The sequence below is a fragment of the Pseudomonas sp. MWU13-2105 genome (genome assembly GCF_023242315.1).
GTDB lineage: Bacteria > Pseudomonadota > Gammaproteobacteria > Pseudomonadales > Pseudomonadaceae > Aquipseudomonas.
On the sequence record NZ_JALLIY010000023.1, the window covers coordinates 1 to 115,343 of the forward strand.

80 protein-coding genes and 2 pseudogenes (1 of these 82 running past the window's edge) are annotated in these 115,343 nt (G+C 60.3%); 60 read left to right on the forward strand and 22 right to left on the reverse strand.

Translation table 11 applies throughout. The features are described 5' to 3' along the window. Positions 1-25 precede the first annotated feature (25 nt). A pseudogene (locus tag M5B96_RS27915) lies at positions 26-229 on the forward strand (IS630 family transposase); the annotation flags it as partial. A gap of 31 nt (positions 230-260) precedes the next feature. Here the strand turns inward: M5B96_RS27915 and M5B96_RS27920 are convergent. The 5 genes from M5B96_RS27920 to M5B96_RS27940 form a co-directional block, all read right to left on the reverse strand. Then, positions 261-2,816 carry a CHAT domain-containing protein gene (locus M5B96_RS27920; RefSeq protein WP_248800153.1) on the reverse strand — a complete coding sequence of 852 codons (2,556 nt, stop codon included), beginning with the start codon at positions 2,814-2,816 and terminating at the stop codon, positions 261-263. Positions 2,817-3,030: 214 nt separating this feature from the next. Next, positions 3,031-6,381: a DEAD/DEAH box helicase gene (locus tag M5B96_RS27925; protein WP_248800154.1), complete on the reverse strand. Its 3,351-nt coding sequence runs from the start codon at positions 6,379-6,381 to the stop codon at positions 3,031-3,033. A 145-nt stretch (positions 6,382-6,526) separates the two neighbouring features. Continuing rightward, positions 6,527-7,303, reverse strand: coding sequence for a Hachiman antiphage defense system protein HamA (locus tag M5B96_RS27930; protein WP_248800155.1), 777 nt, complete (start codon positions 7,301-7,303; stop codon positions 6,527-6,529). A 14-nt stretch (positions 7,304-7,317) separates the two neighbouring features. Then, complete coding sequence (locus tag M5B96_RS27935; protein WP_248800156.1) at positions 7,318-8,124, reverse strand: restriction endonuclease; 807 nt, start codon at positions 8,122-8,124, stop codon at positions 7,318-7,320. A 283-nt stretch (positions 8,125-8,407) separates the two neighbouring features. Next, complete coding sequence (locus M5B96_RS27940; protein ID WP_248800157.1) at positions 8,408-9,658, reverse strand: SIR2 family protein; 1,251 nt, start codon at positions 9,656-9,658, stop codon at positions 8,408-8,410. Positions 9,659-10,378: 720 nt separating this feature from the next. On the opposite strand from M5B96_RS27940, the gene M5B96_RS27945 reads away from it, so the two are divergent. After that, positions 10,379-14,734, forward strand: coding sequence for an NACHT domain-containing protein (locus M5B96_RS27945; RefSeq protein WP_248800158.1), 4,356 nt, complete (start codon positions 10,379-10,381; stop codon positions 14,732-14,734). A 439-nt stretch (positions 14,735-15,173) separates the two neighbouring features. Here M5B96_RS27945 and M5B96_RS27950 read toward each other — a convergent pair whose 3' ends face one another. Then, a complete protein-coding gene (locus tag M5B96_RS27950; RefSeq protein WP_224794830.1) occupies positions 15,174-16,064 on the reverse strand; it encodes a helix-turn-helix transcriptional regulator in 891 nt (296 codons plus the stop codon). 130 nt (positions 16,065-16,194) lie between these two features. On the opposite strand from M5B96_RS27950, the gene M5B96_RS27955 reads away from it, so the two are divergent. The 4 genes from M5B96_RS27955 (at position 16,195) to M5B96_RS27970 (ending at position 23,697) form a co-directional block, all read left to right on the forward strand. Continuing rightward, entirely contained in the window at positions 16,195-17,673 is a 1,479-nt protein-coding gene (locus M5B96_RS27955; RefSeq protein WP_150652725.1) for a hypothetical protein, read from the forward strand. Further along, a complete protein-coding gene (locus M5B96_RS27960) occupies positions 17,660-18,385 on the forward strand; it encodes a hypothetical protein (protein WP_150652724.1) in 726 nt (241 codons plus the stop codon). The genes M5B96_RS27955 and M5B96_RS27960 overlap by 14 nt, the downstream gene beginning before the upstream one ends. A gap of 63 nt (positions 18,386-18,448) precedes the next feature. Next, on the forward strand, positions 18,449-22,711 hold the full coding sequence (locus tag M5B96_RS27965; RefSeq protein ID WP_248800159.1) for a hypothetical protein: 4,263 nt from the start codon (positions 18,449-18,451) through the stop codon (positions 22,709-22,711). A gap of 2 nt (positions 22,712-22,713) precedes the next feature. After that, a complete protein-coding gene (locus M5B96_RS27970) occupies positions 22,714-23,697 on the forward strand; it encodes a Wadjet anti-phage system protein JetD domain-containing protein (RefSeq protein WP_248800160.1) in 984 nt (327 codons plus the stop codon). A 783-nt stretch (positions 23,698-24,480) separates the two neighbouring features. Here the strand turns inward: M5B96_RS27970 and M5B96_RS27975 are convergent. The 4 genes from M5B96_RS27975 to M5B96_RS27990 are packed head-to-tail and all read right to left on the reverse strand — an operon-like array spanning position 24,481 to position 32,258. Continuing rightward, positions 24,481-28,089: a response regulator gene (locus M5B96_RS27975; protein WP_248800161.1), complete on the reverse strand. Its 3,609-nt coding sequence runs from the start codon at positions 28,087-28,089 to the stop codon at positions 24,481-24,483. Between the two features lie 7 nt (positions 28,090-28,096). Further along, a complete protein-coding gene (locus M5B96_RS27980; protein WP_248800162.1) occupies positions 28,097-29,077 on the reverse strand; it encodes an AAA family ATPase in 981 nt (326 codons plus the stop codon). An 11-nt stretch (positions 29,078-29,088) separates the two neighbouring features. Beyond that, positions 29,089-31,005 (reverse strand): caspase family protein, encoded by a 1,917-nt coding sequence (locus M5B96_RS27985; protein WP_248800163.1) that lies wholly within the window; start codon positions 31,003-31,005, stop codon positions 29,089-29,091. Beyond that, complete coding sequence (locus tag M5B96_RS27990; protein WP_248800164.1) at positions 31,002-32,258, reverse strand: hypothetical protein; 1,257 nt, start codon at positions 32,256-32,258, stop codon at positions 31,002-31,004. Before M5B96_RS27990 ends, M5B96_RS27985 begins: the two co-directional genes overlap by 4 nt. Positions 32,259-32,614: 356 nt before the next feature. Here M5B96_RS27990 and M5B96_RS27995 point away from each other — a divergent pair, with 356 nt between their 5' ends. The 3 genes and pseudogenes from M5B96_RS27995 to M5B96_RS28005 form a co-directional block, all read left to right on the forward strand. Then, complete coding sequence (locus M5B96_RS27995; RefSeq protein ID WP_248800165.1) at positions 32,615-33,133, forward strand: Mov34/MPN/PAD-1 family protein; 519 nt, start codon at positions 32,615-32,617, stop codon at positions 33,131-33,133. Beyond that, a complete protein-coding gene (locus M5B96_RS32895) occupies positions 33,133-33,450 on the forward strand; it encodes a hypothetical protein (protein WP_248800166.1) in 318 nt (105 codons plus the stop codon). Before M5B96_RS27995 ends, M5B96_RS32895 begins: the two co-directional genes overlap by 1 nt. A 27-nt stretch (positions 33,451-33,477) precedes the next feature. Next, positions 33,478-34,200 (forward strand): annotated as a pseudogene (locus tag M5B96_RS28005) (SAVED domain-containing protein); the annotation flags it as partial. A 197-nt stretch (positions 34,201-34,397) separates the two neighbouring features. Here M5B96_RS28005 and M5B96_RS28010 read toward each other — a convergent pair. Next, on the reverse strand, positions 34,398-35,312 hold the full coding sequence (locus M5B96_RS28010) for a LysR family transcriptional regulator (RefSeq protein ID WP_248800168.1): 915 nt from the start codon (positions 35,310-35,312) through the stop codon (positions 34,398-34,400). A 201-nt stretch (positions 35,313-35,513) separates the two neighbouring features. On the opposite strand from M5B96_RS28010, the gene M5B96_RS28015 reads away from it, so the two are divergent. From M5B96_RS28015 to M5B96_RS28035, 5 genes are all read left to right on the forward strand, one after another. After that, positions 35,514-36,536 carry a zinc-dependent alcohol dehydrogenase family protein gene (locus M5B96_RS28015; protein WP_248800169.1) on the forward strand — a complete coding sequence of 341 codons (1,023 nt, stop codon included), beginning with the start codon at positions 35,514-35,516 and terminating at the stop codon, positions 36,534-36,536. Positions 36,537-37,162: 626 nt separating this feature from the next. Further along, positions 37,163-38,662, forward strand: a complete 1,500-nt coding sequence (locus M5B96_RS28020; protein ID WP_248800170.1) for a hypothetical protein — start codon at positions 37,163-37,165, stop codon at positions 38,660-38,662. 66 nt (positions 38,663-38,728) lie between these two features. Further along, positions 38,729-40,147 (forward strand): PLP-dependent aminotransferase family protein, encoded by a 1,419-nt coding sequence (locus tag M5B96_RS28025; protein ID WP_248800171.1) that lies wholly within the window; start codon positions 38,729-38,731, stop codon positions 40,145-40,147. Positions 40,148-40,239: 92 nt separating this feature from the next. Beyond that, positions 40,240-41,889: a VRR-NUC domain-containing protein gene (locus M5B96_RS28030; RefSeq protein ID WP_248800172.1), complete on the forward strand. Its 1,650-nt coding sequence runs from the start codon at positions 40,240-40,242 to the stop codon at positions 41,887-41,889. After that, positions 41,886-44,135 carry an ATP-dependent DNA helicase gene (locus tag M5B96_RS28035; protein WP_248800173.1) on the forward strand — a complete coding sequence of 750 codons (2,250 nt, stop codon included), beginning with the start codon at positions 41,886-41,888 and terminating at the stop codon, positions 44,133-44,135. The genes M5B96_RS28030 and M5B96_RS28035 overlap by 4 nt, the downstream gene beginning before the upstream one ends. Before the next feature lie 79 nt (positions 44,136-44,214). On the opposite strand, the gene idi is transcribed toward M5B96_RS28035, so the two are convergent. Continuing rightward, positions 44,215-44,781 carry an isopentenyl-diphosphate Delta-isomerase gene (idi, locus tag M5B96_RS28040; RefSeq protein WP_248800174.1) on the reverse strand — a complete coding sequence of 189 codons (567 nt, stop codon included), beginning with the start codon at positions 44,779-44,781 and terminating at the stop codon, positions 44,215-44,217. A 394-nt stretch (positions 44,782-45,175) separates the two neighbouring features. On the opposite strand from idi, the gene M5B96_RS28045 reads away from it, so the two are divergent. From M5B96_RS28045 to M5B96_RS28115, 15 genes are all read left to right on the forward strand, one after another. Next, a complete protein-coding gene (locus tag M5B96_RS28045; RefSeq protein WP_248800175.1) occupies positions 45,176-46,156 on the forward strand; it encodes a hypothetical protein in 981 nt (326 codons plus the stop codon). A 320-nt stretch (positions 46,157-46,476) separates the two neighbouring features. Continuing rightward, on the forward strand, positions 46,477-47,559 hold the full coding sequence (locus tag M5B96_RS28050; RefSeq protein WP_248800240.1) for an efflux RND transporter periplasmic adaptor subunit: 1,083 nt from the start codon (positions 46,477-46,479) through the stop codon (positions 47,557-47,559). A gap of 52 nt (positions 47,560-47,611) precedes the next feature. Then, positions 47,612-50,677, forward strand: a complete 3,066-nt coding sequence (locus M5B96_RS28055; protein ID WP_248800176.1) for an efflux RND transporter permease subunit — start codon at positions 47,612-47,614, stop codon at positions 50,675-50,677. Between the two features lie 4 nt (positions 50,678-50,681). Next, positions 50,682-53,801 (forward strand): efflux RND transporter permease subunit, encoded by a 3,120-nt coding sequence (locus M5B96_RS28060; RefSeq protein ID WP_248800177.1) that lies wholly within the window; start codon positions 50,682-50,684, stop codon positions 53,799-53,801. Positions 53,802-53,803: 2 nt separating this feature from the next. Next, positions 53,804-55,237, forward strand: a complete 1,434-nt coding sequence (locus M5B96_RS28065) for an efflux transporter outer membrane subunit (RefSeq protein ID WP_248800178.1) — start codon at positions 53,804-53,806, stop codon at positions 55,235-55,237. Between the two features lie 121 nt (positions 55,238-55,358). Then, positions 55,359-56,561, forward strand: a complete 1,203-nt coding sequence (locus M5B96_RS28070) for a DUF3142 domain-containing protein (protein WP_248800179.1) — start codon at positions 55,359-55,361, stop codon at positions 56,559-56,561. Next, a complete protein-coding gene (locus M5B96_RS28075; protein ID WP_248800180.1) occupies positions 56,548-58,722 on the forward strand; it encodes a hypothetical protein in 2,175 nt (724 codons plus the stop codon). Before M5B96_RS28070 ends, M5B96_RS28075 begins: the two co-directional genes overlap by 14 nt. A gap of 111 nt (positions 58,723-58,833) precedes the next feature. After that, on the forward strand, positions 58,834-59,064 hold the full coding sequence (locus M5B96_RS28080) for a hypothetical protein (protein ID WP_248800181.1): 231 nt from the start codon (positions 58,834-58,836) through the stop codon (positions 59,062-59,064). Positions 59,065-59,158: 94 nt separating this feature from the next. Beyond that, positions 59,159-60,196, forward strand: a complete 1,038-nt coding sequence (locus M5B96_RS28085; RefSeq protein WP_248800182.1) for a purine-nucleoside phosphorylase — start codon at positions 59,159-59,161, stop codon at positions 60,194-60,196. A gap of 63 nt (positions 60,197-60,259) precedes the next feature. Next, positions 60,260-60,982 (forward strand): alpha/beta hydrolase, encoded by a 723-nt coding sequence (locus M5B96_RS28090; RefSeq protein ID WP_248800183.1) that lies wholly within the window; start codon positions 60,260-60,262, stop codon positions 60,980-60,982. Between the two features lie 273 nt (positions 60,983-61,255). Then, positions 61,256-61,924 carry a GntR family transcriptional regulator gene (locus tag M5B96_RS28095; RefSeq protein WP_248800184.1) on the forward strand — a complete coding sequence of 223 codons (669 nt, stop codon included), beginning with the start codon at positions 61,256-61,258 and terminating at the stop codon, positions 61,922-61,924. Positions 61,925-61,996: 72 nt separating this feature from the next. Beyond that, the gene (locus tag M5B96_RS28100) at positions 61,997-62,803 is read left to right on the forward strand and encodes an ABC transporter substrate-binding protein (protein WP_248800185.1); all 807 of its coding nucleotides are present in this window, start codon (positions 61,997-61,999) and stop codon (positions 62,801-62,803) included. 12 nt (positions 62,804-62,815) lie between these two features. Beyond that, positions 62,816-63,589: an amino acid ABC transporter permease gene (locus M5B96_RS28105; protein ID WP_248800186.1), complete on the forward strand. Its 774-nt coding sequence runs from the start codon at positions 62,816-62,818 to the stop codon at positions 63,587-63,589. 2 nt (positions 63,590-63,591) lie between these two features. Then, positions 63,592-64,371 (forward strand): amino acid ABC transporter ATP-binding protein, encoded by a 780-nt coding sequence (locus M5B96_RS28110; protein WP_248800187.1) that lies wholly within the window; start codon positions 63,592-63,594, stop codon positions 64,369-64,371. A gap of 30 nt (positions 64,372-64,401) precedes the next feature. Beyond that, complete coding sequence (locus tag M5B96_RS28115; RefSeq protein WP_248800188.1) at positions 64,402-66,012, forward strand: gamma-glutamyltransferase family protein; 1,611 nt, start codon at positions 64,402-64,404, stop codon at positions 66,010-66,012. 136 nt (positions 66,013-66,148) lie between these two features. Here the strand turns inward: M5B96_RS28115 and M5B96_RS28120 are convergent, their stop codons facing one another. Next, complete coding sequence (locus M5B96_RS28120) at positions 66,149-66,580, reverse strand: hypothetical protein (RefSeq protein WP_248800189.1); 432 nt, start codon at positions 66,578-66,580, stop codon at positions 66,149-66,151. 81 nt (positions 66,581-66,661) lie between these two features. Next, the gene (locus M5B96_RS28125) at positions 66,662-67,534 is read right to left on the reverse strand and encodes a LysR family transcriptional regulator (RefSeq protein ID WP_248800190.1); all 873 of its coding nucleotides are present in this window, start codon (positions 67,532-67,534) and stop codon (positions 66,662-66,664) included. A 102-nt stretch (positions 67,535-67,636) separates the two neighbouring features. On the opposite strand from M5B96_RS28125, the gene M5B96_RS28130 reads away from it, so the two are divergent. The 18 genes from M5B96_RS28130 (at position 67,637) to M5B96_RS28215 (ending at position 86,152) form a co-directional block, all read left to right on the forward strand. Continuing rightward, positions 67,637-68,758, forward strand: a complete 1,122-nt coding sequence (locus M5B96_RS28130) for a muconate cycloisomerase family protein (RefSeq protein ID WP_248800191.1) — start codon at positions 67,637-67,639, stop codon at positions 68,756-68,758. A 28-nt stretch (positions 68,759-68,786) separates the two neighbouring features. After that, positions 68,787-69,077: a muconolactone Delta-isomerase gene (gene catC / locus M5B96_RS28135; protein WP_248800192.1), complete on the forward strand. Its 291-nt coding sequence runs from the start codon at positions 68,787-68,789 to the stop codon at positions 69,075-69,077. A 53-nt stretch (positions 69,078-69,130) separates the two neighbouring features. Further along, entirely contained in the window at positions 69,131-70,036 is a 906-nt protein-coding gene (catA, locus tag M5B96_RS28140; protein WP_248800193.1) for a catechol 1,2-dioxygenase, read from the forward strand. A 99-nt stretch (positions 70,037-70,135) separates the two neighbouring features. Next, a complete protein-coding gene (locus M5B96_RS28145; RefSeq protein ID WP_248800194.1) occupies positions 70,136-71,104 on the forward strand; it encodes an AraC family transcriptional regulator in 969 nt (322 codons plus the stop codon). An 85-nt stretch (positions 71,105-71,189) separates the two neighbouring features. After that, positions 71,190-72,566: a Rieske 2Fe-2S domain-containing protein gene (locus M5B96_RS28150; protein WP_248800195.1), complete on the forward strand. Its 1,377-nt coding sequence runs from the start codon at positions 71,190-71,192 to the stop codon at positions 72,564-72,566. Continuing rightward, positions 72,563-73,051, forward strand: a complete 489-nt coding sequence (gene benB, locus M5B96_RS28155; protein WP_248800196.1) for a benzoate 1,2-dioxygenase small subunit — start codon at positions 72,563-72,565, stop codon at positions 73,049-73,051. Before M5B96_RS28150 ends, benB begins: the two co-directional genes overlap by 4 nt. A 10-nt stretch (positions 73,052-73,061) precedes the next feature. Continuing rightward, a complete protein-coding gene (gene benC / locus M5B96_RS28160) occupies positions 73,062-74,084 on the forward strand; it encodes a benzoate 1,2-dioxygenase electron transfer component BenC (protein ID WP_248800197.1) in 1,023 nt (340 codons plus the stop codon). 10 nt (positions 74,085-74,094) lie between these two features. Beyond that, a complete protein-coding gene (locus M5B96_RS28165; RefSeq protein WP_248800198.1) occupies positions 74,095-74,856 on the forward strand; it encodes a 1,6-dihydroxycyclohexa-2,4-diene-1-carboxylate dehydrogenase in 762 nt (253 codons plus the stop codon). 177 nt (positions 74,857-75,033) lie between these two features. Then, a complete protein-coding gene (locus M5B96_RS28170) occupies positions 75,034-75,387 on the forward strand; it encodes a DUF2946 domain-containing protein (protein ID WP_248800199.1) in 354 nt (117 codons plus the stop codon). Between the two features lie 85 nt (positions 75,388-75,472). Continuing rightward, positions 75,473-76,498, forward strand: a complete 1,026-nt coding sequence (locus tag M5B96_RS28175) for a TonB-dependent receptor (RefSeq protein ID WP_248800200.1) — start codon at positions 75,473-75,475, stop codon at positions 76,496-76,498. Positions 76,499-76,514: 16 nt separating this feature from the next. Beyond that, a complete protein-coding gene (locus M5B96_RS28180) occupies positions 76,515-77,024 on the forward strand; it encodes a TlpA disulfide reductase family protein (protein WP_248800201.1) in 510 nt (169 codons plus the stop codon). Between the two features lie 238 nt (positions 77,025-77,262). Continuing rightward, on the forward strand, positions 77,263-78,747 hold the full coding sequence (locus tag M5B96_RS28185) for a carbohydrate porin (RefSeq protein ID WP_248800202.1): 1,485 nt from the start codon (positions 77,263-77,265) through the stop codon (positions 78,745-78,747). A gap of 110 nt (positions 78,748-78,857) precedes the next feature. After that, entirely contained in the window at positions 78,858-79,997 is a 1,140-nt protein-coding gene (locus M5B96_RS28190) for a hypothetical protein (RefSeq protein WP_248800203.1), read from the forward strand. Continuing rightward, positions 79,994-81,286, forward strand: coding sequence for an iron uptake transporter deferrochelatase/peroxidase subunit (gene efeB, locus M5B96_RS28195; protein ID WP_248800204.1), 1,293 nt, complete (start codon positions 79,994-79,996; stop codon positions 81,284-81,286). The genes M5B96_RS28190 and efeB overlap by 4 nt, the downstream gene beginning before the upstream one ends. 78 nt (positions 81,287-81,364) lie before the next feature. Further along, positions 81,365-82,390 (forward strand): iron ABC transporter substrate-binding protein, encoded by a 1,026-nt coding sequence (locus M5B96_RS28200; protein WP_248800205.1) that lies wholly within the window; start codon positions 81,365-81,367, stop codon positions 82,388-82,390. Further along, positions 82,391-83,971, forward strand: coding sequence for an ABC transporter permease (locus M5B96_RS28205; protein WP_248800206.1), 1,581 nt, complete (start codon positions 82,391-82,393; stop codon positions 83,969-83,971). Between the two features lie 8 nt (positions 83,972-83,979). Beyond that, on the forward strand, positions 83,980-85,050 hold the full coding sequence (locus M5B96_RS28210; protein ID WP_248800207.1) for an ABC transporter ATP-binding protein: 1,071 nt from the start codon (positions 83,980-83,982) through the stop codon (positions 85,048-85,050). Between the two features lie 70 nt (positions 85,051-85,120). Beyond that, positions 85,121-86,152 (forward strand): lysylphosphatidylglycerol synthase transmembrane domain-containing protein, encoded by a 1,032-nt coding sequence (locus M5B96_RS28215; RefSeq protein WP_248800208.1) that lies wholly within the window; start codon positions 85,121-85,123, stop codon positions 86,150-86,152. Between the two features lie 47 nt (positions 86,153-86,199). On the opposite strand, the gene M5B96_RS28220 is transcribed toward M5B96_RS28215, so the two are convergent. After that, entirely contained in the window at positions 86,200-86,697 is a 498-nt protein-coding gene (locus M5B96_RS28220; protein WP_248800209.1) for a BCAM0308 family protein, read from the reverse strand. A 333-nt stretch (positions 86,698-87,030) separates the two neighbouring features. On the opposite strand from M5B96_RS28220, the gene groL reads away from it, so the two are divergent. The 3 genes from groL to M5B96_RS28235 are packed head-to-tail and all read left to right on the forward strand — an operon-like array spanning position 87,031 to position 90,031. Next, on the forward strand, positions 87,031-88,653 hold the full coding sequence (gene groL, locus M5B96_RS28225) for a chaperonin GroEL (RefSeq protein ID WP_248800210.1): 1,623 nt from the start codon (positions 87,031-87,033) through the stop codon (positions 88,651-88,653). 12 nt (positions 88,654-88,665) lie between these two features. Further along, positions 88,666-89,373, forward strand: coding sequence for a phosphoribosyltransferase (locus M5B96_RS28230; RefSeq protein ID WP_248800211.1), 708 nt, complete (start codon positions 88,666-88,668; stop codon positions 89,371-89,373). Continuing rightward, positions 89,366-90,031: a dienelactone hydrolase family protein gene (locus tag M5B96_RS28235; RefSeq protein ID WP_248800212.1), complete on the forward strand. Its 666-nt coding sequence runs from the start codon at positions 89,366-89,368 to the stop codon at positions 90,029-90,031. Before M5B96_RS28230 ends, M5B96_RS28235 begins: the two co-directional genes overlap by 8 nt. A 6-nt stretch (positions 90,032-90,037) precedes the next feature. Here the strand turns inward: M5B96_RS28235 and M5B96_RS28240 are convergent, their stop codons facing one another. Next, the gene (locus M5B96_RS28240; RefSeq protein WP_248800213.1) at positions 90,038-91,405 is read right to left on the reverse strand and encodes an erythromycin esterase family protein; all 1,368 of its coding nucleotides are present in this window, start codon (positions 91,403-91,405) and stop codon (positions 90,038-90,040) included. A 227-nt stretch (positions 91,406-91,632) separates the two neighbouring features. On the opposite strand from M5B96_RS28240, the gene M5B96_RS28245 reads away from it, so the two are divergent. Next, positions 91,633-93,915 carry a heavy metal translocating P-type ATPase gene (locus M5B96_RS28245; RefSeq protein ID WP_248800214.1) on the forward strand — a complete coding sequence of 761 codons (2,283 nt, stop codon included), beginning with the start codon at positions 91,633-91,635 and terminating at the stop codon, positions 93,913-93,915. Positions 93,916-93,975: 60 nt separating this feature from the next. On the opposite strand, the gene M5B96_RS28250 is transcribed toward M5B96_RS28245, so the two are convergent. After that, on the reverse strand, positions 93,976-95,049 hold the full coding sequence (locus tag M5B96_RS28250) for an alpha/beta fold hydrolase (protein ID WP_248800215.1): 1,074 nt from the start codon (positions 95,047-95,049) through the stop codon (positions 93,976-93,978). A 306-nt stretch (positions 95,050-95,355) separates the two neighbouring features. Here M5B96_RS28250 and M5B96_RS28255 point away from each other — a divergent pair, with 306 nt between their 5' ends. The 4 genes from M5B96_RS28255 (at position 95,356) to M5B96_RS28270 (ending at position 101,263) form a co-directional block, all read left to right on the forward strand. Further along, complete coding sequence (locus tag M5B96_RS28255) at positions 95,356-96,339, forward strand: universal stress protein (RefSeq protein ID WP_248800216.1); 984 nt, start codon at positions 95,356-95,358, stop codon at positions 96,337-96,339. A gap of 96 nt (positions 96,340-96,435) precedes the next feature. After that, positions 96,436-98,811 carry a phosphoketolase gene (locus M5B96_RS28260; RefSeq protein ID WP_248800217.1) on the forward strand — a complete coding sequence of 792 codons (2,376 nt, stop codon included), beginning with the start codon at positions 96,436-96,438 and terminating at the stop codon, positions 98,809-98,811. Between the two features lie 48 nt (positions 98,812-98,859). Next, positions 98,860-100,071, forward strand: coding sequence for an acetate/propionate family kinase (locus M5B96_RS28265; RefSeq protein ID WP_248800218.1), 1,212 nt, complete (start codon positions 98,860-98,862; stop codon positions 100,069-100,071). 226 nt (positions 100,072-100,297) lie between these two features. Next, positions 100,298-101,263, forward strand: coding sequence for an isopenicillin N synthase family dioxygenase (locus tag M5B96_RS28270; protein WP_248800219.1), 966 nt, complete (start codon positions 100,298-100,300; stop codon positions 101,261-101,263). 12 nt (positions 101,264-101,275) lie between these two features. Here M5B96_RS28270 and M5B96_RS28275 read toward each other — a convergent pair whose 3' ends face one another. Beyond that, positions 101,276-102,040 (reverse strand): substrate-binding periplasmic protein, encoded by a 765-nt coding sequence (locus M5B96_RS28275; protein ID WP_412548663.1) that lies wholly within the window; start codon positions 102,038-102,040, stop codon positions 101,276-101,278. A 450-nt stretch (positions 102,041-102,490) separates the two neighbouring features. Here M5B96_RS28275 and M5B96_RS28280 point away from each other — a divergent pair, with 450 nt between their 5' ends. Genes M5B96_RS28280 through M5B96_RS28300 form a run of 5 tightly spaced genes read left to right on the forward strand, consistent with a single transcriptional unit; the run spans position 102,491 to position 109,331 of the window. Further along, positions 102,491-105,073, forward strand: a complete 2,583-nt coding sequence (locus M5B96_RS28280; RefSeq protein ID WP_248800221.1) for a glycosyltransferase — start codon at positions 102,491-102,493, stop codon at positions 105,071-105,073. Next, entirely contained in the window at positions 105,073-106,512 is a 1,440-nt protein-coding gene (locus M5B96_RS28285; RefSeq protein WP_248800222.1) for a radical SAM protein, read from the forward strand. Before M5B96_RS28280 ends, M5B96_RS28285 begins: the two co-directional genes overlap by 1 nt. Positions 106,513-106,524: 12 nt before the next feature. Beyond that, positions 106,525-107,328 (forward strand): hypothetical protein, encoded by an 804-nt coding sequence (locus tag M5B96_RS28290; protein ID WP_248800223.1) that lies wholly within the window; start codon positions 106,525-106,527, stop codon positions 107,326-107,328. After that, positions 107,253-108,488, forward strand: coding sequence for an MFS transporter (locus M5B96_RS28295; RefSeq protein ID WP_248800224.1), 1,236 nt, complete (start codon positions 107,253-107,255; stop codon positions 108,486-108,488). The genes M5B96_RS28290 and M5B96_RS28295 overlap by 76 nt, the downstream gene beginning before the upstream one ends. A 45-nt stretch (positions 108,489-108,533) precedes the next feature. Next, positions 108,534-109,331 (forward strand): hypothetical protein, encoded by a 798-nt coding sequence (locus M5B96_RS28300; RefSeq protein WP_248800225.1) that lies wholly within the window; start codon positions 108,534-108,536, stop codon positions 109,329-109,331. A gap of 104 nt (positions 109,332-109,435) precedes the next feature. Here the strand turns inward: M5B96_RS28300 and M5B96_RS28305 are convergent, their stop codons facing one another. The 4 genes from M5B96_RS28305 to M5B96_RS28320 form a co-directional block, all read right to left on the reverse strand. Continuing rightward, positions 109,436-110,491, reverse strand: coding sequence for a hypothetical protein (locus M5B96_RS28305; RefSeq protein ID WP_248800226.1), 1,056 nt, complete (start codon positions 110,489-110,491; stop codon positions 109,436-109,438). A gap of 158 nt (positions 110,492-110,649) precedes the next feature. Continuing rightward, positions 110,650-113,040 carry a hypothetical protein gene (locus M5B96_RS28310; RefSeq protein WP_248800227.1) on the reverse strand — a complete coding sequence of 797 codons (2,391 nt, stop codon included), beginning with the start codon at positions 113,038-113,040 and terminating at the stop codon, positions 110,650-110,652. Between the two features lie 10 nt (positions 113,041-113,050). Beyond that, positions 113,051-114,190: a hypothetical protein gene (locus tag M5B96_RS28315; protein WP_248800228.1), complete on the reverse strand. Its 1,140-nt coding sequence runs from the start codon at positions 114,188-114,190 to the stop codon at positions 113,051-113,053. Continuing rightward, a protein-coding gene (locus M5B96_RS28320) for an alkaline phosphatase family protein (RefSeq protein WP_248800229.1) crosses the window boundary here: on the reverse strand, positions 114,169-115,343 show its 3' portion. Its footprint extends 271 nt past the window's final position; only the last 1,175 of its 1,446 coding nucleotides appear in the window; the start codon falls outside the window, past its right edge; the stop codon is at positions 114,169-114,171. The genes M5B96_RS28315 and M5B96_RS28320 overlap by 22 nt, the downstream gene beginning before the upstream one ends.

The window sequence follows — 115,343 nt, forward strand, 5'->3', positions numbered from 1 at the left end:
CATAACCACATAAGCGAGGTTAACTGACACCAGCCATTGGAGCATTCGCACCATCATTCAGGCGACCGGTATTTCTCCTGTCAATGTAATGCGCATATGGCATGCTTTCGAACTCAAGGCTCACCTTGAAAACACCTTCAAGCTTTCGACCGATCCAGCATTCGTCGACAAGCTTCAGGATATCGTCGGGCTCTATCTCAACCCGCCTGAGAAGGTTCTGGTGCTATGCACCTCAAGAGCGATTTACGGGCATATTCGGTTCAGAGGAGCCCGTGTATCGCCATGCCTGAGGTATGGTAGGGATGAGCAAAAATGCCTTTATCAGGTTGGTTTTGCATCGGCTGCAGTATTTTTGTGAGCATGTCGGTTGGCAGATGCTTTTCCAGCAAGGATTCCAAGTCGCTTTTACGCATACGATGTAATCGTGCGATAGCACTGGCTAGTGCAGATGATGGGGCCAGGCCGGAGTGCAGCGCTTCACCCACCGAAATCGAGAGGGCGAAGCTTACGATGTCAAAGACCTTCCAGGAACCTGCTAGCGCAACTGCATGTCCGTTGAGCAGGAACAGGTTTGGGATAGCAACTGAATCGTTTGTGATAATTTCCCCTATTCCATTTTTCGTGGATCGCGAGCCTGAGTAGCAGGTATTGAGGAGCGCGATTTTCAAGCGAAGATCGGGTGCAGCTGCCTGCATAGAGGACACCTTGATGAGGTGTGGCTCGCCAGGGTTTCCAAGGTGCGCGAAGTAGGCGTCCTGAAAAAATTTCAATGAATGCCCATGGGTCGACACAACCAAAGCGTCGTATGGTCGCAAGACATCCAGCAGACTTCCTTCTCCGTTGGTGTGTAGAGTGGCGGGGGATCGCAAGCCCGCGGCCCTGGAGAAGGCAGCTGCTTCATAAGGTGCGAGGTGCAAGTCGCCTTCAGGGTCGATGATCGCTACCGGAGCCACAACTGGCTCGACGGGGCCGGCGCCTTGTAGAACCGGTGTCGGCACCATACGAAATTCAAACGTCCCCTTTTCCATCTTGGTCGCTAGTTCGGCATTACGTAGCACTAACGCCATCAGAGGCAGTTCGCAGTGTCGATCCTCCAGGAATCGCACTGTTTTGCACCCACTTGCGCTGACTTGCTGGAACACCGGATCAAGCAAAGGAGCCAAGCAGTTGATGGCCTCCAGGAGCGAGCGTTGGAAGCCCGCGCGGTCAAGGAATTGCTGGGCGTGATCCACTTGCGCCTTGCTCCAATTGGTCACCACGTCCAGAGGAATTTGAACCCGCCGGTATTGCCCCTCGAGGAAGTACCATAGGAGGACTTCTTCCTTGGAGGAAGTCATCAGCATCACACAATGGTGTTCCTGAAGGCGCTGAAGGCAATGAACAACCTGATGCTCGGAGGTGGCCAGGTCGAGCGGTCGCTTGCCTTTGGCATAGATAAGTGCGGCTACATTCGATAGTTCATCCCAGGCTTGCGCAGCATTCTCCTCATTCCAGGCGTCGTCTTTCTGCTCATGCCCTCCGAAAAGGTGAGGCGCTCCAATTTCCCGGATACGCATGAGGGTGTCGTCGATCTTTTTGAGTACAGCAGGATCGACTGAGGCGTCGGCACGTGTGCGATCAGCCCACATGAGGATCGTAAGCCAATCACCCATGGCGTTTCCTTTGAGCGAAATCAACGGGGCTAAAACGTCATGGGTAAAGCCTGACGCGGGCAGGGAGGCGAGCAACTCTTCAATTCGCCAGAAATATCGGGCTCTCAGGCCCCGGCGGTGGTGAAGGCGGAGAACATCCTTGAGGACACTGTCGAGGCACGTCACAACTTCTTTGAGTCGGCTAATTAACAGAGGTGTATCACCGAGGAGTTGGACAATCTTTGCATCGCTCAGCGCCATTTCAAGCAGGCCTTCAGGATCCTTAAAATCCTGGTTTGCATGCTCGATAGCAATCTCCATCATTGACGCTGCTTGAGCAATGAGGCCGCAGCGACGTAGACAAATTGCGTAATTGGTGCGTACCTGGGGAAGAACATCTGTCGGCAAGCTCGAATCGCCCAACGCTAGCTCGTAACATCTGATGGCGTTTTCGGGATCATTCAAGTTCATGTAAGCCACTCCAAGGTTCGCCATGACCACGGCTGGAACTGGCTCCCTGGATTGGGTCAGGATGTCGATAGCTAGGTTGGCAGCATCGACCCCTTGCTGATATTCCTCGGCCTCGCAGTGAACAGCCAGCATGGTGAGATGACATTTGGCAACCAAACTACTGCATTGCATCTGCTCTGAAATGGATTTTGCACTGGTTACACACCTAGTAGCTGCCTGCGGAGCTCCGTGCCTGGAATACAGATTAGCCGCTTGGAGATACAGATCGACAATACGCTCTGATTGCTCGTACCGGCTGAAAAACGCCGCTACAGAGCTCATGATCCGGGGACGCTGGTCGATGCTGACGCCGAAGGTATCAATGTCCCCCAAGATATCGTCTGCCAGTTCTAGGATGGTGTCTTCGCTACGCTCATGATCCATTTGCGCGATCGACTCAAGGACAGTAAGGGCCGTACCAACATCTTTACGAATCAACTCTGTTCGAGCGTAAAGCTCCATATAAAGGATGGCTTCATCGGGCCTCTCCTGTGCGAGGTAGACATCTATAGCAGCCTTCGCTAGGGACACTACCTCTGACGGATAGTCAACGCAGCTGCGCATGAGGGCGTTGTAAACCTCGATGATGTAGATGCCATTGCAATCGAAGTAATCCTCATCTACAAGCCTCGCGAACTCCGTTGGTGGTAGTGAGAAGAGTTGACTCAGGTCCATGTCGCTAGTCTCTCCAGGAGCTGAAGCTGAGCGGGCGTGGAGGTTACTCCGGCTTGCAGGGCAATATTACGAGGGGTTAGAGCACGCATATTCCACATAGGGCAGCGCTAGTCTACGCAGTCCACATTTTTCCAACGCTCGGCAGGACATAAAATTTTTACGATCGCCGCCCCACCGTTCACCCCAACCTTTTTGAGTTATGCAGTGGTCTGAATCACATATTTTGTATGTCATCTGGCCCCAAATAGACTATGTCGACCATGTTGCCGTTTCGTGCCATCTTCGCACGCACCAGTCCGGCTCGTGCGGGATTTAACGCAGCCTGAACCGTACCAAGCGGTGCGCCATCTGCTGCAAGAACGCGTGGTTGGCCGGCCCACTCGTAAATCTGAACAGGAGTTTCTGGAGGCGGGGGCGCGCCGAGCCATTCAACAGGTGCCTGATATTGTCGGTTAGCCCAAGTTTGCTGATCTCGGGGAGAGAAGCATTTCAAAAACTCTGCCCACATTGATTTTGTCTCTGCAGTGGGCCAATCGGGTGAGGCGCTCCAGATGGCGATAGCTTCTGAGTTGAGCCATTGCCGAAGTGCCAGGCCAGTCTGGAACGTTGCGCCCGTATCGTTGACTACTTTGATAGCTGCTAGTCGCGAATTGAAGCCCGCCTGGATGAGAATTGAAACCGAACGGTTCAGCGTCCCGGTTTCAACCGCGGCTGCGGCCAATCCGAGCTCATACTCATCGAGTAATAACCCGTCGACGGTGTCGCCATTCGCCGCCGCACGGACACGAATGGCCTCCATTGCCCAAGGAAGGCGAAAGACGAGCCCGCTCTCAAGGAACTGCAGTGTCTCCGATTCCTGCCCTACGGCAATTGGGGCAATAGGCTGTCCCAACAGCCATGCGCGTAAAATATCTCGCCAATTGAGTGGTATGGGGTCGGGTGTAAATGGGTAGAACGTGAAAGCGCGCTCGGCAATGCCGGTTATTGCTGCAATCGCAACTTCTGCGTTAGTTGTAAGGATGCCTCCGTTCGCTTGTATAAGAAGCGGGTTGACGTCCATGGCGATGGCATCAAGTGAATGTCCGGTTTGCAATCCCACTCCCGCCAGGAAATAGCCTCGACGTTGCTCCGCCGTCGACTGGTTCCAAATGAGCCGGGTACGTGAAACGAGGCCGGCCTTGAGTGCCTGCTGTGCATTTTCGTGTTGCCGCAGCAGGCGACGTTGCCAGAGAGAGGACTGAAGAATGGAATCCAGTGCAGTTTCAATATTTGCGTCTGGGATGTCATTCTCGCCAATCAAACTGAGGATAGCAGTGTCGAGTGTTGCGACGTGACGTTCCCAGTCGGCTATGGCACGCTCGCGATCCTCCAGCTTCTCATTCGCGACTTCGGGGAAGGACCAAGCTGCAGCGTTGTTAACGACATATTCGGTAAGTTGATTAAGGTCCCCTCCGATGCGGGCATGCATACGGCTAAGCAGCGTGACGACGAGCCGCACTAGGCCGCTCTCCATATTACGCGCTCCAAGATCGTTGATTAGAGCCTCCCAATTACGCCGCTTTTTCATGACGTCTTCGAACATAGGGAAGAGCACTATGCCTTCGATGTCGACATACGCTCGACCCGCTCGTCCAATTACATTCTTGAACTCTGAAATCTCGATCCTTTCACCGGCGCGATGGAGAGAATTCATGATGACGGCTGTAGCTGACAGGTTGAGTCCTTGGGCTAATGTTGGCGACGAAATCGTTACTTTCACTACGTTGTCGCGTAGTAGCCGTTCTACCTCTTTGCGATAAGGGGTCGGCAAGGCGCCATGGTGCAAAGCAACGCCGAGACGAAGGCATGCGAGGATAGGACTGTTCGGTCCAAGCCATTCCTCCCCTAGTGCGATAGCGGTGCTGAGGACTAAGGGGTCAGCCTCAAGCAATGTTCGGATCGCCCCACGTTCATGGAGATCGACGATGGCATCTGCGTAAGGCTCAACGCTGCGACGCTCAGGGCAAAAGATAAGAACAGTCTGTCCATCGTCGACCAACCGCCAAGCTGTGGCGATACAAAGCTCTCGCTGATCGCAAGGAAACAACTTGGTACGTCTACGCTTGGGTGGCGCCCAATTTGGTGGTGCTGCTCCCGTCAGGAACCTCTGTATCCAGGGGCGTTCATCGCCGACTCGTAAATTCAGGCGCGCGGTAGGTGATGACCATACTACCTCGCCGAACCGCAGTCTTGTCGGGCGCCAGTCGTGCCTAACGAGGCCGCCCGGCTGGTCTCGTCGTAGCCATCCGGCGAAATCATCTAATTGCTCGCCATCTGGCAGAATTGCAGATAAGCAAACAATTCGCCGCTGGTGCGCATCCGGGCGACGAAGCAACCGCTGGATCTGTACCTCATAACGGACTTCACGCTCGTTGAGGCCAATCATATGGCCTTCATCAAAAACGATCAGGCCTACATTATCGAGAAGTGACGGATCGTTGCGAAGTGCGAAATCGAGTTTCTCGGGGGTCGCAACGACAATGTCACGCTCTCGAATCGCATCCTCATCAAACCCACTGACCCCGATGCTGCCGTATAGCGCAGAAATTGTCATACCGAGCGGAACAAACGTCTTCTGCAGAGTCGCTTCTGTCTGGGCTGATAGCGCGCGCAGTGGCGTAATGAAAGCCACGCGCTTGCCGCTGGCCAGGCAGCGCAAAATGCACAGTTCGGCGATACGAGTCTTACCGGCGCTGGTGGGAAGTGATACGACAAGGTCATCAGTTTGGTCTGCCGCACGAGCAGCGGCCTCGATTTGAGATGGCCACAAATCGATTTCTGCCTTCGGACGCTGATGTAAGAGCGCGATAAACAACTCTCGAAGCCGTGGCCATTCTGCCGCTTCACCACCAGCGGAAAGAAGGGGTACCCTCTCGTGGAAGGTACTCGACCAGAGGTCGTTCAAGAGGTGGATTGTTACACGGTGGACCCACCACTGAGGCAGTAGGTTGAATTCGCTACAAATGCCTAGGTTAATACGAAGTCGTTCTAGTGCTTGGTCGAGCAACGCTCGCTCGCCGCGCTCTGAGGCGAGGAGAAATAAGGACATGGCTGCCATGAATGAATCGGTCAGCGCTGTGTCGAGCCCGTCGAGCAGGAAGTCGTGACCATCCTCTACAAAGGCTTCTGCAACCTCTGCTTGATTCAAGTCAGCCTGAATCTGAGCAGTGATATTGGCATCACTGCCTTGTCCAGATGCTCGATAACCGAGCACGCTAGAGCTAAGGGTATCGAGGTCTCGCCGCATCAACAGGGCGAGCATCCGTTCTGTGGGCGCGAAATTGTGGTCGGCTTGGACGATTGCGAGAAGTGAATAAGCGCGTGCTGAAAGATGCGCCAGATGATAGCTCGCAGCTGCCATGATGAAGTGGAAATCGCGGTCAACCTCTTGCTGGCTTCCCTTGGCAATAACAGCTTCAAGAGCGGTGGCAGCCTGCTCAAAGGCAACACGCGCCTGGGCAGGTTCGCCGCCAAGCTCGCGCAGACGAAGGCCAAGCCCGAGAAGCGTATAACCGTAGGAGTTCAAGTCATAGCTAAGTTGCGATGCGAAGGCCGGAGCGTCCGGCGGGAGTATGCCATCCCGCCATATGACTGCGCGCGCTTGGCCTCGTGCGATAAGACGTCCCCGGAAGCCGGCGGTCGCTGCTTCCGCGATATCGGCTGCAATTGCCTCAGGCGTTGTTGGCATTAGCGATCACTCCGTCGTAAACCGCACCGATGAAGGCAGCATGACCTTCTACGTGCAACCCAACCCCCCACTGATTGATCGGCCCTGGATACCCGTGGAGAGCGGCAACAAGCATGTTGCCTGGCGCATTACCAGAGAACGTAAAAAGCAGATGCCGGACGTTCTGTATCGGTATGCCATGCTTGAGCAGTGCTTCATCGATTGCGTCGGCGAGAGGTAAGTCGTTCAGCTCAAAGAGACGTTCCGAGATAAAGGACAGCGCATGGGGAGACGGCTTCCCGCCATCCTTATCTAACCCGGCTCTGGCTTCTGTGAGGGTTCTAGCGGTGAGAGTTGCGCGGCTCTTTGCTTCGACTTTTAAGAAACATAACTGCTGGGTTTGGGGGTTTAGAAAGATACCGATAACGTCATCGCCACGCATTGCCATATTGCGATGGTCTTTCCAGCGGAGACGTTTGATGGGAGCGCGATATACGCTGAACTCAGCGATCCACTCTGTTGCATAGATCTCGCCTAGGTCACCGGATCGGATCGATTTAGTCGTTGGGAGCTTTCCTTGTATCAACGCTGCAGCAGCAGGCTTGCCGAGACGGGCGAGTGCACGTGCCACATGTTCTTCTGATGCATAGTGCTCGGGCACGATGGCCGTCGTCGCATTGATTCCTACCGGAAGGTTGGCCGGAAATGCAGTTAATACACTACGGAAGTGATCACCCACATGCTCATCAACCGACTGGCACCAATCGTTGAATTGCGCCACGTTCTTCCTCCCTGTTAGCGTGGAAATAGATCGCGGACGCGAACGAATGGTGAGCCGGACTCCGCAGCACGGCGAACCTTGCGCGCGAGGATCTGAGTAAGTGAGATCTCACGATCCAACATATCGTAAAGATCTAGGCCGTCCATGCAGATCACCCGCTTCCCCCGTCCGAAGGCGGTAAGACCGTCCTCTGTAAAACCGCTATTGCTGACGAAAAGACCACGTGTCCACGCTGCTTTTTGCTCGATCTTGCCATGGAAAGTATGTAGCTCCGCGACCCCGATGGGCTGGCCGTGCCATTTGGCTTCGAGCAAGTAGATGTCACTTTCAAGTTGGAAGCTACCATCGATCTGCTCGCCTCGTAGCCGAAAAGGTTCGTGGGCGGCAAGGCCGAACGCGTCGAATAATTTCTTGAGAAAGGCCTCGAAAGCATAACCGCGCGCCTGTGCACTGAGCGATGTGACTTGCAGGAGCTCTGCCTTGATCTTTGCGAACGTTAGCCTATTAACCACGCTGGCATTTGAGTTTTCCGCTGTCGGCGGTGGAGGGGAAAAGCTCGAAAGCCGAAGGATGAGCGCTTGATAGCGGGACTCTGAATTGATGACAGGATCTTGATCGCCAGTGCGAGCTAGGTACTCAGCACGGTATTCCCAAAGTGCTGTAAGGGCGCGAACCGCGGTGACGTCATTGCACATTTGCAAGAAGTAACGCAGGCGCTTTCCCTTCGATCTGCCATTCACCGTGAATTTGGGATCGTCGATGTCGATCTCCAATTCAACGGCGAAAAAGCTCGAGAAGCTGGAATCGGAGAAATCCAGCACGTAGCCTGGACCGCGGACGAAGTCGACGAGGTCATCTATAAGGCGTAAGTCGATGGGGCGTATTGAGCTAATGATAGGTTCCTTCCGATGGATCGCATTCAGCTGTCAACTGATCTTCTCCTAACATTCCAGAACAATGCAACTGGGGGCGCCTAAGCTCTTGCTCAGCTATGTTGACGATTTGCCGGTGCCGCTCAATCCGTAAATGATGTTGATCTTCCCATCCTCAAAGGAATTCACTGGCTTTCTAGAGGCGCGAACTCGCGTCATAGGGGGCCTCTCGTTAAGTTGCACCGGTCGCTTCGACGATGGACCAAAGCGCGTCAGACTTGGCCAGGCATGACTGGAGGCCGTCGGACCATACGGCACTCTTCCCGCGTGGATCCATCGTCCAACCGTCCTTCGCTCTGACGTCTTGCTCTCGAACCTGAGTCAGGTCCACATGAAGTTGATGGAAGAGTTCAATGTCGCGATCCTCGAGATCAAAGCCCTTGATCGCGCCAACGAAGTCGTCAGGCATTTCGTCTGCATTTTCGCCTGGGGTAGCCATTTGGCGATGCCAATATCCGATGTAGAGCAATGGCAGCTCCGGGCGCTGTGAGCGTGCGGCGTTGATCCAGGTGTTCAGGTGGCCGTCCGCCAATCCACTGCCGATCACTATGATCAAGTCCGCCTCCACAACCTCGCGGCTCAGGCCCGCGTAGTAGAAGGCAAATGGCAACTGTTGCAGACGGCTAAGTTTATCCAGGCCGGTCAGAATTGCTCCGCGTTGGAATGTTGTGCCATCCATTCGGCTGACGCCGGAGTTTGAAGCACTAATGCACTTCATGGCTTCACTCCGCTCGGGATACCAGACGATGTCCCCAATTGGGCCAGATGGGAAGTCCAAGCATTCGGCCATATGGATCGATCCATGCAGGTGAAAAATGCCTGGAACATCCCAGTTGGCCCAGTAGTCAGGCGCACTGAAGCGCAGGAAGCTGCCACGGTCGTCAGTAAAACCGTTGAAGTAGCTATCGCCGGTTGCCTGCTGCACGAAGTCGTCGTAGTTGGTCGTGTAGATCCGAGGAACGAAACGATCTTCTAATTGATGGAAGAAGTTCTTCATAGAGTCCAGTGGCTTCTTCGGTGCGTCGCAGAACTTCGAAGTTTCCCGGTAGATGGACTCGAGCATGCATCGGCTGGCGGCACGAAGCGCATTCCGAGATTGTTTCATGACAGGTGTCAGGAACGGCAACATGACAGGGCTGAATTTGGGTACAGCTCCAGGCGTACGGTGGAAGGCATCGAGCTCGTGCAGGACATGGTAGACCCGCTCGAAGTGGGCCTCAGCGGCATCACCGTGATAGTACTCAATCAGCGCCTTCTTAACGTCCTCATAGGCTTGAGAGCCGCCGGTACGCTGGCACCACTCGTCGCCGGCAACATCCGCGTCGATGACTTTTCCAAACCCCACTGTAGTCGGAATGCCAAGCTCAACGGATGCTCCTGCTCCCATGATGACCACGGCGCGCTTCTTCGCTTTCCCTGACATTCCCAATTCTTCCTACTACATAGGGGGGGCGACATTGTCCCCGGTCGCCGCGAGCCGCCCTGCATGCTAAGGCACTCCTCGGGCAAGAGTCTGCAACTCTATCCCACAGAGCAGCGGCATACCAAAAAAGATGAAGACCAGTGCTGCTGCCAAGAGATACCGCGTGCTTGGCGTGAAAGGAATGTTTGGTGGGGGGGGCGGTTCGATGCGGCGCTCGGTACGGAGCTCCGCTTGCTCGCTCATAAAGGCAAAAATGACCAGATCAACAGCCTGCCAAACTATGCCTAAAGACTCTCAGGCAAGCCAAAAAACATTTTGACTTGGCTCTAGCATGATGGTTTCAGGCTAAAAATATTTGGTCTTGCCCCCAGTGTTGCCCCCAATCGCCGCCGGTAGGTTCCTGGTGTAGATGTCTCTTGTAGGTAGCTCTTGTTGGTGCCCAGATCGGTAGCTAGGGTGCGGTTCTGCGGTTCATGATGCATTCCTGAAGCAGGGACTTTTAGCTCACTGGATCATCGGTTCGTGTGACCAGACCACCAGGATTGCAGAGTCGATTTACGCGTTTATTGGGAGGATAGTGATCAAATATCCGAACAATTCACGTCCCGCCATGATCCGCAACCTGGGCGACATCTTAGAAGGGCTCGCTATTTCAGGTAGCATGGTGGAAGCCTCTGCGGGCCCGGCCGGGCCTGCCCATGAACTGTTTAGGACTTACATATGAACAGGCATTCGGACGCCTTCATTCAGCTCGATCGTACATTCTCCAAAATCCTGCTCGCTTCTGATGCTACCGATGACACCGACCTAGGCGGCCTCCATGGTGGACAAGGGGAACTCTCCTGGCTTGACCTCCTGGGTCACAATCGAGTGGTTCTGTTGTCCGAGGCGGGTTCAGGAAAAACTGCTGAAATCCGTAATGTCGCTTTAGAGCTTCGCAGCCAGGGCAAATCCGCATTCTTTCTTCGCATCGAGAACGTAACCGCGGACGTTGAAGACGCCTTTGAGGTGGGCACGCATGAAGAGTTCGAGGCCTGGATCGATTCAGGCTCTGAGGGCTGGCTGCTCATGGATTCTGTCGACGAGGCTCGGCTGAATGATCCAAAAGATTTTGAACGGGCAGTTAAAAAGCTTGCCCGCCTGACCCGCAACATTGCATCCCATATGCACGTACTCATCACCGGACGAAGTACAGCATGGCGCGCAAGGACAGATCTTGCGCTTTGCGAGACGGCCTTTGCATTTGAACCTGCAGCTCGGCAAACATTTGTCACAACGGATGACGGCTCTGGAAATGTTGTTCAGACGGTACCAAGCCAATCACAACCGGATACGGCGTTCCTCCTGGTGACGTTGGATGACATCCATGGTGAGCAGGTTGATCGCTTCCTAACGGCCACTGGCGTTCAAGACATCAAAGCATTTCGTGCAGCAGTGGATCGCAAAGAAGCATGGTCGCTCACCACACGCCCTCTGGACTTCCTGGAACTCGTCGACTTCTGGCTTGAGCACAACCGAATAGGCTCCCGCTTGGAACTGATGCAGAGCAGCATTAACCGCCGCTTCGAAGAACGAGACCAAGATAGGGCGGAACAAAAGCCCATCGCCCCGGATAGACTCAGGGAGGGTGTTCGCCTGATCGCAGCGGCCACCACACTGGGGCAAACTTCTGCAATTCGCGTCCCGGATGGAGACGGCAATAAATCTGGAATTCCGATTCGCGACGTCCTTAAGGATTGGAACGACACAGAATCAGCAGCATTGCTGAGCCGGCCAATTTTTGAGCCTGGTATCTACGGGACAGTGCGTTTTCACCATCGAACTGTCCGCGAATATCTAACAGCCGAATGGCTCCACACGCTCATTCTTGGTGCGGCGTCACGAGTTAAGATCGAGAACCTATTCTTCCGGACGCAATACGGGCTGGAGGTGATCAATCCATCCATGCGCCCAGTGCTGCCGTGGTTGGCGCTGTTAGATGAGCGCATATGTGCTCGGCTAGAGGAAGTTGCTCCAGAGGTGTTTTTTGAGGGAGGCGATCCAGGACAACTCCCTCTGAGCACTCGTCGTAGAGTGCTGCGCAAAGCGTGCGAGCACTTGGCGCAGCCGGCTCACAGCTGGACGATGACTGACTATTCGGCCGTACAGCGATTCGCGCACCACGATCTCACTGAAGACATCAAAGAACTTCTGGCGCAATACGGTACCTACGATGACATCGCCTGGTTCCTTCTAAGAATGGTCTGGCAGGGCGAGGTGATTGGCGCGCTCGAAGAGACGAAGCGATTTGCCCTCAATTCCCCGCACAAACACACCCGCATAGCTGCAATCCGAGCAGTGATCGATCTTGGGACGCCGCAAGATCTCGCAGACATCCGCATAGGCCTGTTGACGGGTGACTCGAAGGTGAACCGGGACTGGTTAGCTGAGCTTGTGGATGGACTGCCGCTCGACAACCAGTGGCTTCCCTGGCTGGTGGAGGCGCTAGAGCGATCCGCGGACAAGGAACGTTTTAGCGGTAGGGACGACTTGGCGACCAAGCTTTCATCATTGGCAGCAGAATCGCCGCTGGAAAGTCTTCCCAACTTCATTCGCGGAATCAGTGCGCTGCTGAACAAACCACCCACTGAGACCCAGGGTTTCAGCACTATTTCTCAGCGATACAGCTGGCTTGTCGAGATTGCCGGCGTAGGCGTGCTTCGTTTGCTCCAGGCACGCGATCCGTCAGCGCTCGACGAGTCAGTTCTCGCGATCCTGAGTATCCTTGCCCAGATGCATAGCCACGAAGAGCGGGCCGCTCGTGAGCTTGGCGAAGCACTCAGGGAAATCGTGACTACGTGGCCTCAACTCGACTACCAGCTTTTCTGGTACGACGTTGCCTTGGCTCGGAAAGGACAAGTACATCGCGAGCCTGTAGTTAATGTTTGGCAATTACTCGGTTTCCAGCCATTTTGGTCGCTGAATAGGGAAAACTTCGACGTCGCCTGTGATCAGATCGTTAGCCTGACTGAAAATGACGACCGCCTGATGGCGCTCAGCATGGCATTCAATATCTACTCGCAACATGGAACCCCACCCTCGTGGAAGGTCAAACTCCAACAGGTGACCGAGACCCACGTCGACCTCCGCGAGAAGCTTGAGCTGCTGCTGCATCCACCTGAACGGCCCGTGGAGGAGTGGGAAACCCAACAGGCTCGGTGGAAGCAAGAAGCGGCCAAACGCAAAGCTGAAGAAGAGGGAAATCGACAGGCGTGGAGAGAAGGGCTCGCGGCCAATGTGGGGTTGATTAACAGCTCTAATCCAGGCGTCATGAACCGTAATCAGGCCTATCTGATGGAACGGATGCGTGAAGACTCCTCGTCATTGAACACTCGAAGTACCGGGCATTGGCAATCACTCATCGCGGAATTCGGCACGTCGGTGGCACAGGCATTCCGAGACGGTGCCGTCAGATTTTGGCGGGAATATCGTCCGAAGTTGCCCTCCGAAGGGGCTGCGCCGAATTCAACGCCATATCAGGTGATATTTGGACTGATTGGTCTGGCTATCGAGGCTGAAGAACAGCTATCTACGTTCTCACAGATGTCCACTGAGGACGCAAAACTCGCTATCCGTTACGCCCTGCGCGAGCTGAATGGCTTTCCAGATTGGCTTGGGGAGCTGGCTAGGATTCACCCACTGCAGATCCAAGAAATTGTGTTGCGCGAGATCGAATATGAGTTAGACGCAGAGTATTCGGACTCTTACAACAACGAGGCGATTCGCAAAGTGCGCTCATCTGGTGACTGGATGTGGGAGGTCTTAGCTGTCCCACTCCTAGCCCGGCTAGGACACCCCATCAAAACCCTCGAGGCGCTGCAGCGAGTGTTGGGCATCGTACAGAACTCGTCAGTTGATGATGAAACCTTGGCGGATCTTGCTTCCAAGCGAGCAGTGGAAGAAGTCGACCTGGAAATGGCGCCGAGCTGGTACGCCGTGTGGATCGGCACGAATCCTGGGATTGCTATCCTAGCGCTGGCTGCCCGAATCGACTCGCTGCCATCAGACGCAGAAAAGGCGAAGTTCGCAATGCTTTGCTTGACGGCCATCGTGGGGAGCCACACTAACAGCCGCTGCCGCCAGAACTACAAAACGGTAGAGCATGCCAAGACTCTGTACCTGCTGACCCATACTCATGTACGGATCGAGGATGACATTGACCGGACGGGGGGAGGTGTCTACTCGCCAGGCCTGAGAGACGACGCCCAAGACGCTCGTGATGGACTTCTGGCATTCATTCGCGAGACGCCGGGGAAGGAAGCATTTCTTGCCTTGGAGGAAATCGCCCACGCACATCCCGCGGAACGGCTGCGGCCATGGAGCGCTTATTACGCGCAGCAGAAAGCTACGGCTGATTCGCAGACGCCACCCTGGGAACCCGCAAAGGTCATCGAATTCCATAACTCATTGGAAAGCACGCCGTCCACCCATCGAGAACTCTGGAACTTGGCCATCGATCGGCTGCTGGATTTGAAGCATGATCTCGAAGATGGCGACTCGAGCTACGCGGAGCTTTTGTTACTGACCAATCAGGAAACCTCCGTCCGGAAGTTCATTGGTAACTGGTTGAGAGATCGCGCGGCCGGGCGGTACGTCATTCCGCAGGAAGAGCAGCTGGCTGACGACAAGCGCCCTGATTACCGATTCGAGAACAGCCAGGTGTACGCGCCAGTACCCGTGGAGCTGAAGCTGTCGCAAAACTGGAGTGGGCCTGCACACTTCGAACGGCTCGAGAATCAGCTCTGCAGAGACTATCTGCGCGATGTCAGCTCAAGCTGCGGCATCTTTTTGATTGTCGATCATGGCGGCCAGGCTACCTGGGAGACCCCGAACGAGGGGCCGGTAAGGTTTGAAGGCCTCGTCACGGCACTGCAGGAGCACTGGCTGACCATTGCCTGGAGGTTTCCCAGCGTTGAGGACATCCAGGTCATCGGAATTGATCTTACTAAGCGAGGGGGGCGGGCAGCGTTGAAAGCCATAGAGGCCAACCGAGCTCAAGTGGAGGCGACCCGAGGGGGCAGTGGGATGAAGCCTTGAGTTAAGCGGGGCTCTGGTCACTGAGAAATAAGTGCCACGACCAAGACGCAATGTTTTATAGGTCTGATTGAGTGACGATGGCAAGACTCCAATCGTCACCAGCTCACTGAGCATGATAAGATCGCTCGGGCGCAACCCTTTTTGAGCCCACCTTGTTTCAGGGTAACCGTCCGGCCATCCCGCGTTACTGAATCGAGCCGTAGTTATCGCAGCAGGACTGATGGCCCGGGAGCGTAAGCTTTGACCACCAAGGTGGTCGTGAACAAGTGAATGAGTGGCAGGGCGCCAAGCCAGCGCCCGATGCTTTTGTCCAGTTTGAGTTGAGGCGCCTACCACTTGGTACCGCGCCGCAACTCATGACCGACGCACATGAGTCGAAGGACGACGGAGCATCCACCGTCTTTTCAGAGCAGGTCTACATGTCAACCTGCGGGCGATACTAGACCGCAGTTGACTCTGAAAATCCAGGGGCAAGCAGTGCGTTATCCACGCCTACAAGCACCTCATGATTCCTGAGCCACAGTCGGTACTCTGGGCCTCTGAGGCTGTGATCAGGTGAGCAGTCAACACTCCACTGGCGCAGGGTGTAGCCGGCAGTCAGCGCTTGAACAGTCATCCTCAGCACGCCCTCCTGCATCTCGTAGTCCAAGTGAGTTACTTCAGGCCGAGGTTGGTCAGGATGATGCACCATTTCCAGCGTCACCTGATGGTTCCATTGGTTATCGGATTCCCGCGTTTCATAGTCCAGTGGCACGTCGTTATCGAGAATCCGCGGCTCGATGATCCGGGTGACAACAAAGTCTCGGAACTCTTGCGTTTTTCGATCAAAGCCACGTACATGCCATCGCAGCCCGTTGTCTACCAGCACATGCGGCACAATTACGCGCTCGCTTGCACCGCTTAAAGACTCGTAGCGGATGAGTAGGGGCTGCCGTTGAAAGATGGCCCGCGTCACTACGCCCAGCGTTTCAAGGCTTGGATTACCCAGGCGTGCGGGCTGCAGAGCAGGCACCCCTGCGGCCCACACACCAGGAAAACCGTCCGCAAACCCCTGAGACAGCCAAGTCATTACCCGTTGCGAGCTGAAGCTGTACATGGGCTTGAAGCTCGGGGTTATGAAAAAGGTCTTGGCTCTGACGTCGTAGCTCAAGTTGCCTGGATTCAAGCTGGTATACAGGGCCAGATCCCGGGTCGCTGACGCAGCCTTTATCTGGAAACGCCTCACCAGCATCTGCCGTCGCACTTCCCCTAGAAACCACAGGTTCAGCTCGATGTAGGCAAGGCGCTCCTGCTGCGCCTGCGAGTGATCTGCAATGTCTTTGGTCATCAAATCGTCTACGTTCTATTTTCTGGTTGCGATGCTTAGAGGCATAAAGCTAGTATCCGTCACACCACCTCATAATGATTCGGTTCTGGCTTGGCCGGTGCCAACGGCTCGACAAGGAATTCGTGGGCTGAATATGAACGACCTTTCTAACATGGCAGAGCCTCCTAACACGAGGAATGGTGACCTGGTCGATCTGACAGCCCACCAACGCAACTTGCTGCTCTTGCGCCCGATTTTGCGCCTTGACATCAATAAGTCGATGCACCGCGGTGACGATGATTCCAAGGTGTTGGAGGGGCTGGATACCAATTACCTCTGCCTTGCCTCGCTTTTCTACATGATGGAAGGTGCTGCAATTAATCAGGGGTACACCCTCACCGAGGTACGTGATCACTTGATGGTCACCGCCGGCAGTATGCGCGCCGAACTCAGCGAGCCCGCCAGATTGCGTGTGGCGGAAGTCGTGCTGGATACGTTGAGTAACGCCACCAATAAATACGCAGCACACCGTGAATCGTATTTTCACGCGCCCTCCGGTGAGACCAAAGAGTTCACCTTCAAGCTGGTTCGCTTGGAGCAGGATCATGAAGGTACCGTGCGCTTCACCCCGACCGAGCAGGGCTATGTAGTGCTCATGGGGATGCTAGATCTTGAAATTGAGGATTATCAGGTTCTCATCGAAAAGATGCTGGTTCACCTCATCGAAAACGGACGTTTTGAGCAAGCACTGGAGCTCGCGAATCGCGCACGTTTGCTGTCAATTGAGCACCGACAAATGATCCGAGAGATGATTCGCCAGGCCAATCGTTCACCGGGCACTGTAAATTGGCGCAAAGACATCAGCCCGCGGTTGAGTGAAGCACGCCATCACGTCTCAGAGCGCCAATCGGTCGATCATCACATGATGGAGTCGCTTGCCACCAAAATTCGCGGCATGGACAACCCGAACGCCATCGCCCCACTGGCCAAGCTCAACCTTCAACTGCAACGCGCCAACCTGCAGCGTTTGAACCTGCTGAATGACATTGGAGGGGCGGGTGATCGTTTTCTTCAGGGGCAGGCGTTGGGCTTTCGGGCTCGGCGCCGCTCTGGCTTGCCCGACATAGACCTTCAGCTGCTGCCAGCGCTCATGGAAAAGCCTCTGAGTGCAATCTCCAGCGTCACAGAAGACCTTTTACTCAGCTTCTACCCTGCAGTCCCCCCCAAGATTTTTGATTTGTCGACCTTATTGGATGCGCTTTTGGAGCGACGGGACGCTTACGTGTACGAGGGCGACGAAGAGGAAGTCGATGGGGAAATTGCAGAGTTTGTGCAGATCCCCAATCCCTTCTCGACTGAGGTTATTGCAACGGCCCTTGCATGGCTCGACGTGAAGATGCATTCCGGGCAGACCTGGCACCTTGGGCAACTGATCGAACTCGCTGAGCGTGAAGGCCTGTCGTTCGTGGAGCGTAAAGCTGTTGCCTACGAGCTCTATCGAGCCTACGCCGACAGCGAGTCACGCTACCCCCATCTTCATGCCCACGTGAGCGGTGAGTTCGAAACTTCCGTGGTATCAGGCGACGACCTGAAATATGTCATCAAGCAGGAGAGCAGTAATGAGCAGCAGTGATAGCCAGGATGCAGCCACGCTGCTCTACAAGGCAATGGCGGTCGCGGCCAATCCTGCAAACGACGCAGACTACCGGCATTTGGTGGCAAGGTTTCGCGGTGAACGCCTGTTCGCGGAGGTGGTCAACGGAGTCGCTGCCGGCATGGAGTTGGTCATTCTCGACGTGAGTGAGCGAGGGTTGGTGATTGCTCCTACGGGCAGAAACAGCCGCTTTTCACTGCGCCCGTCTGACTTGCGGCGATCCATGTCAGAGCAGGACAAGGTAGCCATGGTACTGATCCATCTCGCGATTGCTGCAGTGTTCTATCCCACTACAGACCACATAGAAGACGAGGGGCGAGCCCCATTTCCGAGCACCTTGGCCGAGATAAGAGACAAGGTTCTTGCCATCGCGAATTCCCTGCGTTCATCCGCTGAAGGCGATAGTTACGCCGCGGAACAGCTTCGCCCGGGCTGGAGCTTCCTTCTGGATCTTCCAGTGTTCATACCTGGTGCTGAGCGGGCGTCAATGAAGTCTGTGGATGGGATCGTGAGGGTTTGCCTGCTTCGGCTGCATGACTATGGGTTGGTCAGAAAGGAGGGCAATGAGGAAATGCGCGACAAGACCATCTTTACGCCCACACACCAGCTACGCGTGCAGTTGCGCGAATTGACCCTACCGAACCTCTTTAAAGCTGTCGCCGCAGCTGCCGCTCCCTCCAATCAAGGATGACCTATGCGCATTTCAAGGATCTACGTAGACCGGTTCGGATCCCCCACCAGCTGGTATGAGGAGATGACGTTCGACCTGTGTGACCCTGCAACAGGCGAGCCGATCGACAGTTGCATGAACCTTGAGAATGCTGGGGGCAAAACCTCACTGCTCTCTTACATTTTCAGCTGCTTTGAGCCCAAGCAGGAGCGCTGGTTGCAGCATCTGCAGTCCAAATCCCACAGTTTCAGGGATTACTTCTCCCGCGATGTCAGGCCATCCTTCATCGCCATTGAATGGGTGATGCCTCCACGTAGCGCTAACGGGCAGTCTTACCGAGTGGTCATCGGTCAGGCAGTTCAAGTGAAGGAGGCCGCAGACCGGGCGTCAGAGGTTGATCGCCGTTTTTTTGCTTTTGAAGCCAGCTCTGGCCTGGCATGGGAAGACTTGCCGGTTCCGGGCCTTTCCCTCGCGCCGGTTCAGTCGATGCAGGCCTTCTTGAATTGGGCACATCAAAACGCTCGGCTGGAGAGCCAGGGCGACTTCTACCTCACCCACAACCAGGGAGAGTGGGTTTCGCACCTGGAGCAGCGCCGACTGATCGACGTTGAACTGCTGAGCATGCAGCTGTCCTTTAACAGCCGTGAAGGGGGAAGCGAAGAGGGTTTTCTGTCTTTCAGCTCCGAAAGCGACCTCGTTACGAAACTGTTGAATTTGTCGATGAATCAAGAGCACACCAGCGCGCTCAGAGACATGGTCGTCCAGACGATGGATAGGCTTAAGTCAAAGCCAAAGTATGAAGCCCGCTTGTACGAACTGCAGCGCCTTCAGCAGGCCATGACACCCTTCGGAGAAAGCGCAGCTGCCTTCCTTGGAGCCAAGGCCGCTCTGTTGGCCGTGGAGCAGGATGCGGCTGACATCGTATTCACGATGCGTGATCAGATAAGTGCCCTGGATGTGCGGTTGACGAAGGCGAACAATGCAGTCGACCAGCTTGAGCAACTCGCAAGCAAAGCAGATGACGAGGCGGCTTTTGCCAAGCGTAATCACTTCTCGCTGCAGAGGCTCAAGCTGTCTCGTGAAGATCAGGCCGCCAAGCAGCGTACCGATGAATTGCAGCAGACATTCAAAGCTGGATTGGTGCGGCTTGACTGCCTCAACGGTGCGCTGGTCAAGCGAGACATCTTCAACGTGGAGAAGGTGATTGCCGAGCTGGAAAGTCAAACAGCTGCGCTCAAGGAAGAACTGAGGCCTTTTGAGAACGAGGCCTCTCAGAACGGCGCCATGCTTCGTTTCCTGATTCAACAGCACACTGACAGGTACCAGCGAACACGCTCTTCAATGTTTGCGCAGGAGACAGAACTGAAAGCGGGCCTCTTGCGCATCGCTCAACAGCGAAACCAGTGCAGCAGCAGGGTGGCTGAGCTCAGTGGCACGAAGGGGAAGATTGAAGAGCGTATTCGGGCAGCGAACCAGATACTGGACGGGTTGATCGAAAATGGCTGGCTGCTGCCAACCGATATCGACGTGAGCTCAGCGATTACGCGTCTGAGGACAGTCATCACCGAGCTTGAATCCACGCTCGATGAGTTGCGTGAGCAGCGGCTGGTGAAAAAAGCATGTTTAGATGATGCGCAAGCGCAAACCTCTTCGGCCCAGCAAGACATCACTCATGCGCAACATGCATTGACTACGTTGAAGCAGCGCCTGAACGAATATGATCGTAACGTTGAGAACTTGCACAATGACCCTGTTTTGACCTTGTTGGTCGACGGTCAATGTGATCCTCACTCGTCCGCACTGGTCACTCATGTTCAGCAGTTTATCGAGTCGACCCGAAGCGAACTCTCTAACTGCGCCATCCGCCTCAAACAGCTGCACGAACAGCAGGAGTCGATCGAACAGACCGGCTTGGCCGGGCGCAGTGATGACGTTGATAGGGTAGTGCGTGCGCTCAACTCGGCTGGCATACGCTCTGCCAGGGCAACCAACACCTATGTCGCTGATCTGCGAACCGACGCTGAGGAGGCGAGGGCGCTCGTCTTGTCAGATCCGGCGCGGTTTCTCGGTGTCAATGTCGCGAAGGAAGAGTGGAACAAAGCGATTCAAGTCGGACAGTCCCTGCAGCTGCCCCTCTCCCTGCCTGTGACGCTGGCAGTGGCGAGCCTGGATGCCGAACCTGCTTCTGAAGATCGTTGCGTCTTCGGGCCAGAAAAGGACTCGCTTTTCAATAAGGCCGCTGCCGCCCAGTTGTTGGTAGATTGCCAGGCCCTGATCGAGCAGACCCACGTCGAGCATGACGCTTTCTCTGCCCGGGAGAGGCAAGCTCAGTCGGCGCTTGCCTCCCTTCAACGCTTTCAGCGCGATCATACGCGCGAGGCTATTCAACAGATCGAATTGGAAGTTGAGCAACGCCAAGAAGAAATCGAGTCTGCGACGGCGAAGCGGACTGCGCTGATTGAGCTCACTGACCGCTTGACTCATGAGCTTGAAGCGCTGAGTGCGCGTATCGAAGCGCTCCCGGCTCAGATTCAGGCCCACGAGAACGGCCTCAAGCGTCTGTCTGATTACGCGGCCAGCTGGGAACCCCAGGTTGAAGCGGGGCGTCGAGAACTGCTAGAAATCAACCGAGAGATGAATCAAATCACCGCGTTGCTGGATGAGCTTCGGGAGGATGAAGGCGTTCACTCACTGAGATTGGAAGAGGTTCGCCTGGATCTGGTTGACGTTGCCGCTACTGTCTCCGAGCTACAGCGTGAGTTTGGGCAAGTTACGCGGCATGACGCCGATTTCGACGCCGAGGGCGGTCTACAAGAAACGGGATATGACCTCAGCGTCATTCGGACGCTGTATTCAAACGCCATGAGGATGCTGACCGCGGAGGAAAACCATAAGCTCGGCGTCGTCAGTTACCAACTGAGAGACCAGTGCGACCGATCTACTCAATTGGCAGCGCTATTCCTCAAGGAGTATGGCCGTCTTGACGACGCGTTCATCACGGAGCTCGCCCTGAGTGAGATCGACATCGGAGCAGAAATCGACTCGCAGAAAAAGCTGAACACACGGCTTGATGGCGAGAAGGAGAGAGCGGTTCATGACGCAGCTGTTACGGGCTCAGTGTTGAACAGTTTCATCCGCGAGCACGCCCCTGAAGAGCCTTCAGAAGACATGCGCAGACTCGGTGATGAGGAAGTCTCCAATGCCTTGGAGCGTGAGTTGGCTGCTGCGGTGGCGCGAGGCGCTGAGGCCGAAACTCTTCGCCGGCAAATCACTCAACAACGTATCGACAGCGCCGCCGATGAGAAGCGCAAGGATGCCCTGGTCGTCCAGGTCAATTTTGTAGCGTCGGCATTCCCTGCTACCAATGCCGAACCCAAACTGATCCCGCTGGACGGAGATATCCAACGGCGCGTAACCGCTCTGGTAGAAATGCGAACCGCGCGAGATGCAGCAGTGAAAAACTGCAGTATCGAGACAAGCAGGGCGCATCGAGACTTGGTCAGGGTCGCCACGCACAGTGATTTCATTGCCGTAGAGCCTGAGGTCTCGATGCACATCAGTCAGGACGATTTTGACAAAGCATGTACCGACCATGATCGCTTGGCTGAAATGATCCATGACCGGATTGCTTCGGTCATGGATCAGCTGAACGAAATGATTCCTGACTTCGAGAGCTGCGTGAATGAGGTCTACAACCAGGCGACGTCGGCGAGCTCTTTGGTCAAATATGCCTCAGGAATCACCATGCCCGCCGGAACGCCTTATGTGGGTGGCAAAGAAATCCTGAAGATGTCGGCCAACCTTTCTGCGAAGAGCTCGGAGCAGCGCAAGCTCGAAATCCGCCACTATCTGAACAGTCAGATTGAGGATGGCGTCGTCCCAAGCAGTGGGGCGGACATCATCACGCAGTGCCTGTTGCGCTTTACGAACGAGAAGTCGTTTGGGCTGCACATGCTGAAAATGGAGCAGAACATCGATTTTCAGTATCAGCCTGTGAATGCCATGAAGAAGTCAGGTGGCCAAGGGACTGTCATCGCGACGTTCCTCTACATGCTGGTCAGTCATATGCGTGTGAGCACACAGACACAAGCAAAACGCGGCGGTGGCGGGCCCTTGCTTCTGGACAACCCCTTCGCAAACGTCCAGACCAGAGCCCTCATCGATGCGCAGAGAAAGCTGGCAACCAGCCTCGGTATCCAGCTGATCTGCTTTACCGCCAATGCGGATGCCAACATCCTCGAAGGGTTCAGGCGGATCATCCGGCTTCGTAAGGCCGGCGTTAATAGCAAGACAAAACGCACGCATATCGAGATGGCCAGGGCGACCTTTGCTGAGGCGGCGGTATAACCATGAGCGCTGCATTTTTGAAAACGCTTGGGCTGGAAGCAGGGAAGCGCGTGACGCTACCGACGCTCAGAACCCTCTGGCTTGCAGCTTATCCGGAGCAGGTCGAGACGCCGAACCGGGATGCTCAGTTGCTCGAAGCGTTGCGGCTAGGAGAGTCTGAGGGTTTGCTGAAATTACCCGGCGCGGGGGGCTTCGAAAAGCTTGGCCACCCTCCAATGCCCAAGGCCATTACCTTGTTGCGAGAAGAAAAGCAGAAGTCGACATTCGACTACAACAGCGTTTCATGGCTGCCGGAGATTGGGTTCTGGCCTAGCCTGTCACTGAGCGAGCAAGCAACAGCTTTTATGGTCAACGAGTGGCTGATCAAGCGCCGCGGTCGATTCCTGCAGGTGCCGTTGCGTGAGCGGTCGCTGGAAATTTTCGGGGATGAGAAATTTCTCGACGCCCGGGTGCGCAATGGAGCGCTCTTTGGTGGTCGCATGCCCTTAAGTGTCATCGGAGCGATGCGGGTTGAGCACCCGCTTGCTTACCGACCTTCAGACGCCGTTGGAGCACCTGTGCTTGTGGTCGAAAACCACCACACGTTCTGGAGCCTGGGAGAGTGGAACGAGCAGGCCAAGCGCTACAGCGCCATCGTCTATGGTGGTGGAAATACGATTTGCGCGTCCGGTCTGGCTTTGCTGGAGGTCATGAGAGAGCGAGATGCCCAAAGTGCAGAATACTTCGGTGACATCGATCCTGAAGGTCTGAATATTCCCTTGAAATTCAATCGTTTGCATCGACTTCAATTGACGCCGAGCATTGGCTTTTACCGCCTATTGCTAGAAGTGGGGCGGCGCCGGGATTCTGTGTCACTGAACGCTGAACACCGACATTTAGTGAAATCTTGGTTGCCGGATTTCTCTGGGCAGATCACTGAGCTCTGGGAGGAGGGGTACTGGTTACCTCAAGAAGGTGTAGGGCTGGAACAACTGATGGAAAGCTGATACTCAACGCCAACGCGTAACGCTGGAAATAACGTAATGAAGGTTCTAGGACGGGGAATCCGAGACTCGACCTCAGCCATTGTTTCGCTATCATCCGGATCGCAAATGATAGGGAACCTCGCTGTGAACATTGCTGATCTCATTGACAACGGGTGAGTTTTCGATGAAGGAGACTGTTGGACCTTAGGCTGGGGGCATCCTTTTCAAACCATCCAAAGCATGCCCTCAGATGTGCCCCCAATGTAGCAATCTACCGGAAGTGAATGGAGCTCCTTGGTTTGTGGAAAGGCAGAAATGATCAGCCGAACAGCCTGCCAGACGACGTCTAAAGACTCTCAGGGTCGCCGAAAAACATTTTGACTAGGCTCTAGGACGGTAGTTATCACCCGAAAAAATCGAATCGTGCCCCCAGTTTTGCCCCCTTTATCCACCAGCTGATTCTCGCCAACTATCCACCCGGTGCTTATTTCAACTTACTTCTGGGGCGCATGCTGTCGATTTTCCCCTACGGCACCCTGACCTGCCGATGGCCGCAGCTGAACAGGCGAGTATCGTACTTCCGGAGCGTGATTCCGTTCTTCTGCGAGTTACGACCGAACGTTTATGTCGCGCTGGCCTGCAACGGCCTCGGCACTTGCTGGGCGCGCCGAAGCCGGCGTGAAATCCGCCTGGGCCGATACTGTTGAACGGAATGAACTTCACCCTTCATAGCGAGCAGTTAAAGGCGGGGCTGGAGGGCTGATCGAGAGCGAGTAGCTGACAGTGCTGTGGGCATCAGGGCGCTTACGCTTTGACGCTGGGGCCATCGATGCACTCCATGACCCACCGCAGCAGTTTGTCCGACTTGCTCGTGGACCCTTGAGCGCCATTCTGCAGCGCCAGATCGTGGTGTTCAGGCAGATCTGAGCTGGCGTAGATGAAATAAGGGGTCAGGTTGCCTGCTTCGCGCAGGGCCTTGAGCAAGACATAGCCTTCAGCCGATCCCTCCCTACGGCCCATATCGGAAATGATCACTGCAAAACGGCGCTTCTCAAGCGTCTCCAAGGCCTCGTCGGTGGACAGCGCCAAGGTGCAGCGCACTTGTTGGGAGGCCAGAGCGTGGCGCTCCCACTCGTTGTTACCCGGCCGATCGTCGACCCACAGGACCTGACGCATCCAACGACTGTCGCTAATGGCCGACAGTGGCTCCTCGAACACCCTCACCGTCCTGCCATCGCTGAACGCGATGCGTTGCCCGGTCGCCGAAAGTCCCAGCCTCACATGCCTGACCTCGGCGAGCGCGGTGATGACCTGCCAGCTGTTCAGTCGGGTCATGCTCAGGGTGTCCCATAGGTCCAGACGTCCATACGCAGTCAACGTGGCGAAGCGATGGCCATCGGCGCTTGCCGCCGCCTCTCGCAATATGCCGTTAAGGTACCGGGGTTGCCGGTCGAGCAACGGCTGCGACGTGCGGTTGGAAACCCGCATATCATGGATCGAACCCTGGTGCAGGAAGCCTGCCGCGGTAATGGCGAAGACGGAGTCATCCAGCGTCCAGCCGGCAAATATCTGGTCATGCAACAAGGTATGCACGTTGTCCTCCTTGCGCAGGTCGCAGATGGACAGCAGGGGGACTTCGGGGGGGTGGAGTTTTCTGGCAGTGCTGGGGGACAGCAAGCGGGGTTCCTCTCCTGCGATCCACCAGCGCCGGTCCAAGGGTGAAAAGACCGGTCGGCGTGGGATGCCTTCACCTGAAATCACCTCTTTCAGGGGGGCGTTTTGATCCTCTCGGTCGCGCTTGACGTAGGTCGAGCCTTGCGCATCCATGCAGACCAATTGCTCCGCACCGGGCTGCTCGTTTCGAGACCCGCGAGGTGTTTCGAGTGCGGGACGGACGAACAGGTGAGTCAACGGAATTGACGAACGATGGAAGGCCAGCAGCCCGCTGTCGATGTCGCCACTCAGGCTTTTGCGACCCACATTCAATGCGGCCACTGTCGTTGCCGCACCATCATGGCTTGCGATGCCGATCTGGTTCTCCGAGAGCCACGTCATGGCCGTTATCGGCTCGTTCTCCGTAGGTAACAACCGCTGTATTCGTTTGCAAAGCGTATTGGTCAGCCAACTCAGCTTCGCCCAGAACACAGAAGTCGATAGGTACCCAGATGCCTGCAGATCACGCTCTTTCAGGTGAATGGTTTTGTCGATCCGAGGATGGGCGGAACGCTGTGCGCCCATCTCCACGCAAGAGGAGAGGATGTTCTTGCGCGCGATGAAACGTTCTATCGCGGTAAACTGCAGCGGTTGGGCATGGGCCCAGCGTGAATACTCGCTCGTCTGGAATATCAACAAGGCCTGAGCCGGATTTCGCCGGTTGTTCAACACGATGGGATTGCGCAGCCGCTTGATCCGGACACGACCCGGCAGGCGCGCCATCAGTGCTTCGCTGAGGCGACGAACGATCATCTTGATGGCTTCGAGCTTTCCGCCTTCGTCCTCAGGCCCTGCCGGCACCCACCAGTACAGGACCAAGGTCGGTTTTCTGATGCTGGCGACGTTTTTCTGCTGGCGCAGGGTCCTGCTGTCGGTTTCGTGGGCCGGTCGCCAGAGATCGATCCCGCTGAAGGTGCGAATCGCCAGGCGTTCTTCATCGAAAGGCGACCATTGCAGTTCCTGGACCGGTTCACGCAACGTGCGTGTCCACTGGTTCTGTGCGGACTGCAAGGGTGGAGCTGGTTTGGGCGCAGGTGATCCTTGGTCCGGGTCGGGCTCCGTAGAATGTACTGGTGTCGGCTTTCCGGGTTTTTGCGCTGTGCTGCTGGTCGCGCGCGGCCGCAGGCCGATCCGTTCGAGAAACCCCCGGGAAACCATGGCGAATGCTTGGTGCTCGGACGACAGCTCGTGCAACTGTTCGTCACTCCAGGTCTCTACCACCGCACGCATGTCCAGGGTGCTGTCATGCATGCGTTCCAGATAGCGTCCGACGAGCAACTGCGTCTCCAGCCCCAAGACCTTGGGCATGCCTTGCTGCAACAGGGGGCGCACGCCTTCGATGAAATCGTAGGTCAGGGTATCGGCTGGGGTGTCAGCGGATGAGGGCTGTACTTTCAGCAAGCCACCGAGGACAAATTCGGCCAAATGCGAGGTATCCGAGTGTGGCAGCATCGCCTGCTGTACCCAGCGCATCACCGGGAAGCTCAGCGGTGCGGTCACCGACAGGTGCTGGGCAAGTAGTCGGGCAAGGGGGGACGACGCCATGCGGTATTGCATGGCCAGGCGCTTGGCGTCCACAGGAGGCGACGTCTGCTCTTGCACCTCATCCGCCGCTGGCACTTCCGGTTCACGCTCATCCAGCAGGATGGCGGCCATCGACCCTGCGCGCCCCATCAGCAGCCTGGCCCAGGCACTCAAGGGCTGAACCGCCAGTTCGACCAAGGGAATGGCCAGCCGGGCATCGTCGCGTACCGCAGCGTTGCTGAGGTGGAGTACGCGGACATCCAGCGCGCGTGCAGGAACCAATGCCCGTGCGCTGCTGACTGAGGCATCCGGGGTGCCGGTCCAGGTCCGTGACCACAAGCGGCCGGGCAGGGTGTGCAGCAGCGCAACCGGCTGGCGCGCCGCCAGGCCGCGCAGCAGTTTCAGGTAGGTGCCGTCCCACCATCCGTTGCTGGTGAAGTCGCTGGCGATCAGGATGATCTCCCCAGGCCACCATTTGATGCGCTCTGCCGACCGCTCGACGCCGATGGGCTGGCCTTGCCGGTCGAGTTCACTAAGCACCGCCATGGGCGCTTCTGCGCCGGCTTCGCGCTCGCCCAGCGACCACTCGCGCTGCAACTTGAAGGTGCCCTGGCCATGGAACAATGCCGCCAGCTCATCTAGCGGCTGCGTCCACAGGGCGTTGGTGCCGCTGCGTTCCCTGATCAGGCTCAGGCGCAGCGAGCGGCGCGAACCTGGCATGAACACCGGCTTCAGTGCTTGCAGGCTGTCCTCGGCGACGCTTCGGACCATCGCCCGTTCGTCGAGCCGTTGCGAAGGTTGCCGGTGTTGTGAGCGCAGTTGCTTCACTGCGCGCTTGAACGCGGCGCGCTCGGGCAGCGAGGGAAGAACGCCAAGCGCTGCCGTCTGTCCCGCGACCGGGCTTGCGGCAGTCGGGACGAGCGGGATGTCATCGACGACTGGCGAGGTTGGAGGCGGGCTCTCGAGCGTGGCCGGCAGGGCGGGCGTGCTAGTAGACGTGTCGATGGGCGCCTCCACGTCTTCCTGCCATGCAGGCTCGCTGGGGCGCTGCGCGAGCGGTTTCTCTGCGGCGTTATGCGCGCCCATGGCCATTCGCAGCCACAGTGTGTTGGCGATACTGTCGCTGTCCACCGACGCGCCACTTTCGCGCAACGCCTTTATCAACGTGTCGAGCATGGTCGTGTCAGCTCAGTGGGCGGGTCAGCAGGTCATAAAACTTCTGCGCTTCGTCAGGCGTGCCCTGGTTGACCTTGTGGATCAGGTAGGCAGCGTTCAGCAACTGGTCGGTGGCGCTGACCGTATCGTTCTCGGCAAATTCCGAGATGTACTTCTGCACCTTGGCGGCGGCCTCGCTCCCCATCTGTGCTTCGACGATCTTCGTCAGCGCCTTGTCATCCGGTGCCTGCAATTCGATGCGAATGCAGCGGCGCAAGAATGCCGCAGGGAACTCCCGTTCGTCGTTGCTGGTGAAGACGATGAACGGAAACTCATGGCACTGCACCCGTCCGCCCCTGATCCTGGCTTTCTCAACCCGTGCTGTCATGACCTTGGCGGACGATGCGACCCGTACCTCCACCTCTTCGCATTCATCTCGCTGCAACTCTGGGATCTCGAACCAGCCCTCTTCCAGCGCGTTGAGCAGGTCGTTGGGCAGGTCAGGGTCTGCCTTGTCGAGTTCATCGATCAGCAGCGCCCGCGGGCGCTTCGACGGCAGCAACGCTGTACCGAGGGCTTGCAGGCGAATGTACTTGCCAATGTCCGGCGCCGAGCCGCCGCTCAGGCTCTGGTCGCGCAGGCGGCCGATGGCATCGTAGTCGTACAGGCCATTTTCCAGGGTCGTGCGCGAATTCACCGGCCAGACCAGCACCGGGCCCAGTTTCAGTTCGTAGGCGATACGGTAGATCAGCGAGCTTTTTCCGGTGCCTGGAGGGCCGGTGACCAATAATGGACGACGGAGAATCAGGGCTGCGTTGATCGCATCGATGATTGCGGGCGGCGTCTGGTAGGCCCTGGCATGATCCCAGTAGCGGTCGTCATCCTCGACTGATCCGCAGTCGTACAGTTGATCGGCGGCCGGTTCGACGAAAGTGCGCCACGGTGGTGCGGGAGGCAGGGTAACGGTCGCAGGTTTGCGCTCACCCGAAAAAATGTGCCACTGGGTCATGTTCATGTCCTTTAGGAGGGTTGCTTGAAGCGACTGGAAAAGCCACCAGCACCGTCTGGAATCTGGTCGGGGTTGTCAAATATGCAGGTAATGCCATGCTGCCCTTGGGCGTTGAGTGTGGCCAACTCGGTGCGGGTCTGGTGCAGGTAGGCAAACAGCCCGCTTTCCACGATCGCAGTGACCTGCTCCATATGCGCAGGCTCGCACCATGTGGCACAGGCTGCGCCTTGCTTGAGCAACCGCTCGAGGTCGGCCCTCTGGGTGTCTAGGTGCGCTGTGCCGTGCCAAAGCCAGTCACTGCGGGGCATCGCGGTGCCGGAGGAGAGCCAGGCCATTTTCGGCGGTCGCCCGCTGTTGACCCTGGCGTCCTTCCAGTGGCGTTTCCACACACGATTCCAGCGCTCGTCGGTCCAGCGCTCCAGAATGCGCAACGCCAGCAGCGACTCGCCATGGCCCAGGTACGCGGGTACCTCATCCCGGATGAACTCGAGGCCGGTATAGGGCTGGAAAAGATCCGCCGCCGGCACCACGACTTCGAACAGGGTGGTGCGATACACGCATGGGCTGGCGCAGAGTTGCTCCAGCACACTACGCAGGCGTTCGGTCAGGCTGGACTGAGGCGTCGTGAAGGGCTCCATGTCGGTGGGCTCGTCATTAGAGTACGTCCACACCCGAGTTTCGTTTGGGTTTTGGCTACCGCGCAGGTCGATGATGATGAGGTCTGCTCTTGCCATCGCCTCGTTCTCGAAATGGCCCTTCAACTGGTTGACTGCGGGCATGTTGTGAGCGCCGGGCCATTTGAGGATCCAGTTAAAGACCTTCTCGATGTCGGCGTCCCAATTCGTGCTGCCGCAGTTCTCCTTGAGCTGGACCATCACCGAATGCAGGTGGATCGCGAACTGTTCAATGTTCGTCAGCCCGCAATCCTCGGGGGCGACCAGTCCGTCCAGCAACTGCAGCAGCGACAGGGGGCGGGTCGGGCGCTCTGATGTTCCGCGCCGGAACCGTCGGGAGATGGCCTGGATAAAATCCGTGGTCATCCCTAGGCTTGTGCCGAGTATCCGTTCCAGTTCCGCCAGAGCGCCTTGGTCGGTGGCGAGGGAACCCAAGACTTGCGACTGCTCCTCCATGTTGTGATCGCGATAGGAGACGGACATCTGGTTGTTGAGCGCCCAGGGAGAGGCGTCCATCGCCTTGCGCACCTCTTCGATATTCAGCCCTTCCAATGTGTCCTGGCCTGCAAGGGCCTTCATGAGGGCGGAGGAAAACCCCCCGGTCTGTCGTACTTGATCGTTGCCGGCCGATTGGCCGGGACGTGCAGCGTTGAAGATATATTGATGGCTGTCAGGCACCGTCCTTGGTGAATCTTGAATGGCCAGGCATTTCAGGGGCAGGCCTCCCGGCAGGGTCGCGCAGATGTCCTGGATGATCCACTGGCGGTGGAAGCGGTTCGCGCCGGTGTAGTAGGCGAACCGGTTGGCAATCCCTGTCAGGTTCACCACGTGGCATTGGCGCTCGGAGGCATCGGCAGTAACCAGGTAGCGCTTTGGTGCTTCTCCACCTTCCCACAGGCCATGACCGCCCAGGTAAAGGACCAAGGTTTTCACGCCGACACCGTCCGGTGTGAGCAGGTTCTGGGGCTCCAGGATGTCGTCCAGTTCTTGGCGTGTGGGGTTCTGTCGCAGTTCGACGCCTGCGTCGCGCAAACAGGCCTTCAACTGCTCGCGTTGCTCGCCCAGCGCTTCGCTGATGTCGGTGTCCTCGTTGATCAAGACCTTCATGTTGCCTGGGAGGACGCCTTTTTCCAGCAGCCAGTTGGCCATGCGCAGCGCATCCATCGCCGGGCCGTTGAGCGTCCAGCCGGCTTGTCGGTAGCACTCGATACCGACCACGATAGCGTAGGTATTCGCTGCCGAGCCGAGCTTCATGTGCCAAGGGTTTCCAGGAATCCGGCGATCCGCTTCCAGACCTCGACGTTGTCCCAGTAGGCGCTATGCGATGCAGGGAAGGGTTGATGGCTGCGGATTTCGCAGTCACTGACCCTGGCGCCGTTGCCCAAGATGGCCTCTGCCTTGAAGGACAGCAGGTCGTCACGATCGTAGATGTTCAGCCAACTGGGCATATGGCCCGGCAATGCGGCGGGTTGCTGGAGTTGGGTTAACGCGCCGATCTCGTACAGAAACGGTGCTTGGGAGCCGGCGGTGATCACGGCCTTGACCTGAGGTGGCGGCGACGAGATCAACAGATCTATGCAAGCGATGCCACCCAGGCTGTGGGCCAGCAGCACCACTGGCGTCTCACCCGCGTCTGCAACCGCCTTGGCGATGATCGAGCGAATTGTTTCGCCCCGGGCCTGGTAGAGCAGGATGTCGCCAACGGCAGGCGTCGCTGCATTGGCGATGCTGTGGCGATAGGTCCGTCCGCCCCAAGCGGCGACCTGAAGCACCGGGTCGGCAACAACTGCGCCAAGGAAGGTGCGTAACGGCTTGGTCACGAAGCTGACGATATCGCCGACCACTCCTCTGACCTGAGCGCCGCTTCCTCCCATGAGGTGGAAGGCCGCCAGTTGCAGCGCGTCGCGGGTGGTGGACGGAACCACGGGTGCCCCCGTAGTCATTTGCGCCTGCACCCAACCTGCTGTCACGGCCCGGGCCAGCAACTCGATGAGAGGGTCGAGCCCCTTGCCGCTGTTCTTGCCGAACTGGACGCCCTCGGCGATTGCGCTATCGAGTTCCGGTAAGTTATCGATCGCTTCTATCGCAGCGACGGTGCTACCGTCGACCTTGCCGGGCACGGGGGGCCAGGTGCCAGTGTCGATTGCATTCCGCAGTTCGGCCAGTGCCTTGCGCACTTTAATCACCGGGCTGTCGCCGAAGCCGTCGAAGGCTATGTCACCACTCGTCCTGGCGGCCAGCAACCGCAACTCGACCAGCGGATCGTCGTACAACAGTGCCCATTCGGCGAGGGCTTCGTCTTCGGGCGTTTGCTGGTTGATGGCCCTGGCCTGGTCATATAGCGGCACCGACAAGCCCTTGCCGATATCACTGCCATGGTCGCCCCAATAACAACCCGTCACGGATGCAGCGGGCAGAAAGTGCGCCACATGAGCCTTGACCGTATTGAAGGTGGCTTCGAATGAGGGCAAACGAACGCCCGTGCCGTGCACGAATATGATTTTCATCGTCCGTCCTCTGGATGCTGGCAGCGTTAAATCGGATGGCATATCGCCACGCCGCCCATAATCTTAGCAATTAGGGGAAAAGAGAAGTGGCAGAAAGCGATTTCGGCGAACAATCATAAGATGCTCTAAGGTCCAGACCATCTCCATCCCGGCCTTAGAAGTCCAAGAAGACGTCACTGTGATTGCTGCGCACCCGTCTCGCTTTGCCACTGACCTACTTGCTCGTCCCGAAGCGACGATCTTCCCATACTCCGCTTATTTGATTGGCCTGTCTGGAAGATAGCTCTTTACGGCGCCATTCGATGTTAGGCCGATCGATCTTGGCCCAACCGATGGTTGGAGCATGGAGGTACAAGATGGCGACGTTGAGGCCTTCAAGGAATTCTTCGCAGACCTTCTACCAAAGGCCAACGATGCAAGTTGAATTTGCGGATAGCGTCAAGGAGCAGTTGCGAAAGGCGCTCAGAGCGACGGGTAGTCGAGAGATTGGCAGTGTGTTGATGGGGGAGCAGATTGAGCCCGGTCATTTCCGAGTTGTTGACTTGATGATTGACAGCCAGACGGGAGGGCAAGCGCATTTCGTCCGGAGCTCGGAAGCCCATGCCGAGGCATTGAATGCGTTCTTCTGCGAAACCGGGCATCAATATGATCGCTTCAACTACTTGGCTGAGTGGCATTCGCACCCTCGATTCCCGGTGACGCCTAGTGCTCAGGACGTTGAGTCTATGGTCGATCTTGTCAACGGTGAGCGCGGTATCGATTTTGCGGTACTGCTGATCGTTCGGCTGCAATGGTGGCGGAAGATCTCATGTTCTTGCACCTTGTTTCGTCGCCATTTTAGCCCATCACCGATTGTCATTCTGGAGCATAGATAGTGATAAATTACTTCATTAAATCGCTTATCGATTGGGTCTTCAGGCGATGTTCGCCGGGCGTCCCACTGATTCGAGTAGGCGTGCCCCTCTTTGGTCTGGTGCTCGTAGGACTGACAGTCGGCATTACGATTCCAACTTCCCAGGTGCCGTTTAACTTTAGCTGGGATACCTCTGGAAGCTTCGGTGCATTGAGTTGGGGTGTGTTCGCGATAGCTTGTGTGATTGTACTGCTAGGTGGATGGCTGGTCGTTCGTGATATCCGCCGAGAGAGCCTTAAGAAGGTCATCGTGATCGAGGCCAGAGGGTTGAGAGATTGACAAGGTCAACCTCAGGCTTCAGCAGTTCCCTCATCAATACTCGGTCGCCGTGAGCAGGTGATCATCGACTTGAGGCAAGGAATTGTAGACGGACAGATCGTGAGCCCAGAGGCTGCAGTACGTCGAATTTCAAGCCTGCCTGATGACATTGCACGACGTTGCGATGGGTTGGATCGATCCGATATATCGTTTGTGCTCGGTGGGCTTGCACCGGTGCCATTGCTTTTTCTCCTCGGAGTGATCGTCGACGACGAGTCAAACACGGTCATCATGGACTGGGATCGGCAACTGCGTGCCAGGCGTGGGTTGACCGTTGATGATGACGGTAAACGCTTTATGGTGGCAGGCTTGGATACCTTGCAAGCAGGGGCGACCCGCGTGGCGCTCTGTGTGTCCGCTTCGTACGATGTTTTGGATGTTGATGTGCAGATCACTGAGGCAGTAACGCCCATTATCCGGATGGATCTGGAAGGCCGTGGTACCGACACGCATTGGTCCGAGTTGAAACAACAACTCGCTCAGCAGTTTCTCGATACAGTGATGTCCTTGGTTCGAAAAGGCGTTACAGAAATAACTTTGTTTCTGGCTGCCCCTGCAAGCCTGGCATTGCGGCTAGGCATGCTGTATGACAAGCGGAATCTCCCTCGCCTGGAGGTCAATCAGTACGAACAGGCCGATCCCAAACGATTCCCTTGGGTAGTGCGCATGCCTGTAGCGGGGGTGCTCCAGCCGGAAATAGTGCACCGATGATGTCGCTAAAGTTCTCTTGGCGCTTAGCGACACACTGATGCTTAGGCAGGATTGCGGGCAGTGGGGGCATCTTTTTCAAACCATCCAAAGCATGCCCTCAAATATGCCCCCAATGTGGCAATCCACTGGAAGTGAATGGAGCTCCATGGTTTGTGGAAAGGCAGAAATGATCAGCCGAACAGCCTGCCAGACGACGCCTAAAGACTCTCAGGGTCGCCACAGAACATCTGGATCCGCGAGCGCAGCCAGCGTTCCCCCGGGTCGTTGTCCTGGGAGCCGCGCCAGGCCATGTGCAGTTCGAAGGTCTGGGTCTCCAGTGGCGGGTTTTCGGCGCGCACGCCACCGGCCGCCGTCAGCGCATCGGCGGTGTAGTCCGGCACGGTGGCAATGATGTCGGTGCCGGCGATCAGGGTGCTCAGGCCGTTGAACTGCGGTACCGCGAGCACCACGTGGCGCTTGCGCCCGAGCTTTTCCAACTCGGTATCGATAAAGCCGCTCAGGTCGCCGGCGAACGACACCAGCGCATGGGGGCGCGCGCAGAAGTCGTCCAGCGACATCGGCCCGGGCATGCTGTCGGCCCGCAGCAATTTTGGCGAGCTGCGGCGCAGGACCTTGCGCTTGGCATTGGCGGGCAGGTCGGTGGTGTAGCACACGCCGATGGATATCTCGCCGGAACCGAGCTTGGCCGGAATCAGCAGATAGTTGACCCGGCGGATCACCAGCACGATACCGGGCGCCTCGGCTCGCAGGCGCTTGAGCAACTGCGGCAGCAAGGCGAACTCGACGTCATCGGACAGGCCGATGCGAAACACCGAGGTGCTGGTGGCCGGATCGAACTCCGACGCGCGGCTGACCGCGGTGGAGATCGAGTCCAGGGCCGGGGAGAGCAGGGCGAAGATTTCCACGGCACGGGCCGAAGGCTCCATGCTGCGGCCGGTGCGCACGAACAACGGGTCATCGAACAGGCTGCGCAGGCGCGACAAGGCCGCGCTGATGGCCGGCTGGCCGAGGAACAGCTTCTCCGCCGCCCGGGTGACGCTCCGTTCGTGCATCAGGGTTTCGAATACGATCAGCAGGTTCAGATCGACGCGACGCAAGTCGTTACGGTTCATCGGGCTCGCTTCACAAGACAGTCACTGGCGGGGAAGGTCAATCTTACGGGCAAAAGTGGTTGATTCGCACGGAAATTTGAACTGTGTACAATGGTCGCCAATCAATGACAGGCATGTCGACTATTAATAGCCACTGATGGTCTTGGGCGAAAAGCCCGGATAGAGTTCATGGCATTAGAGGTTCATTTGACGAGGTTTGCGATGTCCCGCACGATCCGTTTTCACAAGTTTGGCCCGGCCGAGGTGCTCAAATGCGAAGAGCATACGGCCACTCTGCCCGCGCCGGGCGAAGTGCAGGTGCGTGTCGAGGCCATTGGCATCAGTTGGTACGACGTCCTCTGGCGGCAGAACCTGGCATCGTCCCAGGCCCGCCTGCCGGCGGGTATCGGTCATGAGATGGCCGGCGTGGTCACCGCCGTCGGCGATGGCGTCGATGACCTCGCCGTCGGCGACAAGGTCGCCAGCTTCCCGGCCGAGAGCCCCAACGATTATCCGGTCTATGGCGAGCTGATCGTCCTGCCACGCTCGGCCCTGACCCGTTATCCGGATGTATTGACCGCGGTCCAGGCCAGCGTGCACTACACGCCGCTGCTGATTGCCTATTTCGCCTATGTCGACCTGGCGCGGGTCAAGCCGGGGCAGTTTGCCCTGGTCACCGATGCCAGCCACTGCGCCGGTCCGTCCTTCGTGCAGCTGGGCAAGGCCCTGGGAGCCAAGGTGATTGCCGCGACCAAGATTCCGGAAGAGCGCGAGTACCTGTTGTCCCTGGGGGCCGACAAGGTGATTGTCACCGAGGAGCAGGACCTGCTGATGCAGGTCAACAAGTACACCGACGGGCGTGGCGTCGACATGGTCTTCGACGGCCTTGGCGGCCCGCAGATGTCGATGCTCGGCGATGTCCTGGCGCCACGTGGCAGCCTGGTGCTCTATGGCCTGCAAGGTGGTAACCAGACTCCGTTCCCGGCGTGTGCGGCGTTCCAGAAGAATATCCAGTTCTTCGTCCACTGTATCGGCAACTTCACTGGCAAGCCGGAACTGGGCATCGTCCAGGACCAGGCGGCGTTGCAAAGGGCCTTGCGCGATATCAACCAGCTGACGGCCGACCGTGTGTTGCCACCGCTGGAAATCCGCACTTTTCCTTTCGACGAGTTTGTCGAGGCGCATCGTTTCATGGACGGTTGCCCGTGTCGCGGGCGGGTCGCGCTGCAAGTTGCACCCAGTTGAGCTGACTCCGGCCGTTTGAGCCCATATCACCCCGTATCGTTCTGCGCTACGGGGTTTTTTATGGGCGCCCTGAAACATCGATTAACAACTTTTTCAGGTGTTTACCGCGCGCCGCGGTGGGGCATCAACTGAACCGGTTTTTCGCCGGATTCTGTATCTGTTAATCGTCGGGTAAGTGCTGATAATTGAAAGGGTCACTTACAGCTCAAGGAATGAGTTATGGTTCACTATCAGCTGCTGTATCGGAGTCGCGTTGTTTTTCGAAGTTTCAGGTCGCACCCTCCTGGACACAACGCCTGGAATATCTTGCCTTCAGGGCTCCGGGCGAAGACTGCCTCCTTATGTCATTAATCTCTTGTGGGTAGTTAATAGTTGTAGGTCATTGTAAGAATATTCCTAAGATATTTTTATTGGCACGCAGACTCCCAACGCTAACTGGCAATCAGTGACGTCGGTCGTGCTCGAAAGCTCTTGCCGTGGGTGTTTCAGGCCTGTGCAATACTTCGGGTGTTGCTTGTCCGCATCAGGGTTATATGGGACAGGCAATCTTCCGTCCGATCCGGTAACTGCCGGTAATGCGAGCGCTGTTTGCCCGACACTGAACCCAATCCAGGTGTATAAAGGCTATGAGCTCCATTCATGAGCAGGCAATGAATTATGTTTATCAGCAAGTGTTGCAGCGTCTGATGAGTTACTTCACGCGCGCTGAACGTATTGCTTTGCAGTTGTTGATTCAACGTCTGATCGTAGCGGCGGGCGGTATCGAGCGTATCGGTGAATTCAAGGTCATGGTGGCCCACGGCGGCGGCAAGGACAGCAGTTATACGCTGGCGTTCCTGCGGGCGGCGCAGTTGAGTATTGCCGGACGTTCGCCGGCGACCTTCAACCTGCGGGTCGCGACCTTGCGTCATGCCGGGGTCACCGCCACGGTCATGCACAATATCCATCGCAGCTACAGTGCCTTGTTCGTCTATGACGATCCCCGGGTCGAGTTGTTGATGGTGGACAACAAGCATGTCCGGCCTTTCAATCACCGCCTGCCGATGTCCGAACTCAACCGCGAGATCAACCGCCGCAACCTGCTGATGAGCGGCCACCTGACCGCGGGCGATGGGCGCGCGACCTTCTGCAACGGCTGCTACCTGTCCATGGCCGATTTCTACGAGCGCTCCAGCGCCTGGGACAAAGGCGTCGATGCCCTGGTCAGCGGCGAATCACCGCGGGAGCAGAAACAGTACATGACCTGGTTGTTGCGGGCGACCGAGAAGTCGGAGCGGACCTGGGTCGGAGGGCGGGCGCTGGAGTTCGACGAGGCGCTGAAAACCTGCCACGACCTCGGCCTGGATTACTACCGCGAGCTGTATGGCGAGGCCCTGGTCGAACCCGAGGGCCCGGCCATCAGTCGTTCCAGCCGGGCCACGGCGCCGATGCTGGTCAGTGTCTATGACCTGGTCGGTCGCGACCTAGAGGAGCGCTGGCCGTTGCTGACCGAGTTTCTCGGTTTCCAGTTCGATGACCTGGCCTTTCACTTCAGCGAGTCCGATTGTGCCAATCCCTTGTTGATGGCGCATATGCGCGGTCTGCAGGCGCAGTACGTCAGGGGCTTGAGCTACGAGGCCGGGATCGGCGAGTACCTGCAATTGGCCGAAACCATGATGCGTCGCAAGCGCATGCCGGCGCGGCTGGTGGAGCAGGCCATGGGTGCCTATGACAGCGCGGAGAAAATCCTCGATCGACGGGCGCTGGCCAGTGCCTATGCACAGGAGGCCTTCAGCCTGAACGAAGCCCAACTGAGCTGCTTGCTGTTCGCACCCTTTGTCAATCGCGGCAACGGGCTGGAGGCGTTCCTGCGCAGTTGCCACCCCGGCATGCTCGTGGCCTTGCCGGACCTGCACAAGGCCCTCGCCGGGCAGGTCGTGCCCGAGCAGATCTGGCAATGGCTGGGCGAAGTCAGCGGGCTGACCCCGGCGTTGCTGGCGGATCTCTACTCCAAGGCCCAGGTGGACTTTTCCGGCGTCAGCTCGCTGATCGCCCGGGTCCGTGCCAGCGACCCGGACAAGCACCGCATCGACATCGTCAATCCCGACAACGGTGAAGTGTTCAAAGAAGTCTTGTCGGGACGTTAAAAAGGATTGGTATTGATAGTTTCAGACATTCCCCAACCGGGTGCGGATCCGTCCGCCCCCCAGGACATGACTCAAGCGTCGCCCGACAAGGGCCGCAAACACTCGGATTTTGCCTACCAGGCGGTCTATCGTTATCTGGTCAGCCTGATCAACGAAGTCGAGACCGATGCCCGGGTCAAGCTGCCGTCCCTGCGCCAGTTGGCCGAGCGCCTGAATGTTTCGATCTCGACCATCCAGTACGCTTATTCCCTGCTGGAAAAGGAGGGGCGGGTGTACTCGCTGGCCAAGTCGGGCTATTACGCGCTACCGGTTTCCGCGGCGTCGTTCGTCAGTGGCAGCGCCGATGTGCTGGAGCGCCTGTATGTGCATTCGCGGCGTCCCGGCACCCTGGTGCTGAGCAGTGATGAACCGGCATTGCTGCTGTCGCTGGACAATCCACTGTTGTTGCTCGAGCGCGAGTTGGTACGCCAGTACCCGCGCCAGCAGGCGCCACAGTTCCAGCCCTTCGGCGAGTTGGAACTGCGTACCGCCCTGGCCGTGCGCTATACCACCTCGGCCCAGCGCTATTGGCATGCCGATGACGTCTACATTGGCGCGGACTTGCGCAGCGTGCTGGAAACCCTGATGGCCGCGCTGAGCCTGAAACAGGCGACGGTACTGGTGGAGTCGCCCTGCGACTGGGTGATCCTGCGTCTGCTGCAGGCCGGCGGGGTCAATATCGTCGAGGTGCCGCTGCTGGACGATGGCGGTTTTGACCTGGCGGCACTGGAGCACTTGCTGCAGACCCAGCCGGTCAAGCTGTTGCTGATGTCTTCCGGGCTCAGCGTGCCCCGTGGCAGCCTGATGCCTCTGGCGCAGCGCGAGCACTTGGCGCGGTTGCTCGAGCGTTTCGGCATCTGGTTGCTGGAAAACGACAGCCACGGCGAGTTCGCCTTCGAGCCCGGCGGCCCGCGGATGCGTGATCTGGTGGACCCTGATCGGCTGCTGGTGTTCGCCAGCTTCGAGCGGATCATGGGCGCCGAGGCACCTTTTGGTTACCTGCTGTCCCGGCACCTGGGGGCGGAGCTGCAGCGGCATTTCCTGTTGCGCTCGTTCCGCATGTCGCCGACTCGGCAGAAGGCGATTGCCCGGCTCTACAGCAGCGGGCGGATCGACCAGCACCTGACGACCTTGCGCCGCCTGTTGCAGGAGCGCATGGCGCATATGAGCGGCCTGTTGCGCGAGCGCCTGGCCGACAGCCTGGCTTTCGTGCCGCCGCGGGGCGGGGCGACGGTATGGGCGCGGGCGACCCGGCCGGTGGACATGCGCAAGGTCTTCGAACGCTTGCTGGAGCAGAAAATCGTCATCGCCCCCGGTGAGTTGTTCAGCCTCCACGGCCTGCATCAGCAGCACCTGCGCCTGTGCAGCAGCGCCAATGGCCACCGCCACCTGGACCAGGCCCTGGGCGTCCTGGCCGATGCCTTGCGCCTGGAGCAGCTCGACTGAGACGCCCTTTGTCCGTTTGTATTTGCCAGGGGCGGGATGGCCTGTTATCTGTATGCATAACCAGCATTCGATAACCTTGGTCCTTCCTGCCCGTGACAACCCAGCCCCTCGACGATCCGTTCTATTACCTGAACAACTTCCAGCAAGTGCTCGACTGGTTGGCCGAGCGTTATGCCGATCTTCTGGATGCGCGGGAACAGGCCTTTATCAACGATTTCTCGTGCTTGCCCAAGGCCTCCCGGGCCTTGCTGGTCAGAATGGTGATGCGCAAGGGCGAGCACTTTCGTGCCGGCAAGCTGAACTATGCCGAAATCGGCGATCCCGAGTCGGCGGCGGCGCCGCTGCTGGCGCTGGGCTGGCTGCGCGATGAGGCGCCGCTGAGCCTGGCGCAGTTGTTCGCTGTCCTGCAAAAGGCCGAGGTGCTGCACGGCTTCAAGGCCGATATCATCCAGGCCAAGGCGAACAAGCCCGAGTTGTATGCGCAATTGGCCCGGCGCTTCGACGAGAGCCGGTCATTCGCCCAATGGTGCCCGGGGATTCCCGAGTCGCTGTACAGCCTGCAGGTGATGCCACTGTGCGACCGCCTGCGCTTGATGTTTTTCGGCAACCTGTACCAGGACTGGTCCGAGTTCGTGCTGGCGGACCTGGGTATCTTCACCTACGAAAAGGTCGAGTTCGGCAGCTCATCCCGCGGTCTGCGCAGCCGCGCCGACCTCGACGGCTACCTGCATCTGCACGCCGCTCGCGAAGCCCTCGAGGCCGGCGAGGAACCGCGCCTGATACAGCAACAGGTCAAGCAATTGGACACCGACAACCCCTGGCTGGAACGCCGCCGGGACAAGCTGTTGTTCCAGCTCGGGCAACAGAGCGAACGTTTGCAGGACTGGTCCGGCGCGCTGGCGATCTATAGCGCTTGCAGCCACCCGCCAGCGCGCCTGCGGCGGATCCGCGTGCTTGAGCGCCTGGACGAGTTCCAACCGGCCATGGACCTGGCATTGCAGGCGCGGGAGGCCCCGCACAGTGCCGAAGAACAGCAGCAGCTGTTACGCATCCTGCCGCGGCTGCGGCGCAAGCTCGGGCTGCCGGCCATTGCCCCGAGCACGCCGCTGACCGTTACCCGACTGGACCTGGTGCTGGTCAACGATTCGGCGCTGTCGGTCGAGGAAAGTGTTGCCCGGCACCTGCACGAGCCGCAGGCGCCGGTGCACTACGTGGAAAATACCCTGATCAACTCGCTGTTCGGCCTGTTGTGCTGGCCGGCGATCTTCGCGCCGCTGCCGGGGGCATTTTTCCACCCGTTCCAGAGCGGTCCGGCGGACCTGCATGACGAGGGCTTTTACAGCCGTCGCGCCGGGCTGTTCGCCGAATGCCTGGCACAGTTGGAGGATGGCCGTTACCAGCACGGCATTCGCAGCACCTTCAGCGCCAAATGGGGCCTGCAATCGCCCTTTGTGTTCTGGAACGTGCTGACCCCTGAGTTGCTGGAGCAGGCCCTCGACTGCCTGCCCGCCGAACATCTGAAACGCTGGTTCGAACGCCTGCTGCAGGATATCCGCGCCAACCGTGCCGGCATGCCTGACCTGATCCAGTTCCGGCCGGCCGAAAAAAGCTACCGGATGATCGAAGTCAAAGGCCCCGGCGACCGCTTGCAGGACAACCAACTGCGCTGGCTGGAGTTCTGCCGGCAGCACCAGATGCCGGTTGCCGTCTGCTATGTGCAATGGGCGGCGGAGGCGCCTTGACCTACCGTGTTGCCGTGCGCGCCCTGTGCGAGTTCACCGCCAAGGTCGGCGACCTGGATCTGCGCTTCACGCCGTCGCCCAGCGCCCAGGAGGGCATGCTCGGGCATCGCACCGTGGCGTCACGGCGAGGCGAGGGGTATCAGGCCGAGTTGCCGGTGGAGGGCCATTACCGTCAGCTCAAGGTCCAGGGCCGGGCGGATGGCTATGATCCGCGGCAAAACCTGCTCGAAGAAATCAAGACCTACCGGGGTGACCTTGCCGCGCAGCCGGCCAATCACCGGCAACTGCACTGGGCCCAGGCGCGGATCTATGCCTGGCTGGTCTGCCAGCAGTTACAGCTGGCGGAGGTGAACCTGGCGCTGGTCTACTTTGATATCGTCAGCGAAAAAGAAACCGTGCTGCGGGATACCTGGAGTGCCGCGCAGCTTGAAGCCTTCTTCACGCAGCAGTGCGAACGTTTCCTGCATTGGGCCGAGCAGGAGGCCGGCCATCGCCGGGCCCGCGACCAAGCCGCTCGGGATCTGGTCTTTCCCCACGAGGTTTTCCGTCCCGGCCAACGGACCCTGGCCGAGACGGTGTACAAGGCCGTCAGCACCGGGCGTTGTCTGATGGCCCAGGCGCCTACCGGGATCGGCAAGACCCTTGGCACGCTGTTCCCGATGCTCAAGGCGCTGGCACCGCAGCAACTGGACAAGGTGTTTTTCCTCACCGCCAAGACCCCGGGCCGGCAGTTGGCCCTGGACGCGGCGCAGGTCCTCTACCGGCGCTCCCCCGAGTTGCCGCTGCGGGTGCTGGAACTGGTCGCCAGGGACAAAGCCTGCGAGCATCCGGACAAGGCCTGTCACGGCGAGGCTTGCCCCTTGGCCCGGGGCTTTTACGACCGTCTTCCCGTGGCGCGGCAGGCTGCGGTCGGCGTGCCCTTGCTCAACCAGCAGGCGCTACGGGGCATAGCCCTGGCCCATGACATCTGCCCCTATTACCTGAGTCAGGAAATGGCCCGCTGGAGCGATTGGGTGGTCGCCGACTACAACTACTACTTCGACTTCAGTGCGCTGTTGTTCGGGCTGGCCCAGGCCAACCAGTGGCGGGTGGCGACACTGGTGGACGAGGCCCATAACCTGGTGGAGCGGGGGCGCCAGATGTACAGCGCGAGCCTCGATCAGCAGCTACTGAACAGCGTCCGGCGCAACCTGCCCGAGCCCTTGAAAAAGTCGTTCCAGCGCTTGAATCGTGAGTGGAATGCCCTGCACAAGGAGCAGATCAGCCCTTATCAGGCCTATGCGCAGGCGCCCGGCAAACTGCTGAATGCCATTGGCTTGTGCGTGTCGGCCATCGGCGACTACCTCAATGAACACCCGCAAGGCGTCGATGGTGAGCTCCAGGGCTTCTACTTCGAGCTGCTGCAGTTCTCCCGGGTGGGGGAGCTGTTCGACGAGCATTTTCTGTTCGACATCAGCCTGCGTGAGAGCGGCCAGCGGCGCAGCTCGCAGCTATGCCTGCGCAATGTGGTGCCGGCCGGCTTCCTGCGTCCGCGGCTGACGGCGGCGCGCAGCAGCGTGCTGTTTTCCGCGACCCTCAGTCCGCGGCACTACTACGCCGACTTGCTCGGCCTGCCGGCGGACACCGCGTGGATCGATGTCGAATCGCCGTTCAAGCGCGAACAACTGGACTTGCGGATCATCAGCCGGATTTCCACCCGTTACGTCCATCGCCAGGCGTCACTGGTGCCCATCGTCGAACTGCTGGCCGAACAGTTCGGCCAACGCCCCGGCAACTACCTGGCGTTTTTCAGCAGCTTTGATTATTTGCAGCAGGTGGCGCGGCTGCTGGCCGAGACCCATCCGGATATCCCGCTCTGGCAGCAATCGCGGCGCATGGAGGAAGGCCAGCGCCAGGCCTTTCTCGCGCAGTTCAGCGAACATAGCCAGGGGATTGGCTTCGCGGTCCTCGGCGGGGCCTTTGGCGAGGGCATTGACTTGCCCGGCCAACGGCTGATCGGCGCATTTATCGCGACCCTGGGACTGCCACAGTTGAACCCGGTCAATGAACAGATCAAGCAACGCATGGCCGTCCTGTTCGGCGCCGGGTACGACTACACCTACCTGTATCCCGGTGTGCAGAAGGTCGTGCAGGCGGCCGGCCGGGTGATTCGCAGCGAGCAGGATCGTGGCGTGGTGATGTTGATCGACGATCGTTTTGCCGAGGCCAAGGTCCGGCAGTTACTGCCGCGCTGGTGGCAGGCCTGATAGCCGCGTCGCAGCTCCGCCAGAGGGCGCAAACAGGTCGCCAACGCGCCTTGCACGTTCGGTGTCATGCGGGTGATCTCTAGAGGGCCAGATGACTGGTCGAAGGTGCCGCGAGGGCGATTTTTTGCCAGGCGTGCAAACCCGTGAGGGTGTAGATGTCGAAGATCCTTCGAAACCAGACCGTGTACTTTTCCGGTTCGGCGGCAATGCACCCCGGAATGTCGGACAGTGGCAGCCAGGCCCAGGCCAGGGCTTCATCGGGGTTGGCTACGGGAGGGGTGTCGCTGGTGCCGACGAACAGATGGTCGAATTCATGCTCGATCAGGTCGTTCGAAACCTGTTCCCGATAGAGCAGGGAGGCGACCTTCTTCAGGGGGCAGGTCAGGCCCATTTCTTCGAACAGGCGCCGTTGTGCGGCGGCGTGGGTCTGTTCGCCCTGGCGCGGATGGCCACAGCAGCTGTTGGTCCACAGGCCTTGCGAGTGGTATTTGCCAAGGGCGCGTTGTTGCAGCAGCAAACGGCCTTGCTCGTCGAAAATGAAGATCGAGAACGCCCGATGTCGCAGGCCCTGTTGATGGATGAACAGCTTGTGCGCGCTGCCGGTTTCGCAATCGTCCTCATCCACCAGAATGAGGGTTTCTTCCATGACTCGGACTCCGTGGTGTCGTTGTCACTGTACAGCACTGCAGAGCAGAATACGTTGAGAGGAACTCAGGTTTTCTTGAGTGGCATGGGGAGACGATAGATCGCGTCAGCCCAAGCGCAAGGGGCGACAGACATTCTGCTTGGCCGTTCGTCTAAAGCCGGCGGGTGCGCCTGGGAGGTTCACGGCAGGTCGTTTGGCGGCGCGCAGGGTGGTGGGGCGGAGTCGATTTCTTGCGCTCGGGCCCGAGCCCTGATGAAAGGGGCAAGACATTGAAGCACTCGATAAACCTCAGCTAGACTGGGCTAGGCTTCAAGCTCGTTCAGCTACGCAGAAGTCGTTTTCATGATACCGGCATTAATACGCTAACTACTGAACCTCGGGCAAGGAGCTCTGGATGACTGTTTATGCCGACAGAAAACAGGAAAGCAATAAACAGTTAGTCGCTCCTCAAACAGCAGAACGTGCCAAGTCAGCTTATCAGCTTGTAGACAATCGTCCGGCAGCCATTGCGCAGAAAACGCTGTGGCAAGGAGTCGCAGACAATAGCCAACGGGTCGAACAGTTGGTTTCCCGGGAGTTGGCAGATAATCGTAGCCCAGCCCGGCCGACGTCTCAGTTGTCGATACCGGCGAATCAAGCCCCTATTCAACGAGCCGTCTCTAGAAGCGGCACCTACACTGCAGCCGCCGCCCTTCGGACGGCGGCACAAACCCAACAGATAAACGCTGCCTGGAGCGCCCTGGATGGATTGGTCCCCCAGGCTGTTCAGGATGCGACTACCGGAGTGCAAGCGGCCCCTGCCAACCGAACACATTCGCAGAATGCATATGCAGCGAATCAAACCCCTGCGCTATGGGGGATGTGCGTAGAGGAACAACTCAACAACTTGGTCGGCGCTACATGGGATCAGCAAGTCAATCTCGGCGGTGCAAGGCCCGACTATGGTCAGGTGTTTGGCGGAATTCAAACATATGCTGATTTAACCACGGCGGCGCAGGCCGGCCCGGTTGGAAACCATATCACTGGAAAGCTTACCGCCATCAACCTGAACCCCGGGCTCGCCGTGGCTGCCGATATCACCTATGGTGGAGCACAAGGACAAGTTGCGCAGCTCCCGCAATGGCGAGAGGATACATTCGGTGCCCGTCAAAGACATAGGGCCTCTTCTGCCGGCAATGGTGACGCCGAATACAACCCCTGGGCAAATGATAATCCAGTTCCGAGCATGGAGCAGGTTTGGCAGTGGACCCAGGCGGAGTGTGCTACCTACGTGGCATCGGTTAATCGAGAAATACCGATTGAACAATTCAACTCAGAGTCGGAATCCGATATGGATATCGAATCGGATGCCGACTCAGGGAATGAAGAAGCCTAGGGAGATGATGCAGTCAATAGTATCCGCAGGCGGATGGCGGTTTTTTCCATCGTGTAACAGCGCAGCTACTCCTCCTCAGGCCGCACAGTCCGCCAGGCGTGTACTTGCACTTCTCCATTTCGCTCGTCATTTCCTTAACTGACAAGAGTTTCACCATCCCCATCCCCCGCAGAAAGCTGTTGTTCAGGTTCATGGGCGCAACCTCGATAGCAGACTAATCTTCAACGGCATAGGGCCAATGGCCATTGCCGCTGCGGAAGCGGACCCCTGGGGATAGATGAGTGAAGCACAGCAAGGCAACAAGCATTCTGCTGGCGGTTCTGGTACTGGGGCTTCTGACGGGGGGCTGGGCGCTTTATCACCGTTCGAACAAGCCCAAGGGCAAGCCGCCCGCGCCGGGCGATCCGGTGACGGCCGTCGCTGTCAAATTGCTGGATGTGCCGGTGTATATCGATGCCCTGGGCACGGTGACGCCGACCCGCAGCGTGACCGTGGTCAGCCAGGTCTCCGGCATTCTTTCCTCGGTGGACTTCAAGGAAGGCCAGCGCGTCGGCAAGGGCCAGGTGGTGGCGCGCATCGATGACCGCGCGCTCAAGGCCCAATTGGCCCAGGCCAAGGGCGTGCTGGCCCATGACCAGGCGGTGCTGGTCAATGCCCAGCGCGACCTGGCGCGCTTTCGCGAATTGATCAAGGTCGGCTCGGTCAGCCAGCAAACCCTCGATACCCAGGTTGCCACGGTGCAGGAGCAAGTGGGGACAGTGGCGGCGGATGACGGTGCGGTGCAGAACCTGCAAGTGCAGGTGAGTTACTGCACCATCATCTCGCCGGTCGATGGCGTCGTCGGCCTGCGCCTGGTGGACCCCGGCAACTTTGTCGCTGCAGGCAGCACCACGGGCATCGCGGTGATCACCCAGATGAACCCGGCCACGGTGGTCTTCGCGGTACCCGAGGATGATCTGGGCGCCATCGACCAGGCCATGGCCAAGGGCAAGGTCGATGTCCTGGCCTACGACCGTAACAAACACAACCTGCTGGCCAGCGGAACCCTGCTGGCCCTGGACAACCAGGTCGACACCGCCACCGGCACGGTGCGGGTCAAGGCGCAATTCAACGACAGCGGTAACGCGTTGTTCCCCAATCAGTTCGTCAATGCCCGGCTCAAGGCCGACACCCTGCAGCAGGTCGCGGTGGTGCCGACCCTGGCGATCCAGCACGGTAGCAAGGGCGATTTCGTCTTTGTGGTGCAAGGCAGCACGGCCAGCCTGCGCACGATCAAGAGCGGCCCGATCAGTGGCGACCTGACGGCGGTGCTGGAAGAGGGCGTGAAAGTCGGTGAGCAGGTGATTACCGAAGGGGCCGACAAACTGGACAACGGCTCGGCGGTCAAAGTGGTCAGCCAGTGAGTTCGGCAATGTCCCAGAAACTCCCATTGTGCCGCCCAGGTAGGCATTGCTGATGAACGTCTCAAGACCCTTCATCGAGCGACCCATCGCCACCACACTGTTGATGGTCGCCATCTTCCTGCTGGGGTTGCTCGGCTATCACTTCCTGTCGGTTTCGGCGCTGCCCGAAGTCGATTACCCGACGATCCAGGTCTTCACCCAGTACCCCGGGGCCAGCCCGGAGGTGATCAGTTCCTCGATCACCGCGCCGCTGGAACGCCAGTTCGGCGAAATGCCCGGCCTCAAGTCGATGGGCTCCACCAGTTCCAACGGTGCGTCGGTGATCACCCTGCAATTCGACCTCGCGCTGTCGCTGGATATCGCCGAACAGGAAGTGCAGGCCTCGATCAATGCCGCCGGTACCTTCTTGCCGGCCAACCTGCCGTATCCGCCGGTCTACAGCAAGGTCAACCCGGCCGATGCGCCGGTTCTGACGCTGTCGCTGACTTCCGCGGTCTTGCCCCTGACCAGGATCGAGGACCTGGCCGATACGCGCCTGGCGCAGAAGATCTCGCAGATTTCCGGGGTCGGGCTGGTGACCATCAGCGGCGGCCAGCGCCCGGCGGTACGGATCGAGACCAACACCTCGGCGCTGAACAGCATGGGCCTGTCCCTGGAGGATGTCCGCAGCGCCCTGGGGGCCGCCAACGTCAACCAGGCCAAGGGCAATATCGACGGTAAGTTCCAGGCGTTTTCCATCGGTGCCAATGATCAATTGCAATCGGCCGAGGAATACCGCGACCTGGTGATCGCTTACAAGAATGGCGCGCCGATCCGCCTGGCGCAGATCGCCACCTCGATCCAGGGCGCGGAAAACCCACGGCAGGCGGCCTGGACCAACGACACGCCATCGATCGTGCTGAATATCCAGCGCCAGCCAGGAGCGAACGTGATCCAGGTGGTCGACCGGGTCCAGCAACTGTTGCCCAAATTGCGCGCCAGCCTGCCGGGAACCCTCAAGGTCAGTGTGTTGACCGACCGCACCCAGACCATTCGCGCCTCGGTGACCGACGTCCAGTACGAGCTGGGGGTCGCGATACTGCTGGTGGTACTGGTGATCTTCCTGTTCCTGCGCAATATCCCGGCTACGGTGATTCCGGCCGTCACCGTGCCCTTGACCCTGATCGGCACCCTGGCCGTGGCTTATGTGCTGGGGTTCTCCCTGAACAACCTGACGCTGATGGCGCTGACCATTGCCATCGGTTTTGTGGTCGATGACGCCATCGTCATGATTGAAAACATCACCCGTTACCTGGAAGCGGGCGATACGCCCTTGCAGGCCGCGCTCAAGGGCTCGGCACAGATCGGTTTCACCATCATCTCGCTGTCGGTGGCGCTGATCGCGGTGATGATCCCGCTGCTGTTCATGGGCGATGTGGTCGGCCGGCTGTTTCGCGAGTTCGCCATGACGGTAGCGGTGACCATCGTGATTTCCGCGGTGATTTCCCTGACCCTGACACCGATGATGTGCTCGCGCATGCTGCGCAACCACTCCGGCGAGCGCCGTCCGGACTTTTTCGACCGGATCAACGGCTACTACGTGCGTGGCCTGGACTGGGTGTTGCTGCACCGTACCCTGACCCTGATTTCCATCGTCTTCACCGCGCTGCTGACCCTGCTCATCATCGTGATCATGCCCAAGGGCTTTTTCCCCGAACAGGATACCGGCTTGATCCAGGGGATCTCCCAGGGTTCGCCCAGCGTGTCGTTCCAGCAGATGGAGCGGCAACAGCAGAAGCTCGCCGCGCGGATTCTCAAGGACCCGGCGGTGGCCAGCCTGTCGTCCTTCGTCGGCATCGACCAGACCAACCCGACCATCAACCAGGGCAACCTGCTGATCAATCTCAAGGAGCGCGGCCAGCGCGACAGCGCCGCGCTGGTGATTCGCCGGCTGTCGGACGCCAATGCCGATGATTCCGGGGTGCGCCTGTATCTGCACAGCGTGCAGGACCTGACCCTCGACGCGACGATCGCGACCACCAGCTACCGCCTCGGCTTGCAGGCCACCGACCCGCAGGTCCTGGAGGAGTGGACCGCCAAGCTGCTTTCGGCCATCGCCAAGGATCCGATGTTCAGCGACGTGCAAAGCCAGGCGATGCAGTTCGGCAATCAGATCCAGATCAATATCGATCGCGCCACGGCCTCCCGCCTGGGCGTCACGCCCCAGGCCATCGATAATGTGCTGTACGACGCCTTTGGCCAGCGCCAGGTATCGACCATCTACACCCAGCTCAACCAGTATCACGTGGTGATGGCCAGCGACCGGCCACCGCGCAATATCGCCGACCTGCTGACCGGCCTGTATGTCGCCACCAGCAGCGGGGTCGTGGCGCCCCTGGCGAGCATGGCCACCCAGCAGGTGATTCGCAGCCCCATCACCCTCAACCGGTTGGGCCAGTTCCCCTATGCCGACATCTCCTTCAACCTGGCGCCCGGCCAGACCCTGGGCGCCGCCGTGACGCGCCTGGATCAGATAGAAAAAGACCTCGGCCTGCCCTTGACGGTACAGGCCAACCTGGAAGGCGCCGCCGCGACCTTCCAGTCCTCGCTGGCGAACCAGGTCTTCCTGGTGGTGGCGGCGATTGTCGTGGTCTACCTGATGCTCGGGATTCTCTACGAGAGCTTCGTGCACCCGGTGACCATCCTCTCGACCCTGCTCTCAGCGGCCCTCGGCGCCTTGCTGGCGTTGCAGGTCACCGGCACCCAGTTCGACATCATCGGCCTGATCGGCATCGTGCTGTTGATCGGGATCGTCATGAAGAACGGCATCATGATGGTCGACTTCGCCCTGGAGTTGCAGCGCAAGGACGGGCTCGACCCGGTGGCGGCGATTCGCAAGGCGGCGGAACTGCGCTTCCGACCGATCCTGATGACCTCCATGGCTTCGCTGTTCGGCGCGGTGCCGCTGGCCCTGGGCACCGGCATCGGTTCGGAGCTGCGCCATCCGCTGGGTATCGCGATCATCGGCGGGTTGCTGCTCAGCCAGTTGCTGACGCTGTTTTCCACGCCGGTGATTTTCCTGGCGATGAACCAACTGGAACGGCGCTTCGGCAAGCGGCAAGCCGAGACCGGGGGCTGATGCCATGAACATCAGCGCGCCGTTCATCCAACGCCCGATTGCAACCCTCCTGCTGGCGGTCGGCCTGGCCCTGTTCGGTTGGCTGGCCTTCCTGTTGTTGCCGGTGGCGCCGTTGCCGCAAGTGGACTTCCCGACCATCAGCGTGCGCGCCTCGCTGCCGGGCGCCGATCCGGAAACCGTCGCCACCTCGGTGGCCACGCCGTTGGAACGGCAGTTCGGGCAGATCGCCGGGGTGACCCAGATGACTTCGTCGAGCAACCTGGGCTCGACCCGCATCAACCTGCAATTCGACCTGAGCCGCAATATCGATGGCGCCGCCCGCGACGTCCAGGCCGCCATCAACGCCGCCCGCAGCAGCCTGCCCAGCGATCTGTCGGGTAATCCGACCTACCGCAAGGTCAATCCGGCCGATTCGCCGATCATGATCATCAGCCTGACTTCCGACAGTGCCACGCCCGGGCAAATGTATGACGTGGCCTCGACCTTGCTCGAGCAGAAATTGCTGCAAACCAGCGGGGTCGGCGACGTCACCGTCGGTGGCGGTGCGCTGCCGGCGGTGCGCATCGAACTCAATCCGGATCGGCTCAACCACTACGGCGTCAGCCTGGAGCAGGTGCGCGCGGTGATCACCGCCTCGAACGCCAACCTGCCCAAGGGCGCGCTGTCCATCGACAACCTGTCCTACGGGATCGGCGCCAACGACATGCTGTTCAAGCCCGAGGACTACGCGCCGCTGGTGGTCAAGCAAAGCAACGGCGATGTGGTGCATATCTCCGACCTGGGCTATGTCCGCGAGGATGTCGAGGACCTGCGCAACTTCGGCCTGTCCAACGGCCGGCCGGCGGTGCTGCTGGTGGTGTTCAAGCAGCCGGGGGCCAACGTCATCGAGACGGTGGATGCGGTCAAGGCTTCGCTGCCGTTCCTGCAAAGCTCGATCCCGGCTTCGATCAAGCTCAATATCCTGCTGGATCGCACCACCACCATCCGCGCCTCGTTGCGCGATGTGGAAATCAGCCTGCTGGCCTCGATTCTCCTGGTGACCCTGGTGACCTTCGGTTTCTTCCGCGACTGGCGCAGCACCCTGGTGCCGGCGGTGGTCGTGCCGCTGTCGCTGCTCGGCACCTTTGGCGCCATGTATTTCCTCGGTTTCAGCCTGAACAACCTGTCGCTGATGGCGCTGACCATTTCCACCGGCTTCGTGGTCGACGATGCCATCGTCATCGTGGAAAACATCATGCGCCACCTGGAGCGCGGCGAAACCCGAGTACAAGCGGCGCTGGCCGGGGCGCGGGAGGTCGGCTTCACGGTGTTGAGCATCAGTGTGTCGCTGATCGCGGTGTTTATTCCGTTGCTGATGATGGGCGGTATAGTCGGGCGCCTGTTTCGCGAATTTTCCATCACACTGTCGGTGGCGATCCTGATTTCGATGCTGATCTCCCTGACCGTGACACCAATGCTCTCCAGCATCCTGCTGCGCCCGAGCCAGGTGACGGGCTCGGAGCACGAGTATCCGGATTCGCGCTTCCATCGCTTCTATGACCGGACCCTGGGCTGGGTCGTCGATCATTCGGCGCTGATGGGGCTGCTGACCGTGCTGGTCATCGTGCTCGCCGCCGTGCTCTATGTGCTGGTGCCCAAGGGCTTCTTTCCCCAGGAGGACACCGGACGGCTGCAGGGCAGCATCATCGCGCCGCAGAGCATTTCCTATGCGGCGATGCAGGAGGCGTTCAGCAAGATTAACCAGACCGTGTCGAAGAACCCGAATGTGCAGACCGTCGGTGGCTTTATCGGGGGGGGCGGCGGGGGTGGCGGGGCGATCAACAGCGGCCAGATGTTTATTGCCCTCAAGCCGGTCGGCGAGCGCAAGGACCGCGCCGACCAGGTGATCGCCCAGGTGCGCAAGGCCCTCGGTGACCTGCCGGGGACCCGGCTGTACTTGCAATCGGCCCAGGACATCAGCGTCGGCGGCCGGCAGAGCGGGGCGCAATACCAGTACACCCTGACCGCCGATGACCAGGCCAGCCTGGATGAGTGGGTGCCCAAGGTCGTGGCCGTGCTGCATACCCTGGCGCAACTGACCGATATCAACACCGACCAGCAGGACAACAGCCTGCTGGCGAATATCAGCATCAATCGCGATACCGCCGCCCGCCTCGGGGTCAATATCGGCAATATCGACCAGACCCTCTACGACGCCTTTGGCCAGCGCCAGGTCTCGACCATCTACAAGTCGGCCAACCAGTACCATGTGGTGATGGAAGTGGCGCCGCCGTACTGGACCGATCCGCAGACCCTCAAGTCGATCTATGTCCCCACCGGGCCCCAGGCCTCCAGCCAGGCCGCAGTCGCCGCAACGCTGCCGGCGACCGCACCGAAGCTGGTGCCGCTGGCGGCTTTGTCGGATACCGGGATCCAGCGCACGGCGATTTCCATTGCCCACCAGGGCACCTTTCCGGCGGTGACGGCCTCGTTCAACCTGGCTCCGGGCGTCTCCATCGGCCAGGCCACGACGCTGGTGGAAAACGCCGTGGCGCAGTTGCGCATGCCGGCCAGCGTGGTCGGGCAATTCGCCGGCACGGCCCAGGTGTTCCAGTCGTCGGTGGCCAGCGAGCCGCTGCTGATCGTCGCCGCATTGCTGTCGGTGTATATCGTGCTGGGGATGCTCTACGAGAATCTGATGCATCCGTTGACCATCCTCTCGACCTTGCCCTCGGCCGGTGTCGGCGCCCTGATCGCCTTGCTGCTGACCGGCACCGAACTGTCGATCATCGCCCTGGTGGGGGTGATCCTGCTGATCGGGATCGTCAAGAAGAACGCCATCATGATGATCGATTTCGCCATTACCGAGCGGGTCCAGCACGGGCGCGGCGCCCGCGAGGCGATTCACCGCGCCTGCCTGATCCGCTTCCGGCCGATCATGATGACCACCCTGGCGGCCATTCTCGGGGCCTTGCCGCTGGTCCTGGGCAGTGGCTACGGTTCGGAATTGCGCCGTCCGCTGGGGATTTCCATTATCGGCGGGTTGCTGCTCAGCCAATTGCTGACGCTCTACACCACGCCGGTTATCTATCTGTGGCTGGACAGCGCTTCCGAGCGGCTGCGTCGGCGCGGCAAGGAGTCTTGAACATGATGACGGGTCGACGCGCCCCTTACCTGGTCCTGATGCTCAGCCTGGGCATCAGCGGTTGCATGGTCGGACCGGATTACCGGAAACCGACGCTCGAACTGCCGCAGACCTTCAAGGAAGGCGCGCAATGGCAGCGGGCGGTCGCCAATCCCCAAGGCGCGCTGGACAGCCAATGGTGGCTGGAATACCACGATCCGATCCTCAACGGCCTGATGCTTCGCGCGGCCACGGCCAACCAATCGATTGTCGCCGCCGAGGCGGCTTACCGCCTGGCCCAGGCGCAAGTCGCCGCGAGCCGGGCCGGGCTCTGGCCGACAGTGACCGCCGGACTGTCCGGTTCCCGCGGGGTCGGCAGGAGCGGCAGTACGACAAGCACCTCGAATGGTTCGGTCGAGAAAAGTGTCAGCGCCACCCTCGGTGCCAGTTGGGAACCGGACCTGTGGGGCCTGGTACGCCGTGGCATCGAGTCGAGCCAGGCCTCGGCCCAGGCCTCCGATGCGTTGTTGGCCGGCGTCCGCCTGTCCATCGGCGGCAGTGTCGCCAGTAATTACTTCGGCATCCGCCAATTGGATATGGATATCCGCTTGCTGGAGCAACAGCAGCGCATCAACCAGCAACTGCTGGACATGATCCAGACCGAATACACCCAGGGTACTGCGTCCAACGACCAACTGCTGGTGGCCCAGGACGAGTTGACCAGCGTGGTGGCCGCCTTGCAGACCTCGCAGCGTTCGCGCGAGCAGTTCGAGCATGCCCTGGCGGTGTTGGTGGGGGTGGCCCCGGCGCAGTTCAGCCTGGCACCGCTCGACAGCTTTGCCTTCAAGCTGCCGGCCACCCCTTTGAACCTGCCGTCCGGGCTGTTGCAACGGCGTCCTGACGTGGTCGCCGCCGAGCGCTCGGTGGCCGCGGCCAATGCGAAAATCGGCGTCACCGAGGCGGCGTTCTATCCCAATCTCGACCTGACGGCCCAGGTCGGTTACACGGGCAGCGCCCTGGGCGGCCTGTTCTCATTGCCGAATCGGATCTGGAGTGTCGGCCCGGCACTGGCCGAAACCCTGTTCGACGGTGGTGCGCGCACGTCGGCGGTCAAGGCGGCCGAGGCCAGCTATGACGAGGAGGTCGCGAACTATCGCGGCACGGTGCTCGGTGCCTTGCAGAACGTGGAAGACAACCTCTCGGCGCTCAATCACCTGCAGACCCAGGCCCAGGCCTACCAGCAGATCTACCAGCGCAACCAGCAACTGTTCGGCAGCCAGCAGGCCCAGCAGAAAGCCGGTACGGTCAGCCGGCAAAGTGTGCTGACCCAGCAACTGATCCTGTTGCAGACCGAGCAGATCCTGCGTGACACCCAGGGTCAACTGACCCAGGGCGCTGTCGCTTTGGTCCAGAGCCTTGGCGGCGGCTGGCAGGAGGAGCCTTTGACTAGCAAGTGACAGTGCGTGGCCTGCCGGTTTGGCGGCGACACGTTCGTTGCCGCTGGCCAGTCTCTGAAGCGCGGCGCGGTTGCGGTAATATGCCGCCCAAACAGGCCCGCCGCGTTCGATAAGGGTTCGTATGTCCTTGATTTTTTCTGCCCGCCGCCTGGTTCCCCTCGGTCTGCTCCTGCTGTTCAGCGGCTGTCAGCCGGAGCCGACAGCGACCCTCGACCAACAACTCTACATCTGGCAACGCCAATGGCGCCCGGCCCATGAGCAGGCGTTGGCCCAGAGTCGGGCGGATTTCTCGACCTTGCGGGTGCTGGCCCTCCAGGCCCAGCCCAAGGCCGGATGGAGCCGGGCGCGGGTGGATCTGGCGCAACTCGCGGCCGATGGCCGACCGGTGATCGCGGTCATTCGCCTCGACGGCCAGCTTCCGGCCCTGGACCTGGACATGGCGCGTACGCAGATCGTGAAGTTGCTGGCGGATTGGCAAGCGGGTGGTGTGATGCCCGTCGGGGTGGAAATCGACCATGACAGCGGCAGTGCACGCCTGCCTGGCTATACCGACTTCCTGGTCAAGCTGCGCGGCCGGTTGCCGCCGTCATTGAAACTGAGCATCACCGCCTTGCCGGCCTGGCTCGACAGCCCGCAGCTGCCGGCCTTGTTGCAGGCGGTCGACAGCAGCGTGTTGCAGGTGCATGCGGTGAACAACCCGAGGCTTGGCCTGTTCAACCCCGCGCAAGCCAGGGACTGGGCCGAACGTTGGGGCCGACTCAGCGACAAACCGTTTTACCTGGCACTGCCGGCTTATGGCGTGGCGTTGCTGGCGGACGACCAGGGCGGGCCGGTGGTCGAAGGTGAAGTCGCGCTGAACCGTGGCGGCGAGCGCCGCGAACTGTTGGCCGATCCGCAGCAACTGGCAACCCTGGCCCGGCAACTGCGGGCCAAGCCGCCGGCGCATCTGGCCGGGCTGATCTGGTTCCGCCTGCCGCTGCCCGGCGACCGCCGCGCCTGGAGCCTGACGACCTTGCGCGCGGTGGCCCGTGGCGAGGCCCTTGCGAGTCAATGGCAGGTTGCATTGTCGGTCCGCGAGGGCCTCTACGACATACGCCTGGAGAATCGCGGCAACCTCGACCGGCCGCTACCCGAGCGCGTGGTAGTGGACGTCGAGCAATGTGATGGCGTCGATGGCATCAACGGCTATACCTTGCAGCAAACCTCGAAGCAGCTCATTTTTACCCGCCAGTCCAGCGCGCGTATCGCCGCTGGCGGCCAACGCGCGCTCGGTTGGGCGCGCTGTACCCGAATCGATCAAGGAGCGTGGAATGTCTACCCGTAACTGGCCCCGGCACCTGCTGTGCCTGTCCCTCAGTCTGCCGTTATCGGCGCTGGCCTGCGGTCCGGACTTTCCCCTGCGACTGTTGAACGATCGGGCCCAGTCCCTGGCCGATCTGCCGGAAACCAACTTCGCCTTCGAGGTCAATCGTCTCGGCGAAGCCGTTGCCGGGCTGAAACCGGCGACCGAGGCCACGCTGACGCCGTACTGGGACAGCGACGACAACAGCAAGCCCTATCGCGAGCAACGTGACAAAGTAGAGGCCAGCGAGCTGCCGGAAAATCTGCGGGTCGAGGTGACGCGCCTGCGCGACCTGCAAGACCCGCAGCAGGTCGAAATCCAGGGTGCCGACCTGCCGGCTGAGCTGCGGCTGTATATCGCCGGTGCCGTGGCGTTCCAGGCCGGTGACGCACAGCGCGCAGCGGAATACTTCCGCCAGGTCCTGGCCCTGCCGGCCGATCAGCGCAAGTTGCGCAGTACCTGGGCCGCGTATTCCCTGGGGCGGGCGTTGGTCGCCCTGAGTGTCCAGGCCGAAGCGGGTGTCGAGACCCTGACGGAAAACGGCAAGGCTCCGGCGGCCACCAGCATTGAGCTGCAAGCCCAGGCCCGGCTTGCGTTCCAGCAGACCCGGGACTTGAGCGCCGGGGATTTCAGCGATCCCTTGGAGTTGGGGATTGCCAGCCTGGGCGAGGAAGCCCGGCTGTTCAGGCTCGACAATGACTGGAACCGCGCCATTGCGCTGTACGCCAGTCAGAGCAAGCTGGGCTCCAACAGTGGCTACACCTCGCTCAAGCAGATCGCCGGCGAGTTGGCAGGGCTACCGGATGACCAGCTGCGCAGCTTGCTCAAGGAGAAAAACGTCCAGGAGCTCTTGACCGCCTACGTGCTTAGCCGGGTCGGCTGGTTCTTCGATGAACAGCCGGAGCAGGAGCAGCGACTGTCCAAGGTGTTGCTGGCCAGTGTCGCCGGCAGCCTGGACAACGCCGATCGCCTTGCCGCCCTGAGTTACCAGAAGGGCGATTACACCGCAGCCAGGGCCTTTGTCGAACACGCCGGCGACGGTGGTCTGGCATGGTGGGTGCGGGCCAAGCTGGCATTGCGCGATGGCGACAAGGTCCAGGCCGCGGTCGCCTATGCCAAGGCGGCCCAGGCATTCCCCAAGGATGAAGCCTGGGGCTCGCGACGGGCGGCGGACTGGAGTTTCGAAACCGTTCAGCCCGGCTGCCGGGTCCAGGGCGAAAGCGCGATCCTGGCACTGGACCGTGGCGACTACCTGCAAGCGTTCGACCAGCTTTACCGCAGCCAGGATATCTATTGGCTGGATGCCGCGACCGTGGCCGAGCGGGTACTGACACTCGATGAACTGAAAACCTATGTCGATGCCCATGTGTCCGCGCCGCCGGCGGCCAGGCCCGAGGACAAGGACAATTACGTACGACGTCCGGTGGCCGCGCGGTTGCGCGAGCTGCTTGCGCGGCGTCTGTTGCGCGAGGGGCGCTACGATGAGGCGCCGAAGTACTTCGACAGTCCCGAATTACAGGCCACGGCGCGGGACTATGCCCGTGATCGGCAGCAGGCCGTGTCGCGCTGGACCGCCACGGGACGCGCCGAGTCGCTGTTTGCCGCCGCCACCCTGGCGCGCAAGTCGGGCATGGAGCTCCTCGGCTACGAGATGGCGCCGGATTACCGCTCCCTGGATGGTTACTACAGCCTGGAGACGCCGCCGTTGCAACCAGCAGCGTTTCTGCAGAGCGCGGAAATCCAGCGGCAGCAGGCCACGGTGGCCAAGCCCGACCGGCGTTATCACTATCGCTGGGTGGCGGTGGACCTGGCCAGCCAGGCCGCCGATCAGTTGCCCCACGGCAGCCAGGCGTTCGCCGCCGTGTTGTGCAAGGCGGCGGGCTGGGTGGCCGGGAGTGACGAGGAAATCCAGCTTTACCAGCGTTATGTCGAGCAAGGACCGTACGTGAGTTGGGCGAAGAATTTTGGCCAGCAGTGTCAGGAACCGAACTTTGACCAGGCCAACAGGCGTTACCTGACCCAGCCCTTGAACGCCATGCGTTCGGCCTTGCGGCCTTACAAGGCGCTGCTGGTGGTGGCGGCTCTGGCGGTGTTGGCTGGCTTGGCGGTCCTGTGGCGGCGTCGGCGTAAAGCGAAGCGCTGAGGCAAGGTGGGCCAAGGCGTGCTATTGCTTAGGGATAGATCGCCTTGAACCCTTCATGAAGTAGCGGCCCTGGAACTTCATCTATTGCCCACAGAACCAAGAGGTGACGATATGCCGGTCAAGCACGATTTGCTCGCGGACCTGAAGTTGGATAAAGAGGCGCTTGCGCAGCATAGGAGCAAGGACCCCAGGCTCAACCAATTGCTTGATCAGTACGACGATATCGACAAGGAAGTGCTGGCGGCCGAGTCGGCCCAGGCGGCGGATGATCCGTTGAGAACGCTGAAGGAACGGCGACTGAAAGTGAAGAACCAGATTGTCGAGCGTCTCCAGGCGCTTTGATCCTTGTAGGAGCGGGCTTGTCGGGGCGCCACGTCGCCGCGACAAGGCCAGCCTGGCAGCGTCGATCCGGGCGCCATCGTCAATAGGAGCGTTAATGCGCACTGTGATTCGTTACTCGCTTACCGCCTGCGCGTTGCTCGGCAGCCTGGCCGGACCGCTGGCCTGGGCGGCCGGACCGATCCCGATCAAGCCCAAGGTCATGTTGATCACCATGTTCGCGCCGGAAGCGCAGACCTGGATCGAGCGCCTGGCACTCAAGCAGGAAATCCCGGTGCCAGGCCTCAGCGCCGAATACCCGAACATTCACTGCAACGACCAGGACACTTGTCTGCTGGTGACCGGCATGGGCCAGACCAACGCTGCCGCCTCGACCCTGGCCCTGGCGTTGTCGCCGCAGTTCGACCTGCGCCAGTCATATTTCCTGATTGCCGGCATTGCCGGGATCAACCCCCATCAAGGCACCATTGGCACGGCGGCCTGGGCCCACTATCTGGTGGAGTTCGGCACCCAGTGGGAACTGGACTCGCGCGATGCACCGAAAGACTGGCCCACCGGCTATATCGGTATCAACACCCGGGGCCCGAACGAGAAGCCGCCGTTGGACTACAAGACCGAAGTCTTCGAACTCAACCCCAGGTTGCAGGCCAAGGCCTTTGCCCTGTCGCATCAGGTGACCTTGAGCGAGAGCAAGGAATCCGCGGCCTGGCGGCTCAAGTACCCTTACGCCCCGGCCAACCAGCCACCGGTTGTGACCCAGTGCGACAGCCTGGCGGGCAATACCTGGTTTTCCGGAACGCGCCTGAGTGAACGGGCCGAGGTCTGGACCCGCTTGCTGACGGACAACAAGGGCGTCTACTGCACCACCCAGCAGGAAGACAACTCCACCTACGAAGCCCTGCTGCGGGCGAGCAAGGCCGGGCGGGTGGATATCAACCGCCTGGCCGTGGTGCGGGCCGGCTCGGATTTCGACCGGCCGTATCCTGGCTACAGCGAAGTCGACAACCTGCTCAAGTACGCCGACCAGGGCGGTTTTGTCCCGGCCCTGGAGAACTTGTACCGGGCGGGCAATCCGTTGCTGCAGGCGATTCTTGGCAATTGGCCGGCCTGGGAGCAGGGCGTTCCGCAGAACTGAGTACTCGCTGGGGTGTCAATGCTAAGCTTGGCTCCCACCGTTCGCCCGGAGACAACCCCGACCATGCTCAAACCCCTGGCCCTGGCCTTGCTGTTGGCGTGCACCGTGTCGACGGCGCAGGCCGAATTGCTCGCCGATATGCCGTTGACTTACCAGGCGCAGGCGAGTGCCGATAGCCGTGACCAGCCGTTGGTGATCTTCCTGCACGGTTACGGCAGCAACGAGGATGATCTGTTCGGGATCAAGGACGATCTGCCGGCCAACTACACCGTGCTCTCGGTACGCGGGCGCCTGGAAGTGAGGCAGGGGGCCTACCAGTGGTTCCACCAGAAGAGCAGGGCGCCGCAGTACGACGGCGAAAGTGAAGATCTGCGCCTGAGCGCCGAAGCCATCAGTGACTTTGTCACCCGGGTCACCGAGAAATACCACACCCAACCTGACAAGGTATTCCTGGTCGGCTTCAGCCAGGGGGCGATGATGACCTACGAGGTCGCGCTCCGGCGTCCCGAACTGCTGCGTGGTATCGCCCCCCTCAGCGGCAGGCTGCTGCCGGTGCTGCGCACGGAACTCAAGGGCGGGCCGAGGTACGCCGGGTTGAAGGTCTTTATCGGTCACGGCACCGCCGATCCGCAGGTGCCTTACACCGGTGCGACCGAGGCCCTGGGCGTATTGCAGGGTTTGTCCATCGAACCGCAGTTTCACTCCTATCCTGGCGTCGGCCACACCATCAGCGCTACTGAGGTCTACGACCTGAAAAACTGGATCAACGCCTCGTTGAAACACTGACGGAGTGCTGTTTTCCCTATTGCACCGGCTTGACCGAGCGGGGGGCGCAGCCCTGTAGGCGAAGTGTTACCCGGATACCTTGCTTCACCTTTTTGGCGCGCCGCTGCGCGTTTTTGTAGCACTCAGCCGTTACGCGATCCCCTCCCGAGAACCTCGGGTTCTGGCAAAAAACCACTCCTGTCAATGTCTTGAGTTCATGCCAAGGAAATTGGCATGACTTGTGCCTTTTTGTATTCATGGATAATTGGATACAAAAAGACAAAGGTGCTAGCCATGCAATTTGCCCCTGCCTACGTTGAACGTCAGCCCCAGACCGCTGAAGAAGAGGCTTATACCTTTCTGCTGGAAGCGATTTGCCGCGGGCGCTACCGCAAAGGCGACCGGCTGATCGCCGAGGACATTGCCAGCGAGATCGGCATGAGCCGGATGCCGGTGCGCGAGGCCTTTCGCCGCCTGGACGCGCAAGGCCTGGTGACCTTGCGGCCCAATCGCGGGGCGATTGTCAGTGGCCTGGAGTTCGATGAGCTGCAGGAAGTCTTCGATATGCGCAGTGCCCTCGAAGGCCTGGCGATCCGCGTGGCCGTGCCGAGGATCGGCGAGCGTCAGTTGGCGACCCTGGAGCGCATGCTCGACGCGATGGATGACTACCGCGACGAAAGCGCCGAGTGGGTCAGCCGGCATCGGGCCTTCCACGAATACCTGTGCAGTCTCAGCGGTCGGCCGCGGTTGATGAAGCAGATAACAGCCCTGTATTCGCTGATTGAGGCGCCCATGCGCCTGTGGCTGCAACACAGTGAAAAACCCTTGAGCGCCCGCCAGGAGCACGCGGTGATCCTCGACGCGATTCGCGCGGGGGATGCCGGGCACGCCGAAACCGTGGTGCGCCAACATATCGAAGGCACGGTGCCGGCACTGATCAGCTTTCTACAAGCGGAAAAATAGAACCGGGCTCAAGCCCGGCGGTGTTTTGACTTCAAGAACTGCCCCGTTATCAACGAACAGGAGTGTCTGGTCATGCATAAACCTCGCGTGTTGCTTGTCGCTGTATCCCTGGCTCTGCTGGCGCAGGGGGCGATGGCCGCGCCCCAGGTGCCGGAGCGTTTGCAGAAGGTCGAAAAACTGACCTATTGCTCGGGCATGGACTCCCCCCCGCTGGTGTCGTTCGACGAAGCCCAGAAGCCGAAGGGCCTGACCGTTGACCTGGGCCTGGAAATCGCCAAGCGGTTGGGCAATAAAACCGTGCAATGGCGAGTGATTCCCTTCTCCGGGCTGCTGCCGGCACTGCTGGCGCAGCAATGCGACATGATTGTCGACCAACTGTTCGACAAGCCCGAACGGCGGCAGGTGATCGACATCGTCAACTACATGTATTCCAGCCAGTCGGTGGTGGTACCCAAGGGCAACCCCAAGCAGATCAAGGCCCTGGACGATCTCTCCGGGCACAAGGTGGCGGTGCTCAACGGCTCGACCATCAAGACCCTGCTCGACGCGGAGAACGAAACCCTGGTCAAGGCCGGCAAGACGCCGATGAAGCTGGTGGTCTACAACACCGATACCGACGCCTTCCAAGCCCTGCGCATCAGCCAGGTCGACGCCTACGGCACCACCGTGGAAACAGCCGGTTACTACGCCGCCATGGCCCCCGAGCTGTTCGAGGAGGGCGTGCCGGCCTTCAGCCGGATTCTCACCGGCCTCGGGATTCGCAAGGACGATCCGCAACTGAGCAAGGCGGTGCAGCAGATCGTCAGTGATATGCGTGGCGACGGCAGCTACGCCCAGTTGCTGGGCAAATGGCATGTTGCCAGCGACACACTCGACTGAGGCGGGCACTCGATGAATTTCAATTGGGGCGTGTTCTGGCAGTACCTGTTGCAGCCCAGTGGGGTGTACCTCACCGGGCTCTGGCTGACCTGCCTGATCAGTGTACTGGCGATGTCGCTGGGCTGTGTGCTGGGGTTGGCGGCGGCGTTGCTGCGCCTGTCGCGCAATCCCTTGCTGCACCTGCCGGTGCGGTTTTACGTGTGGTTGATGCGTGGCACGCCGCTGCTGGTGCAGATCGTCTTTCTCTACACCGCGTTGGCTGCCGGCGGGATCTTCCGTTTCGAAGATCTGGAACTGTTCGGCCTGGTGGTGCCGGGCAGTATCCAGGCGGCGATCATAGCCCTGGGCCTGAACGAAGGCGCCTATATGGCCGAGATCATCCGCGCCGGGATCGGCGCCGTGGACAAGGGCCAGTACGAGGCCGGACGTTCGCTGGGCATGACTTTCGGCAAGCTGATGCGGCGCATCGTCCTGCCCCAGGCGTTCCGGGTCATCGTTCCGCCGCTGGGCAACGAGTTCAACGTGATGCTCAAGAACACCACGCTGGTCAGCGTGATCGGCGTGCAGGAGTTGTTGCTGAGCACGCAGATGGTGACCTCGGCGACATTCCGGGTATTCGAGTTGTACCTGGTGGTCGCGATCTACTTCCTGCTGTTGACCACCCTCTGGGGTTTCTTCCAGCGCTGGCTGGAGGCGCGCTTCGGCCAGTCTGATCGACCGGCGCCACCAGGCGCCGGTAGCCGCCTGTTCGGTCGCGGCACCCTGAAAATGCTGCGGGGACGTTAAACATGGCGCACAAGAGTGAAGAACTGATCATCGACGCCCAGGACATTCACAAGTCCTTTGGCGACTTGCAGATTCTCAAGGGCATTTCCCTGCAGGTCCGGCGTGGTGAAGTAGTGGTGCTGATCGGCGCCTCGGGTTCGGGCAAGACCACTTTCATCCGCTGCATCAACCTGCTGGAAGATATCCAGGGCGGGCGCATTCGCGTCAACGGTCGGGCCATGGGCTACCACGAACGCGCCGATGGCAGCCTGGTGCGCGACTCCGAGCACAACATCGCCCGCCAGCGCCGGGACATCGGCATGGTCTTCCAGCGTTTCAACCTGTTCCCGCACATGACTGCCCTGGAAAACATCATCGAGGCGCCCATCCATGTGCTCGGCGTGCGACGGGCCGAGGCCCTGGAACAGGCCCGTGCCTTGCTCGCCCGGGTCGGCCTCGCGGACAAGGCCCAGCATTACCCGTCGATGCTCTCCGGCGGTCAGCAGCAGCGGGTGGCAATTGCCCGGGCCCTGGCGATGAAACCCCAGGCCATGCTGTTTGACGAGCCCACCAGCGCCCTGGATCCGGAAACCGTCGGCGAGGTGCTGCAGGTGATGAAGCAGTTGGCCGAGGAGGGCATGACCATGCTGGTGGTCACCCACGAGATGGGCTTTGCCCGGGAAGTCGCCGACCGCGTGGTGGTCCTCGACCAGGGCGAACTGATCGAGCAGGGACCACCGGAACAGATCTTCAGCCGCCCCGTGCATCCGCGTACCCAAGCCTTTCTCAGCCGTGTGTTGTGAAACCAACCCTTGTTTGGAAGAGCCTTTGTCATGTTGAAATTCTCTGCCCACCAATACCCTTATCCGTCGCAACGCCAGAGCGTATTTGCCCGCCGAGGCATGGTCGCGGCCTCGCAGCCCCTGGCCGCCGAAGCCGGCATCGAGATCATGCGCAAGGGCGGCAATGCGATTGACGCCGCCATCGCCACGGCGGCGGCGCTGACGGTGGTCGAACCCACCGGTTGCGGCCTGGGTGGCGACGCCTTCGCGTTGGTCTGGTGCAAGGGCCGATTGCACGGCCTTAACGGCAACGGCCAGGCTCCGGCGGCGCTAAGCATCGATAGGGTCAAGGCTGCGGGCCACGCGCAGATGCCGCTCTATGGCTGGACGCCGGTGACCGTACCGGGTTGTCCCTCGGCTTGGGCCGAGTTGTCGAAACGCTTTGGCAAGCTACCCTTCGCCGAGCTGTTGCAGCCGGCCATCAGCCTGGCGCGAGAGGGTTTCCCGGTGTCTCCGGTGATCGCCTATAAATGGCAGGAGGCATTGGCGGAGTTCGGCGCGCATCGCGACGCCGTGCTTGAAGCCTGGTTCGAGACTTTCCTGATCGAGGGCCGCGCGCCCCGGGCCGGTGAGCTGTTCCGTAACCCGGCCCAGGCCCGGACCCTCGAAGAACTGGCCGCCACGGCGTGCGAAAGCCTGTATCGCGGCGAATTGGCCGCGCGCCTGGATGCACATTCCCGGGCCAGCGGCGGTTACCTGCGCGGCAGCGATCTGCAGGGGTATCGCGCGCAGTGGGTCGAGCCTATCCATATCAACTACCGCGGCTATGACGTCTGGGAAATCCCGCCGAGCGGCCAGGGCCTGGTGGTCCTGATGGCGTTGAAGATCCTTGAAGGTTTCAATTTTGACCATCGCGACAGTCAACAGACCTGGCACCGGCAGTTGGAAGCGATGAAGCTGGCCTACAGCGACGGCCTGCACTACATCACCGACCCCTTGCATATGCGCATGGCGGTCGCGGACTTGCTCAGCGACGATTACAGCACCCGGCGTCGCGGGCAGATCGGCGAGCAGGCGCTGCCGCCCGCGCCCGGCGATCCCCATGCCAGCGGAACGGTGTACCTGGCCAGCGCCGATGCCGAAGGCAATATGGTTTCCTTTATCCAGAGCAACTACCACGGCTTCGGTTCCGGGGTGGTGCTACCTGACAGCGGTATTGCCTTGCAGAACCGTGGGCAGGAGTTCAGCCTCGATCCGAGCCACGCCAACTGCCTGGCGCCCGGCAAGAAGACCTTTCACACCATCATCCCAGGCTTTCTCAGCCAGGGCAGCGAGCCCCTCGGGCCATTCGGCGTAATGGGTGGTTATATGCAGCCCCAGGGCCATGTGCAGATGGTCATGAACCTGGTGGACTTCGGTCTCAACCCCCAGGCCGCCCTGGATGCACCACGCTGGCAGTGGCTGGGGGAGATGAAGGTCGGGATCGAGCAGGGCGCGTCACGGGACCTGGCGATGGCATTGGCGCGGCGCGGTCACCAGGTGCAAATCGCCTGTGACCTGACCGAATACGGGCGTGGCCAGATCATCCTGCGCGATCCGGTCAGCGGTGTGCTGTGCGGCGGTACCGAACCGCGCACCGACTCTCATATCGCCGTGTGGTAAGCGCTGGCCGGCCCGGTGCTCCCAGGCTGGCCGCATACCCTTGTAGGAGCAGAGCTTGCTCGCGAACCGCTGCAAGCGGCCATTCAGCGCGGATCTGCAGCGCCCATGAATCCGCCTTCGCGAGCAAGCTCTGCTCCTACAGGTCCTGCTTGTCCGGGAGACTGGCGACCGGCCGCAAGCCGCTGGCGAGGATCCTGCTGGCTTTCTTGGCCTTGGCCAGGCCATCGGGATCGCCGTTCAACAGGCCTTGCAGCGCCCCGGCACACAGCCGCGACTGGAAGTCGTCGCGCCCGGCGAATTGTTGATGCAGCAGCTCGACCCCTTGCAGGGCCATGGCCAGGATCGCCTCGACGCCGCCCGGGCCCTGGATCGAGCTGATCATCACATGCCGCAGGGCCTTCTTGTATTGGCTCTGGGTGTGGATCGCGGTGATATCGACACCGCTACCGGCAAAAACCTTCTCCAGCAGCCCACGCACGGCGTCATCCTGGAGAAAGGGTTCGCCGCAGTCATCCTCGAATACCAGCCCCTTGGCGGTGAGTGTGACCCCCGTGCTGTGCTCTGTCATGCTCGCTCCTTGTACTCAGGGCAGATGGGCAGTGTGCAGCCAAGCCGGCGACCAGACAAATGAAACGCGCTGGAAAAAGTGCTACTCGTCATGACTGTTCAACAATCGCAGGCAACGCTGCAACACCTCCGAGACATCCCCCGCGCGGTAACTGACGACGATCGGCGAGGTGATGCTGCTGTCCTGCAAGGACGTATAGCCGATGTCATCCCGATGCAGGCGCTGTACCGATGCCGGGACCAGGGCGATGCCGACCCCGGCCGCCACCAGGCCGATGGTGGTCTGCAGTTCGTTGGCCATTTGCGCCACGTGGATACTCAGGCCATGCCCGGCGAACACCCCGAGGACATGGTCGGCATAGCTGGGACGCGGGCTGGCGGGGTAGAGGATAAACGGTTGCGCGGCCAGTTCCTCCAGGCTCACCGGGCGCCCGAGCAGCGGGTGCCCGGCCGGCAACGCCGCCACCAGGGGGTCTTGCCGGAGGACTTTCTGGACGATCGCCGGGTCATCGAACAGCATCCGGCCAAAGCCGATATCAATCCGCCCGCTTTTCAGCGCCTCCAGTTGCTGCAAGGTAATCAGCTCGGACAGGCCCAGTTCGATATCGCCGAAACTGCGCAGGCGGCGAATCAGGTCGGGCAGGGCACCATAGAGGGTCGATGGGGCGAAACCGATGCCCAGCCAACGCTTGCGGCCGCTGGCCACCCGGCGGGTGTCGGCGCAGACCCGCTCCAGTTGTTCGAGCAACTGGCTGGAATGCTCCTGGAAAAATCGCCCGGCCTCGGTCAGGCGCAACGGCCGCGAACGCTCCAGCAGCGGGACGCCCAACTCATCCTCGAGTTGCTGGATCTGCCGGCTGAGGGGCGGCTGGGCGATGTTCAACTGCTCGGCCGCGCGGGTGAAGTTCAAAGTCTGGGCGAGGACCTTGAAGTAACGCAAATGACGAAGCTCCACGATACCTCCTGGGTATGAAGCGAGACTTATTCAATATTGGACCGGGGCCGCCCTGGGCGTCAATCATGGCTCAAAGACAAACACCACGTAGATGGATACGCCATGAGCGCTGTAGTAATCGAACACTTCGATACCCAGATTGTCGATTTGCCCACCATTCGCCCGCACAAACTGGCGATGCACACCATGCATGGCCAGACCCTGGTCATCCTGCGCATCCGTTGCAGCGACGGCGTTGTCGGCATCGGCGAGGCCACCACCATCGGTGGTCTGGCATACGCCGGGGAAAGCCCGGAAAGCATCAAGGTCAACCTCGATACCTGGTTCGCGCCGCTGCTGATCGGCCAGGACGCCAGCAACGTCAACGCGGCCATGCAGCGGGTCGACCGGGCCATTCGCGGCAATACCTTCGCCCGCTCGGCGGTGGAAACCGCCTTGCTCGATGCCCAGGGCAAACGTCTTGGTCTGCCCCTGGCCGAGCTGCTCGGTGGGCGCCTGCGTGACGGCGTGGAAGTGGCCTGGACCCTGGCCAGCGGCGACACCGCCAAGGACATCGAGGAAGCCGAGCGCATGCTCGACTTGCGTCGCCATCGTCATTTCAAACTGAAGATCGGCGCCGGCGAACCGGCGCGGGACATCGCCCATGTCGCGGCGATCAAGCGCGCCCTGGGCGACCGCGCCAGTGTGCGGGTGGATATCAACCAGGCCTGGAGCGAGGCCGTGGCGGTGCACGCCTGCCACCGACTGGCCGAGGCCGGGGTCGAGCTGATCGAGCAGCCGTTGTCCCGGCATGATCGCGCCGGCATGGTGCGCCTGAGTGCCCACAGCCCGATCCCGCTGATGGCCGATGAAGCCATTGAGTCGGTGCAGGACAGCTTTGCCCTGGCACAAATGGGCGCCGCGAGTATTTTCGCCTTGAAGATCGCCAAGACCGGCGGCCCGCGCGCCGTGTTGCGCACCGCCGCGATTGCCGAGGCGGCGGGGATCGGCCTGTACGGCGGGACCATGCTCGAAGGCAGCATCGGCACCCTGGCGGCCGCGCATGCTTTTGCCACCCTCGACAAGCTGGAATGGCATACCGAGTTGTTCGGCCCGCTGCTGCTGACCGAGGACATTCTGATCGAAGCGCCTGTTTATCGGGATTTCCAGTTGCTGATCCCGAAAACGCCGGGGCTTGGCCTGGTCATCGACGAAGAGCGCCTGGCGCGCTTTGCCCGCCATTGACTTCCTGAACCGAGAGGACTTTCACCGCATGCTTTTTCACGTCCGTATGACCGTCAAACTGCCTACTGACATGCCCGCCGAGCAGGCCGCGCAGCTCAAGGCCGAGGAACGCGAACTGGCCCAGCGCCTGCAACGGCAGGGTACCTGGCGGCACCTTTGGCGCATCGCCGGCTTGTATGCCAATGTCAGCGTCTTCGATGTGCCGGATGCCCAGGCGCTGCACGATACCTTGATGCAACTGCCGCTTTATCCCTATATGGAGATCGAGGTCATGGCGCTGTGCAGGCATCCCTCTTCGGTCCACGCCGACGACCGCTGAGCCCGGGTTTTCCAAGGTTTGCATCCACAAGAACAATGATGAGGAACTCCAGCATGACCGTTCGTATTTCCCAAACCGCCGAAGTCCAGAGCTTCTTCGAAGGCGCCGCCGGCCTTGACCAGGCTGCCGGAAACCCACGGGTGAAGCAGATTGTCCATCGGGTGCTGAGCGACAGCAGCCGCCTGATCGAAGACCTGCGGGTCTCGCCTGAAGAGTTCTGGAAGGCCGTGAACTACCTGAACGAACTGGGCAGCCGCCAGGAAGCCGGCCTGCTGGTCGCCGGCCTGGGCCTGGAACACTATCTCGACCTGCTGCTGGATGCCGAAGACGAGCAGGCCGGCCATGTCGGCGGTACCCCGCGGACCATCGAAGGACCGTTGTACGTGGCCGGCGCGCCACTCTGTGAGGGCGAGGCCCGGCTCGATGACGGTCGCGATCCGGGCACCGTGCTGTTCATGCGCGGCCAGGTCCGCGACCTCGAAGGCAAGCCGCTGGCCCATGCGCTGGTCGACGTCTGGCATGCCAACACTGGTGGCACCTATTCCTACTTCGACCCCTCGCAATCGGAGTTCAACCTGCGTCGGCGGATCCGCACCGACGCCGAAGGCCGCTATCGCTTCCAGAGCATCGTGCCGTCCGGCTACGGCTGCCCGCCGGACGGTCCGACCCAGCAGTTGCTCGATCAACTGGGCCGACACGGCCAGCGCCCGGCGCATATCCACTTCTTCATTTCCGCCCCGGGTCATCGCCACCTGACCACGCAGATCAACCTGGCCGGCGACCCGTACCTGCACGATGACTTTGCCTACGCCACCCGCGACGAGTTGATTGCCGAAATCGTCTTCCAGGAGGACGCGAACGGGCGGCATGCCGAGATCGATTTCGATTTTGCCTTGCAGTCGACCGACGCCGCCAAGGAGCAGGACAAGCGTGAGCGGGTGCGGGCCCTGGAAGCCTGAGCCTCGCCGCGTTCCGGCGTTACAGGTCCCGCGCGCGTCTGCCCGCGGGACTTTCGTCGTCTTGCCAGCCTTGATAGAAAAACAAGAGAGGCGTATCCCATGACCACCTTGTTGAGTGAGCGCAGCCGGATTTTCGAACAAGCCGATGCCCATGCGGTCTCCGAGTACGTCAACCAGCATGTCGGCAGCCATTGCATTCGCCTGCCGCCCAAGGGTCCCCCGCAGGCGAGTATCAAGCACCGGACCTTTTCCAGTCTCGACCTTTGCCGCATCAGCTACGGCGCCCGGGTCCAGGTGACATCGCCGGCGCTGGAAACCATCTATCACCTGCAGATCCTCCTGAGTGGGCATTGCCGTTCGAGCTCCCGAGGCGAAGAGCGGATCTTTACGCCCGGCGAGATCCTGCTGATCAACCCGGACGATCCGGTGGACCTGACCTATTCGGCCGATTGCGAGAAGTTCATCGTCAAGCTGCCGGTGCGCTTGCTGGAAAATGCCTGCCTGGACCAGCACTGGCTGCTCCCGCGCCAGGGCATCCGCTTCGATAGCCAGAGCCGCAACCTGGCCGGCCTGGACAGCTTCGTACCGTTGCTGGCGCTGATCTGTCACGAAGCCGAGAGCTGCGCCGGGCCCGAGGTACAGGCGCTGTACGAGCGCATCGTGGCCAGCAAGCTGCTAAGCCTGCTGGCGAGCAATGTCCAGCGGATCAGTCCCGATGTCGAGGAAAGTGGCGGCTTCGAGGCGGTGCGTGAATTTATCGAGGCGCACCTGTGCGATGAGATCGGCATAGCGCAATTGCGCGAGGTGGCACGGGTCAGCGAGCGTTCTCTGTACTTGCTGTTCGAGCGGCATGTCGGCATCTCGCCCCGCGACTATGTGCGCCAGCGCAAGCTCGAACGGGTGCATGCGCTATTGCAGTTGCCGGGCGCCCGTAGTGTCACCGAAGTGGCGCTGGATCATGGTTTCGTTCATCTGGGGCGCTTCTCCGAAACCTATCGCAAACGCTTTGGCGAGTTGCCCTCGCACACCTGGCGTCGCCGGCGGGCGGCGTCAGCGCTGGGCGGATAGCGATTTGCAGGGGACGGATATTGTGACGGTCGGGGCAGGCATAAGGTGAGGGCGCCTGAGACAAGAACAATGGAGGGCCCAGCCCATGACCGACACACTCGACAGACTCGCCCGGCAGATCCGCGAGTCGGTTCAGGAAGACCCCGGCCGCGGAATTTTCCGTTGCCGCCGCGATATCTTCACCGACAACGAACTGTTTTCGCTGGAGATGAAACACATTTTTGAAGGCGGCTGGGTCTACCTGGCCCATGAAAGCCAGGTCCCGGAGATCAACGACTACTTCACCACCTTCATCGGCCGCCAGCCGGTGGTGATCAGCCGCGACAAGCAGGGCGTGCTGCATGGCCTGGTCAACGCCTGTGCCCACCGTGGCGCCATGCTCTGCCGCCACAAACAAGGCAACAAAGGCTCGTTCACCTGCCCGTTCCACGGCTGGACCTTCAGCAACACCGGCAAGCTGCTCAAGGTCAAGGATGGCAAGACCGGCGCCTATCCCGACAGTTTCGACTGCGACGGCTCCCATGACCTGCGACGCCTGGCGCGTTTCGAAAACTTCCGTGGCTTCCTGTTCGGCAGCCTGTCGGAGCAGGTGCCGACACTGAACGATTACCTGGGGCAGACCCGGATCATCATCGACCAGATGGTCGACCAGGCTCCCGAAGGCCTCGAGGTACTGCGCGGCAGCTCGTCCTATGTCTACGACGGCAACTGGAAGCTGCAGATCGAGAACGGTGCCGACGGCTACCACGTCAGCTCCGTGCACTGGAACTACTCGGCGACCATGCAGCGGCGCAACTATGAATCCGAGGGCACGCGCGCCGTGGACGCCAATGGCTGGTCGAAAAGCCTGGGCGGCGTCTATGCCTTCGAGCATGGCCATATCCTGCTCTGGACCCGTCTGCTCAACCCGGAAGTGCGTCCGGTGCATGCCCATCGCCAGGCTCTGGTCGAGCGCCTGGGCCAGGAACGTGCCGACTTTATCGTCGATCAGACGCGCAACCTGTGCCTGTATCCCAACGTCTATCTGATGGATCAGTTCTCCACGCAAATCCGTGTGGTGCGGCCGCTCGCGGTGGACAAGACCGAGGTGACCATCTATTGCATGGCGCCCAAGGGCGAAAGTGCCGGGGAGCGCGCAACCCGTATCCGCCAGTACGAGGACTTCTTCAACGTCAGCGGCATGGGCACGCCCGACGACCTGGAGGAATTCCGTTCCTGCCAGACCGGCTACCAGGGCTCGATCCCGCTCTGGAATGACCTTAGCCGCGGTGCGCGGCAATGGTTGGAAGGGGCCGACGAGAATGCCCGGGCAATGGGCATGACTCCGCAGCTCAGCGGCATCAAGACCGAGGACGAAGGTCTGTTCGTGCGCCAGCACGCGCACTGGGCCGCCAGCCTGCTCACGGCGCTGGAAGGCGAACGCCAGGGGTTGATTGCCACAGATAAGGAGGGCCAGGTATGAGCCTGCCACGTGATCGCTTGCTGGATTTTCTCTATCGCGAGGCCCGGCTGCTCGACGACCGCCAGTGGGACGAATGGCTGCAATGCTATAGCCCGCAAGCGCAGTTCTGGATGCCCGCCTGGGATGACCACGACAGCCTGACCGAAGATCCGCAGCGTGAAATCTCCTTGATCTACTACCCCAACCGCGACGGCCTGGAAGACCGCGTGTTCCGGATCAAGACCGAACGCTCCAGCGCCAGTACCCCGCAACCGCGCACGGTGCACCTGATCGCCAACCTGGAAGTACTGGGGGGCGATGGGCTGGAAGTCGAGCTGCGTTTCAACTGGCACACCCTCAGCCATCGCTACAAGACCACGGACTCCTACTTCGGAACGTCGTTCTATCGCCTGGATATCAGCGGCGAACAACCGCTGATCACCCGTAAGAAGGTGATACTCAAGAACGACTATATCCACCAAGTCATTGATATTTACCATATCTGAGGGCAGATCCATGACGTATCGCATTGCCCTTAACTTCGAGGACGGGGTCACTCGTTTCATCGACTGCAAGGCCGGCGAGAAGGTGCTCGATGCCGCTTTTCGCCAACGGATCAACCTGCCCATGGACTGTTCCGATGGCGTCTGTGGTACCTGCAAGTGCCGTTGCGAAAGCGGCGTCTATGACCTCGGCGAAGACTATCTGGAGGAGGCGCTGGGGGCTGATGAAGTCGAGCAGCGCCAGGTGCTGACCTGCCAGATGGTCCCCGAGAGTGACTGCGTGCTGGCGGTGCCGGTGGCGTCCAGCGCCTGCAAGACCGGCACCTCGCGGTTCGACGCGACCCTGGCGGGCATCACTGCGCATGCCGACGCGGCCCTGGAGGTCCGTTTCGAGCTCGAACAGGCGCCGGTGTTCCTGCCGGGACAGTACGTGAACATCGCTGTCCCCGGCAGTGCACAGACCCGTTCGTACTCGTTCAGCAGCCGCCCCGGCGAGCACCACGCCAGTTTCCTGATCAAGCATGTGCCGGGCGGGCTCATGAGCGGTTGGCTGGGCCGCGCCCAACCGGGTGAGAAGCTGTGGATGAGCGGGCCGCTGGGCAGTTTCTACTTGCGCGCGGTCACCCGGCCGCTGCTGTTTATCGCCGGAGGCACCGGGTTGGCACCGTTTCTGTCGATGCTCGAAGTGCTCGCCGAAGACAACGAATGTCAGCCGATCCATCTGGTCTATGGGGTTTCCCGGGACCTGGACCTGGTCATGCTCGAGGCACTGCAAGGATTTCGCGAGCGCTTGGCGAATTTCAGCTTCGTCACCTGTGTCTCCGATCCGCAGACCCGGCATCCGTGCCAGGGTTATGTCACCCGGCATCTGGCTCCCGGTGTGCTCAACGGCGGGGCGGTCGACGTTTACCTGTGCGGGCCACCGCCGATGGTCGATGCCGTGCGGCAGCACTTCAAGGCCGAGGGCGTGAGCCCGAGCAGCTTCCACTACGAGAAGTTCACCGCCAATACCCTTGTCACCGACGATGTCGCCTGAGGAGATCATGATGAACCCACGTTTCAAGGACAAGGTCGCGCTGGTCACCGGTGCGGCCCAGGGCATCGGTCGACGGGTGGCCGAACGCTTGCTGGAGGAGGGCGCCTGGCTGGTGGCCGTGGATCGTTCCGAACTGATCCACGAGTTGCGCGGCGAGCGGGTCCTCAGCCTGACCGCCGATCTGGAGCAGCATGCTCCGTGCATGGACGTCATGCGCGCCGCCCATGAGCGCTTCGGCCGCATCGATATCCTCGTCAACAACGTCGGCGGGACCATCTGGGCCAAGCCTTTCGAGCACTACCAGGAACACGAGATCGAAGCCGAGGTGCGCCGCTCGCTGTTTCCGACCCTGTGGTGTTGCCATGCGGTGTTGCCTTACATGCTGGAGCAGGGCGGCGGGGCGATCGTCAATGTCTCGTCGGTGGCCACCCGCGGGGTCAATCGAGTGCCCTATGGCGCGGCCAAGGGCGGGGTCAACGCCCTGACCGCCTGCCTGGCCTTCGAGACCGCCGGCCGCGGGATCCGGGTCAACGCCACGGCGCCGGGGGGGACCGATGCGCCGCCGCGACGGATCCCGCGCAACACCCAGGCGCCCAGCGCGGAGGAACAGGCCTGGTATCGGCAAATCGTCGAGCAGACCGTGGACAGCAGCCTGATGAAGCGTTACGGCAGCATCGACGAACAGGCTGGAGCGATACTGTTCCTCGCCTCCGACGATGCCGCCTATATCACCGGCGTAACCTTGCCGGTAGGAGGGGGGGACCTGGGCTGAGCCCCTTTCAGACTGGGGGCCGGGCGGTGATGCGCAATTCCGCGAAGCATTGCGTGCTGCGGCACAATGCCGCAATCGATGGCGGCGAGTTGTGCGACTGACCGTTGTTTGTCACTCTTGCGGTCAATAACAATCAGCGACGTCACTTTAGTGTCTGTGTCCCGGGTTCCCCACTCATTGCGTCAGCTTGCCATGTGCCTGGCGATGCTCGCGGCATTGCTGCCGAGCGTGATGCTCTGGCTGCCGGCTGCCCATGGGCAGCCGATGGCGATGGGCGAACACTGCAACATGGCCGGCATGAGCGGACACGTCCAGCCCCCCGGCAGCCATGATTCGGCGCCGGATCAATATCACGAATGCCATTGCCTGCTGTGTGTCGTGCATGCGGTCGACATCGGTCTACCGCCCAGTCTTGTTCAGTGGCAGCTTTCCGGCCGCGTCGACGTGGTGCTGGCGCCGGCGATCTACCCACCTTATATCGGCACTGCCTGGCTGGTCGCCGAACCACGCGGTCCACCGGCTTTTTCCTGATTTTCCTTGCGATGACAAGTCCTCCCCAGCCTGCCGGGGAGGTTTGCCCCTATGCGTTGCAACTCAATCCAGGAATGCCAACCCCATGGTCATGCCATCAATGCCCCGTACCCGTCGGAACGTATTGCCGTTCGCGGTTCTAGCTGTCAGTGCCTTATTCCCGCACCTCGCGTTGGCTTGTGCCAGTTGCGGCTGCACCCTCAGTTCCGACTGGGACAACCTCGGTATCAGTAACTCGTCGGGGCTGAAACTCGACCTGCGTTATGACTACCTGAACCAGAACCAATTGCGCAGTGGTAGCCACGGCATTTCTCCGGCTGCCGCGAGCCAGGTCTCCAACAACGGCAACCCACAGGAGGTGGAGAAGTACACGCGCAATGACTACCTGACGCTGGGCCTGGACTACAGCTTCAATGCGAGCTGGGGCGTGGATCTGCAGGTACCGTATATCTTTCGCAGCCACAACACCTTGGGCACGGCGTCGGATGGCGCCACCCCGGGTGATGGCGGTGGTCAGTACAGCTCGAAGACCTCCAGTCTCGGCGACGTCAAGGTCATCGGCCGCTATCAGGGCTTTACACCGCAGCATAACCTGGGGCTGTTGTTCGGCTTGAAACTGCCCACGGGGGCCCACGACGATACCGCCGCGTCGACCGATCCGACCGCCCCGGGCCCGGTCGCAATAGATCGTGGCCTGCAACCTGGCACCGGGACCACCGACGGTATCCTGGGGGTCTATTACATGGATACGCTGAACAAGAACTGGGACTACTTCGGCCAGGCCATGCTGCAAAAGGCGCTGGACTCAAGCGATCACTATCGCCCTGGCGATGGCGTCAATCTGAATGTCGGCCTGCGTTACATGGGTAACGCCAATGTCATGCCGCAGATCCAGGTGAATGTCCGACATGTCGAGCGCGATGTCGGGGCCAATGCCGACACCGTCAGTACCGGTGGCACCCTGGCTTACCTCAGCCCAGGCATGACGGTGCCGGTCGGCAAGAAAACCTCGCTGTACAGCTTCGTCCAGGTGCCGGTGTACCAGAATGTCAACGGTGTGCAGCTTGCTCCGCGCTATACCGCGACCATCGGCGCCCGATACGCGTTCTGACCCGGAGGGAAACCTGATGGACGCAAAAAAGCTACTGCCATGGTTCGCGCTCTGTTGCAGCCTGGTCTGCCTGCCCGCCTGGGCGGTTGATGTGGGCGAGCATGCCCCGGACCTGACCGCGAAAACGCTGAACGGCGAAACCTTCGATCTTCGGAAACTCGCCGGTCAAGTGGTGATAGTGAATTTCTGGGCCTCCTGGTGCGAGCCGTGCCGAGAGGAAATGCCCGCCATGGAAACCTATTACCAGCAGCACAAAGGCGAGGGACTGAAGATCATTGCGATCAGCATGGATGAGCCGGAAGACGAGGCCATGGTGCGCAAGGTGATGGCACGCTACAGCTATCCGGCCGCCTTCCAGCGGGATGCCGAGTTCAAGGGATTTGGCCGTATCTGGCGCATGCCGATGACCTATGTCATCGACAGGCACGGTGTAGTGCGCAAGGACGGTAGCGTGGGCGACCCGAAAATCGACCTGCCATTGCTGGATCGGTTGGTGAGCCCATTGCTGGCCTCGCATTCGCCCTGACCCCGCAAGCAATCGCCGAGTGCTCCGGCACTCGGCTCCCGCCCGGAGCGAGGGGGAAAAGTTTCATCTTTGACCAGGAAAATTTCATCTGAAACAAATTGTATTAATAAAATTCCGGGACTACTATGCGCGCAAATTCGAGAGCGTTTCTCATTTAGATTCTCATTTTGATCCTTTGCCCGCGGCGAACGCCTGAGCGCCGCGCTGCTTCAAGGATCAAGTCCTCCTGGAGTCATCGATGCGCGCACTGTCGTACCACCGATCCACACAGCGTGTTGTCCTGTCGACCGCATTGGCCTGCTCTGTCGCCTGGTTATGGGTCAATCCCGCCAGTGCGGCAGCTGCTGCGCCGGCCGCCAACCCATCTGTCGCGACCGACGACGTCAACCCCGCTGACCTGCCCGAAGCGGATCTGGCGATCAAGGCGGCGCCTGCCGGCCAGTGGACCGGTTTCCTGACGCGGCAGAACATGCTCGGTGATATCGGCGGGTTGCGCTCCAGTCTGGCGGCTTACGGCGTGACCCTGGGCCTGACGGAAACCAGCGAATACCTGAACAATGCCAAGGGCGGCTTGAATCGAGGCGGGGACTACGACGGTCTCACTACCATGACGCTGAAACTCGATACCCTCAAGCTTTTCGGCCTGGCTGGCGGCACCCTCAACATCAGTGCCGTGAACGTTCACGGGCAAAACCTCAGCGCGAACAAACTGGGCACCCTGCAGACCGCCAGCGGCATCGAAGCGGACACCGGCACCCGTCTCTGGGAAGCCTGGTACCAGCAGAAATTCCTCGATGAGGCCCTGGACTTCCGGGTCGGCCAGCAAAGCATCGACCAGGAGTTCATGGTCAGCCAGTACGCCAGTACCTTCGTCAACACCATGTTCGGCTGGCCGGCGGTACCATCCTACGACATGCCGGCCGGTGGCCCGGCCTATCCGTTGTCCGCCCTCGGGATCCGTGTACGGGTCCATCCGACCGATGCGATCACCGTACTCGCGGGCGTCTATGACGGTAACCCGGCCGGTACCAACGATGGCGACCCGCAACGACAGAACGCCCACGGCACCAACTTCGACCTGCACACCGGCGCGCTGTACATCGCCGAGCTGCAGTACGGTGTCAACCAGGCCTCGCTGGGTCAGACGGAGAGCGCCAACGCCGGCTTGCCGGGTACGTACAAGCTCGGCGCCTGGTACAACACCCAGAACTTCGCCGACCAGCGCTACGGCACCGACGGGCTGTCGCTCGCCGATCCGAACAGCAATGGCACCGCGACCCAGCACTCGGGCAACTACAGCGTCTACGCCGTGGCTGACCAGATGATCTGGCGCCAAGCCCCAGACAGCCTGCGCTCGGTGGGCGTGTTCACCCGCCTGATGGGCGCACCGGGCGATCGCAACCTGATCAGCTTCAGCGCCAACGCCGGTGTGACCCTCGCCGCGCCTTTCGAAGGCCGCGATGCCGATACGGTCAGCCTCGGGCTGGGCTACGTCAAGGTCGGCAGCGGCGCCGCGGGCCTGGATCTGGACAGTGGCAACCGCGTGCGCAATGGCGAGACTTTTCTTGAAGCGACCTACCAGTATCAGCTGACCCCCTGGCTGCAACTGCAGCCGGACATTCAGTACACGCTCAATCCGGGAGCAGGGCAGAACCCCAACGATCCGACGCTGCGAATGGGCGACACGCTGGTCTGGGGCTTGCGCACCAACATCACTCTCTAGGTCGGGCGCTGGCCGGGCGCTTTGCATCCGCCCAAGCGCACCGATCCGCTTTGTTTGACTGCGGCCCTGCCTGACAGGGCCTGCCGACTTCGAGAAATCAGGAGTATTGCATGACGTATTCGAGCCTGCCGCGCCTGGGCAAAGGCCTTTTGGCCCTGGCCACGCTATTGACCTTCAACATCGTCCTGCCGGTCCACGCGGACGACACCCAGGGCTTTTTGCCGAACATCCACAAGCACCAGACCCTGACGTCCACAGTCCCGGACAATGGCGACCAGAACCCCTACGCCATTGCCGTGGCACCGGTGTCCGCCGGGAAAATCCAGAAGGATGACGTGCTGGTCGACAACTTCAACAACGCCGCCAACCTGCAGGGTGTCGGCACGACCATTGTCGATTACAACCCGACCACCAAGCAGCTGTCGCTGTTTGCCCAATTACCCCATGACTTGCCGCAGTGCCCGGGTGGCGTAGGCCTCAGCACCGCGATGACCATGCTCAAGAGTGGCTGGGTGATCGTCGGCAGCACCCCGAGCAATGACGGGACCACCGACACCAAGGGCGCCGGTTGCCTGGTGGTGCTCGACCCGAACGGCAAGGTCGTCGATGTCTGGTCCGGGCCGAATATCAATGACCCGTGGGGCAACATGGCGGTGATCGACAATGGCTCCACCGCGACCTTGTTCGTCAGCAATGCCGGCTTTGGTATCGGCAGCGCCAAAGGCACGCCACCGGTGGTGATCCAGTCGACGGTACTGCGCCTGGACCTGTCCATCCCACAAGGCAAGCCTCCGGTGATCACCAACCAGACCGTGGTCGGCAGCGGCTTCAGCGCCCAGGCGGACAAAGGTGTGTTCCTGGTTGGGCCGACCGGCCTGGCGATGGGCAAGGACGACAAACTGTACGTCTCCGATACGCTCGCCAACCGCATCAGCGAAATCTGGGATGCCAGCACCCGGACCACCAGCGCCGGTGTCGGCCGTACGCTGACCAAGGATGGAATGTTGCTGCGTCCGCTGGCACTGACCACCGCACCCAATGGCCATCTGCTGACCACCAACGGCTTGAACGGCAAGGTCGTGGAGATCGACCCGCAAACCGGCAAGCAACTCTTTGCCCAGTGGATCGATGCCAACAAGGCTCAGGTCCCACCTGGCAACGGCGATCTCTTTGGCCTGGTCATCACCCCCGGCGGTGACGGTTTCTACTACGTCGAAGACGATGTGAACATGTTGGTACTGGCCAAATGAGCCGCCACGACGAAAACGTTCCCGGCCTGTCCCGGCGTCGTTTCCTCGGTGCGGCCAGCAGCCTGGCGGTTGCCGCGGGCGTGATCGGCAGCGGTGGCGTGGCCGCCGCCGAGCGCCTGGCGAAGCCACGGGCGCTGTCCGCGGTGGAGCCATTCTATGGCGTGCACCAGGGCGGCATCGTCACGGCGCAGCAGACCCACTCGCTGTTTGCCGCGTTCGACCTGGAAGCCACCCAGCGGGCGGATGTGATCGCGCTGCTCAAGCGCTGGACCGTTGCCGCCAACCGCATGAGCCGTGGCGAGACCGCACAGCCGCTGGCGGTACCCAAGGATGCCGCGCCGCTGGACGGAGGTTCGACCGAGGGGCTCCGGGCGTCTCGCCTGACCGTGACCTTTGGCTTTGGCCCGGGCTTGTTCATGAGCGACGGCAAGGATCGTTATGGCCTGGCATCGCGGCGCCCGGAAGCGCTGGTCGATCTGCCGAAATTCAACGGTGACCAATTGGTGGCCGAGAAGTGCGGTGGCGACCTGAGCATCCAGGTCTGTGCCGATGATCCGCAGGTGGCCTTCCATGCGCTGCGCGAACTGCTCGCCCTGGCGGATGGCGTGGCTCTGATCAAGTGGATGCAGTCCGGCTTTACCAGCCCTCCGGCTGGCGGTGGCACTACGCGTAACCTGATGGGCTTCAAGGACGGCACCAACAATCCGTCCACTCGCGACGGCCAGATGATGGACCAGGTGGTCTGGGTCGGCGATGAAGGCGGCTGGATGAAGGCCGGCTCCTATGTCGTGGTGCGGCGCATCCGTATCGCGCTGGAGCACTGGGACAGGACGGAACTGGGCTTCCAGGAAGAAGTGGTGGGCCGTGACAAGGCCAGCGGCGCGCCGCTGGGCAAGGCCCACGAGTCCGACCCGCTGGATCTTGGGGCCCAGGACAAGGAAGGCAACCCGGTCATCCCGGACAACGCCCATGCACGGCTGTCCGCCGCCGCCGAAAACGACGGCGCGCAGATCCTGCGTCGCGCCTACTCCTACAACGACGGCGTGGGTTTTTACGCAGAGCGTTGGCCACCATGGCGCCAGGGCATGATGCTCGATGCCGGGTTGTTCTTCGTGGCTTACCAGCGCGACCCGCGCAGCGGCTTTATCAAGATCAACAAGAAACTGGCCACCCAGGACATCATGAACCAGTTCACCACCCATGTGGGGAGCGCGATCTTTGCCTGCCCACCGGGTGCCCGCGAGGGTTCGTTCATCGGTGCCGGATTGTTCGAAGGGCTCGACGGCTAAGCGCTGCCGAGCAGGGCGCAGCCTCTATCGGGATGCGCTCCTTTGCCTGTAATCATCGCTGTATTGGGAGTATTCCGAATGTCTTTCAAGGTTTTCAACAACAGGTTGCCGCGCGCTTTCCAATTCGCTTGCCTGGCAGCGGCGATGCTGACCTGTGGTGTCTCTCAGGCCGCCTCGCTGACCCTGTACAGTGCGCAGCACGAGCAGACCGTCAATCAACTGGTCAAGGATTTCGAAAAGCAGACCGGCATCTCGGTCAAAGTGCGCACCGGTGAGGGGCCGGAACTGGCGGCGCAGTTGCTGGCCGAAGGCAGTGCCTCGCCCGCCGATGTGTACTTCACTGAAAACTCTCCCGAACTGATGTTGCTGGAGGAGAAGGGCCTGCTGGCCCCCGTACAGCCCGCGACCCTGTCGACTATCCCGGCGCGTTACAGCTCGCCGAGCGGCGCTTGGGTCGGTGTGTTGGCCCGTGAGAACGTACTGGCCTACAACACCAAGCTGGTCAGCGCGGCTGAATTGCCGGCCTCGTTGCTCGACCTGGCCGAACCGGCCTGGAAAGGCAAGGTGGCCATCGCTCCCGCCGATGCCGATTTCCTGCCCCTGGTCAGCGCGATGCTGGCGGTCAAGGGCGAGGCCGGCACCTTGCAGTGGCTCAAGGGCCTGCGCACTAACTCACAGATTTTCAACGATGACGAAGGCGTCACCGCTGCCGTCAACCGTGGCGGCGTTGCCGTCGGTCTGCTCAACAGCTACTACTGGGCGCGCCTGCACACCGAAGTGGGCGACAAAGGGACCCACAGTGCGCTTTATCACTTTGCCAACGGTGATGTCGGGGCGCTGGTCAACGTGTCGGGCGTCGCGGTCCTGAAGACCACGCGCAACCAGGAAGCAGCGAACAGGTTTGTCGCCTATCTGACCAGCGAAGGTGCCCAGCAATTGCTGGCCGGCAACAAGGTGACCTACGAGTATCCCCTGCGTGCAGGCGTGGCTGCGGACCCGCTGCTGATGCCGCTCAGCCAGCTTTCGCCACCTGCGTTGGATATGAAGACCCTGGGTGACGATAGCCACGCGGTCAAGTTGCTGCGCCAGGCCGGCCTGCTGTAAATGGCCAAGCCGACCATTGCGGTCAAGTCCGAACGGCACACGCCGTTCGGACTTTTGCTGGTCTGTGTCGTCGTGGCGCTGCTGGTGCTGGCGCCACTGGCCTTCACATTCAAGCAGGCCGCGAGCTTCAGCTACGATGACGCGGCCGAATTGTTGTTCCGACCCATTGTCGGGGAACTGGCGGTCAATACCTTGCTGATCGTCGGGGCGGCCACGCTCGCCTCGGCCCTGATCGGTACGGCAGTGGCCTGGTTCGTCGAACGCACCTATCTGCCGGGCCGAAGTGCCTGGGCCGTGCTCGCGGCGGTGCCGCTGGCCATGCCGCCCTTCATCACCAGCTATGCGTGGGTCTCCTTGAGCCTGTCGCTGCAGGATTTCTCCGGTGCCTTGCTGGTGGTCACCACTGCCTACTATCCGCTGGTTTACCTGCCGGTCTCGGCCGCGCTCAGGGGCATGGACCCGGCGTTGGAGGAAACCGCCCGTTCCCTCGGACTCGGCCCGTGGCGTTGCTTCTTTCGTGTGGTGCTGCCACAGCTGAAACCAGCCTTGCTGGGCGGGGTGCTGTTGGTCGCCCTCAGCGTGCTGTCCGAGTTTGGCGCGTTCGCGCTGTTGCGTTTCCGGACCTTTACCACCGAGATCTACGCTGAATATCGTGCCAGTTTCGACGGTGCCGGTGCGGCCTTGCTCGCCAGCGTGCTGGTGTTGCTGTGCCTGATCTGCCTGGTGGCAGAGTTCAAGGTACGCGGCCTCAGCCGTTATGACCGGCTCGACCGTGGCACACGCCGATCGGCCACCCGCTACGAACTGGGCCGGGCAAAGTGGCTGGTATGCACCGGGTTTGCCGGTTTGACCGTGACGACCCTGGGCGTTCCCCTGGGCATGATCGGTTACTGGCTGCTGCAGCACAGTGAAGCCGCCGTGACGCCGGTCGAGTTTTCGGCGGAGCAATTGATCAGCACGACCTGCGCATCCCTGGGCTTTGGCCTGGCCGGGGCGCTACTCACCACTTTGCTCGCGTTGCCGCTGGGGTTTTTGTTGGCGCGTTTTCCGGGCCGTATCAGCACCTTGCTGGAGCGTATCGCCTACCTGGGGCAGGGCGTCCCGGGCATTGTCATCGCCCTGGCGGTGATTTCGATCTCGATCCGCTTCATCCAGCCGCTTTACCAGAGCGCGGCGTTGCTGATCCTGACCTATTCGATCCTGTTCCTGCCGCTGGCCCTGGTCGGTGTGCATGCAACCCTGCTGCAGATCGAACCGCGCCTCGAGGACACGGCCCGCTCGTTGGGCCTGCGTTGGTGGCAAACGGCATGGCGGGTGATCCTGCCGCTGGCCGGTCCGGGGATCGGCGCTGCGGCCTCGATGGTATTTATCAGCATTGTCACGGAACTGACCGCCACCCTGCTGCTGTCGCCCATCGGCACCCACACGCTGGCCACGCAGGTCTGGGTCGATACCTCGGCGCTGGCGTTTGCCGCCGCCGCGCCGTATGCCGCCATGCTGGTCGGCATTTCACTGTTTTCCACCTGGCTGCTGATGTCGTTGTTCGGCAAATCGGCGGTGTTGGGTAGCTTCCAATCATAGGGATCGACATGGCTGATGTAGAAATTCGCGGCCTGCGCAAGACGTTTGGCAACACCCCGGTATTGCGTGGCGTCGATTTGTCGGTGGCATCCGGCAGCCTGGTGGCGATCCTGGGCCCGTCCGGCAGCGGCAAGACCACCTTGTTGCGGCTGCTCTGCGGTTTCGAACGCGGGGATGCCGGGACGATTCAGATCAATGGCCGGCAGGTCAGTGGCCCTGGTGTATATGTGCCGTCGGAGAAACGTCATATCGGTTATGTGCCGCAGGAAGGCGCGCTGTTTCCGCACCTGTCGGTGGCCCAGAACATTGTCTTTGGCCTGTCGCGACAGCAGCGCAAGGCCCGCCACCGGGTCGCCGAGTTGCTCGAACTGGTCGGCTTGCCCGGCGACTTCGCCAATCGCTCGCCGCATTCATTGTCCGGCGGCCAGCAGCAACGGGTAGCGCTGGCTCGGGCGCTCGCGCCAGCGCCGGCCCTGGTCCTGCTCGATGAGCCGTTTTCCTCGCTGGACGCCGCGTTGCGCGTGGAAACCCGGCAAGCGGTGGCGCAGGCCTTGTCGGCCGCGGGCGCCACCGCCTTGCTGGTTACCCACGATCAGTCCGAGGCGTTGTCGATGGGCAGCCAGGTCGCGGTGTTATGGAAGGGCGAGCTGGTACAAGTGGCGAGCCCCGAGCAGTTGTACCGGATGCCGGTGAGTCCTGAACTGGCGCGTTTTGTCGGCGATGCCATGCTGTTGCCGGGGATCGTCAATGGCACTGCTGTCGCGTGCGCCCTCGGCTCTTTGCGCCTGATGGTGGCAATGCCCGACGGGCCGGCGCAGGTATTGCTGCGGCCAGAGCAGATCAGGCTCGCAGCGCTGCATGACGGCCTGGGCAGCGGGGCTGGCCGGGCGCGGGGCAGGGTGCTGAAAGTGGACTACTACGGGCACGATGCCTGTGTGCACCTGTGTCTCGCGGACGATACGACCGTATCGACAACACTGATTGTGCGGTTGCCCGGCCATTTATGCCCTCGTCCGGGCGATGAGGTGGCCATCAGCGTTGAGGGCGAGGTGCTGGCCTATGGTGTTTTTCGTGATTGATATGGATCAAGCGAACTCGTCCATACTGGCCCAGAATCAAACCTTCCGCTGAATTGCCCAGGGGCATGGCATGTCTGTTGAATCGCCCACTCCCGCAGTCACCCGCCCACAAGCGATCGAGGAGGGTCGGCATTACAGTCGTTTTGCACTGTGGCTGACCTGGCTGCTGGGGGCGGCGATGCTCGCGACGGTCATTGGCGTTGCATTGCGCTTCGCTGAAGTCGAATCCTTCGCGCGGTTGCTGACTCAGGCGCAACCGCTATGGCTTGTTGCGGCCTTCGGTTTTCAAGCCCTGACCTATGCGGCGCAGGGGCAGATCTTTCGTGTCGTGCTCAAGGCCGGGGGGCAGCACCTGTCACTCTGGGAGGCGGGCAAGCTCAGCCTGATGAAGTTGTTCGTCGACCAGGCCCTGCCGTCCTCCGGCGTCAGCGGGGCCTTTGCGGTGGTCGCTTCCTTCGTACGGCTTGGCTTCGCCAAACCGGTGGTGCTGGCGTGCCTGGTGTTGGATCTGTCCGCCTACTTCCTGGCCTATGTGCTCACCGTCGGCCTGGCGTTGCTGGTGGTGGTGTTTCAGGGCCACGGGACAACGACAGTCATGCTCACCTGCCTGGTATTTGTCGCGGTAAGCCTGGCGCTGGCCGTCGTGACCCCCAGGCTGGCCGGCAATCCCGAACTGGCGGCTCGGGTGCCGGGTCAACGTTTTGCCATTGTCGCCAAGAGCATTTCCTTGCTTACCGGCGCGGACAGGCAGTTGGTACACAGTCGCGCGCTGCTTTGGCGCATCACCTTGCTGGAATTGACCATCATCGTGCTGGACAGCGCCACCCTGTGGCTGTTGGTCCGCGCCTTGGGTGTATCGGCACCGCCGTTGGGGTTGTTTGCCGGATTCATGTTGGCCAGTGTATTACGCAGTATTGGCATCGTCCCGGGTGGTCTGGGGGCGTTCGAAGCCGCTGCGGTAGTGACCTTGCACTGGGTCGGGGTGAGCATCGCCGTGGCACTCTCCGCCACGCTGCTGTTTCGCGGCCTGACCTTCTGGCTACCCATGCTGCCTGGCCTGTGGCTGGCACATCGCGAATGGCATGGCGCCGACAGGGGCTGATGGGGGCACGCGGTTGTACTCGCCAGCGGGTACAACCGTGCCAGGTTCTACTCGTCGCGTGACCAGTTGACGTTCAAGCGATATTCGTTATCGCCATAGTGATAATCGGTGTGCCCCTTGAAGGCATCTTTCAGCGCATGGCCCAGACGGTTGGCCAGATGAATGCCGGTGGTGGTCACCACCAAGGTACCTTCTGAGTCGCTCAGTTTCATGATGCGTTCCAGGGCATGCTCGGCGTTTTCCTTTTTTTCGGTATGTTCGATCAGATGGACGATTTCGTCTCGATGCCCAAGCAGGAAACTGCCGGACAGGGTCAGCGTACCCGCCGGCATGTTGTCCTCGGTGCGTCGACAGGCTGGGCAGGTCACTGTTTTCGCGTCGGCAATCACCGTGTTTTCAGGGGTGTGCCAGGTCCAGTTGCCGGCTTGATAGAGCGCGCCACACTGCGGGCACAGGGCCGTGCCTTCGACTCGCTGCAAGCAATAGGGATCGTGGGTTGGCGCTTTGAACAGTTGGTTTTTCTGACTGTCCTGGTATTTGTCCATGGTCTTTTCCTCGCACGAGATGGATAAGGATTTCACGCGTAGCGGTGACTTCAAATCGAAACCCCACCCATTCCGCTCGCTTAAAGCCCGGTGGATTTCAAGACTTTATTTGGACTCGGTTTTTGCTCGTGCAGGTTGATTTTTATCAATTGAAGAGCAAGCGCCGCGGGTCGTTCATCCGGAGGCTGGATGGTTCCGTGCGCATGTTCGAGTACGCTGCCCGAGGACTGCGCGACGTTAGGCCTTTGTTGATCTAAGTCAACGTTGTACCCGTCGTTTGATAGAAGCTGAAAGGGCACGGTTGTTGTAGAACCAACCATGGGGAGCAACCTGATGGCCCACAGTAAAGTCATGTTTCGTGCCGCGGCTCGCGAGAAGATCCTGAGCGGGGCAACACAGTTGGCGGACGCTGTCCGGGTGACCCTTGGACCGAAATCGAAATCGGTGCTGATTCAGAACAAATGGGGCAATCCGACCGTCTGCAATGACGGTGTGACGATCGCCAAACGCATCGACCTGCTGGACCCGGAGGAGAACCTGGGCGCGCAGATGCTGCGCCAGGCGGCGGAACGTACAGGCGAAGCGGTCGGGGATGGCACCAGCAGCTCGACGGTACTGGCCCATGCCATCCTCGCCGACGGCATCCGCAATGTCGTCGCCGGTGCCAGTGCAATCGACCTGAAACGCGGCATGGACCTGGGGCTGTCCCTGGTCATGCAATCGCTGGTCGCTCAATCGCACCCGGTCAGCACGCCCAAGGAAAAAGCCCAGGTTGCCACACTGTCGGCTCATAACGATGCTGTTATCGGTCAGTTGGTCGCGGACGCCCTGGAGAAGGTCGGCATTGAAGGTGTCGTCAGTGTCGAGGAGTCCAAGACCACCGAAACAGTGGTTGAGGTGATGGAAGGGATGCGCCTGGATCGCGGTTATGTCTCGCCCTATTTCGTGACGGACACCGAAAAGATGCAGGTCGAGCTCGATGATGCCTATCTGCTGCTCTGTGACCATAAGATCGCTGTGCTCAAGGACCTGTTGCCGTTGCTTGAGCTGATTGCAAAGAGCGGCCAACCGCTGGTGCTGATCGCAGACGATATCGAGGGCGAGGCACTGACCACACTGGTGGTCAACCAGATCCGTGGCGTGCTGCGGGCGGTGGCGATCAAGGCCCCGGGCTTTGGTGATCGGCGCAAGGACATGCTCCAGGATATTGCCGTTCTGACCGGCGCAACCGTGGTTTCCAATGAGCTGGGTATCAGCCTCGAACAGGTGGAACTGAGCCAGTTGGGGCGGGCGCATCGGGTTGTAGTGCAAAAAGACAGCACCGCGCTGATCGGCGGCACAGGGACACGTGAGGCTATCGAGGCGCGTGTGCAACAGATTCGTGCGCAAATGGACACGACCACCAGCGATTATGATCGTGAAAAGCTCCAGGAGCGCCTGGCCAGGCTCTCGGGCGGTGTCGCGGTGATCCGCGTCGGCGCGCCTTCCGAAGCCGAGATGAAGGCGCGCAAGGATGCGCTCGATGATGCCATCTCCGCGACCCGGGCGGCGATCGCCGAAGGTGTTGTTCCGGGGGGCGGCCTGGCCCTGCTCAAGGCCGTGCCGATTCTCGCCGCCGAGGAGACGCGGCATGAGGGCGACGTCAGGACCGGCCTGCAGATTCTGCGTCGGGCTCTTGAAGCGCCGGCCCGGACCATTGCTGAAAACTCGGCGGTAGACGCCGGGGTCGTGGTGGCGCGGATGCTCGCGGAGCCCGGAAACATCGGTTTCGATGCCTCCGCCAATGATTATGTGGATATGTACGAAGCCGGCATCATCGATCCGACCAAGGTGGTGCGGATCGCCCTTGAAAATGCTGTTTCGGTTGCCAGTATCCTGCTGCTGACCGAGGCGACCATGACTGATATTCCGGAAAAGGAACCTCCTGGATACGAACCACCAGGCGCGATCGCCTGAGGAGGTTTTCCAGTGCCCCAGAATCTCTCATCGCAAACCCTCTTGGCCGACCGGGCTGCTGCCGGTCGTAGCCTGGTGGAGCCATTGCTCAAATACGCCCACCGGCCCGAGGTCATAGTCCTTGCCTTGCCCCGTGGCGGAGTGCCGGTGGCCTATGAAGTGGCCACCGCCCTGGACGTTCGCCTGGACCTGATACTGGTGCGCAAGCTCGGGATCCCGCAACATCCCGAGTTCGCCATGGGTGCCATTGCCAGCGGCGGCATACAGATTCTCAATGAAGACACGCTGCGGGCTCACCCGATTGCCCCGGCCGCGTTCGACGCGGTGGTCGCCCGGGAAACACGGGAGCTGTTGCGTCGCGAGCAGGTTTACCGGGCAACGCGTGCGCCAGTGCGGCTCAAGGATCAGGTGGTGATTCTGGTCGACGACGGCCTGGCGACAGGAGCCTCGATGCGGGCGGCGATCGAGGCCGTACGTTTGCAGGCGCCGTCTCATATCGTCGTTGCCGTGCCGGTTGCCCCGTTTGAAACGGTGGAGACGCTGCGTTGCGAAGGCAATGAAGTGATATGCCCGCTGATCCCCGATTGGCTCATGTCGATCGGCTATTGGTACAACGATTTCTCCCAGACCTCGGATGAACAGGTCATTGATCTGTTGCAGCGCGCCTGGCGGCGGGAGTCCGCTCCCGGCAGCCGCTCCGGGGAGCACTCCGATGCTTGAACCTCAGTCTCGAATGCTGGACCTGACGGATGTCGAGTTGTCAGCCGACTTGTTTCTACCGATCAATGCAATCGGTCTGGTGGTTTTCGTTCATGGCGCTGGCAGCGGCCGTGCCAGTCCACGTAATCGGCACGTTGCACAAGCTCTTGTCGGACGCGGACTGGGGGCGTTGCTGTTCGACCTGCTTACGGAAACGGAGCAACGCCTGGACAATCTGACCCGTGAACTACGCTTCGATATCGCCTTGCTGGGCAGTCGATTGGTAGAGGTGATCGACTGGATCGATCGGGACCTGGAGTTGCACTCCCTGCGCATCGGTCTGTTTGGCGCCAGTACTGGCGCCGCCGCGGCACTCTTGGCGGCGGCTGAACGCCCGGATGTAGTGCGCGCAGTGGTCAGCCGGGGAGGGCGGACCGACCTGGCAACCGTGGTACTGCCTCGTGTGAAGGCCCCGACCTTGCAGATCGTCGGGGCACAGGACCCGTTGGTATTCAGCCTGAATTTTCAAAGCAGTCACGTCCTGCGCTGTGAGCAGCGCCTGGAGGTCGTCGCGGGGGCAACGCATCTTTTTGAAGAGGCCGGTGCTCTCGAGGAAGTCGCCAGGCTGGCTGGCGGCTGGTTCGAGAAACATCTGCAGGAGGTGACAGTGTTCCTTTGATGGGCTTCACACACCAAATGGATAGGTATCGTCCTCTGGCTCCAGCTCCTGGTCTTTCGGCAGCGGCAGTGCAATCAGCGGTTGACTCTGTTCAATCCAGATCATCGCGTCAAATTGTTCGGCCAACACCGCTTCGAAGTAATGACTGCCACGTTCGGTTTCGGGTCGATAAATCACCCCGATGGCCCGCTCCAGCAGAGGCTCGGACAGGGCTTGGCGCAGATCCTTGCGCCGTGGACTGCGCCAGTCGGTCAATGAGGCCGGGATACCAGCCTGGAGGAACTGATGTTCCCAGCTATCGGGACGAGATGGACGGATTTCCTTGACGAGCATCTCGCCATCCCAGTCATCGGCGGCGGTCACCTGACCACGGTCGGTACTCATGCCGATCAGGACAACATCACGCCCATAGGCGTGGCGACAGAGTTGTCCGATATTGAACTGCCCCTTCCATCCCATCTCCGTGGCGCCGGCATTTCCTATATGGGAGTTGTGCGCCCATACCACGGCCTTGGCCTGAGGGCCCCGGTGTTCGAGCAGGGCCTGCAGCGTATCGAACATATGTCGGTCGCGCAGGTTCCAGGAGGCACTCGAGCCGCGATAAATCGCCCGGTAGTATTGTTCCGCAGCCCTGACCACCCGGGCGTTCTGTGTCGCATTGAAGAAAGCCTCGTCGTCCTCGACAAGCCCGGCCAGTTGTTCGGCAAGCATGATATTGAGCTGTTCGACCACGCCCTGCTCGCAGGGCATCAGGCCGTCGCGCTCGACAAAATGGCCGTACAGCGCCGGATCATCCTGCCAGGGCGTCAAACAGCCGTAGCGCCGCCGAGCTTCATGGGCCAGTTGCGGGTCGGCCCGGTCCAGATAATCCAACACCTCGTGGATGGAATTGCGCAGACTGTAAACGTCCAAACCGCGAAACTCGACGCGCTGCCCAGGAACCAGCTTGTGGTTGTACTGGTGCAGCCAGTGGGTGAAGGCCCTTACATCGGTATTGCGCCACATCCAGGTCGGAAAGCGGCTGAAGATAGGGTGTTTCCAGGCTGAGGGCGTCAGCCCCCGGACATAACGGTCCACATGGCTGGCGTCTGGCCAGTCGGCTTCAACCGCGACGATGCTGAAGCCATGTTGCTCAATCAGCCGTTGGGTAATCGCCGCCCGGGTTCGATAGAAGTCGCTGGTGCCATGGCTGGCTTCGCCGATCATCACCACGCGCGCATCGGCATAGCGGTCGAACATTTCACCGAAGTCGGCTGAATTCAGCTCCGGCAGAGGCTCCGCGTATTGACGCAGGAGCGGGGCGATAGAGGCCTGGGCGATGTGGCTGTGGGAGCCATAAAGCTTATCCTGCAGGTCTGGCGAAGGTGTGTTCATGAGCGTCGTCCGGTAAAGGTGGAGTAGTCGACGTGCATTGCCGCGAAGCACCACATCGATCATCAGGCCGGGCGCGAGCTCTGGGGGTTTCGATCCATGCAGCGTTGTGGGCCCATATTGCCTCTGCTGTCATTCCTACGCCTGAATGCAGTCGATCATTTGAGTTTTATCAATCATCGGCAGTGGGTGTTGAGGGATAAGAGTGATTATTTGAGGGATTCACTTCGATGCCAGGCAAGTGGCTGGACCCATTGCTATTGCTGATCACCAGCCTGACACTGCTGGGCGGGGGCGTCGCGCATTTCGCTCATGAGCCCGGCTGGGCGTCGATGTGCTGGGCCGCGGGCAGCCTGTTGATGGTCCTGGTCCTGCTGGTCGAGATCGCCGGGCGCCTGGCCAGGCGCGAGGTGGGCGTCGATCTCATTGCGCTGCTGTCGATTGCCGCCGCCCTGGCCTTTCAGCAGATGCTGGTGGCAGCGGTGATTGCCTTGATGCTGGCGAGCGGACGCACCCTGGAGTTCTTTACCAAGCAACGCGCCGAACGCGAATTGCGCGCGCTGGTCGACCGGGCGCCACGTTTTGCCTGGCTGCAGGAACAGGATGACTTGCGCAAAGTCCCCGTCGAGCAGGTCCAGCCGCAACAGACACTGCTGGTACGCCTGGGCGAGGTGGTTCCGGTCGACGGCCGGCTGTTGAGTACGGTGGCCATTCTCGACGAGTCGGCGCTCAGCGGCGAGTCGTTGCCGGTCACCCGCCGGGAAGGCCAGTTGCTCCCCAGCGGCGTGTCCAATGTCGGCGCCCCCTTTCTGCTGATGGCCACGCGAACGGCCGCGCAGAGCACCTATTCCGGGGTTGTGCGGTTGGCCGAGGCGGCACGCCGCTCGCGCGCACCCTACGTGCGCCTGGCCGACCGCTATGCCTTGCTCTTCATTCCACTGACGTTGCTGGTTGCCGCAATAGCCTGGCAAATAAGCGGCGATCCGCTGCGCGCCCTGGCGGTCCTGGTGGTGGCCACACCTTGTCCTTTGATTCTGGCGGTGCCGATTGCCATCATGTCCGGCATATCGAGGGCGGCGCGGCGCGGGATCCTGATCAAGGACGGTGCGACCCTGGAAGCGCTGGCCGGGGTCACGCAGGTGTTTCTCGACAAGACCGGCACCTTGACCAGCGGTCAGGCCCGGCTGCAGTCGATCGAAGTCAATGGACTGCTCGATCCGCAGCGTCTGCTGGGGTTGGCCGCGTCGCTGGCGCAGGCTTCGACGCATCCCATCTGCCAGGCCATTGTCGAAGCGGCGCAGCAGCGCCAACTGCCACTCAGCGCCCCTCGGGAAGTAGAAGAAAGCCCGGGGGCTGGCCTTTGTGGACGGGTCGATGGCCAGCAGGTGCGCTTCGGTACATTGTCTTTTGCCCATGAACAAGTGCCCATGGCTGACTGGGCCGTCGCCATGCTGCGCCACATGGATTACCTGGCGTGCAGTGGAAGCTTCATCGCGGTGGACGGGGAACTCGCCGGGCTGCTGGTGTTTTCCGACAACCTGCGTCGGGAAACCCCGCAGACGTTGCGTCGATTGCGCCACAGGGGCATTGAGCGGATCGTCATGCTCACCGGTGATCGCCTGGAAACCGCCGAAATGATTGCCTTGTCAGCCGGAATCGACGAGTTGCATGCCGGCTTGGCCCCCGAGGACAAGGTACGTGCCGTACAGGAGGGCTGCCGGCGCGCCAGTACGCTGATGGTCGGCGATGGTATCAACGATGCCCCGGCCTTGGCGGCGGCCGACGTCGGCGTGGCCATGGGCGCGGCCGGCGCAACGGCCTCCGCGCAAGCCGCCGGTGTCGTATTGCTGGTGGATCGCCTGGATCGCCTGGTCGAGGCGCTGGATATTGCCCGGCGGACCCGCCAGATTGCCCGCCGCGGTGTACAGGTCGGCATGGGCCTGTCATTGCTGGCGATGGCCATCGCGGCATGCGGCTATCTACCGCCGCTTGCCGGCGCCATTGTGCAGGAAGGCATCGACGTGCTGATCATCATCAATGCCTTGCGTGCATTGGCCGCGTCGTCGGGACTCGGTCAACGAAAGCTTGCCGCGGCCCATATCGATCACCTCCAGGACGAACACACGCAACTGGCCACTGTACTGAGCGATCTGCATCAACTAGCCGGCGACTTTGCCCAGCGCCCGCTTGAGCAAGCCCGCAGCGATTTGCTGGCGCTGGTGGAAAAACTGCAAGTCACCCTGGCCCGACATGAACGGGAAGATGAAAACACCCTGTACCCGCTGCTGACCCGAAGCCTGCGGGGCGAGGACCCTTTGTCGGCCATGAGTCACGTGCACCGCGAGATTTTTCGCCTTATCCATTTGCTGGCGCGGATGAGCGTCGATTTCAGTGCCGCTCATGCAACGGCTAGCGCTGAAGAGATTCAACATCAATTGATTCGCCTGGATACCCTCGTGCGTTTGCATTTTGACCAGGAGGAAGAACTGTTCCGTTATCTGGACAGTCGATAAACGGCCGGGGGGAGGAACGCCTCGGAGCGGTAGCAATGCCTGGGCCGGTGGCGCACCGCCTTACAGATGATCGGCGTCGATGATGGCCTTGGCAAAGGCCTGCGGATCTTCCTGTGGAAGATTGTGGCCGATACCGCCCTGGATAAGCCGATACTCGTACTTGCCGGTAAAACGCCTGGCATAGTCCTCGGCGGCGGGATGCGGCGCGCCATTGGCGTCGCCCTCAAGGGTGATGGTCGGCACGCCGATGGAGGGGGCCTTGGCCAGTTTCTGCTCCAGTGGGTCGTATTGCGTTTCGCCCTGGATCAGGCCCAGGCGCCAACGGTAATTGAAGACGGTGATGGCAACATGGTCGGGGTTATCCAGGGCGGCGGCGCTGCGATTGAAGGTGGCGTCGTCGAACGACCATTTTGGCGAGGCCGTTTGCCAGATCAACCTGGCGAAGTCATGGGTGTTCTTTTCGTAGCCGGCACGCCCCCGTTCGGTGGCGAAGTAGTACTGGTACCACCATTGCAACTCGGCTTTGGGCGGCAGAGGGGTCTTGCCGGCTTCCTGGTTGCCGATCAGATAACCACTGACCGAGACCAGCGCCTTGACCCGCTCCGGCCAGAGCGCCGCGACGATGTCCGCCGAGCGCGCGCCCCAATCGTAGCCACCGAGCACGGCCTGCCGGATCTTCAGTGCGTCCATGAAGGCGATGACATCGCTGGCCAGTGCGGCGGGCTGGCCATTGCGAACGGTATTGGCGGAGAGGAAATGTGTATCGCCATAACCGCGTGCATAGGGCATGAGTACCCGGTAGCCCTTAGCCGCCAGTAACGGCGCCACTGCGTCATAGCTGTGAATGTCGTAGGGCCAGCCGTGCAGGAGAATGACCACCGGCCCTTCGGCAGGACCGGTTTCGGCGTAGGCCACATCCAGCAAGCCGGCGTTGATATGTTTGAGCGGGCCGAACGGCGAGGACTGGGTTGCACTGGCGGTGCCGCTATTCGCCGTTGCCGGGGCTGTCGCGTTACCGGTTTGCGCGTGGGCAACGCCAAGCGCAGCGAACTGCATCAGCGTGAAAGCAAGGGCGGAGGAGCCAAGCAAACGGCGTTTTTTCTCCGATGAGGGGGTCAACAGGGGCGTCTTCATGTTCCGGTGTCCTTTCAAACCAAGGGGCGGGTGTAGTGGCTGACTGTCATTTGAACGCAGAGACGTATCTGCCCTGTTTCAAGATTGCCGTGGGCTGTAAACCCATGTATCGCCGTGGCTTGAGACACACTGTGATACATGGCGGATTCGGTTCCGAGCGGTTCTCCACGACAGCGTGCTTGTTGAGGGAGATCAAATTCGCCGGCGGCTTTGGGTTCAGGATATGGTGAGGCCATGACGCAGCACCGGCGTACATGGGTCAATCAATAAGACTGTCTGTAACTTCACCGAATGCCGAGGTGGGTCATGATCCGATCATTGCGTCTACTGCTTATCGCTCCCTCTCAGCCGGTGCATACCCCCGCGTTGGAATATGCGGGGGTATTGGCGCAGACGCTCAACGCTGCCTTGCATCTGGTTGCTTTTGTCCACGCAGCGGCCCTTGACGTAGTCGGGCATGGCAATCCGGCGAATTTGGACAACGCCCGCAACGGTATGATGGATGTTTATCGACAGTGGTTGGACAGCCAAGCGGTGTTGTTGCGCGAAAAAGGAATTGAAGTGCAGTGCGAGGTCATTTGGGGCAAGCCATCCGCTTTCGAGCTGGCGGCCTACGCACAGCAGATGAGCGCTGATCTGATTATCAAGGACTTGCACGAAGAAGCTCATTTAAAACGTCTGGTGCTGTCGTCGCTCGATTGGGACCTGTTGTGTGCCAGCCCGACCTCGGTACTCTATATCAAGCAAGCACCAGCCCCTGGCCTGCGCAAGTTTCTGGTTGCCGTGGATATTGAACTCGAGGGCGAGGGACGCGCCACGGAAAATGACCAGATCATCAGTATGGCCCGGCAATTGGCGGATGCCCGTAATGCTTCGTTGCATCTGATTACGGTCTACAACTGTGATGCCGTGGCCTGTCCGAGCCTGGCAGCATCCCTCTCGAGTGGTGAGTCGCCGAGTTATGAGACCCGCAGGAATGTTTTCGAGGCCCTGGCGACGGAACACGGGATCGCCAAGGAACATCGACATTTCCTGGTGGGCGCACCGGCCAACGTTATTCGTAATTATATCCAGCGTAATGCTTATGATCTTCTGATCATTGGCTCGGCCAATCACCATCTTCTCAGTTCGACTATCGGGAGCACCGCCGAGGGCATTCTCGATAATCCCGCTTGTAATGTGCTTGCACTCAAACTGCCTCCCGCTGCCGCTGATGCGCATGAGCAGACGCAAGAGGGCACGCGGGCCAATGATGGAGTGCATCAGCAAGCGGAATTGACGACCCGGTAATGGGCCGCGGAAGCCGACTGGTTTGATGTAGATCAAGCTGCAAAGTGCTCCGGCTCCGATAGTAGACCTTCGTGCTCGCAGCAATCGGAGTTCTTCATGAGTGGTTTCCTGAACAATGATCAATTGGAAGGCCTTGACGCCTACTGGCGGGCTTCCAACTATCTGGCCGTTGGGCAGATCTACCTCAAGGATAATCCGCTGTTGCGCCGGCCCCTGGCGCTGAGCGATGTAAAACCGCGGTTGCTGGGGCACTGGGGGACGAGCCCTGGCTTGAATCTGATCTATGTGCACCTCAACCACCTGATCAAGACACATGACCTGAACCTGATTTTCGTCACCGGTCCTGGGCACGGCGCCCCGGCGATCATGGCGCAGGCCTATCTGGAAGGCACCTACACCGAGCTCAACCCGCGGGTGGAGCAAAACGCCGAAGGCCTGCTGCAACTGTTTCGACAGTTTTCCTGGCCCTATGGCATCTCCAGCCACGTCTCGGCGCAGGTGCCCGGTTCCATCAATGAAGGTGGGGAGTTGGGCTACTGCCTGGCTCACGCCTACGGTGCGGCGTTTGATAATCCGGACCTGATCGTGGCCTGTGTGATTGGCGATGGCGAGGCCGAAACCGGCGCGCTGGCGGCCAGCTGGCATTCGAACAAGTTCCTCGACCCGCGACGCGACGGCGCGGTGCTGCCGATCCTGCACCTCAATGGCTACAAAATTGCCAACCCCACGCTGCTCTCGCGCATCAGCGAAGAAGAGCTCAGCGCCTTGATGTATGGCTATGGCTATGAGCCTTACTTTGTCGAAGGCGATGATCCCGAGACGGTGCATCAGGCGCTGGCCAAAACCCTGGACACGATTTTAGCGGACTTGCGCGAAATCCAGCGTACCGCGCGCCGGCAGCCGGAGCAGTCGGTGCCGGAACGTCCGCTCTGGCCGATGCTGGTGCTACGCACGCCCAAAGGCTGGACCGGTCCCAAGTTCGTTGACGGCTTGCCTGTAGAAGGTACCTGGCGTGCCCACCAGGTACCGCTGGCGGACCTGCAGCAACCCAGGCATCTGATGCAACTTCAGGAATGGCTCGAGAGTTACCGCCCGGAGGAACTGTTCAGCGCCAATGGTGCCTTGCTTCCCCAGATTGCCGAGCTGGCACCTGGCGGACACCGACGCATCAGCGCCAATCCCCATGCCAACGGTGGGTTGCTGCTACGTTCCCTGGAAATCCCACGTTTTTCGGAGTATGCAGTCAAGCTGCCAGCCCCCGGGACTGTCCGGGCGGAACCGACGCGTGTGCTGGGTGTGTTTTTGAAAGAGGTCATGCGAAGCAACCTGGCGGCGGCGAACTTCCGGCTGTTTGGCCCGGATGAAACCGCGTCCAACCGGCTCGATGCGGTCTATGAGGTCAGTGGCAAGACCTGGATGGCGGATCTGGAGCCTGGCGACAATCACCTGGCCGCCGATGGGCGGGTGATGGAAATACTCAGTGAGCATGTCTGCGAAGGCTGGCTGGAGGGTTACCTGCTCACTGGGCGTCACGGGCTGTTCTCCTGCTACGAAGCGTTCATCCACATTGTCGGCTCGATGGTCAATCAGCACGCCAAGTGGTTGAAAACGGCCGCCAGCGTGGCTTGGCGCAAGCCCATCGCGTCGCTCAATCTCCTATTGTCTTCCCATGTCTGGCAACAGGACCACAACGGTTTTTCCCACCAGGATCCGGGATTCATCGACCTGGTCGCGAACAAGAGCGCCGAAGTGGTGCGTATCTACCTGCCGCCCGATGCCAACTGCCTGTTGTCGGTGACCGATCATTGCCTGCACAGCCGCGACTACATCAATGTCATTGTGGCCGGCAAGCAGCCGGCCTGGCAGTGGCTGGATATCGATTCGGCCATCAGCCATTGCCTGCGTGGCATCGGGCGCTGGGCATGGGCCAGCCATGACGACGAGGACCCGGACGTGGTAATGGCCTGCGCCGGTGATGTGCCAACCCTGGAAATCCTGGCGGCCGTTACCTTGTTGCGCGACTACGTGGCGGATCTGAAGGTCCGGGTAGTCAATGTGGTTGACCTGATGGTGCTGCAACCCGACAGCAAGCACCCCCATGGCCTCTCGGATGGCGCTTTTGAGGAACTGTTCCCCCGCGATATACCGGTGATCCTGGCTTTCCATGGCTATCCCTCGCTGATCCACCGGCTTTTGCATGGTCGCGGACAACAGGAGCGTTTTCATGTCCGGGGCTTCAGGGAGGAGGGGGCCACCACCACGCCCTTTGACCTGACGGTGATCAACCAGCTGGATCGTTACCAACTGGCCCTGGATGTGATTGAACGGGTCCCGCGCTTGCAACCGCAGGTCGAGACGGCGCGTGCACGTTATTGGGCCTCCCGGGAAAAGCATGCGCTGTACCTGATCGAACACGGCCGGGATTTACCGGAAGTAGCGCAATGGCAATGGACGCCGGCAACCGAAAGCTGAGGCTGCGGCCCTGGCAGGTAGCTGGCCCGTCAACGCTGGGAGTACGTCATGGCGGATAATCCTTGCCCCGCGCTATTGGTATTCAATGCGGGCTCTTCAACGCTCAAGTTTTCCCTGTATGACGCCAACAGGTCCGCGCTTAACTGCCTGGGCCATGGCAGTGTCGAGGTACGCCAGAACGGGGCGAGCTTGAGTTACCAGGACTCCCGGCCCCAGGCGCGACAGCAGGAACAATGGCCGAGTGCCGATGAGGGCATGGACAAAGCCACCTTGAGCCGGCTGATGGGCTGGATCGACAGCCACACGCAATGGCGTATTGCCGCTGCGGCCCATCGCGTGGTGCATGGCGGCAACCGTCCGGAGGTGGCGGCGCGGGTCGATGCGTCGTTGATCCGCGAGATGCAGGCGCTGACGCCGATGGCGCCGTTGCACCAGCCACTGTGCCTGGCGCCGATGCTGCATTTGGCTGATGAGTATCCCGACCTGCCCCAGGTGGCCTGTTTCGACACGGCGTTTCACCACACGCTCGACCCGCTGGAAACCCTTTATGGGCTACCCCGGGCCTTGAGCGAGGAGGGCATGCGTCGTTACGGCTTCCATGGTTTGTCCTATGAATATATCGCCGGGGTCCTGCCTGATTACGACCCGCGTGCGGCACAGGGACGCACGATTGTCGCGCACCTCGGTAACGGCGCGAGCTTGTGCGCACTGCATAAGCGGATCAGTCGCGGTACCACCATGGGGTTCTCCACGCTGGACGGATTGCTCATGGGCAGCCGTCCAGGAAGCCTGGACCCCGGGATCGTCCTGTACCTGTTGCGTGAGCGCGGCATGAGCGTGCAGGCCGTCGAACATCTGCTGTACCACGAGTGCGGACTGTTTGGTGTCTCGGGCGGCATAGCCAGTGACATGCGTACGCTGTTGGCCAGCCGTTCGGACCCCGCCAGACAGGCCGTAGCACTGTTCGTACGCCGTGTCGTCAAGGAGATCGGCGCGCTGGTCGCGGTGCTCGGTGGCATTGACGCGCTGGTGTTCACCGGCGGCATCGGAGAACACGCGCGGGAGGTGCGCGATGCGATTCTTGATGGCTGCGCCTGGTTGGGCCTGGCGCGAAAAAGCGCCGGCGGCGAGGAGCCTGATCTGGCGGCAGCAGCCTGCCTGTCCCGGCCTGGGAGCAAAGTCTCCGCATGGGTCATGGCCACTGACGAGAACGCGGTCATCGCCCGCCACAGCCTGGCCTTGCTGCGCCAAGGCGTGTAACCAAAAGTCGCACCCGATGAGTACCCATGCACACTGTTGGGGCGTATGGAAATCGATGATCACCGGGAATTGACCGCAGCGGCGTCATTTGACAGAGATCGGGCGCTTTGGCGCGCGGTGTTGCGATGGTGCGCAAGAGGGACGGCACGGTAAATGCTTTTAGCTGTATATACAGCTGCGCAATAAGTACGTCTACCCTCCCTCAACCAGGTCCCCAGGAGTGAATATGTCTTCCAGCATCCGTCTCCCTCTGATTGATATGTCCGGTGTCCGCGAAGGTGACCCGGCGAGCATTCGCCGAGCCGCCGAGGCCATTCGAACCGCCTGCTGCGATATCGGCTTCTTCTATATCATCAATCACGGCGTACCGCAGCCGGTGATCGACAGGGCGATGTCGGCCGCCGCGCAGTTCTTTGCCTATCCGGCCGAGGTCAAGCGCGAGGCGGCCGTCAACAAGCGGCATCGTGGTTGGCACGCATTGGGCGGGGCGACCATGTACGAAGCCAGCAAACCCGATCACAAGGAGTTTTTCAGTATCGGCCTTGAGCTGGCCGAAGACGATCCCAGCGTACTCGCCGGCGAGGCTCTGCGTGGCCCGAACCAGTGGCCGGCGTTCATGCCGTCGTTGCGCGAGGTCCTGGCTGAGTACTATCAGGAAATCGGCAAGGCTGGGGCCGACCTGTTGACGGTGGTGGCGGCGGGGTTGGGAATTGACCAGGACTTCTTCATCGACAAATACACCAAGCCTTTGCAGCGCACCCAGATGGTTTATTACCCGCCGCAACCGGCCCAGGCCGAAGCCGATCAGTTCGGGGTTGCGCCTCATACCGATTATGGCTGCATCACCTTGCTCTATCAGGACAACAGCGGCGGCCTGCAGGTCCGCGAGCTCGGCTCCAATCGCTGGATCGATGCCACGCCGATTCCCGGCAGCCTGGTGGTGAACGTCGGTGATCTGCTGGCGCGCTGGTCCAATGATCGTTTTCGCTCGACCCTGCATCGGGTGATCAATACTTCGGGGCACGAGCGTTATTCCATCGCCACCTTCTACGATCCGACCTATGGAGCCATGGTCGATCCCTGCGAACTGGGCGTCGATCCGGCACTGAGCCTGTATCCGCCGGTAGCGGCGGGGGACTACATACTCAAGAGAATCGACGACTCGATGGCGTATCGCAAGAAGGCTCAGTGAGTTCAAGGCGTATCAGGGCGACAAATAACGCTTTTGTATCCGCGCCACAGTGCCGTCATGGCGGAGCGTTTCCACCGCATCGTGTAAACCTTGTACCAACTCGGCGGAGCATTGCTTCGAGCAGGCGAGATAGAGATCCACACTGCTCATGACCGGACTCATGAGCAGTTTGCGACGAGACACAGTCGGCCAGATATATTGGCTCTCGGGGACACCGTTGAACCAGGCATCAATGCGACCTTTCAAGAGCATTTGCGCGGGGTTTTCGCCAATGGTCAACGGGTGGATCTGTTCGCTGCTGAAGCCGTGGGTACGCAGGATTTCCTCTTGCGCGCTGCCCAACCCCACCCCGATCACACGGTAAGTCTTCCTGGCTTCGGCGAAACTGCTCACGCGGTGCTCAAGGCTGAAAAAAGCGCGATCCATGCTCATGACCGGCGCGATCCAGGTGAAGTGATCTTCGCGCTCGGGCGTGCGTGACAGGGGCGCGATCAGGAGGTCCTGCTTCTCGCTGACATATTTTTGCGATCTGGCCCATGGAAGCACCTGTATATGCGCGGTATAGCCGGCCTTGGCAATGGCCAGCAGGGCGACTTCGCCGACGATGCCGTGGCCATTGGCATCATCTATCAGCGTCAGTGGGGGCGCGTCGAGGATAAAAAAATCAATCGGCAAGGGCGCGGCGTAAACGTTACAGGCCAGCAGCGACCACACCAACGAAAAGAGTCCGCAAAGCACCTGGGTACGAACATTGACTGCGCGTCTGATCTGGCTCATGACCTGAGATCTCAAGCACGGCTGGCAGCTCCCGGAAACACCCGGAGAAATCATGGCGACCGCAGACATAGCGTAGCGCGGATTTGAAACGAAGCACTGGCCTAAAAGGCCCTGGCCGAGACATTTTGTTATTGCGCGGATGAGCGTGTTGTCCCGGACTGCGGAAATAGCCTGTCCCCCATTACCGGGTCATGAACAAATAAAACAAAAACTCGTCTGTACGAGCTGTTGATTCAACTCGTACAGACGAGTATTTTGATTTCGAGCGGCTACTTATGACGCTCTCATAAAACAAAAAACGGATAACGCATGGTTTAAGGCTGGCGATTTTGAGTGCCTGGTAATCAATGACTTTCTATTGGTTTGAGGGGTATGAGCATGCATGCTGGAGCCGTATTTATATCATTTGACGCAGTCGCGGTATCGGGCATTACGGTCGAAGCGTTAAAGATGGCCAAATGCCTTGAACAGAGTGAAGTGACCTCCTATCTCGATCTGGGCTATGACATCAAGATCGACAAAGGCAATTTCAATAAGCCCTATGATCACGAAAAGAATATCTATCAGGGTGTGTTTACCCTGGTTCGTATAGACGATATTGATACGGTCCCGCACTATAACGTGGATTTCATCGAACGCTCGCACGCTGTGCTGATCGGACAAAAGACCTCGGTGTCTGCAGAAGAGCAGGAGCAACTGTTAATCGCCATTCGCGAGTCGTCACAGGCACTGGCTCGTCGAATGATCAGGCTTTGGGAAAAGCTGAATATCCGTTATGTGATTGTCGAGAACGGGACGCTGCCGGAAAACATCATTTATACCCAGGCCTTGTACCTGGCCATCGAAGCCTACGGGGACAAGCATGGCCTAGGGAATTTCGTCATCTGGCGCGATCATGACCTGATGTGGAACAGTGAAAAGACCGTGATGAAATACGGTCCGGAGCCTTATCCCCACGCCGTCAAGCCGGTTCAATCCCGCTACATCACCTATGTGACCCTCAATGAGCACCTGAAGAACAAACTCGAGCAGTGGTGCCATCACGCCGTCGACGTCAAGGTCAGGAAGAACACCTATGACTTCAGCGGGCAGGGCACCTGCAAGAACATCAAGGAAAGCCTGGATATCCGCGCCAGCGACGTGCTGATTGCCCGCACGACCCGGATCATTCCACAAAAGCGCCTGGACCGGGATATCTACCTGGTCCAGCGGCTGAACGGGCTTTTTGCCCGCAACGGCAGCCGTCGAAAAGTCTATCTCGTGATCGCCGGCGATCCCCATGAGCATCCCGGTTACTTTGAAGCCTTGAACAAGCTCGCCAGGGAGCTGCAGGTCGAGGGCTTTATCAAGTTCGTCGGGGCACTGCCCCATGACTATATGCCGACAAAGGAAAAGTCCACGACCATCGAGGATTTGTATTACTCCTGCGACCTGGTTTCCTTTCTCACTTCCTGGGGCTATGACAGCTACGGCAACCCGGTGGGGGAGGCGATCAGCAGCCGGCGCTGCTATATCACGAGCCGTTACGAATATTATCAGGAAGTCTATGGCCAGCATGGTTTTCAAGCGCCGCTCCTGTCGATCTCGGAAGAGCAGGATGGCCTGCCTGATGATGCCTTTATTGACGACGTCTATCAGTTGTTGAACAACAAGGCGCGGATGGCTGAAGTGGCTGATAAAAACTTCGCCATCGGTCAGCGGGTGCTCTCCAATAACGTCATTGACATGCTGGACTTGAGTCCGGCTGGAGGAAATATGCGTGAGGCTGTCTTTGTCTCGGTTGTGCTGCCGGTTTATAACGAAAGTGACCGCATTGATAGTGTCCTGGCGTCTCTATTCAATCAGAAAACACAAGGTGGCCTGATTACCCACGCGAGCTATGAGTTGATCATCGTGGATAACAATTCCACGGATGACTCCGTGGCAAAAGTCAACGCCTTCAGGGCTGAAAATCCGACCTTGGACATTCACGTCATCCAGGAGAGCATCCAGGGCGTTTCATCCGCCAGAAAGCGCGGGATGGACTATGCCTCTTTGCGCTCAAAACAGCGCGATATCCGCCTGGGGGTCGTAAATAAACACTACATTGCGTCCGCCGATGCGGACTGCACCGTGGACCCTTACTGGCTGCACGCACTGATTGAAAAAATGCTCGAGGAAAACGGCGATCTGGGTACCTGTAATTACTATTACAACGAAGCGTCCTTTCGCCAACGTCCGAACCTGCTCAACGAGATCCAGAAGACCCTGCGCTGCCGCGAGATGTCGTTTTCACTGTTTGGCGGCTTTCCGGACGGCAAGGGGTTTGCCGTCGAGCGGGGCCTCTACGACAAAGTCGGCGGCATCGAGATTTTCTACCAGTTGCACAACGGCCGCTTTGTCGAACATCTCTCCGATGACTGGGATTTCGGCATACGGGTCATCGCCTGGGGCGGCAAGCCGGTCTACGCCCATGCTTCCCGGATCGAGATCAACAGTCGTCGCGTGGATACCATCCTTGATGAGGTGATCACCGGCAACGCCTATGGGCAGGACGGAATCATCATCATGAAGGACGTGCGCCCCGACGTCGAAGAGCAAACGCCGACGCTGCGCGACACCACAGCCGGGCAGTCGCAACAGGCCTGGGAGTACTCGATCAAGGACTACGTCCCCAAGAACATCGTGTTGCCGGCGCTGCTCAATCCGCAGATTTTGCTGGAGCGCCCGGCGGTGCGTGAGTTCTTCACGGCGCCGGTAGCTGACCGCTTGTATCAGCGTATCCATGAAATCAAACAAAGCTCCCGGGTCATCGACTTCAAACCGATTCACGCCTACAAGACCCCGTCCTACCGCCTCTATTTCGAGTTCCGCGAGGAGATTTTCACTGCCCTGCGTCGTGCCGTCGGCGAGGATATCGGCTTCCCGCCGCCACTGCCGGCCTGCTTCGACGGGGTCAAGGCGGAGGACTTCGAACGCTTTGCCTACTACTTCGCCGAAGACCGCGAGTCCGGTGAAGCCCATAACTACTTTGCGAACGGGGGGGTATTCTGATGAATGGCGAAGCTCTGGGTTCACTGAACGATATCGACCCGAATTATCCAACGCCGCGGGTATACGACTTTCTCTCTCACGCGGATAACAGTGCCTTTCTGGAATATGTGTTCAACGACCCGTTCGGCTGCCATGTTTTCCCTGGCGATATCCCCGACTATCCGTTGTCATCTTTTTTTGCCGACATGGATCGCGATATCCGGCAGGCCAAGCAGATCCACCTATGGGCTTATATTCCCACCTGCCGCTACCGTTGCCATTTCTGCCAGTATCCGACGGTTATCTTGAACCCCAAGGCCGCCTCGTCGCAGCAGGTGTTCCGGGATCTGGTGGACTACAACATCAAAGAGGCCACGATGTGGCTTCAGAAAGTCCCTGGCCTGGCTCAGGCAGAAATCGGCGAATTCAATATCTTTGGCGGTACGCCATCGCTGCTGCCAGAGTCGGAACTACGCCGCCTGATGGATTTTTACCTGAGCCATTTCAACTTCTCGGCCGCCACCCTGCGCTTCGAGGGCGAACCGGGCACCCTGAACAAACCCTATCTGTCACTGTTACAGGAGCTGGGGTTCAGCAAAATAAGTTTCGGCACCCAGTCCTTCAATGACCGCATCATCTCGGCCTGCGGGCGCATGCACTCCGCCGATGAGTGCGTGGAAACCATCCATCACGCCCGTGCAATCGGCCTGGACTGGGTCAGCGTCGACCTTATCTACGGCATGCTCGGCCAGAGCGTGGATGATGTGAAATACGACATGCAGAAGTCCCTTGAGCTTGAGCTTTCCCATGTGGTCATCAGCAAGCTGCACATGGAAGAGTTCATGAAAACCCGTACCGGGGTGTCCGGGGAGAAACAAAGCCATTGGCAGAGAAAAGGCTTGATCGGTACCGACAACATGACTTTTCCGGGCCTCGGCCAGCAGTATCAGATGCGCGAACTGGTGGAGCAGTACCTGTCATCCGGTTATCGCGAACACCCGACCATGTACTTCCACCAGAACCACCGGCAGCCGGAGAAATGGAAAGGGCTCATCACCGACCTCGATAAACAGTACCCGGAAGTGGCGATCGGTCTCGGTGGCAGCTCGAAATGTACAGGCTCTGAAGCCATCAACATCACCGGCTACAACAAGTACAAGCAAGCCCTTGATGAAGGCCGCTTGCCGATTGATGAAAGCCGGGGGTTCTCGGCGCTCCAACGCGAAGTCAACGCTTTCAAGATGGCACTTTCCACGCTGGTTCCAGTGAACGACCAGGTCTTCAAACAGCGCTTTGATGGCAGAAGCTTCTACGACAATCCGATTATCGGCCGCACCCTCAAAACACTGGTCGACAAGGCACTCGTCAGGGTTGATGGCGATCTGGTCAGCCTGACGCCCAACGGCGTGACGCTGGTCGAAGCCGTCATCAACACCCAGTTCGTGACGCCGCAAGCCTGAGGAGGAAATCAGATGGAGCAGCAAAAAAACTCATCCATGCCGGTCTTCAGCCTCTACTACATCGCTATCGATACTGAAGCCGGCGTGACGCCAGAGCAGTTTGAAAGCTTTGTTCGCCAGCAGGGCGTGCATATACCCAGCTACCCGGGTTGGAGCTGGACCTTGTTGCGCGGGTTACGTGGCGAGCGGGCAGGGCAATACCTGATGCTGTTTGAGATCGACAGCGCCGCGCAGCGCGATTGCTATGTGGCCGCGGACGGTAATAAAACCGAACTGGCCCGCCAGTTCTGGCGCGAGCATCCCGAAGCCTCGGACATTCTCGGTGAATGGAAGCGTTACGGCACCTTCAGCGAACTGCCGACCCTCTACACCGACTACCGGCTGCTGGCGGAAAACAGCAAAAGCACCGTACCCCATGGCCCACGTTATCAGGAGAGACCGGGGGCAGAGCCTGTCGCGCGGGTTATCGGCATCCACAATCTCGCGTTGCGCCCCGATGTCCAGGCGCAGGCCTTCGAGACCTTCATTGCGCAAAACCAGCACCGCATCGAGGACTATCCGGACTGGAAATTCCGCTTGCTCAAAGGCGAGCGGGGCAACCGCCTGGACCAGTACGTGGTGCTGATGGAGATAGCGAGCCTGAAGGCGCTCGATGTGTTTTATCCGGAGCCGGATATCGCCACCGATAAAGCGGCGAAATTTGCCCGGGCTCACCGGGACACCAAACAGATGTACGAAGAGTGGAAACAACTGGCCTCGTTTTCCGGCTCGCCACAGATCTATACCGACTATCTGTCAGTGGCGCAAAGCTTGTGAGTACAAATGTATCCCTCTCGCAGAGCGGCTCGAATCTGCGCCAACAACGCGCCACGCGAGGCATCTTTTTTATTGCCGGGCTGGGAATGGCGTCCTGGGCGCCGCTGATACCGTTTGTCAAAACCCGACTCGATATCGATGACGGAGCACTGGGCCTGCTGCTGTTTTGCATTGCCGCGGGCTCCATGCTGGTGATGCCCTTCGCCGGGCGCACCATCGCCAGGTTCGGCTGTCGGACGCTGATCCTGGCCTGCGCGACGGTCTTCTGCTTGATCCTGCCGTTCATGATGTACGCCACCTCTGCCGTGGAGATTGGCGCGGCATTGCTGGTTTTCGGGGCAGTGAACGGCCTGCTGGATGTGTCTATGAATGCCCAGGCGGTGATTGTCGAACGCGACAGCGGGGAGGCGAGGATGTCCGGGTTCCATGGCTTTTACAGCATCGGCTGTGTAGCCGGGGCAGGGGGTGTCAGCCTGCTGCTGTGGGCGGGGTTCATGCCTTTGCAGGCCATCTTGCTGATCGTGCTGCTGATCGCGCTTGTGCTGATGCTGGCTTCCGCTCACCTGCTCGGGAGGCGGTCGCGGGGAACCGGCGAGTCCGGAGGCACGTTCCAGGCGCTCTCACATCCGGGGGTCCTGTTTATCGCCGTGCTGTGTTTTTTCATCTTCCTGATCGAGGGGGCGATGCTGGACTGGTCAGCGGTCTTCCTGCACAGCGAGCGCGGCATGGAAAAAAGCCATGCCGGTTTTGGCTACACCCTTTATGCCATCGCCGTCGCGCTGGGCCGGTTGTACGGCGATCGTCTGGTCAACGCGATCGGTCGGCAGCGCATGCTGATGCTCGGCGGTTCGTGCGCGGCAGTCGGCTTGCTGCTGATCGTCTCGGTCGATCAGCCTGCCGTCGCCCTCACCGGCTTCATCCTGGCCGGCATTGGCCTGTCCAATATCGTCCCGATCCTGTTCACCGCTGCCGGCAACCAGCCGGATGTCCCGTCGAGCTTTGCGCTGTCGGCCGTGACCTTCATCGGCTATACGGGTTTGTTGAGCGGTCCGGCACTTATCGGATTTGTCGCGCACCATTCCAGCCTGACCGCGGCTTTCAGCGCCGGGGTGGTGATCATGCTGCTGGTCTGTTCCAGTGCCCGACGCATTGCGCGTTGAGGCACTGACAGGGCGGTCCTGACGTTGTCAATCAATGGAGTCATCATGAGTCAATTATCCGCTGCGGTTTTCAGCCTTCACTACATTGGCCTCAATTTGAAAAAAGGCGTTACGGCTGAGCATTTCGAAACGTTCGCACGCGAACAGGGTGTCGGGATCCCGGCTTATCCGGGCTGGCACTGGACATTATTGAAAGGGTTGCGCGGTGAAAGGAAAGATCAGTATCTGATGCTGCATGAGGCCCCCAGTGCGCAGCAGTATGCCCAGTATATTGACCGCAACGGCGATCAGACCGCCGCCGCGCGGGATTTCTGGCAGCTACGCCCACAGGCCGCGGCGCTGATTGCCGAGTGGAAAACCTTCTCGACCTTCGCCGAACGACCGACCATTTTCTCGTGCTATTCACTGGTGGCGCAGAACAGCGACAGCTCACTGCCGGAAGGCCCCAACTACCAGGCCAGCAGGGGCCAGACAGCGGTGGCGCGGGTGGTGGGGATTCACAACCTGGCCCTGCGCTCAGGCGTGGCGCCGGAAACCTTCGAGGACTTCATCAGCGGCAATATTCACCGCGTGGAAGACTACCCGGGCTGGAAGTTTCACATGCTCAAGGGACAGGGCGGCAGCCGCCTCGAGCAATACGCCGTCATGCTGGAAATCGAAAGTCTGGATTCGCTGAACGCCTTCCACCCTGAACTGGACGTTTCAACGGAAAAAGCGCTGACCTTCGTGCGCGAGCACCAGGAGAGCGAGCGCATGTACGACGAGTGGCGTGAACTGGCGTCTTTCTCCGGCGCGCCGCAGCTTTATACCGACTACCTCAGCATCGCCGGCAACAGCGGCTGAAGCGCCGACCAACGAATGTATCTTGACAGACAGCTGAGGCTCGACCCTGAACAGGACTCTGCAGACAGCCCGGATGGGACACCAGTCTGCGCCGGCTAGCGGTTCTAGAGCTGTATCCGGCGCAGTCGCCCGGTCAAGGCGGTGCTGCCATTCTCCGGCGTGGGCAGTGGCCGACCGGGTAGGCCCATGCCTTCGCTCACCAGCACGGCACCAGGGATCAGACACAAGTTCGAAGGTGTATCCAAGCCGCGGGCAAGGACGCTGATTTGCGCTGTCCGCAGGTTGCAACTGAGCAGACGGCCACTGAAACGCGCAAAACCACCATGCAAGCACTCTCCTGTCCAGTCAGTTGGCAGTGGCTGTAACAGCCGATCGCAGAGCTCCAGCACCAATACGTTACCCTCTGCGCACAGTGCCAAGCCCGTGGGGAGTTGCAGGCCGCGAAGCACAATGTCGATCCGCCCGGTGCCCGGCCAGACCCGTATGACCTGGCCGGCATGGTCGGCGAAGTCGATGCCCTTGCGAGTCGGCGTGTGGTGCAGCTCGCCGGAGAACAGGCTGATCAGCACGGCCTCGGTCGCCGGCTCATACACCAGCGTCACGGGCACGGCTTCCTGGCCTTGATCCAGCTCGGGCAGTTGGGCCAGCACGCGCTCACCCTGTTCGTCGGTGAACTCAACCAGTTGGTTGGCGTCGGGCTTGACCGCCATCCAGCTGCGTCGCGTCGGGTGGTAACACAACGAATTCAAGTTACCGCGGCTGCTGAAGACCGGCTCGGGCGGGGTGTACTGCAGATCCAGTATTTTCGAGCCTTCGACATAATCCGTCTGGCTGACCAGGTAGCGCCCCTCGCCGCAGGCGATGTCCGAAAGCCCGATGATTTCATCGCGCAACATGCGCGCCTGCATGTTCATCGCGCGAAATCCCTGCGCCAGGATCTCGGCGGGCAGGTAGTTCCCGGGCTGTTGCGGATCGGCTCGTAGCCGACTGATCCGCCCGCTGAAGGTCTGCTCCGGCAGAGCGGAGCCGGCTTCAACCAGCAGTAGGCTGCCGTCGGCCGCGAGACACAGGCCGCGAGGGTTCAGCAGGCCCTCGGCGACAAGACTGCTGGGACGCAGGGTTTCGGCGGGGCAAGCTGGGATGGAAATGGCAATGGACATAGGCACTCTCCATGTTCAAACGGGGTGGCAATCACGGCTACGCCGCCTTGGGCAGCAGGCTCGGCAGTTGATTCGAAATGCAGGCTTCTATCTAACCTTCCTGGGCAGTGCCGGGTGACGAGGCGTCCCCCGGCGTCCTGCTGGATGCCTGTTGCCGTTCAGCTCTTCAGGTAGTCACTCATGCTCAGCGGTACCGGCGGATAGTTGCGTTTCACCAGGGACTGCGCCCAGAGTTCGAGCACGGCGCGACGGCTTTGTGACATGTCTCGGGTAATCGGCATCGCCAGGGTGCTTTCTTCCTGGTACTCCTTGCTGATCAGCACGATGAGCTGATCGATGGCGCCCTCGATCCGTTCCAGGGAATTGAGTGGCATGTATTTGCTCATGATCGGGTACAGGTAATAGAAGGGTTGCAAGATGCGCGGGTAGATGAAGCTCTCCCAGATCAGCGCCCGGGCCTCGATTTTCGTGTAGATCTGGTTCCATTCGTTGACGAAGTCCTCCTGCAGGGTCGGTTCCAGTGGCAGCACCCGCAAAGGTGCGAGGAAGTCGGTGTAGGCGTCCGTGTAGCTGAAACTGAAAGGGATCTCGGGCGGCAGGTCACCTTCCTGCACGAAGAAGCGCAGGGTCGGGAACCCTGGTGCCTTGCCGTTGACGGTCAGCCGGGCGACGCCGTTGGCGTCGGTACGGATCTGCGTCAGGCAATAGTTCACGGTCCCGTGTTGCAGATCCTCCAGTGTGCCTTCCATGACGATGGGGTTGTTGAAGCTCAGGCAGGGGCTCAAGGCGACCGAGGCGGGCGTCGACAGATATTGTTGATAGGTGACAGGGATCGGCACATCGGAGGGCGCCTGGGCATGTACCGCCATGAGCCGGCGGCCACTGCCCACGCTGGCTTGGCTGGCGGCTTGAGGGGTGTCGACAAATTGCGGCAGATTGGCATTGTTGTTCTTGCGGTTCAACGGATAGTCGTAGAACAACGTGAAGTCGGTTTTGTTGCTGAACGCCAGGTAGTAGTTGCTGGTGCTCAGCATGAAGGCGTTGTCATATTCTGCCACCCATAGCACGGTGTCGGCCGGCGCCGGCTGACCATCGTATTGCACCATGACCTGTAGCGTCCGGCTGTCGCCGACATCGATGAAGCTGGCGCTTTCCACCACTTCTGCGGTCCACATCTGCTGGGTGGCGGCCTGTTTCGGAGTGTCACCTTGCAGTTGCAGTTCCAGCGATCCGCTTTGCAGCTTTGCCCTGGCACCGGGGCGCAGCGGCAAGTCGAGGATGCCGGAGCGTTTATCGAAGGCCGCCTGTCGATAGTCGTCGAAGCCAAAACTGGCCAAGGGACTGAATTGGCCAGCGTCGTTTATCCCTAGCACGTAATTGCCGGCCTGGAATTTCTCCGCCACTGGAATGGCGGCATCCTTGTCGAGCGGATAGAACGGGAAGGTGGTCGACAGATCCAGCGACAGGGTATCGCCATGAGGCTGAAGCTGAGTCGAGATCACCCCCAGTTGTATTTCTGCTCCCGGGGGCAGGGGCGTGTCGCCGGGTGTGGTTTTGTAGGGATTGATCGCGCCAGCAGGGACCAGGCGTCGGCCCGCCGGGGCGGTGGGGAACTCATCCGCAAACCACAGGCCGAGGGTACCGGCGGTACGGCTGTAGGCCGGGTTGAAGAAAATATCGGCAACATTATCCAGGCCTTTTTGATACAAATCCTCCACCTTGGCCTGCATCTCGGGGGCGGTGGAGTGGGTGTTGATGGGCGGGTAGTTGTTGAAAATACCGTTTCTGTCGTAGCAGGTCAGGAAGGTGGAAAAGCGGAACATCAGGCCCTTGGCGTTTTGTAGCGCCATCTGCTCCTGGAGGTCTTTGAGCAGTTGCGAGTTACCGATCACCCATTGCAGGTTCTCTTTCGGAAAGCAGGTCTGCCAGGTGGTGGTGACATAGATCAGGCCACCCAGTGCTCCCCAATTGAAGTTCAGGAAGCGATCGAGCATCCGGTATTGGCGATTGAGGGTCAGGCTGCACTCGGCGTCTCCCAGTACCAGCTTGTCGAAGTACAGCGCCGTGAAGGTGTTCTGCCAGGGGCTGACGTCCACGAAACGGGCGGGGGGGAGATTGTTACTGCCCAGCGGGTTGCCAAGCAATTGGTAGCGCTTGTCGATCAGCGCATCCCGCTCGACATAGCCGCCGCCGGGAAGTTCACCACCAATGATCACCGAGCGAATCTGCTCGTAGTCGACCGTGCCGCAGGCGTTATCGCCGAACAAGTCCCATTCGGCGGGAATCATCGGGTAACTTTTCGGATCGGCATTGCCCGGTACCTGCAGGGCATAGCCCGGTACGTCGCTCATCGGCAACGGCGCGATGGTCCAGGGCATCAAGGTGCTCGCGGCGTTCTGCGGGTTGATCCCGTAGGTTGCGAGAAACCGCCAGTTCATCTGCATCCTGACCGCGTCGTAGAGCGGCAGCACATCGTTGTTGTTGGCCGTCGGCGGGTTCCAGAACATATGGCCGTTGAGGTAGATGCGGGGAAAGTTCAATACGCTCATGTCATGCTCCTTAGCGTTGCCACTGGGCGCGTTTGAGCGACCAGACAAAGTCCAGTTTGTTGTAACCGACAAAAGCCGAGTCCGGCGGGGGGGCGGTGGGGTAGACGATGCCGCCCTGTTCTTTCATGGCGAAATTGAAATAGCCCTTCTTCGCCGAGTACGCGGCGGTGTCGTGACAGGCAAAGCACGACGACTGGCTCTGAAAGGCTGACTCCAGTTGGGAGTTGGCCAACAATGTGGGGTCGGTCCTGGACTGGACCCCGATCAGTTCGTACTGCGACAGCCCGGCATACTGGGCCTGGAACTGGCTATTGACCGGTTTGGCGGCGCTGGTCGGCCCGGTGCTGTTGGTCATCGGGGTCGGCGGGATGGCGTTGGTCACCGTGTACTTGCTGTTGTTGCGATTTTCGAAGGTGGTCCAGACCCAGTCGGGATTGAGCTTGTTGATGACGTGCAAGCCACTCAGTGCCGCGTAGCCGACCTGGTATTTGCCGTCTTGCAGGTAATAGGCCTGGGCGATGTAGTAACCGTCTTTTTCCAGAGCCTGTTTGTAGTCCGTATCAGCGCCGACCCACAGCCAGGCAGCTTTTAATTCCCAGGCGAGGGAGGGGAACTCCAGGTTGCTGGTCAGGGCGGCCTGGCCGTTCATGTTGTAGACCTTGTGCTGCACGATGTAATCGAAGGTGCCTTCGCCCATCAGCAGTTGAAAGCGCACGGGTTTGCCTTTTTCCGCCGGGGGCACCGCGCCGCCCATCTCCAGGATCATGCCATCCACCTGTTGTGTGGCATTGAGGTTATGGAAGGTTCGCGAGGGGTCCAGGCCCAGCGTCTTGGCTTGCGCGAGCACCGCGTCCGGGGGCGGTACCGCTGTGCCGTAGGGGGCGGGCTTGGCGCCATTGACCAGATAGACCTGGTCGGAGGGTTTCATGGACTCCCACTCACGGTTGGGACTCCCGGCGGCGGCAGGCTGGTTCAGACAGACAAACCAGTTCCAGGCCAGGGTTTCGGGGCTCTGCACAAACTCCTGGCGGGTTTTGTCGAGGTCGCCACCAAATTGCAGGAAGTGGCTGCAGTCGAAGGTGTTGGTGCCCTGAGCCTGAGCCAAACCGGCCAGGGTACTCAGAACTGTTATGGATATGGCTCGCCGCATGGAAGCTCCTTGGCATTGGCCTTGTCGTGGTATGGGTGCTCCAGAAAGTACTGCAGGAGCAGTTGCTTGACTGCCGTGGCCGGAAGTTGCTCCGGCAACGGCAGGTCGCAATTGGTGATGAGCAAAGGGCTGTGCTGCTGGCTGCTGGGCAGGCGGCCATGGCTGCCACGGATCATCGCGGTGTCCAGCGGGATCAGGTCCATGTAGTAGCGGAAGCCGAGCTTCTTCTGCAGCAGGCGGCGGGCGATTTTCAGCTTGGGCCAGCGAATCGCCGGGTCGACGAACAGCTCCAGCGGGTCGTAGCCGGGCTTGCGGTGGATGTCCACGGTGCGGGCGAAGTCGGGGGCCTTGCGGTCGTCGAACCAGTAGTAGTAATCGAACCAGTAACCGGGTGCGGCCACCGCTACCAACTCACCGCTGCGCGGGTGATCCAGCTGCCAGGCCCGTTGTTCGGATTTATCCAATACCTGCTCGATGCCCGGCTGGCGCTGCAGCAAGGCCTTGACCTGGGCCAGGTCCTCGGCCCGGCGTATGTAAACATGGGCGATCTGATGATCGACCACGGCAAAGGCCGCGCTGGCACCGCAGTCGAGCAGTTCCCAGGACAGTGACTGGCGGACCTGCAACAGCCCTTCCGAGCGCAACAGGCGATTGACAGAGATCGATTGCCGCACCGGCTCGATACCGTATTCGGACAGCAACATCACTGCCGCGTCCTGTTGTTCGGCAAAGTCCAGCAGCCGTCCCACCTCGGTGTCGATGGCCCGTAGCTCCGCGGCCAGAGCCGGGTGGTCCGGGCCCAGGCGTTGCAGGCCATAGTCGAGGTGCGGCAGGTAGACCAGTTGCAGGTCTGGACGATTGAGCTGGAACTCGGCGATGGCGCAATCGACGATCCAGCGGCTGGAGGCAATGCCGGCCGCCGGTCCCCAGAAGCCATGAAAGGGGAACTCGCCGATCTGCCGCTCGATGGCTTCGTGTAGCCCAGGCGGATCCGAATACAGGCCGAAGACCTTGCGTCCGTCTGCCGGGTAGTGGGGGCGTGGGGTGATGGAGGCTGTCACTTGCGCGTACATGTTGAACCACCAGAACAACTGGCTGCAGCGAAACCCGGGGATCTTGTGTTGCAGCACCTGCCAGACCTTTTCCCCCTGGA

Bases quoted from the DNA above. Each gene is read 5' to 3' on its own strand.
- M5B96_RS28235 (WP_248800212.1), top strand. From the start codon at position 89,366: ATGCTTGAACCTCAGTCTCGAATGCTGGACCTGACGGATGTCGAGTTG.
- M5B96_RS28015 (WP_248800169.1), top strand. From the start codon at position 35,514: ATGTCCCGCACGATCCGTTTTCACAAGTTTGGCCCGGCCGAGGTGCTC.
- benB (WP_248800196.1), top strand. From the start codon at position 72,563: ATGAGCCTGCCACGTGATCGCTTGCTGGATTTTCTCTATCGCGAGGCC.
- M5B96_RS28110 (WP_248800187.1), top strand. From the start codon at position 63,592: ATGGCGCACAAGAGTGAAGAACTGATCATCGACGCCCAGGACATTCAC.
- M5B96_RS28180 (WP_248800201.1), top strand. From the start codon at position 76,515: ATGGACGCAAAAAAGCTACTGCCATGGTTCGCGCTCTGTTGCAGCCTG.
- M5B96_RS27980 (WP_248800162.1), bottom strand. From the start codon at position 29,077: ATGACCCAGTGGCACATTTTTTCGGGTGAGCGCAAACCTGCGACCGTT.
- M5B96_RS27970 (WP_248800160.1), top strand. From the start codon at position 22,714: ATGAGCGCTGCATTTTTGAAAACGCTTGGGCTGGAAGCAGGGAAGCGC.
- M5B96_RS28200 (WP_248800205.1), top strand. From the start codon at position 81,365: ATGTCTTTCAAGGTTTTCAACAACAGGTTGCCGCGCGCTTTCCAATTC.
- M5B96_RS28245 (WP_248800214.1), top strand. From the start codon at position 91,633: ATGCCAGGCAAGTGGCTGGACCCATTGCTATTGCTGATCACCAGCCTG.
- M5B96_RS28300 (WP_248800225.1), top strand. From the start codon at position 108,534: ATGAGTCAATTATCCGCTGCGGTTTTCAGCCTTCACTACATTGGCCTC.
- M5B96_RS28270 (WP_248800219.1), top strand. From the start codon at position 100,298: ATGTCTTCCAGCATCCGTCTCCCTCTGATTGATATGTCCGGTGTCCGC.
- M5B96_RS28175 (WP_248800200.1), top strand. From the start codon at position 75,473: ATGGTCATGCCATCAATGCCCCGTACCCGTCGGAACGTATTGCCGTTC.
- catC (WP_248800192.1), top strand. From the start codon at position 68,787: ATGCTTTTTCACGTCCGTATGACCGTCAAACTGCCTACTGACATGCCC.
- M5B96_RS28250 (WP_248800215.1), bottom strand. From the start codon at position 95,049: ATGAAGACGCCCCTGTTGACCCCCTCATCGGAGAAAAAACGCCGTTTG.
- M5B96_RS27940 (WP_248800157.1), bottom strand. From the start codon at position 9,658: ATGTCAGGGAAAGCGAAGAAGCGCGCCGTGGTCATCATGGGAGCAGGA.
- M5B96_RS28275 (WP_412548663.1), bottom strand. From the start codon at position 102,040: ATGAGCCAGATCAGACGCGCAGTCAATGTTCGTACCCAGGTGCTTTGC.
- M5B96_RS28240 (WP_248800213.1), bottom strand. From the start codon at position 91,405: ATGAACACACCTTCGCCAGACCTGCAGGATAAGCTTTATGGCTCCCAC.
- M5B96_RS28310 (WP_248800227.1), bottom strand. From the start codon at position 113,040: ATGAGCGTATTGAACTTTCCCCGCATCTACCTCAACGGCCATATGTTC.
- M5B96_RS28285 (WP_248800222.1), top strand. From the start codon at position 105,073: ATGAATGGCGAAGCTCTGGGTTCACTGAACGATATCGACCCGAATTAT.
- M5B96_RS28120 (WP_248800189.1), bottom strand. From the start codon at position 66,580: ATGACAGAGCACAGCACGGGGGTCACACTCACCGCCAAGGGGCTGGTA.
- M5B96_RS28025 (WP_248800171.1), top strand. From the start codon at position 38,729: ATGACTCAAGCGTCGCCCGACAAGGGCCGCAAACACTCGGATTTTGCC.
- M5B96_RS28210 (WP_248800207.1), top strand. From the start codon at position 83,980: ATGGCTGATGTAGAAATTCGCGGCCTGCGCAAGACGTTTGGCAACACC.
- M5B96_RS28065 (WP_248800178.1), top strand. From the start codon at position 53,804: ATGATGACGGGTCGACGCGCCCCTTACCTGGTCCTGATGCTCAGCCTG.
- M5B96_RS28080 (WP_248800181.1), top strand. From the start codon at position 58,834: ATGCCGGTCAAGCACGATTTGCTCGCGGACCTGAAGTTGGATAAAGAG.
- M5B96_RS28070 (WP_248800179.1), top strand. From the start codon at position 55,359: ATGTCCTTGATTTTTTCTGCCCGCCGCCTGGTTCCCCTCGGTCTGCTC.
- M5B96_RS27990 (WP_248800164.1), bottom strand. From the start codon at position 32,258: ATGAAAATCATATTCGTGCACGGCACGGGCGTTCGTTTGCCCTCATTC.
- M5B96_RS28145 (WP_248800194.1), top strand. From the start codon at position 70,136: ATGACCACCTTGTTGAGTGAGCGCAGCCGGATTTTCGAACAAGCCGAT.
- M5B96_RS28010 (WP_248800168.1), bottom strand. From the start codon at position 35,312: ATGAACCGTAACGACTTGCGTCGCGTCGATCTGAACCTGCTGATCGTA.
- M5B96_RS28215 (WP_248800208.1), top strand. From the start codon at position 85,121: ATGTCTGTTGAATCGCCCACTCCCGCAGTCACCCGCCCACAAGCGATC.
- M5B96_RS28055 (WP_248800176.1), top strand. From the start codon at position 47,612: ATGAACGTCTCAAGACCCTTCATCGAGCGACCCATCGCCACCACACTG.
- benC (WP_248800197.1), top strand. From the start codon at position 73,062: ATGACGTATCGCATTGCCCTTAACTTCGAGGACGGGGTCACTCGTTTC.
- M5B96_RS28260 (WP_248800217.1), top strand. From the start codon at position 96,436: ATGAGTGGTTTCCTGAACAATGATCAATTGGAAGGCCTTGACGCCTAC.
- M5B96_RS28075 (WP_248800180.1), top strand. From the start codon at position 56,548: ATGTCTACCCGTAACTGGCCCCGGCACCTGCTGTGCCTGTCCCTCAGT.
- M5B96_RS27995 (WP_248800165.1), top strand. From the start codon at position 32,615: ATGGCGACGTTGAGGCCTTCAAGGAATTCTTCGCAGACCTTCTACCAA.
- M5B96_RS28280 (WP_248800221.1), top strand. From the start codon at position 102,491: ATGGCCAAATGCCTTGAACAGAGTGAAGTGACCTCCTATCTCGATCTG.
- M5B96_RS28315 (WP_248800228.1), bottom strand. From the start codon at position 114,190: ATGCGGCGAGCCATATCCATAACAGTTCTGAGTACCCTGGCCGGTTTG.
- M5B96_RS27965 (WP_248800159.1), top strand. From the start codon at position 18,449: ATGACGTTCGACCTGTGTGACCCTGCAACAGGCGAGCCGATCGACAGT.
- M5B96_RS28060 (WP_248800177.1), top strand. From the start codon at position 50,682: ATGAACATCAGCGCGCCGTTCATCCAACGCCCGATTGCAACCCTCCTG.
- M5B96_RS27960 (WP_150652724.1), top strand. From the start codon at position 17,660: ATGAGCAGCAGTGATAGCCAGGATGCAGCCACGCTGCTCTACAAGGCA.
- M5B96_RS28095 (WP_248800184.1), top strand. From the start codon at position 61,256: ATGCAATTTGCCCCTGCCTACGTTGAACGTCAGCCCCAGACCGCTGAA.
- M5B96_RS28255 (WP_248800216.1), top strand. From the start codon at position 95,356: ATGATCCGATCATTGCGTCTACTGCTTATCGCTCCCTCTCAGCCGGTG.
- M5B96_RS28220 (WP_248800209.1), bottom strand. From the start codon at position 86,697: ATGGACAAATACCAGGACAGTCAGAAAAACCAACTGTTCAAAGCGCCA.
- catA (WP_248800193.1), top strand. From the start codon at position 69,131: ATGACCGTTCGTATTTCCCAAACCGCCGAAGTCCAGAGCTTCTTCGAA.
- M5B96_RS28265 (WP_248800218.1), top strand. From the start codon at position 98,860: ATGGCGGATAATCCTTGCCCCGCGCTATTGGTATTCAATGCGGGCTCT.
- M5B96_RS28130 (WP_248800191.1), top strand. From the start codon at position 67,637: ATGAGCGCTGTAGTAATCGAACACTTCGATACCCAGATTGTCGATTTG.
- M5B96_RS27955 (WP_150652725.1), top strand. From the start codon at position 16,195: ATGAACGACCTTTCTAACATGGCAGAGCCTCCTAACACGAGGAATGGT.
- efeB (WP_248800204.1), top strand. From the start codon at position 79,994: ATGAGCCGCCACGACGAAAACGTTCCCGGCCTGTCCCGGCGTCGTTTC.
- groL (WP_248800210.1), top strand. From the start codon at position 87,031: ATGGCCCACAGTAAAGTCATGTTTCGTGCCGCGGCTCGCGAGAAGATC.
- M5B96_RS28045 (WP_248800175.1), top strand. From the start codon at position 45,176: ATGACTGTTTATGCCGACAGAAAACAGGAAAGCAATAAACAGTTAGTC.
- M5B96_RS28290 (WP_248800223.1), top strand. From the start codon at position 106,525: ATGGAGCAGCAAAAAAACTCATCCATGCCGGTCTTCAGCCTCTACTAC.
- M5B96_RS28190 (WP_248800203.1), top strand. From the start codon at position 78,858: ATGACGTATTCGAGCCTGCCGCGCCTGGGCAAAGGCCTTTTGGCCCTG.
- M5B96_RS28165 (WP_248800198.1), top strand. From the start codon at position 74,095: ATGAACCCACGTTTCAAGGACAAGGTCGCGCTGGTCACCGGTGCGGCC.
- M5B96_RS28305 (WP_248800226.1), bottom strand. From the start codon at position 110,491: ATGTCCATTGCCATTTCCATCCCAGCTTGCCCCGCCGAAACCCTGCGT.
- M5B96_RS28205 (WP_248800206.1), top strand. From the start codon at position 82,391: ATGGCCAAGCCGACCATTGCGGTCAAGTCCGAACGGCACACGCCGTTC.
- M5B96_RS28185 (WP_248800202.1), top strand. From the start codon at position 77,263: ATGCGCGCACTGTCGTACCACCGATCCACACAGCGTGTTGTCCTGTCG.
- M5B96_RS27920 (WP_248800153.1), bottom strand. From the start codon at position 2,816: ATGGACCTGAGTCAACTCTTCTCACTACCACCAACGGAGTTCGCGAGG.
- M5B96_RS28150 (WP_248800195.1), top strand. From the start codon at position 71,190: ATGACCGACACACTCGACAGACTCGCCCGGCAGATCCGCGAGTCGGTT.
- M5B96_RS27975 (WP_248800161.1), bottom strand. From the start codon at position 28,089: ATGCTCGACACGTTGATAAAGGCGTTGCGCGAAAGTGGCGCGTCGGTG.
- M5B96_RS28090 (WP_248800183.1), top strand. From the start codon at position 60,260: ATGCTCAAACCCCTGGCCCTGGCCTTGCTGTTGGCGTGCACCGTGTCG.
- M5B96_RS27985 (WP_248800163.1), bottom strand. From the start codon at position 31,005: ATGAAGCTCGGCTCGGCAGCGAATACCTACGCTATCGTGGTCGGTATC.
- M5B96_RS28100 (WP_248800185.1), top strand. From the start codon at position 61,997: ATGCATAAACCTCGCGTGTTGCTTGTCGCTGTATCCCTGGCTCTGCTG.
- M5B96_RS28085 (WP_248800182.1), top strand. From the start codon at position 59,159: ATGCGCACTGTGATTCGTTACTCGCTTACCGCCTGCGCGTTGCTCGGC.
- idi (WP_248800174.1), bottom strand. From the start codon at position 44,781: ATGGAAGAAACCCTCATTCTGGTGGATGAGGACGATTGCGAAACCGGC.
- M5B96_RS28105 (WP_248800186.1), top strand. From the start codon at position 62,816: ATGAATTTCAATTGGGGCGTGTTCTGGCAGTACCTGTTGCAGCCCAGT.
- M5B96_RS28115 (WP_248800188.1), top strand. From the start codon at position 64,402: ATGTTGAAATTCTCTGCCCACCAATACCCTTATCCGTCGCAACGCCAG.
- M5B96_RS28020 (WP_248800170.1), top strand. From the start codon at position 37,163: ATGAGCTCCATTCATGAGCAGGCAATGAATTATGTTTATCAGCAAGTG.
- M5B96_RS27945 (WP_248800158.1), top strand. From the start codon at position 10,379: ATGAACAGGCATTCGGACGCCTTCATTCAGCTCGATCGTACATTCTCC.